Annotated in this window: 113 protein-coding genes and 1 tRNA gene (2 of these 114 only partly in view); 71 read left to right on the top strand and 43 right to left on the bottom strand. The window is 55.1% G+C overall.

Features of this window, described 5'->3' with window-relative positions; genetic code table 11:
- The 6 genes from thiD to lon all read left to right on the top strand — a co-directional run.
- A protein-coding gene (gene thiD, locus DWB63_RS05330) for a bifunctional hydroxymethylpyrimidine kinase/phosphomethylpyrimidine kinase (protein WP_128327773.1) crosses the window boundary here: on the top strand, positions 1-498 show its 3' portion. 882 nt of this gene lie to the left of the window's left edge; only the last 498 of its 1,380 coding nucleotides appear in the window; its start codon lies off the left edge, out of view; its stop codon occupies positions 496-498.
- Positions 499-569: 71 nt separating this feature from the next.
- Positions 570-654 (top strand) — tRNA-Leu (locus DWB63_RS05325).
- A gap of 51 nt (positions 655-705) precedes the next feature.
- Entirely contained in the window at positions 706-2,196 is a 1,491-nt protein-coding gene (tig, locus tag DWB63_RS05320; RefSeq protein ID WP_128327772.1) for a trigger factor, read from the top strand.
- Positions 2,197-2,468: 272 nt separating this feature from the next.
- On the top strand, positions 2,469-3,077 hold the full coding sequence (clpP, locus tag DWB63_RS05315; RefSeq protein ID WP_128327771.1) for an ATP-dependent Clp endopeptidase proteolytic subunit ClpP: 609 nt from the start codon (positions 2,469-2,471) through the stop codon (positions 3,075-3,077).
- Between the two features lie 5 nt (positions 3,078-3,082).
- Complete coding sequence (clpX, locus tag DWB63_RS05310; protein ID WP_128327770.1) at positions 3,083-4,336, top strand: ATP-dependent Clp protease ATP-binding subunit ClpX; 1,254 nt, start codon at positions 3,083-3,085, stop codon at positions 4,334-4,336.
- 111 nt (positions 4,337-4,447) lie between these two features.
- Entirely contained in the window at positions 4,448-6,910 is a 2,463-nt protein-coding gene (gene lon, locus DWB63_RS05305) for an endopeptidase La (protein WP_128327769.1), read from the top strand.
- 81 nt (positions 6,911-6,991) lie between these two features.
- Here lon and DWB63_RS05300 read toward each other — a convergent pair whose 3' ends face one another.
- From DWB63_RS05300 to DWB63_RS05290, 3 genes are all read right to left on the bottom strand, one after another.
- A complete protein-coding gene (locus DWB63_RS05300) occupies positions 6,992-7,471 on the bottom strand; it encodes a hypothetical protein (protein WP_206613136.1) in 480 nt (159 codons plus the stop codon).
- Positions 7,472-7,647: 176 nt separating this feature from the next.
- Positions 7,648-9,000: a M23 family metallopeptidase gene (locus tag DWB63_RS05295; protein WP_128327767.1), complete on the bottom strand. Its 1,353-nt coding sequence runs from the start codon at positions 8,998-9,000 to the stop codon at positions 7,648-7,650.
- A gap of 162 nt (positions 9,001-9,162) precedes the next feature.
- Positions 9,163-9,594 (bottom strand): CBS domain-containing protein, encoded by a 432-nt coding sequence (locus DWB63_RS05290; protein WP_128327766.1) that lies wholly within the window; start codon positions 9,592-9,594, stop codon positions 9,163-9,165.
- Between the two features lie 169 nt (positions 9,595-9,763).
- Here DWB63_RS05290 and DWB63_RS05285 point away from each other — a divergent pair, with 169 nt between their 5' ends.
- From DWB63_RS05285 to DWB63_RS05195, 19 genes are all read left to right on the top strand, one after another.
- Positions 9,764-10,405, top strand: a complete 642-nt coding sequence (locus DWB63_RS05285) for a protein-L-isoaspartate(D-aspartate) O-methyltransferase (protein ID WP_128327765.1) — start codon at positions 9,764-9,766, stop codon at positions 10,403-10,405.
- 28 nt (positions 10,406-10,433) lie between these two features.
- Positions 10,434-11,393, top strand: coding sequence for a DUF368 domain-containing protein (locus tag DWB63_RS05280; protein ID WP_128327764.1), 960 nt, complete (start codon positions 10,434-10,436; stop codon positions 11,391-11,393).
- A gap of 46 nt (positions 11,394-11,439) precedes the next feature.
- A complete protein-coding gene (locus tag DWB63_RS05275; protein ID WP_128327763.1) occupies positions 11,440-12,321 on the top strand; it encodes an Mrp/NBP35 family ATP-binding protein in 882 nt (293 codons plus the stop codon).
- A gap of 10 nt (positions 12,322-12,331) precedes the next feature.
- The gene (gene pgsA, locus DWB63_RS05270) at positions 12,332-12,919 is read left to right on the top strand and encodes a CDP-diacylglycerol--glycerol-3-phosphate 3-phosphatidyltransferase (RefSeq protein ID WP_128327762.1); all 588 of its coding nucleotides are present in this window, start codon (positions 12,332-12,334) and stop codon (positions 12,917-12,919) included.
- Between the two features lie 241 nt (positions 12,920-13,160).
- Complete coding sequence (locus tag DWB63_RS05265; protein ID WP_128327761.1) at positions 13,161-13,439, top strand: hypothetical protein; 279 nt, start codon at positions 13,161-13,163, stop codon at positions 13,437-13,439.
- Positions 13,440-13,443: 4 nt separating this feature from the next.
- The gene (locus DWB63_RS05260; RefSeq protein WP_128327790.1) at positions 13,444-13,767 is read left to right on the top strand and encodes a septum formation initiator family protein; all 324 of its coding nucleotides are present in this window, start codon (positions 13,444-13,446) and stop codon (positions 13,765-13,767) included.
- The gene (locus DWB63_RS05255) at positions 13,751-14,545 is read left to right on the top strand and encodes a tetratricopeptide repeat protein (protein ID WP_128327760.1); all 795 of its coding nucleotides are present in this window, start codon (positions 13,751-13,753) and stop codon (positions 14,543-14,545) included. Before DWB63_RS05260 ends, DWB63_RS05255 begins: the two co-directional genes overlap by 17 nt.
- A gap of 69 nt (positions 14,546-14,614) precedes the next feature.
- Positions 14,615-15,403, top strand: coding sequence for a hypothetical protein (locus DWB63_RS05250; RefSeq protein ID WP_128327759.1), 789 nt, complete (start codon positions 14,615-14,617; stop codon positions 15,401-15,403).
- A 32-nt stretch (positions 15,404-15,435) separates the two neighbouring features.
- Positions 15,436-16,467, top strand: coding sequence for a class 1 fructose-bisphosphatase (gene fbp / locus DWB63_RS05245; protein WP_128327758.1), 1,032 nt, complete (start codon positions 15,436-15,438; stop codon positions 16,465-16,467).
- Positions 16,467-17,582, top strand: coding sequence for a tRNA (adenosine(37)-N6)-threonylcarbamoyltransferase complex transferase subunit TsaD (gene tsaD, locus DWB63_RS05240; RefSeq protein ID WP_128327757.1), 1,116 nt, complete (start codon positions 16,467-16,469; stop codon positions 17,580-17,582). Before fbp ends, tsaD begins: the two co-directional genes overlap by 1 nt.
- Positions 17,583-17,706: 124 nt before the next feature.
- Positions 17,707-18,027, top strand: a complete 321-nt coding sequence (gene trxA / locus DWB63_RS05235; protein ID WP_128327756.1) for a thioredoxin — start codon at positions 17,707-17,709, stop codon at positions 18,025-18,027.
- A 3-nt stretch (positions 18,028-18,030) separates the two neighbouring features.
- A complete protein-coding gene (gene trxB, locus DWB63_RS05230; protein WP_128327755.1) occupies positions 18,031-18,951 on the top strand; it encodes a thioredoxin-disulfide reductase in 921 nt (306 codons plus the stop codon).
- 8 nt (positions 18,952-18,959) lie between these two features.
- Positions 18,960-19,688, top strand: coding sequence for an outer membrane protein assembly factor BamD (bamD, locus tag DWB63_RS05225; RefSeq protein ID WP_128327754.1), 729 nt, complete (start codon positions 18,960-18,962; stop codon positions 19,686-19,688).
- A gap of 46 nt (positions 19,689-19,734) precedes the next feature.
- Positions 19,735-20,589 (top strand): hypothetical protein, encoded by an 855-nt coding sequence (locus DWB63_RS05220; protein ID WP_241648635.1) that lies wholly within the window; start codon positions 19,735-19,737, stop codon positions 20,587-20,589.
- A 1-nt stretch (position 20,590) separates the two neighbouring features.
- Complete coding sequence (fusA, locus tag DWB63_RS05215; protein ID WP_128327752.1) at positions 20,591-22,642, top strand: elongation factor G; 2,052 nt, start codon at positions 20,591-20,593, stop codon at positions 22,640-22,642.
- 3 nt (positions 22,643-22,645) lie between these two features.
- Positions 22,646-23,182 carry a DUF2062 domain-containing protein gene (locus DWB63_RS05210; protein ID WP_241648634.1) on the top strand — a complete coding sequence of 179 codons (537 nt, stop codon included), beginning with the start codon at positions 22,646-22,648 and terminating at the stop codon, positions 23,180-23,182.
- Positions 23,183-23,398: 216 nt separating this feature from the next.
- Positions 23,399-25,435, top strand: a complete 2,037-nt coding sequence (locus DWB63_RS05205) for a methyl-accepting chemotaxis protein (protein ID WP_241648632.1) — start codon at positions 23,399-23,401, stop codon at positions 25,433-25,435.
- A 138-nt stretch (positions 25,436-25,573) separates the two neighbouring features.
- Entirely contained in the window at positions 25,574-27,757 is a 2,184-nt protein-coding gene (locus tag DWB63_RS05200) for a chemotaxis protein CheA (RefSeq protein WP_128327750.1), read from the top strand.
- Between the two features lie 30 nt (positions 27,758-27,787).
- Complete coding sequence (locus DWB63_RS05195; RefSeq protein WP_128327749.1) at positions 27,788-28,852, top strand: chemotaxis response regulator protein-glutamate methylesterase; 1,065 nt, start codon at positions 27,788-27,790, stop codon at positions 28,850-28,852.
- Between the two features lie 64 nt (positions 28,853-28,916).
- On the opposite strand, the gene DWB63_RS05190 is transcribed toward DWB63_RS05195, so the two are convergent.
- Together DWB63_RS05190 and crcB are read right to left on the bottom strand one after the other, a co-directional pair.
- Positions 28,917-29,249 carry a DUF190 domain-containing protein gene (locus DWB63_RS05190; RefSeq protein WP_128327748.1) on the bottom strand — a complete coding sequence of 111 codons (333 nt, stop codon included), beginning with the start codon at positions 29,247-29,249 and terminating at the stop codon, positions 28,917-28,919.
- A gap of 22 nt (positions 29,250-29,271) precedes the next feature.
- Entirely contained in the window at positions 29,272-29,646 is a 375-nt protein-coding gene (gene crcB / locus DWB63_RS05185; RefSeq protein WP_164879786.1) for a fluoride efflux transporter CrcB, read from the bottom strand.
- A 48-nt stretch (positions 29,647-29,694) separates the two neighbouring features.
- Between crcB and DWB63_RS05180 the strand changes: the two genes are divergently transcribed.
- From DWB63_RS05180 to aat, 4 genes are all read left to right on the top strand, one after another.
- A complete protein-coding gene (locus DWB63_RS05180; protein ID WP_128327746.1) occupies positions 29,695-30,291 on the top strand; it encodes a class IV adenylate cyclase in 597 nt (198 codons plus the stop codon).
- Between the two features lie 80 nt (positions 30,292-30,371).
- Positions 30,372-30,686 (top strand): ATP-dependent Clp protease adaptor ClpS, encoded by a 315-nt coding sequence (locus DWB63_RS05175; RefSeq protein ID WP_128327745.1) that lies wholly within the window; start codon positions 30,372-30,374, stop codon positions 30,684-30,686.
- 2 nt (positions 30,687-30,688) lie between these two features.
- Positions 30,689-33,010: an ATP-dependent Clp protease ATP-binding subunit ClpA gene (gene clpA, locus DWB63_RS05170; RefSeq protein WP_128327744.1), complete on the top strand. Its 2,322-nt coding sequence runs from the start codon at positions 30,689-30,691 to the stop codon at positions 33,008-33,010.
- A gap of 49 nt (positions 33,011-33,059) precedes the next feature.
- The gene (gene aat, locus DWB63_RS05165) at positions 33,060-33,752 is read left to right on the top strand and encodes a leucyl/phenylalanyl-tRNA--protein transferase (RefSeq protein WP_128327743.1); all 693 of its coding nucleotides are present in this window, start codon (positions 33,060-33,062) and stop codon (positions 33,750-33,752) included.
- A 6-nt stretch (positions 33,753-33,758) separates the two neighbouring features.
- Here the strand turns inward: aat and DWB63_RS05160 are convergent, their stop codons facing one another.
- A complete protein-coding gene (locus DWB63_RS05160; protein ID WP_128327742.1) occupies positions 33,759-34,238 on the bottom strand; it encodes a hypothetical protein in 480 nt (159 codons plus the stop codon).
- Between the two features lie 84 nt (positions 34,239-34,322).
- On the opposite strand from DWB63_RS05160, the gene uvrB reads away from it, so the two are divergent.
- The 4 genes from uvrB to dapB are packed head-to-tail and all read left to right on the top strand — an operon-like array spanning position 34,323 to position 40,258.
- A complete protein-coding gene (gene uvrB / locus DWB63_RS05155) occupies positions 34,323-36,326 on the top strand; it encodes an excinuclease ABC subunit UvrB (protein WP_128327741.1) in 2,004 nt (667 codons plus the stop codon).
- A 3-nt stretch (positions 36,327-36,329) separates the two neighbouring features.
- Complete coding sequence (locus tag DWB63_RS05150) at positions 36,330-37,364, top strand: potassium channel protein (protein ID WP_128327740.1); 1,035 nt, start codon at positions 36,330-36,332, stop codon at positions 37,362-37,364.
- 23 nt (positions 37,365-37,387) lie between these two features.
- Complete coding sequence (gene ligA / locus DWB63_RS05145; RefSeq protein WP_128327739.1) at positions 37,388-39,442, top strand: NAD-dependent DNA ligase LigA; 2,055 nt, start codon at positions 37,388-37,390, stop codon at positions 39,440-39,442.
- A gap of 36 nt (positions 39,443-39,478) precedes the next feature.
- A complete protein-coding gene (dapB, locus tag DWB63_RS05140) occupies positions 39,479-40,258 on the top strand; it encodes a 4-hydroxy-tetrahydrodipicolinate reductase (protein ID WP_128327738.1) in 780 nt (259 codons plus the stop codon).
- Between the two features lie 62 nt (positions 40,259-40,320).
- Here the strand turns inward: dapB and cls are convergent, their stop codons facing one another.
- Complete coding sequence (cls, locus tag DWB63_RS05135) at positions 40,321-41,769, bottom strand: cardiolipin synthase (RefSeq protein ID WP_128327737.1); 1,449 nt, start codon at positions 41,767-41,769, stop codon at positions 40,321-40,323.
- Positions 41,770-41,877: 108 nt separating this feature from the next.
- Between cls and DWB63_RS05130 the strand changes: the two genes are divergently transcribed.
- Positions 41,878-43,227, top strand: a complete 1,350-nt coding sequence (locus DWB63_RS05130) for an MATE family efflux transporter (protein WP_128327788.1) — start codon at positions 41,878-41,880, stop codon at positions 43,225-43,227.
- 42 nt (positions 43,228-43,269) lie between these two features.
- Here DWB63_RS05130 and DWB63_RS05125 read toward each other — a convergent pair whose 3' ends face one another.
- From DWB63_RS05125 to DWB63_RS05115, 3 genes are all read right to left on the bottom strand, one after another.
- Positions 43,270-43,620 (bottom strand): Hpt domain-containing protein, encoded by a 351-nt coding sequence (locus DWB63_RS05125; protein WP_241648631.1) that lies wholly within the window; start codon positions 43,618-43,620, stop codon positions 43,270-43,272.
- A 215-nt stretch (positions 43,621-43,835) separates the two neighbouring features.
- Positions 43,836-44,267 carry an ACT domain-containing protein gene (locus DWB63_RS05120; RefSeq protein ID WP_128327735.1) on the bottom strand — a complete coding sequence of 144 codons (432 nt, stop codon included), beginning with the start codon at positions 44,265-44,267 and terminating at the stop codon, positions 43,836-43,838.
- A 24-nt stretch (positions 44,268-44,291) separates the two neighbouring features.
- Positions 44,292-45,596, bottom strand: coding sequence for a phenylacetate--CoA ligase (locus DWB63_RS05115; RefSeq protein WP_128327734.1), 1,305 nt, complete (start codon positions 45,594-45,596; stop codon positions 44,292-44,294).
- 408 nt (positions 45,597-46,004) lie between these two features.
- Between DWB63_RS05115 and DWB63_RS05110 the strand changes: the two genes are divergently transcribed.
- From DWB63_RS05110 to DWB63_RS05090, 5 genes are all read left to right on the top strand, one after another.
- The gene (locus tag DWB63_RS05110) at positions 46,005-46,292 is read left to right on the top strand and encodes a hypothetical protein (RefSeq protein ID WP_206613135.1); all 288 of its coding nucleotides are present in this window, start codon (positions 46,005-46,007) and stop codon (positions 46,290-46,292) included.
- 44 nt (positions 46,293-46,336) lie between these two features.
- A complete protein-coding gene (gene rsfS / locus DWB63_RS05105; RefSeq protein ID WP_241648629.1) occupies positions 46,337-46,681 on the top strand; it encodes a ribosome silencing factor in 345 nt (114 codons plus the stop codon).
- 11 nt (positions 46,682-46,692) lie between these two features.
- Positions 46,693-48,222 (top strand): 2,3-bisphosphoglycerate-independent phosphoglycerate mutase, encoded by a 1,530-nt coding sequence (gpmI, locus tag DWB63_RS05100; protein ID WP_128327732.1) that lies wholly within the window; start codon positions 46,693-46,695, stop codon positions 48,220-48,222.
- Positions 48,223-48,224: 2 nt separating this feature from the next.
- Positions 48,225-48,467, top strand: a complete 243-nt coding sequence (locus tag DWB63_RS05095; RefSeq protein ID WP_128327731.1) for a hypothetical protein — start codon at positions 48,225-48,227, stop codon at positions 48,465-48,467.
- Positions 48,468-49,111: 644 nt separating this feature from the next.
- Positions 49,112-50,407 carry a methyl-accepting chemotaxis protein gene (locus tag DWB63_RS05090; protein WP_241648627.1) on the top strand — a complete coding sequence of 432 codons (1,296 nt, stop codon included), beginning with the start codon at positions 49,112-49,114 and terminating at the stop codon, positions 50,405-50,407.
- 10 nt (positions 50,408-50,417) lie between these two features.
- Here the strand turns inward: DWB63_RS05090 and DWB63_RS05085 are convergent, their stop codons facing one another.
- Together DWB63_RS05085 and DWB63_RS05080 are read right to left on the bottom strand one after the other, a co-directional pair.
- Entirely contained in the window at positions 50,418-51,326 is a 909-nt protein-coding gene (locus DWB63_RS05085; RefSeq protein WP_128327729.1) for a DMT family transporter, read from the bottom strand.
- Positions 51,327-51,334: 8 nt separating this feature from the next.
- On the bottom strand, positions 51,335-51,994 hold the full coding sequence (locus DWB63_RS05080) for a TIGR00730 family Rossman fold protein (RefSeq protein WP_206613134.1): 660 nt from the start codon (positions 51,992-51,994) through the stop codon (positions 51,335-51,337).
- A gap of 170 nt (positions 51,995-52,164) precedes the next feature.
- On the opposite strand from DWB63_RS05080, the gene DWB63_RS05075 reads away from it, so the two are divergent.
- The 4 genes from DWB63_RS05075 to miaA are packed head-to-tail and all read left to right on the top strand — an operon-like array spanning position 52,165 to position 55,779.
- Positions 52,165-53,772 (top strand): MBL fold metallo-hydrolase, encoded by a 1,608-nt coding sequence (locus tag DWB63_RS05075; RefSeq protein WP_128327728.1) that lies wholly within the window; start codon positions 52,165-52,167, stop codon positions 53,770-53,772.
- 2 nt (positions 53,773-53,774) lie between these two features.
- Positions 53,775-54,335: a 16S rRNA (guanine(966)-N(2))-methyltransferase RsmD gene (rsmD, locus tag DWB63_RS05070; RefSeq protein ID WP_128327727.1), complete on the top strand. Its 561-nt coding sequence runs from the start codon at positions 53,775-53,777 to the stop codon at positions 54,333-54,335.
- On the top strand, positions 54,323-54,853 hold the full coding sequence (gene coaD, locus DWB63_RS05065; protein WP_128327726.1) for a pantetheine-phosphate adenylyltransferase: 531 nt from the start codon (positions 54,323-54,325) through the stop codon (positions 54,851-54,853). Before rsmD ends, coaD begins: the two co-directional genes overlap by 13 nt.
- On the top strand, positions 54,850-55,779 hold the full coding sequence (miaA, locus tag DWB63_RS05060) for a tRNA (adenosine(37)-N6)-dimethylallyltransferase MiaA (RefSeq protein ID WP_128327725.1): 930 nt from the start codon (positions 54,850-54,852) through the stop codon (positions 55,777-55,779). Before coaD ends, miaA begins: the two co-directional genes overlap by 4 nt.
- Here miaA and DWB63_RS05055 read toward each other — a convergent pair whose 3' ends face one another.
- On the bottom strand, positions 55,780-56,268 hold the full coding sequence (locus DWB63_RS05055; RefSeq protein ID WP_128327724.1) for a histidine phosphatase family protein: 489 nt from the start codon (positions 56,266-56,268) through the stop codon (positions 55,780-55,782).
- A 198-nt stretch (positions 56,269-56,466) separates the two neighbouring features.
- Between DWB63_RS05055 and DWB63_RS05050 the strand changes: the two genes are divergently transcribed.
- Both DWB63_RS05050 and DWB63_RS05045 read left to right on the top strand, forming a co-directional pair.
- On the top strand, positions 56,467-57,369 hold the full coding sequence (locus DWB63_RS05050; RefSeq protein ID WP_206613133.1) for a hypothetical protein: 903 nt from the start codon (positions 56,467-56,469) through the stop codon (positions 57,367-57,369).
- A complete protein-coding gene (locus DWB63_RS05045; RefSeq protein WP_128327723.1) occupies positions 57,359-58,267 on the top strand; it encodes a hypothetical protein in 909 nt (302 codons plus the stop codon). The genes DWB63_RS05050 and DWB63_RS05045 overlap by 11 nt, the downstream gene beginning before the upstream one ends.
- A gap of 235 nt (positions 58,268-58,502) precedes the next feature.
- Here the strand turns inward: DWB63_RS05045 and DWB63_RS05040 are convergent, their stop codons facing one another.
- Complete coding sequence (locus tag DWB63_RS05040; RefSeq protein ID WP_206613132.1) at positions 58,503-58,703, bottom strand: twin-arginine translocase TatA/TatE family subunit; 201 nt, start codon at positions 58,701-58,703, stop codon at positions 58,503-58,505.
- Between the two features lie 235 nt (positions 58,704-58,938).
- Between DWB63_RS05040 and DWB63_RS05035 the strand changes: the two genes are divergently transcribed.
- The 16 genes from DWB63_RS05035 to DWB63_RS04960 all read left to right on the top strand — a co-directional run bounded on the left by DWB63_RS05035 (position 58,939) and on the right by DWB63_RS04960 (position 73,361).
- On the top strand, positions 58,939-59,313 hold the full coding sequence (locus tag DWB63_RS05035; protein ID WP_128327722.1) for a hypothetical protein: 375 nt from the start codon (positions 58,939-58,941) through the stop codon (positions 59,311-59,313).
- A gap of 18 nt (positions 59,314-59,331) precedes the next feature.
- Positions 59,332-60,114: a hypothetical protein gene (locus DWB63_RS05030; RefSeq protein ID WP_128327721.1), complete on the top strand. Its 783-nt coding sequence runs from the start codon at positions 59,332-59,334 to the stop codon at positions 60,112-60,114.
- A 15-nt stretch (positions 60,115-60,129) separates the two neighbouring features.
- Positions 60,130-60,810, top strand: coding sequence for an HAD hydrolase-like protein (locus DWB63_RS05025; protein WP_128327720.1), 681 nt, complete (start codon positions 60,130-60,132; stop codon positions 60,808-60,810).
- An 85-nt stretch (positions 60,811-60,895) separates the two neighbouring features.
- The gene (locus tag DWB63_RS05020) at positions 60,896-61,204 is read left to right on the top strand and encodes a YggT family protein (RefSeq protein ID WP_128327719.1); all 309 of its coding nucleotides are present in this window, start codon (positions 60,896-60,898) and stop codon (positions 61,202-61,204) included.
- Between the two features lie 21 nt (positions 61,205-61,225).
- Complete coding sequence (locus DWB63_RS05015) at positions 61,226-61,729, top strand: DivIVA domain-containing protein (RefSeq protein ID WP_128327718.1); 504 nt, start codon at positions 61,226-61,228, stop codon at positions 61,727-61,729.
- Between the two features lie 14 nt (positions 61,730-61,743).
- Entirely contained in the window at positions 61,744-62,043 is a 300-nt protein-coding gene (locus tag DWB63_RS05010; RefSeq protein ID WP_128327785.1) for a DUF167 domain-containing protein, read from the top strand.
- 29 nt (positions 62,044-62,072) lie between these two features.
- Positions 62,073-62,303 carry a DUF465 domain-containing protein gene (locus DWB63_RS05005; RefSeq protein WP_128327717.1) on the top strand — a complete coding sequence of 77 codons (231 nt, stop codon included), beginning with the start codon at positions 62,073-62,075 and terminating at the stop codon, positions 62,301-62,303.
- A 1-nt stretch (position 62,304) separates the two neighbouring features.
- Positions 62,305-63,996 carry a biosynthetic-type acetolactate synthase large subunit gene (gene ilvB, locus DWB63_RS05000; RefSeq protein WP_128327716.1) on the top strand — a complete coding sequence of 564 codons (1,692 nt, stop codon included), beginning with the start codon at positions 62,305-62,307 and terminating at the stop codon, positions 63,994-63,996.
- Between the two features lie 9 nt (positions 63,997-64,005).
- Positions 64,006-64,497 carry an acetolactate synthase small subunit gene (ilvN, locus tag DWB63_RS04995; protein WP_128327715.1) on the top strand — a complete coding sequence of 164 codons (492 nt, stop codon included), beginning with the start codon at positions 64,006-64,008 and terminating at the stop codon, positions 64,495-64,497.
- A 120-nt stretch (positions 64,498-64,617) separates the two neighbouring features.
- The gene (gene ilvC, locus DWB63_RS04990) at positions 64,618-65,607 is read left to right on the top strand and encodes a ketol-acid reductoisomerase (protein ID WP_128327714.1); all 990 of its coding nucleotides are present in this window, start codon (positions 64,618-64,620) and stop codon (positions 65,605-65,607) included.
- A gap of 131 nt (positions 65,608-65,738) precedes the next feature.
- Positions 65,739-66,311 (top strand): DUF5698 domain-containing protein, encoded by a 573-nt coding sequence (locus tag DWB63_RS04985; RefSeq protein WP_128327713.1) that lies wholly within the window; start codon positions 65,739-65,741, stop codon positions 66,309-66,311.
- Positions 66,312-67,233: 922 nt separating this feature from the next.
- A complete protein-coding gene (locus DWB63_RS04980) occupies positions 67,234-67,635 on the top strand; it encodes a LysR family transcriptional regulator (protein ID WP_128327712.1) in 402 nt (133 codons plus the stop codon).
- 137 nt (positions 67,636-67,772) lie between these two features.
- A complete protein-coding gene (gene fdnG, locus DWB63_RS04975; RefSeq protein ID WP_128327711.1) occupies positions 67,773-70,814 on the top strand; it encodes a formate dehydrogenase-N subunit alpha in 3,042 nt (1,013 codons plus the stop codon).
- 11 nt (positions 70,815-70,825) lie between these two features.
- Positions 70,826-71,560, top strand: a complete 735-nt coding sequence (locus tag DWB63_RS04970; protein ID WP_128327710.1) for a 4Fe-4S dicluster domain-containing protein — start codon at positions 70,826-70,828, stop codon at positions 71,558-71,560.
- Positions 71,561-71,642: 82 nt separating this feature from the next.
- Entirely contained in the window at positions 71,643-72,557 is a 915-nt protein-coding gene (locus tag DWB63_RS04965) for a formate dehydrogenase accessory protein FdhE (protein ID WP_128327709.1), read from the top strand.
- An 18-nt stretch (positions 72,558-72,575) separates the two neighbouring features.
- Positions 72,576-73,361 (top strand): formate dehydrogenase accessory sulfurtransferase FdhD, encoded by a 786-nt coding sequence (locus DWB63_RS04960; RefSeq protein ID WP_128327708.1) that lies wholly within the window; start codon positions 72,576-72,578, stop codon positions 73,359-73,361.
- Positions 73,362-73,381: 20 nt separating this feature from the next.
- Here the strand turns inward: DWB63_RS04960 and DWB63_RS04955 are convergent, their stop codons facing one another.
- From DWB63_RS04955 to DWB63_RS04895, 13 genes are all read right to left on the bottom strand, one after another.
- The gene (locus DWB63_RS04955) at positions 73,382-73,951 is read right to left on the bottom strand and encodes a chalcone isomerase family protein (RefSeq protein WP_128327707.1); all 570 of its coding nucleotides are present in this window, start codon (positions 73,949-73,951) and stop codon (positions 73,382-73,384) included.
- A gap of 10 nt (positions 73,952-73,961) precedes the next feature.
- Positions 73,962-74,828: an alpha/beta hydrolase gene (locus DWB63_RS04950; RefSeq protein ID WP_128327706.1), complete on the bottom strand. Its 867-nt coding sequence runs from the start codon at positions 74,826-74,828 to the stop codon at positions 73,962-73,964.
- Positions 74,829-74,832: 4 nt separating this feature from the next.
- A complete protein-coding gene (gene tsaA, locus DWB63_RS04945; RefSeq protein WP_128327705.1) occupies positions 74,833-75,237 on the bottom strand; it encodes a tRNA (N6-threonylcarbamoyladenosine(37)-N6)-methyltransferase TrmO in 405 nt (134 codons plus the stop codon).
- Positions 75,238-75,248: 11 nt separating this feature from the next.
- Complete coding sequence (gene thiL, locus DWB63_RS04940) at positions 75,249-76,196, bottom strand: thiamine-phosphate kinase (RefSeq protein ID WP_128327704.1); 948 nt, start codon at positions 76,194-76,196, stop codon at positions 75,249-75,251.
- 19 nt (positions 76,197-76,215) lie between these two features.
- Positions 76,216-78,348, bottom strand: a complete 2,133-nt coding sequence (locus DWB63_RS04935) for an ATP-dependent helicase (protein ID WP_128327703.1) — start codon at positions 78,346-78,348, stop codon at positions 76,216-76,218.
- Complete coding sequence (locus tag DWB63_RS04930; protein WP_128327702.1) at positions 78,349-79,647, bottom strand: alkaline phosphatase family protein; 1,299 nt, start codon at positions 79,645-79,647, stop codon at positions 78,349-78,351. It lies immediately after the preceding gene.
- 3 nt (positions 79,648-79,650) lie between these two features.
- The gene (locus tag DWB63_RS04925) at positions 79,651-80,532 is read right to left on the bottom strand and encodes a phosphatidylglycerol lysyltransferase domain-containing protein (protein ID WP_128327701.1); all 882 of its coding nucleotides are present in this window, start codon (positions 80,530-80,532) and stop codon (positions 79,651-79,653) included.
- A gap of 8 nt (positions 80,533-80,540) precedes the next feature.
- Entirely contained in the window at positions 80,541-81,932 is a 1,392-nt protein-coding gene (locus DWB63_RS04920; RefSeq protein WP_128327700.1) for an MATE family efflux transporter, read from the bottom strand.
- 314 nt (positions 81,933-82,246) lie between these two features.
- Positions 82,247-82,963, bottom strand: a complete 717-nt coding sequence (locus tag DWB63_RS04915; protein WP_128327699.1) for an ABC transporter ATP-binding protein — start codon at positions 82,961-82,963, stop codon at positions 82,247-82,249.
- Complete coding sequence (gene cbiQ, locus DWB63_RS04910) at positions 82,960-83,730, bottom strand: cobalt ECF transporter T component CbiQ (RefSeq protein WP_128327698.1); 771 nt, start codon at positions 83,728-83,730, stop codon at positions 82,960-82,962. Before cbiQ ends, DWB63_RS04915 begins: the two co-directional genes overlap by 4 nt.
- Before the next feature lie 82 nt (positions 83,731-83,812).
- Positions 83,813-84,376, bottom strand: coding sequence for an HD domain-containing protein (locus DWB63_RS04905; protein WP_128327697.1), 564 nt, complete (start codon positions 84,374-84,376; stop codon positions 83,813-83,815).
- A gap of 97 nt (positions 84,377-84,473) precedes the next feature.
- The gene (locus tag DWB63_RS04900; protein ID WP_128327696.1) at positions 84,474-85,436 is read right to left on the bottom strand and encodes a dipeptide ABC transporter ATP-binding protein; all 963 of its coding nucleotides are present in this window, start codon (positions 85,434-85,436) and stop codon (positions 84,474-84,476) included.
- Positions 85,437-85,439: 3 nt separating this feature from the next.
- Complete coding sequence (locus DWB63_RS04895) at positions 85,440-86,408, bottom strand: ABC transporter ATP-binding protein (protein ID WP_128327695.1); 969 nt, start codon at positions 86,406-86,408, stop codon at positions 85,440-85,442.
- Positions 86,409-86,486: 78 nt separating this feature from the next.
- On the opposite strand from DWB63_RS04895, the gene trmFO reads away from it, so the two are divergent.
- The 3 genes from trmFO (at position 86,487) to DWB63_RS04880 (ending at position 90,807) form a co-directional block, all read left to right on the top strand.
- Positions 86,487-87,815, top strand: a complete 1,329-nt coding sequence (gene trmFO / locus DWB63_RS04890) for a methylenetetrahydrofolate--tRNA-(uracil(54)-C(5))-methyltransferase (FADH(2)-oxidizing) TrmFO (RefSeq protein ID WP_128327694.1) — start codon at positions 86,487-86,489, stop codon at positions 87,813-87,815.
- Between the two features lie 267 nt (positions 87,816-88,082).
- Positions 88,083-89,390, top strand: a complete 1,308-nt coding sequence (locus tag DWB63_RS04885; protein ID WP_128327693.1) for an O-acetylhomoserine aminocarboxypropyltransferase/cysteine synthase family protein — start codon at positions 88,083-88,085, stop codon at positions 89,388-89,390.
- A gap of 88 nt (positions 89,391-89,478) precedes the next feature.
- Positions 89,479-90,807 (top strand): trypsin-like peptidase domain-containing protein, encoded by a 1,329-nt coding sequence (locus DWB63_RS04880; RefSeq protein ID WP_128327692.1) that lies wholly within the window; start codon positions 89,479-89,481, stop codon positions 90,805-90,807.
- A 56-nt stretch (positions 90,808-90,863) separates the two neighbouring features.
- Here the strand turns inward: DWB63_RS04880 and DWB63_RS04875 are convergent, their stop codons facing one another.
- From DWB63_RS04875 to DWB63_RS04845, 7 genes are all read right to left on the bottom strand, one after another.
- Positions 90,864-91,196, bottom strand: a complete 333-nt coding sequence (locus DWB63_RS04875) for a ferredoxin-thioredoxin reductase catalytic domain-containing protein (protein WP_128327691.1) — start codon at positions 91,194-91,196, stop codon at positions 90,864-90,866.
- Positions 91,197-91,198: 2 nt separating this feature from the next.
- Positions 91,199-91,450 carry a glutaredoxin family protein gene (locus DWB63_RS04870; protein WP_128327690.1) on the bottom strand — a complete coding sequence of 84 codons (252 nt, stop codon included), beginning with the start codon at positions 91,448-91,450 and terminating at the stop codon, positions 91,199-91,201.
- A 115-nt stretch (positions 91,451-91,565) separates the two neighbouring features.
- A complete protein-coding gene (locus DWB63_RS04865) occupies positions 91,566-92,423 on the bottom strand; it encodes an amino acid ABC transporter permease (protein WP_128327689.1) in 858 nt (285 codons plus the stop codon).
- A 46-nt stretch (positions 92,424-92,469) separates the two neighbouring features.
- Positions 92,470-93,315, bottom strand: a complete 846-nt coding sequence (locus DWB63_RS04860) for a transporter substrate-binding domain-containing protein (RefSeq protein ID WP_128327688.1) — start codon at positions 93,313-93,315, stop codon at positions 92,470-92,472.
- A gap of 157 nt (positions 93,316-93,472) precedes the next feature.
- Positions 93,473-94,288, bottom strand: a complete 816-nt coding sequence (locus DWB63_RS04855) for an amino acid ABC transporter permease (RefSeq protein WP_128327687.1) — start codon at positions 94,286-94,288, stop codon at positions 93,473-93,475.
- 111 nt (positions 94,289-94,399) lie between these two features.
- Positions 94,400-95,041, bottom strand: coding sequence for a dTMP kinase (tmk, locus tag DWB63_RS04850; RefSeq protein ID WP_128327686.1), 642 nt, complete (start codon positions 95,039-95,041; stop codon positions 94,400-94,402).
- On the bottom strand, positions 95,017-96,015 hold the full coding sequence (locus DWB63_RS04845; RefSeq protein WP_241648625.1) for an HD domain-containing protein: 999 nt from the start codon (positions 96,013-96,015) through the stop codon (positions 95,017-95,019). The genes tmk and DWB63_RS04845 overlap by 25 nt, the downstream gene beginning before the upstream one ends.
- A gap of 191 nt (positions 96,016-96,206) precedes the next feature.
- Here DWB63_RS04845 and surE point away from each other — a divergent pair, with 191 nt between their 5' ends.
- From surE to DWB63_RS04830, 3 genes are all read left to right on the top strand, one after another.
- Positions 96,207-96,959, top strand: a complete 753-nt coding sequence (gene surE, locus DWB63_RS04840; RefSeq protein ID WP_128327684.1) for a 5'/3'-nucleotidase SurE — start codon at positions 96,207-96,209, stop codon at positions 96,957-96,959.
- Between the two features lie 93 nt (positions 96,960-97,052).
- The gene (gene gap, locus DWB63_RS04835) at positions 97,053-98,036 is read left to right on the top strand and encodes a type I glyceraldehyde-3-phosphate dehydrogenase (protein ID WP_128327683.1); all 984 of its coding nucleotides are present in this window, start codon (positions 97,053-97,055) and stop codon (positions 98,034-98,036) included.
- 240 nt (positions 98,037-98,276) lie between these two features.
- A complete protein-coding gene (locus tag DWB63_RS04830) occupies positions 98,277-99,545 on the top strand; it encodes an HDOD domain-containing protein (protein ID WP_128327682.1) in 1,269 nt (422 codons plus the stop codon).
- A 66-nt stretch (positions 99,546-99,611) separates the two neighbouring features.
- On the opposite strand, the gene cimA is transcribed toward DWB63_RS04830, so the two are convergent.
- From cimA to DWB63_RS04795, 7 genes are read right to left on the bottom strand one after another with little or no spacing between them, the layout of a single operon-like run.
- On the bottom strand, positions 99,612-101,207 hold the full coding sequence (gene cimA / locus DWB63_RS04825; RefSeq protein ID WP_128327681.1) for a citramalate synthase: 1,596 nt from the start codon (positions 101,205-101,207) through the stop codon (positions 99,612-99,614).
- A gap of 3 nt (positions 101,208-101,210) precedes the next feature.
- Complete coding sequence (locus DWB63_RS04820) at positions 101,211-102,440, bottom strand: aspartate kinase (protein WP_128327680.1); 1,230 nt, start codon at positions 102,438-102,440, stop codon at positions 101,211-101,213.
- Positions 102,441-102,471: 31 nt separating this feature from the next.
- On the bottom strand, positions 102,472-102,945 hold the full coding sequence (tsaE, locus tag DWB63_RS04815) for a tRNA (adenosine(37)-N6)-threonylcarbamoyltransferase complex ATPase subunit type 1 TsaE (RefSeq protein ID WP_128327679.1): 474 nt from the start codon (positions 102,943-102,945) through the stop codon (positions 102,472-102,474).
- 11 nt (positions 102,946-102,956) lie between these two features.
- Entirely contained in the window at positions 102,957-103,409 is a 453-nt protein-coding gene (locus DWB63_RS04810; RefSeq protein ID WP_128327678.1) for a CBS domain-containing protein, read from the bottom strand.
- 3 nt (positions 103,410-103,412) lie between these two features.
- Positions 103,413-104,951, bottom strand: a complete 1,539-nt coding sequence (locus DWB63_RS04805; RefSeq protein WP_128327677.1) for an NAD(P)H-hydrate dehydratase — start codon at positions 104,949-104,951, stop codon at positions 103,413-103,415.
- A gap of 27 nt (positions 104,952-104,978) precedes the next feature.
- Positions 104,979-105,353: a holo-ACP synthase gene (acpS, locus tag DWB63_RS04800; protein WP_128327676.1), complete on the bottom strand. Its 375-nt coding sequence runs from the start codon at positions 105,351-105,353 to the stop codon at positions 104,979-104,981.
- Positions 105,354-105,363: 10 nt separating this feature from the next.
- Positions 105,364-106,089, bottom strand: coding sequence for a pyridoxine 5'-phosphate synthase (locus DWB63_RS04795; RefSeq protein WP_128327675.1), 726 nt, complete (start codon positions 106,087-106,089; stop codon positions 105,364-105,366).
- A gap of 176 nt (positions 106,090-106,265) precedes the next feature.
- Here DWB63_RS04795 and DWB63_RS04790 point away from each other — a divergent pair, with 176 nt between their 5' ends.
- Positions 106,266-107,603, top strand: coding sequence for a UDP-glucose/GDP-mannose dehydrogenase family protein (locus DWB63_RS04790; RefSeq protein ID WP_128327674.1), 1,338 nt, complete (start codon positions 106,266-106,268; stop codon positions 107,601-107,603).
- 75 nt (positions 107,604-107,678) lie between these two features.
- On the opposite strand, the gene DWB63_RS04785 is transcribed toward DWB63_RS04790, so the two are convergent.
- Both DWB63_RS04785 and DWB63_RS17215 read right to left on the bottom strand, forming a co-directional pair.
- The gene (locus tag DWB63_RS04785) at positions 107,679-107,894 is read right to left on the bottom strand and encodes a hypothetical protein (protein ID WP_128327673.1); all 216 of its coding nucleotides are present in this window, start codon (positions 107,892-107,894) and stop codon (positions 107,679-107,681) included.
- Positions 107,895-108,032: 138 nt separating this feature from the next.
- Entirely contained in the window at positions 108,033-108,182 is a 150-nt protein-coding gene (locus DWB63_RS17215; RefSeq protein WP_164879784.1) for a hypothetical protein, read from the bottom strand.
- A gap of 46 nt (positions 108,183-108,228) precedes the next feature.
- Between DWB63_RS17215 and DWB63_RS04780 the strand changes: the two genes are divergently transcribed.
- The 3 genes from DWB63_RS04780 to DWB63_RS04770 all read left to right on the top strand — a co-directional run.
- Positions 108,229-108,717, top strand: coding sequence for a chemotaxis protein CheW (locus tag DWB63_RS04780; protein ID WP_128327784.1), 489 nt, complete (start codon positions 108,229-108,231; stop codon positions 108,715-108,717).
- Between the two features lie 100 nt (positions 108,718-108,817).
- Entirely contained in the window at positions 108,818-112,309 is a 3,492-nt protein-coding gene (gene mfd, locus DWB63_RS04775) for a transcription-repair coupling factor (RefSeq protein ID WP_128327672.1), read from the top strand.
- A gap of 2 nt (positions 112,310-112,311) precedes the next feature.
- Positions 112,312-113,207: the 5' portion of a peptidylprolyl isomerase gene (locus tag DWB63_RS04770; RefSeq protein ID WP_128327671.1), read on the top strand. The gene runs 211 nt beyond the window's last position; the window shows 896 of its 1,107 coding nt (coding positions 1-896); it begins with the start codon at positions 112,312-112,314; its stop codon lies off the right edge, out of view.

Here is a 113,207-nt window from a genome sequence, read left to right as displayed (position 1 = left end):
CGAGGCCGGGCCAATGTGGCCGTAGCCGTGCCGTTTGCCGATACCATTGCCGATGTGGCGGGATTCTCCGGCGGATTCATCACCACGGCGCGGAATCAGGTGGCGGTGGTCGGTTATCCCGAATTTGGCGCTTCGGTGCAGACTGCCTCCATGTTGCTCTCCGCGCGCAGGTTGCGTCCTGACGTGAGTTGCGCCATGACGTTGGGGGCGGGGGAAGCGCTTCGGCAGGCCCTGGTGGAGACCGGTGTTGAGGTCGGCTGGATAAACAGGGATGCCAAACCCGAATACATCCATGAGGAAGAAGGGGGCCTGGAGGCGTGGGGGGCCTTTGAGCTGTTCAAGAACCATCCGGCTCCGGAAACGGTCCAGGCGGTGGGTGATCCCGGCGGAATAGGCCATGAACAAGTCGTCTATGTGCTGGCCGCGAATGTACAGGATCTCATGGTCAAATTGCGCAAAATTGCCGACAGGATGTCGACGGACCCTGAAAGTTTGTAGATTTCCAGGTTCTGAAGGCCCCTTTAGGTTGACATATCTGTAGGAGCTTGCTTAATAAGCACGTTCTTTTTGCGGGCGTGGCGGAATTGGTAAACGCGCCAGATTTAGGATCTGGTACCTCATGGTTTGGGGGTTCGAGTCCCTCCGCCCGCACCACAAAGTGCCATATTACGCGCCTGCATAGGCGTCTTGAGGAGGATACATTCCATGGAATACAATGTTGAAGAACTTTCCCCGGTGAGACGGAAGATCACGGTCGAAGTCCCTGCCGAAGAGGCCAATGCCGCCATTTCCGCAGCCATCGCCCTGTACCGTATGCAGGCTGACGTCAAGGGATTCCGCAAGGGCAAGGTGCCGTCCACTGTAGTCGAATCCAAATTTCGCAAACAGATTTACGGCGAAGCCACGACCGATCTGATCAACTATCAGATCAACGAGATCATGAGCGGTCTTTCCATGCAGCCCATGTCCCGCATCGATGTAGATGCCAAGGAATTGGTCCGTGACGAGGATTTTGCGTATTCAATTGAATTTGAAGTGGCGCCGAAGCTCGATATGCCCAACTACAAGGGATTGCCGGTCGAGGAAGTGGATGTCGTGGTTTCCGATGCCGAGGTGACCGAAGTGGAGTCCCGCATCCTGGCCAACAACGCTGAAGTCAAAGTCATTGAAGACGTACGCCCTCCCAAGACGGGCGAAGTCGCTTCCGTGAGTTTTGGTGCCTATCAGGGCGACAAGATCGTCGAGGGCATCCAGGCCGAGAATTTCGACCTGGTCCTGGGCGAGAATCAGGCACTGCCCGAGTTTGAAGCCATGATCAAGACCCTGACCACCGGCGAATCCGGTGAGACGGACATCACGTTCCCCGCTGACTTCATCAACGAGAAGCTGGCCGGTCAGACTGTGACCATGAAAGCCAAGCTGCATGCCGTCAAGGAGCGTATTACGCCCAAGATGAGCGACTCCGTGGCCCAGAAGGCCGGATTCAAGGACGTTGAAACCATGCGGACCGGTATCCGTGAGTCTTATGCTTCTCAGCGCAAGCAGATGAACAAGTCCACTGCGCAAAGCCAGTTGATCAATTCCATTATTGAAGGCATTGAGGAGTTTCCGCTGCCGCCTTCCATGGTCGAGGATCGTATCGATCGCCTGCTCCAGGATCTCGAGTACCGGCTCGACCGTCAGGGCAAGGGCTTCCAGTCCTTGGGCAAGACTCCCGAGGAATTGCGCTCCGGCTTCCGTGCCGAAGCAGAGTCCACTGTCAAATCCGAAATATTCCTGCTGGCAGTTGCTGCCGAGGAAGGTTTGGAAATCTCTCCCGAAGAGATCGAATCCACTCTGACCCAGATGGCCATGCAGACCCGTCAGCCCCTGCACGAACTCAAGAAATACTATGAGGACAACAACCTTATCGTGCCGCTCAAGGATCGTCTGTTGTGCGACAAGGCTTCCGAGCTCATATATGATGCTGCCGAAGTCAAGCTGATCGCTCCTCCGTCTGAAGGCAAGGAAACCCCGAAAAAGGCAGCTGCTGATGCGGCCCCTGTCGACAAGGGTGAAACCAAGACGTTCGAGGATAAGGCAGAGGCCGTTGAATGGGCCGTGACCAACCTCGGCATCAAGGAATCCACGGCCAAGAGCTACTCCCTGGCCAAGCTTCAGGAACGCGCCGATGCGTTTTGGGCCGAAGAAAAATAGCCTTCCGAACCCATGCTTGTTTGATGGCGGTCCGAATTCGTCCGGACCGCCTTTTTTTTGCTCTTTCGGTCTTGACCTCGCTTTATCAATACCTATTTGGTTCCATGCGCGGCGAGTAAGTTTCCCCTTGTCCTTCCTGGGGAAATATCTCATACTGAATGACGTAAAACTGAGTGGATACGTATGTTGAGCGCTGTTTTACGTGTGTATGAGGACTAACGTTTTCCTCCCGATATCCGATAAACAGCTAAAGAGCCTTCAAGGAGACGTTCATGGTCACCATCCCGATGGTCATTGAAACAACCGGTCGCACTGAACGTGCGTACGATATTTATTCCAGACTTCTTAAAGACAGGATCATCCTGCTCGGCAGCGCCATCGACGATCATGTTGCGAGTCTCATCTGTGCTCAGCTCCTTTTCCTTGAGTCGGAAGACCCGGAAAAAGAAATATACATGTACATCAATTCGCCGGGTGGCGTGGTGACTGCGGGCATGGCCATTTACGATACCATGCAATATATTTCCTCTCCCGTTGCCACGCTGTGCATGGGGCAGGCCGCCAGCATGGGATCGCTCCTGCTCGCCGCAGGCGAGAAGGGAATGCGGTACGCATTGCCGCACAGCCGGATCATGATTCATCAACCCCTGGGCGGCACGCAGGGGCAGGCAACGGACATCAGTATTCATGCCAAGGAAATCCTGCGGCAGAAAGAGGAACTGAATACGATTCTGGCCAACCATACGGGCCAGAAATTGACAAAGATTCACGATGACACGGAACGTGATTATTTCATGTCGTCCGAAGAGGCTCGGAAATACGGCCTTATCGACAAGGTCATGAAGTCCAGAGCGGACGTGGACGAAAGCAGCAAAGGTTAAGAACCATGAATGATAAGAAACCCAAGTCATCCGATCTGACCTGCTCGTTTTGCAGCAAGACTCAGGCGGACGTTCAGCGTTTGATCGCTGGGCCGGACGTATACATTTGCGACGAGTGCGTCGCCCTGTGCAACGATATAATGGCTCAGGAGACCATCAGCGAGGAGTTCGAAGACGGACGCCTACTGCCTCCTCAGGAGATCAAGGAACTGTTGGACCAGTATGTCATTGGTCAGGAGCATGCCAAGAAGATCCTGTCCGTGGCCGTGCACAACCATTACAAGCGCGTTTTCTATGCTGCGGCCAATGCCGGTTCGGATGAAGTCGAAATCGACAAATCCAATATCCTGCTTATCGGTCCCACCGGGTCGGGCAAGACGCTTTTGGCCCAGACCCTCGCTCGGGTGCTCAAGGTGCCGTTCGCCATTGCCGATGCCACCACTTTGACCGAGGCCGGTTATGTGGGTGAGGACGTGGAGAACATACTGGTGCAGCTGCTCCAGAATGCCGACTACGACATCGACGCAGCTTCGCGCGGCATCATCTACATCGACGAGATCGACAAGGTGGCGCGCAAAGGGGATTCCCCGTCCATAACCCGCGACGTTTCGGGCGAGGGCGTGCAGCAGGCGCTGCTCAAGATCATCGAGGGCACCGAGGCCAACATTCCGCCCAAGGGTGGTCGAAAGCATCCCCAGCAGGAGTTCATCCGCATGGATACCTCGAACATCCTGTTTATCCTCGGCGGTGCGTTCATCGGTCTGGACAAGATCGTCCAGCAACGCAAGCAGGGGTCCGGTCTGGGATTCGGTGCCAAGGTCGAGGCCAAGAAGGAAATGGACCTGGGCGAACTTTTTGCCCTGTCCGAACCCATGGATCTCATCAAGTTCGGCCTTATCCCCGAGTTCGTGGGCCGCATTCCCGTGCAGACCGCTCTTGAGGAGCTGACCGAAGACGATTTGGTGCGCATTCTCAAAGAGCCCAAGAACGCACTGATAAAGCAGTATCATAAGCTTTTCGAGCTGGATAAGGTGGAGTTGACCTTCACCGAGAACGCCTTGCGGGCTATTGCCAAGCAGGCCATAGAGCGCAAGACCGGTGCCCGAGGGCTGCGCAACGTGCTGGAAAAGTCCATGCTCGACATCATGTACAAACTTCCCGCCATGCCGGAAGTGCGCGAATGCGTCATCAACACGGCTGTGGTAGAAAACGATATGGAGCCGTTGCTCCTGTATCATCAGGAAGTGAAGTCCGCGTAAGGACTGTCGACGGATTGACAAGTCGCAAGCGGGTCTTACTTCATTTGCATCGAAGGCAATCATTCTCGTTAAACGAGAGTGTCGCCATATATACAACCCTCGGAGGAATGCATGCCGACCTTTGCTTTTGACGGCAAGAAATCCCCTGAAACCGTGACCCTCCCCATGATGTCCTTGCGGGAAGTGGTCATGTTTCCGAAATCCATCGTTCCGCTGTTTGTGGGACGCGAGGCCTCCATCAAGGCCATAGAGACGGCTGTTGCCGACTTTGGGAAACAGATATTCCTGGTCACCCAGAAGACCCCTGAAAAAGAGCATCCTGAAGCTGATGATCTCTACAGGGTGGGCACGGTCAGCAAGATTCTGCAAATGCTTCGGCTGCCCGACGGCACCATAAAGGTGTTGTTTGAAGGTGTTTCCCGCGCCTCCTGGGACCCGGAGCACGACATGATCGCCTACACCGATGAAGAGGGTGATTATCCAAAGGCCAGGTTCCTGCCCCTGGAAGAATCCAAGGAGGCGACTGCTGAGGCCAAGGCATTGTTGCGTGCGGTCCACGAGTCCCTGGACGAGTTCGGCAAGGTCAACAAAAAGGTGGCCCCCGAAGCCATTCTGGCCATGTCCACCATCAAGGAACCCGGGCAGCTGGCTGATCAGATCATGCCGCATCTCAAAATCGACTTTTCCCGCAAGCAGGAGATCCTCGAAGAGCTTGATCCGTCCAGGAGATTGGAGCGAGTTTATGAGCTTTTGCTGGGCGAGATCGAGATCGTCTCCATCGAAAAGCGCGTCAAGGGGCGCGTTAAGGATCAGATGGAGAAGAACCAGCGCGAGTATTATCTCAACGAACAGGTCAAGGCCATAAACAAGGAAATGGGGCGCGAAGACGATCCCCAGGCCGAGGCGCAGGAGCTGGAAGAACAGCTCAACGCCAAGTCCATGTCCGACGAGAATCGTGCGCGGGTTCGCAAGGAAATCAAGAAGATGCGGACCATGCAGTCGTCCAGTGCGGAGTACACAGTGGTCCGCAACTACATCGACTGGGTACTCGACCTGCCTTGGGACAATATCAAGGACGACAGGGATGTGGACATCAAACAGGCCCGGATCATCCTTGACGAGGATCATTACGGTCTGGAAAAGCCCAAGGAACGCATCCTCGAATACCTTGCCGTGCAGGCCCTGGTGGAAACCATGAAGGGGCCCATCCTCTGTTTCGTCGGTCCTCCCGGTGTCGGTAAGACCTCCATCGCCCGTTCCATCGCCCGTTCCATGGACCGTGAATTCCTGCGGCTTTCCCTGGGCGGTGTGCGTGACGAGGCAGAGATTCGCGGACACCGGCGTACTTACGTCGGAGCCATGCCCGGCAAGATCATCCAATCCCTGAAGCGGGTGAAGCACAACAATCCGGTCATCTGTCTGGACGAAGTGGACAAGATGTCCGCAGACTTCCGCGGCGACCCGTCCGCCGCACTTCTGGAAGTATTAGACCCGGAACAGAATTACGCTTTCAACGATCATTACCTTGATCTCGACTACGATTTGTCCAAGGTTTTCTTCATTACCACGGCCAACAGCCTGGAAGGTATTCCGTTGCCGTTGCAGGATCGTATGGAAATCATCCGTCTGCCCGGCTATCTGGAAACCGAGAAGGTGGAGATCGCCAAGGGCTTTCTGCTGCCCAAGCAGATCAAGCAGCACGGCCTCAAGCCGGAAAATCTGAAGCTCTCGGAAAACTCCATTTTGGATGTGGTCCGCTATTACACCAAAGAAGCGGGCGTGCGTAATCTGGAACGCGAACTCGCGTCCATTTGCCGCAAGTCCGCCATGAAGATCGTTGAGGAAAATGATCGCGAAAAGAGTATCTCCATCAACACGCAGAGCTTGCAGAAGATGCTTGGCGTGACCAAGTACTCCTACGGCGAGCGAGAGCAGGAGTCTCAGGTGGGCGTGTGCAACGGCCTGGCCTGGACCCAGCTTGGCGGCGAGATGCTGCTGGTGGAAGTCGTGCTCATGCCGGGCAAGGGCAAGGTGGAGATCACCGGCAAGCTCGGTGATGTCATGCAGGAGTCCGCACGTGCGGCAGTCTCCTACATCCGCTCCCGGTCCGATTTGCTCGGCTTGAAGTCCGATTTCTACAAGATGGTGGACATCCATATTCATGTACCTGACGGGGCCACGCCCAAGGACGGTCCTTCGGCAGGCATCACCCTGACTACAGCGCTCATTTCCGCATTGTTGAATATCCCGGTGCGTAATGATTTGGCCATGACCGGTGAGATTACCCTGCGAGGTCGAGTCCTGCCCATCGGCGGGCTGCGCGAGAAGCTGCTGGCCGCCCATCGGGGCCTCATCAAGACCGTGCTGATTCCGGCCGAGAACGAGAAGAATCTGAAGGACGTTCCCAAGGACATCCTCAAGGATTTGGAAGTCATTCCGGTCAAGACCATGGATGAGGTCATCGACAAGGCCCTCAAGGACGGCCCTGAAACCGTCTGGGTCCGGCAGCACGGGGAACCGCCCGTGTCGGCCGAACTGCTCAAGGAAGAACACCAGCGGCCCGCGAGGCAGTAGGCTAGCTTGATAACAATGCGAAAGGCCGGATGGTTATCCATCCGGCCTTTTTGCGTTCCATGAACTGGGTCGAAAAGCGGTTCAGGAAGATGGTTTCAGGCCGCCGACTTCGTCAAAAAGGGAACAGAGTTTGAGCAAGGCCATATTGCGTTGCAGCATCTGCATACCAGGGTTGGCGGAACCGTCGGACTCGGCCCGTCGGCTGTGAGCGGCCTCCTTGGGGTCGATGCCGTGGATATCTTTCTCTTTCTCATCGTCATCTTTGTCTTTTTTCCCCGGCATGTTCTTTGTCATGGAGGACAGGCTTGACCGGACTTTGACGCCGGTGATTTTTTCCAGTTCCTTTTCGATGTCCCGGATGTGTGCGCGCTGTTCCTCGGTGGGTTGGCCTTCGGCCATGATCAGTAACTGGGCGAGCAAGTTCTTGAGAAAAAGGACCCGGCTCTCTTCTTCCGGCGTCAGTTCGCGTTGGAAGGAGATCGACGATGATTCGAGTCGTTGTTCCTCTTCCGTCTTTTCGGGCTCGAGGGTCATGCCTTCCGGTGTGATGGTGCGTGTCAAGCCACGGGCGTTTTGAATATCCTGTGAATGAAATGGGGGTGTCTGATTGCTGATCTGCATGAGTGCTCCAGTGGGAACTATTTTCCACTGCGAAAATCGTGCAATTATCGATCCGGGAAACCATGCCTGCTGCCTCCCCACAATAAAGAAAAACCCCTGTTGCCAGGGGTTGTTTCTTATTCCATCTTGGAAGTGATGTTGTTGGTTATCCAACTGCTGTCCCACCATTCAATGGGTTGCGTGGGGATGCCGGCTACCGTGATCCCATAATGGAGATGATCGCCTCCGGCCAGTCCGGTGGTGCCGGTGTTGCCGATGGTTTGACCCTTGGCGACCATGTCGTCCAAGGCAACCGCGATGGAACTCAGGTGGGCGTAGAGAGACTGGAGCCCCAGGCCATGGTCGATGACAACGACATTGCCGTAGATTCCCAGAAAGTCGGCGTATACGATACGACCGTCATTTCCAGCAGGCACAGGGGCGTGTTTGAGGCTGGCGAGATCCAGTCCAAGGTGGGTCTGGAAATCGACTTTCTTGCCCTTGTACATGTAGTCGCGGGCATCGGCGAAGCGGGCGCGGTTGGCAGCATTGGGCAGTCGCGCAAACGTGCCGGTCCAGAGCATGGTCGGACTGGTCAGGCGGCTGAGTTCCACGAGTTTGGCCCGGTTCTGCTTACGCAGTTCATTGTTGATGTAAAGATACTGGTCGAGTGGTGTCCCTTCATTGGGGACCAGCCCTTGGAATTCCGGGATGGTCTGTTCCATGAAGTTGTCGGAGAGGTTGATTTGGTCATGCCGGAAACTGCGTCCGTTGGTGTGGTAGTTGAAGGACTGCTTGGCACTGTTTCCGGCTCCATCCATGGCGGTGATGAATGGCTTGAAATCATTGACATTGGTATCCCACGGGTGGGTGAACATGCAGTAGTAGAGGAATTTCCCGGAATTTCCGGGCTGGAGATAGGCCGGGAAGAATCGTTCGCCGACTCTGATACCGGTTTCCGAGGCCTCTTCGCTCAGGGCATAGACCATCAATCCGGCCCCGCCCTGATTCAGGTTGTTTGTATGGGATTGGACAAAGATGCGGGGTGGCGTCATGTCCAGGTTGTATGATTTGGAGGCGGTGGACACGCCGGCGGCACCAAAGGGGTAGATGGACGCGTCTTGCGCCGTGACTTCGATGGTGAATTCGCCTTCCTTGATAAGGCCCTTGCTCAGGAGAATGGTCTCCTCTGCCTGCATGATGCCACCGGGATAGGTCTTGACGGCCAGGGGGGTGCGCGTGTCTCCCTGCACTGCGGTGATTTCCAGGAGCTTGAGTCCGCTGCCGGGATCTTCCGACCGGACCACTACCGGGATCTCCTTGCCCACCAGTGCGACTTCGGGGGTTATGGTTATGATCGGGGGGGTGGTGTCTTTGAAAAGCATGAAAAGGCCCGCGCAAAGGGCCAGGATGATGATTATGGAGAAGAGCCCGATGGGCAGTCCCTTGCTGCTTTTTTTCTTGGTCAGTCCTGTGGTGTCTTTATTCATGATCCTTCCTGTTGATATAAATTCTAGACTATTTCTATAATACTATATGGGCAGAGACAAGACAAGAAAGGGGGAAAAATGATTTGATGGTTATCTGTATGGAATAAAGAACAAAACCGCACTCGGCCGGGTGCGGTTCACAAGTCGGAAGGGGGGTGACGGTTATTCCTTGGTGTCGAGCCCGTCAATGAAGTCGATGGTCAAACGAAGGAAATCGGCCTCGGTGATTATCCCGGTCAATTCGCCGTTCTTTACCACGGGCAGACAGCCGTACTTGTGGTTGAGGAGGAGCTGGGCGGCGTCCTTGAGGGAGGTGTCCGGGGCGACTGAGGTTATGTCGGTCCGCATGATCTCATGGATGGGAATGCCGAAATCGATTTCCTTTTGCGTTTCAGGATCGAGTCCTGCCAGTTTGGAGATGGTGGCGGAAAGAATGTCGCGGTGGGTGACCAGACCTGTGAAGATGTTATCCACAGTGACAATGGGTATATGGCGAATGCGCTGGAGATTCATGAGCTCTCTGGCGTGGTGCAAGGAATCGTTTTCCTTGAGCGAAAAAACCGGTGACGTCATGAGGTCTTTGACCTTCAGCATAAGCTTCTCCTTGTGTCTGTAACTACTCTTCATCAAAGCAAGAAATGTGTCAATAGAGCCTGTCGTTATCAATTATTATTTATGGCTCGTGTTGACTTGGTGGGTAAAATCTGTTCAGCATCCCGCAGGTGTTTCCGATCATGGTACGCCTCTATTCCCAGGAGATGAAATGGTTGACCCGGTAAGGCTCAGGGAGCGCATGGTGCGCGAGCAGATTCAGGGGCGCGGCGTGACGGACAAACGCGTCCTGGAAGCCATGCTGTCGCTGCCCCGTCATCTCTTCGTGGAAGAGGCCTTGGCCTACAAGGCGTACTCAGACAGCCCCCTGCCCATTGGGGAAGGACAGACCATCTCCCAACCTTACATCGTGGCGCTGATGTCCGAACTGCTGCAAATCGAACCCGGCATGAAGGTGCTCGAGATCGGTACCGGTTCGGGATACCAGGCGGCGGTTTTGGCCCATATGGGGGCCGACGTCTATACGGTGGAACGGATTAAAAAACTTTTTTACAGTGCACGGAAACGGTTTATGGATATGCGCATGTTTTCCGTGAAGCTCAAGCTGGACGACGGCACCATGGGCTGGCTGGATGAAGCTCCCTTTGACCGTATAATCGTCACGGCGGGCGGTCCCGAGATTCCTGAACCTCTGGTGGACCAGTTGGCCCATGCCGGGCGTATGCTCATTCCCTTGGGCGAATCCAAACGGAATCAGACCCTGGTGCTCATTGAGAAGCAAAATGGCGAAATAACCCGGACCAACAAGGGAAGCGTGTCCTTCGTGGATCTGGTAGGCAACCACGGTTGGTAGGCGGTATTCCTTTGTGAGCAGGAAATCCATGAGCATGAAAGACGCCTTCATGGCGAGTCCGGGACCCCGCAATCCAAGAGAGGCGGCCCTGCTTTGGCTCAAGGGGGTGTGCATGGGCGGGGCCGACATCATCCCCGGTGTTTCCGGCGGCACCATCGCCTTCATTACCGGCATTTATGGCCAATTGGTGGATGCCATCCGTTCTTTTGACATGATCATGATCCGTCGGCTGTTGAAGTTGAATTTTGCCGGGGCATTGGCCGAGGTGCATGTACGGTTTCTTCTCTGCCTGCTTCTGGGCATCCTGACGGCCATTGTTACCATGGCAAGCGTCATGAATTACATGCTCAACACGCATCCCGTGGAGATATGGTCCCTTTTTTTCGGCTTGATCCTGGCCTCGATTTTCGTGGTCGGCAAGGAGATCGGTTCGCTTAATGCCATCAATGCAGGATGGGTTTTTCTCGGGGCCGCGGGCAGTTATTTATTGGTGGGCATGATTCCGGTGTCCACGCCAGAGACCTTGCCGTTTCTCTTTTTGTGCGGCTCCATTGCCATCTGCGCCATGATCCTGCCTGGCATCAGCGGTGCGTTTTTGCTGCTGATGCTCGGGAAATACGAATATGTGACGCGGACCCTCAAGAATCCGTTCCTGTGGGATAACTTTGTGGTCATCGCGGTTTTTTCGACGGGAGCAATTGTCGGGATCGTATTGTTTTCACGTGTGTTGCATTTTTTGTTACACAGGTGGCATGCGGCCACGGTGAGTGTGTTGACCGGATTCATGGTCGGAGCCTTGCGCAAGGTCTGGCCCTGGAAAGAAGTCTTGGAAACATCGGTCATTCGTGGAAAGATACATGTCCTGCGAGAGCAGAACATTCTGCCGGATCAATTCGGTATGGAAGTCGTCATGGCCACAGCTCTTGTTGTGGCGGGCGCATTCATTGTTTTGGGATTGGAGCGGCTTTCACGCGGCCGCGGAGTGTAATTACGAGATCTCCCTTGCGGGAGAATGCGATAAAGAGAGAAAAAACATGACTCAGTGCAGTTCCGGTTCCTGTGGTGGTTCGGGCAATCCAAGTGCCAAAATGCAAATCCAGGATGCGTTGATCAAATCCACCCTGGAGAAGATCAAATACAAACTGTTCATCATGAGCGGCAAGGGCGGGGTAGGCAAGAGCTCGGTTTCCGTCAATGTTGCTGCGGCCTTGGCGGCACGAGGTTTCAAGGTAGGCCTCCTGGATGTGGATATTCACGGTCCCAGTGTGCCGACACTGCTCGGCATTTCCGGCAACATGGATGTTGACCGGGGGTCCCTGATGATTCCCATGGAATATAACGAGAATCTTCATGTGGTCTCCATGGAGTCCCTGCTCAAGGATCCTGATCAGGCCGTGCTGTGGCGTGGCCCGATGAAGACTTCCGCCATTCGCCAATTCGTCTCCGACGTACAATGGGGCGATTTGGACTTTCTGGTTGTTGATTCCCCTCCCGGCACCGGCGACGAGCCCATGACCGTGCTCAAGACAGTGCCCGATGCCTTGGCGGTGGTGGTGACCACACCCCAGGAAGTTTCCTTGTCGGATGTGAGAAAATCCATCAACTTCCTTCAATACGCCCAGGCAAACATCCTCGGTGTGGTGGAAAACATGAGTGGGCTCGTTTGTCCTCACTGCCATCAATCCATTGATCTGTTCAAAAAGGGCGGCGGCAAGATGCTGGCCGAAAAATACGGCCTTGATTTTCTTGGTGCCATTCCGCTGGACCCGGCTACGGTCGTGGCTGGTGATCTCGGCGTTCCCGTGGTTTTGCTTGAGGCAGACTCCAGTTCCAAGCGTGCGTTCATAGAACTTGCGGATGTTATCGCTGAAGCCGCCCAAAAGAGTCTTGAGGCAGCCTCCACAAGTCAGACATAAGGCGGGAACAATGAACAAGAACGTTTTCAATCTGCCCAACTGCCTGACCATGGCTCGGATTCTGGCGGCACCCATTATCGTCTTTTTCCTCTATCTCGAAATGTGGTTCCAGTTCCGTATGGGCTCTTATTGTGCCTTTGGTTTGTATTTTCTTGCCTGCATCACGGACTATTTCGACGGCAAGATCGCACGTGAGCAAAATGCCATCACCAATTTGGGAAAATTCCTTGATCCGCTTGCAGACAAACTGCTCATAGGGTCGGCGCTGATCATGCTGGTCAGACTCGGACAGGGGTGGGGCGCTCCTGCATGGGTCGTAATCATCATCATCTGTCGTGAATTGGCCGTCACCGGTATGCGTGCCATTGCGGCAGAGATGGGAGAGGTCGTGGCCGCTGACAATCTGGGTAAGGCCAAAACCCTGATACAGTCATTAGCCGTGGGCTTTTTGATCTTTCACTATCCCTTGTTTGGATGGGATCCTCGTCCATTGGGGCAGGGGCTATTATACGTCGCCTTGATACTGACAGTTATTTCCGGCGGGAACTATTTGTATAACTTCTACAAAAAGTGGATTAGTGTTTCCGACGAAAGCTAGTGCCGATTGAACGCACACCTGAAAGTGGTGTGCGTTTTTTTTGATTCATGGACTTTCTAGAAATATTTGAGAAAAAATCTTGCCCGTAACATCGGTTGTAGTATAGTTGCCTGTATTTATTGAATATATTCTGTAATGACAGAGGCTTTGTTACATGATAATTTCTATCCTGTGTAACTGTACAAAATCTCGAAAAAATGGTTACTAAGCAAAGAGAGATAAACATTTCTGCGAGATGCATATGTCAGATTCCACTTCGATAAAACATCTTGTTCGCATAACCAATTGTCTTCAGACCATTCTGGATCTGGAGCCCCAGCTTGAACAATTGGAGCACGGTCATTCGCTTCTGGATGAATTCACCGTGCTGAAGTCGTTTCTCGAGAAGATTGACAAGGTTGAATTGAGCGAGTCTGACGTGGAGCGGATCGAGACGGCAACTTCGAATTTTCTCAAAGAGCTTCAAGGGCCTTTGTCACGCAGGAAAGCCCATGCACATGCGGAGCGAAGGCTCCAGTAACCGTATGCGTGGTAGAATAGTACTTATAGCGCTGCTCCTTTTCATCAACCTTTTCCTGCTGATCCGGTTGATATGGAGCGACCAGGGGATTTTTGCCTATCTGGAGCTCAAGAACAGGTATGATGTCCTACAGCAGAAAATCGATGGAGTGGACGGGAAGAGCCTGGATTTGAGTCAGGAAATTCGAAAACTCAAATCGGACAAGGGTTACCAGGAGAAAATTGTTCGAGAACGAATGAATTTTGTGAAGAAAGACGAACTCTTATATATATTTCCTGAAGAAAATACCAACCCCCGCGGAGAAGGAGTCGATGAACAAGAAAATTGAATGGTATCAGGAAGTTCTCTCCTTGGAGCCCGGTTCAAGGGTGTTTTTCCCCTTGGCAAAACTGTTCGTGGAGAACGGACAGCCTGAAGACGCCGTCAATACACTACGCCAAGGGCTTGATCGGCATCCCGATTATCTTGAGGCCCGTATGCTCCTGGTGGAGCTTTTGACGGAACTGGAGAGGGAGTCTGAGGTCCATGATCAGCTTGAACGGGTCATCAATTCGCTCAGGGATTATCCGGCTTTTTGGCGTGGGTGGGCCAGGAGTCTGCCACAGGAACAGCGCGACCTTTCAGTTTTCTTGATGCTGGTGGCATCCAATCTTTCAGGCGACATCATCAAATGGACCGATGTGGTCTTCGAAGGAATCGGCACTTTGGCCGACCGCTTGGTGGGTGCGCCTCTTCCGCCGCCGACAGATGGCCCTCCCTCGTTTACCCTGCCAAGGGTGGAGCGGGAAACGACAATGAGTCCGGACTTGGGCGGGCACGGATTTCGTCACGGTTCCGGGGCATTTCGCACCAAGACCATGGCCGACCTCCTGGCCTCTCAGGGCGATGTGGATGGCGCACTTGAAATCTACCGGGAATTGTTGCAATCAACCATGTCCGACGAGCGACGTTCCGAGTTGCAGGAACGGATTGTGCATCTAGAGCAGGGCCGGGAAAACAAAACCGGAGCGGAACTGGGAGATGCGTTCAGCGTACATGCGAAAAACCGCTTGATCAGCACCCTGGAGACCTTGGCTTCCAGATTCGAAGCCAGGGTTCAGAGTTAAATCAACCTAATGAAGTATGGCCCACGTCGTTTTTTCGATGCGGGATGTCCATGCACGCAAAGTGGATATATGAAATATTTATTATTGGGCATTTTGGCCGCAATGCTGATGCTTGGCGGTTGCAGCGTATGGGATACCACGGCTGACTACACCAAGGAGACGTGGCAAAGCACACGAGAATTAGTAGACCCGCCGCCGACTATCGATACAGACAGCTATCAGTTTACCAACTCCAATCAGGAAAAGTTGGCGAAGCTTATTTCTCCTGTGGATGGTCCTCTGACCTCTTTGACGCGTTTTGTTAATGACACAGACACGTTGCCTGGTGTCGAATGGCTCGATCTCTTGTTGGCCCGGTTCCCGTGGGTTGACCGGGTTCTGGTCACGGACGAAGAGGGTACCATCATTTTCATGCAGCCGGAGTTGCCGGTGAAACGGATCACCAAGCCTCTTGTCTTTGAAGGGGTGTGGCGTGATCTCAAACTGCTCACGGTCGTCGATTATTCCGACCTCGGTCCTGAACTCTACATAGGTCGTCCCTACTATGAGGATATCGCCTTCAGTGGATTGATCGGTGTGGGATTCGACCCGAGGTCGTTGTTGCGGTTGTGTCCCGACCCCAAGGAATTGATTATCATTCACCCGGGCAACCAGGTATGGTCTTTAGGTGCTGATGTGGACCAGGAGGGTCTGTTGGCACTGCCCTGGGAAGAGATGTTGAAAAGTGATGTCCAGGGACAGGTCCAGGTTGGCAATCGTTATTACACCTGGCTGACACGCTACGTGGGCGAAGACCAGTATGTGTATGCTACCCAGAGCGTCGATCCCAACGCAGAAGGCTCCTGGTGGCTCTTCTAGGGCGACTCCAACTGCACAAAAGGGAAAAAAGCATGTCACAACAGGTTACGGTCACAGAACATATTCTTTTGCACCAGAAAATGGTGCCGGGTGCCACAGGGCAATTCACGAGGCTATTCAATGAAATAGTCCTGTCGGCCAAGATCATTGGTCGTGCCGTAAACAAGGCCGGTTTGGTCGATGTCCTCGGATTTACGGGTGAGGTCAACGTTCAGGGCGAGGAAGTCAAGAAACTTGATGAATATGCCAACCGCATCCTCATCCATCGCCTGTCCCGTTCCGGCGTACTCTGCGCCATGGCCTCGGAAGAAAACGCGGATATCATCGAGGTCCCGGAATCGCTTCCCCGGGGCGACTACATCATCATTTTCGACCCTCTTGACGGCTCTTCGAATATCGACGTCAATGTCAACATAGGCACCATATTTTCCATCTTCAAGCGCAAGAGCAGCCCCGAAGCTGCCCTCATGTCCGGGGATGTCTTGCAGAAGGGCAGCGAGCAGGTTGCGGCCGGGTATATTCTTTACGGCTCTTCCACCATGCTGGTTTTCACCTGTGGCGAAGGTGTCCACGGCTTCACCCTGGACCCCAGCGTAGGGGAATTCCTCCTGTCGCATCCGAATATCCGTATCCCGGAGCAGGGCAAGATCTATTCGGTCAACGAGGGGTATGAGCGGTACTGGGATCGGTTTACCAAACAGGCGCTGGCATATTTCAAATCGCCCAAAAATGCGCTGAGAAAGCCTTACAGCGGTCGGTATATCGGCTCTCTTGTCGCAGATTTTCATCGTAATCTGCTCTATGGCGGGATTTTCATGTACCCCGCAGATCTGCGCGATCCAAAGAAGCCTTCCGGCAAGCTTCGGCTGACCTGCGAATGCAATCCCATGGCCTTTATCGCCGAACAGGCCGGCGGGATGGCCACTGACGGATTGAACAGAGTCATGGACATAGAGCCCGATCAGTTGCACCAACGCATTCCTTTTTTCTGTGGTTCCCTCAACGACGTCATGGTCGTTCAGGATATTTTCGAGACCGGGGCCAGAAGAAAAAAGAACAAGTAATGCTTACTCTTGGAATCGAGACCTCCTGCGATGAAACCGCTGTGGCCCTGGTGGCCGACGGACGGTTGCTGGGTGAAAAGCTGGCAACTCAGGTGGACACGCATGCCTTGTTCGGAGGCGTTGTTCCCGAGATAGCTTCGCGCGAGCACCTGCGGGTCTTGCCTCGTCTGTTCGGGGAACTGATGCGGGAGACCGGTACTCGCCCTGAAGAAATCGATACCGTGGCCGTGGCTCGAGGCCCAGGGCTTCAGGGCAGCCTGCTCGTGGGTGTCAGTTTTGCAAAGGGTCTTGCCCTGTCGATCGGTGCAGCATTGGTGGGCGTCAACCATTTGTGGGCGCACCTCCTTGCACCCGGCCTGGACCAGGAGTTGCGGTTTCCGGCACTCGGGCTTCTTGTTTCGGGCGGGCATACCCATACCTATCTGATCAGTTCGCCCACAGAATTTGAACTGCTTGGCAGGACATTGGATGACGCAGCTGGCGAAGCTTTTGACAAGGTTGCAAAATTATTGAACTTTCCATATCCTGGTGGCCGCTTCATCGATCAGTTGGCACAGGAGTCCGACCCGGATACCAGCCTGTTTCCGAGACCATACATCGATAACCCCAGCCTGGATTTCAGTTTCAGCGGTCTCAAGACGGCCGTGGCCAACTATGTTGCCGACAAGCCTGAGCTCGTGTTTGAATCCATGGCCGATAACGATGCTCTGCAAAATCTTGCACCGGAGAGGCGTGCTGCCCTTGCAAGGGTTTGCGCCTCCTTCAACTGGAGCGTGGCCGACACCTTGCGTATCAAGGTGGAGCGTGCATTGTTAAAAGTGGGTGCTGTCAAGAGCCTGGTTGTGGCCGGCGGGGTGGCAGCCAACACTGGGGTCAGGGAAATCATGAAATCCGTGGCTCGGAGCAGCGGAGTGCAGTTGATTTTGCCGGATTTGACATTATGTACGGACAATGGAGCTATGATAGCCTATGCCGGTTGGCAGCTTGCCCGGGCCGGGTACCGTCACGGGCTTGAACTTGAAGCCATCCCTCGGGGTCGCGTTGTTCCTTTGGACTGGACTCGCGCAGCCAAAGAGCCGGAGGGAGAGGATGTGAAATTTCAGGCTCCTTCTTGACAGTAGGGTACATGCAGACCTATTTTAAATAAATTGTGAAAACGACCGCAGCATGAAGCTGCTCCGGCTTGGCCGGATAATCCAGAATATGATGGCCACAGGCCGTGAAAAAAAGGAGAACTACATGGCGAACCAGATCACAGACGGTACTTTTGAGCAGGATGTCTTGCAGAGCGACCTCCCTGTCCTCATCGATTTTTGGGCGCCTTGGTGCGGTCCTTGTCGAGCCATGGGGCCTGTCATTGACGAACTTGCCGAAGAGTTCGACGGTCAGGTGAAAATCGTCAAGATGAACGTGGACGAGAACTCCGCCACTCCGGGCAAATATGGCATCCGTGCTATCCCGACCCTGATCCTGTTCAAGGGCGGCGAAGTCGTGGATCAGTCAACCGGTGCCGTATCCAAAAGCAGCATCAAGGAAATGATTACCAAGAAGGCGCTGTAATATATGAGATCTTATGACGCCGTAGTCATAGGGGGCGGCCCGGCAGGAATGACGGCTGCCCTTTATCTTTTACGGGCAGGTGTGAAAACTGTCATGATCGAAAAGCTGTCTCCGGGCGGCCAGGTCCTCATGACCTCTGAAATCGAGAACTACCCGGGATTTCCCAAGGGACTCCAGGGGTGGGAGTTGGCCGACAAGTTCGCCAACCATCTTGAGGAGTATGACCTCGATCGGATCAACGACGAGGTGCGTGCCATTGAAGTCGGTAGTCCCCTGCACACCATCAGGGTGGGGGATGAGGACGTGCAGGCCAAGACGATTATTCTTGCAACCGGTTCCCGGTATCGGAGACTCGGCATCCCCGGCGAGGAGCGTCTTCTCGGCAGGGGGGTATCCTATTGCGCCCTGTGTGACGGGAACTTCTTCCGTGACCAGGATGTCGCCGTCATCGGCGGTGGGAACTCTGCTCTTGAAGAGGCTTTGTACCTCGCTCGTCTGGTGAAAAAGGTGTATATCATCCATCGGAGACAGGACTTTCGCGGTTTGCTTTGCTATCAGGACAAGTGCTTTACTCACGAGAAAATCGAGATTATCCGTAACACGGTCGTGGATGAAATTCAGGGTGAGGCAAATGTCGAAACCCTGGCTCTCAGAAATACCGCTACCGGTGAGTCGTCTCAATTAAAAATTGACGGCACTTTCATTTTTGTCGGGTTCGAACCGATCATGAATTTTGTGCCGAACGGTGTCGAGAAGGAAAAAAACGGCATTGTGACCGATGTCGAGATGCGGACAAACGTCCCCGGTATTTTTGCCGCTGGAGACATTCGAGCCAAGCAATGCCGTCAGGTTGCTTCTGCCGTAGGTGATGGCGCCACTGCTGCCACTGCCGCCTTTTCATATCTTGAGCAATTGGACGTTTAGGAGCTTTCATGCGCCGTATATTGGTCCCGGCCTTTGTGTTGATCCTGATGCTTCTTTCGGGATGCATCTGGATTGACAGTTATTTTCTGCCCCCGCCCGAGGATACGGCCCAGGAGCTGTATGAAGCGGGCATGGCAGCCATGGATGAGAAAGACTACGGGGACGCACAGGAATATTTTACCAAACTCAAGGATCGGTTTCCTTTCAGCCCGTTCGCCCTCAAGGGAGAACTGGCTCTGGGTGACGCCTACTTTTTGGATGATAATTTCCTTTTTGCCCTTGAAACATACAAGGAATTTGAGGCACTGCATCCCAGCAACGAGAACCTTCCCTACGTTCTCTACCAGATCGCCAGTTCCAACATCGGTATGTTCAAGTCCATTGACAGGCGGCAGGAGAACGTCAAAGAGGCACTTGAGTATCTCTATCGTCTTGTAGAGACCTATCCCCAGTCGCAGTATGCAGAAGCGGCCAAAGGCCTGATTCTCAAAGGCCGTCGGATTCTGGCGGAACACGAGATATACATGGCCGATTTCTTTTGGCGCACAGATCAATTTGGTCCGGCCTGGCATCGGTATCAATACGTGGTTGAGAATTTTTCGGACATTCCCGAGTTGCGTGATTACGCCGTCAAGCGCGCTGAGTATTCCTATTTTGAATACCAGAAGACCCTGTCCGAAAGTGAACGTCAGCGTATTCAGGGCAGTTGGTTGCTCTGGGTAAAAAAGTGGCTGTAAACCCGTACCGTTGTTTCAGAGGCTGCCTATTGCCATGCGAAAAAAAGTGTTTGGATTTCCCGATCGGATCAATGAGTTCGTTGTGGACGACACACTTTTCGCGCACGCCTATGAGAATACGCCTGATCAAAAACGTGCCCTGTTGAAGACCTGCATAGCCCGTCTTTATGATTGTTACGGTCCCCGGAAGGATCGCAGCGTGCAGGTTTCCACGAACTGGAGGGGCGGTTTCAATACCGTTTGTCGGCACGAGCCGGTGGATTTTGCCGTATTGCTCTTTGATGACACGCTGCTGTCTTCAACTCGTCTTCTTGCCGGTTTGGTGCCCGCTGTGGCCTGTGGTGTGGAGAATATCCTGGCTGTCCGCATGGGAGGCTCTGCCCCATGGCCGCCGCCGGTGCTGGCCGGTCTCGAATTGGCCGGACAGGAACTGGTTGTGGACATGGACGCTGGCCAATGGGCAGAGCTGATGCACGAGTTGTGTGCCTCGGGCCATTCGGGCGTGGTGATCGATCTGGTTGAAGACGGGAATCATTTTTCGGCGGACGGCTGCGTATCCGGTTACTGTCCGAAATTGAGCCGGACAGCCGTTGTCTGGATGGATGAAGGGCATTTGGTTGACCTTGACGTCCTGGCTTTCGCACATCCCGATGTCGCTTTCACGGTGTACGGGGCAAACCTTCCGCTTCCCAAGGGGAATTTTGTTTATGGCGGCGACAATGTCCAGATGTTTCTGGAGGGGATTGTTGATGTCGCCTACGCACCTGTCTCTTTGACCGAGGAGGCTCTCAAGAGCGCGAAACTGGTGTTGGGGCCGGGGCAGGAAGAGTGCTGGGTCTGGCCGGATCTCCATTCAGAGCATTTCCAACTTCATCGTACAGCCTTGACCCTCGGAGCCTGATGTGAGCAAGAGCAACGCCCCTTCGACGAAGGCACTTACCAACCTTCGCAATATCGGCATCATTGCACATATTGATGCCGGGAAAACCACCCTGACTGAAAGAATCCTTTTTTATTCCGGAAAAATACATCGTATTGGCGAGGTTCATGAAGGGACCGCCACCATGGATTACATGCCCGAGGAGCAGGAGCGTGGTATCACCATAACCTCGGCCCTTACCTCCTGTCGGTGGGACCCGTGCATGATCAATATCATCGACACGCCCGGCCATGTGGATTTTACCATCGAGGTTGAGCGTTGTCTGCGGGTATTGGATGGTGCAGTGGGGGTCTTTTGCGGTGTCAGCGGGGTGGAGCCGCAGTCGGAAACCGTATGGAGACAGTCCGAGTCGTATCACGTACCCAAGTTGGCCTTTATCAATAAAATGGATCGGCTGGGTGCGGACTTCGACAATGTGCTGGATTCCATGGTCAAGAAACTCAGGGCCAATCCTTTGGCCATTCAGTATCCTGATGGTGCAGGCCAGGATTTTTGCGGGGTGTTCGATCTGGTGACCATGCAGCGGCTGGAATTCGACCAGGCGAGCAGCGGTGTGGAATACACTCTTCGCGAGTTGACGGCAGAAGAAGCTGAAAGGGTCTCTCCTCACCGGGAAAGGCTGATCGAGGTCGCAGCCGAGGAGGACGAGGAGATTCTGGATCTCTACCTGTCCGGTGAGATCGTGCCTGCGCAAAAGATCCGTGCAGCCTTGAGAAAGGCGACCCTGGCCAGGAAGATCGTTCCCGTGCTGGTGGGTTCGGCCCTCAAGAATATAGGGGTGCAGCCTGTACTGAATGCCGTCTGCGACTATCTTCCCAGTCCTCTGGATGTGCCGGTTCCCATTGGCGTCGATCCCAGAAACCGCAACAAGATATCGTTTGGAGTCTCGCATCAGGAGCCTTTGTCTGCCCTCGTCTTCAAGGTGGCCATGGATTCGGGCCGCAAATTGGCTTTGATGCGTATCTATTCCGGTCGGCTCGACGCCGGTGACAGCATATTCAACGTCACTCAGGACAAGGATGAACGCGTGGCGCGGCTGTTCAGACTGCACGCCGGGCACAGGGAAAAGATAGATGCAGCCTTTGCCGGTGACATGGTGGCTGCTGCCGGTATGAAGTTTGCCCGTACGGGTGATACGCTGGCGACAACGGAAGCTCCCATCATCCTTGAACAGATAGCCGATTACAAGCCAGTGATTTCCCTTGCCATAGAACCTCGCAATTCCGAGGAAGGGGAGAAGCTTGATGAGGTTCTGGAAAGATATCTCATGGAAGATCCTACACTGGATCTGAAGCGCGACGAGGATACCGGACAGATTATCCTCTCCGGTATGGGCGAACTGCATCTGGAAGTTATTCTTGAGCGCATCAAGCGTGAGTACAAGCTTGAGCCGCGGGCAGGGAAGCCGCAGGTGGTCTACCAGGAAACCATTGCCGCCAAGGGCGTGGGCAGGGCTCAGTTCAATCGCGAACTTGGAGAGGTCATGCATTTCGGAGGCGTGGAGCTGTCCGTGGAGCCTTTGTCCAGGGACAAGGAGCGCACCGTTTCTTTTGAAGTTGATACCACGGCCTGGCCTGAGGCCTGGCTGGAAGCGGTCTCGGACGGTATCCTGGATGGATTGCAAAGCGGCGTCATTCGCGGGTACCCCGTGCAGAATGTCCGCGTCCGGGTGTTGAATATGGAACGCAGGGACGGTGACTCCAGCCCGGTCGGCTATCGCATGGCTTCGGCCATGGCTCTGAAGGAGGCGCTGTCCAAGGCTGATCCCAAGCTCATGGAACCGATCATGTGGGTGGAGATCAATGTCCCGGAGGAATTTGTTGGCGACGTTGTCGGTCTGCTCGGTGCGAAAGGGGCCAAGATCGAAAACATGATCGATCGTTATGGAATGAAGATTGTTCAAGGATTGGCGCCGCTTGCCAATTTGTTCGGTTTTTCCACAGATCTGCGGTCTGCCACCCAGGGCCGGGCCGGATTCATGATGAAATTTTCTTGTTTCGATGTGCTGGAGTAGCCCTTGACCGACGTTCGGCGACAGCCGTCTTCAAACTATCCGCCGAAGCGGACTCCCAGGGACAAGTGGGAAGGCAGCAAGCGATGGGTGCGGTATTGGTATCTGCGTCTCATGCGCCAGAACTCGTCACCGAAAAACCTGGCGGCTGCATGTGCGCTGGGCATGTTCATTGGTGCCATGCCCATTATCCCATTTCAATCGGTGGTGGTTATCGCCTTGGCGTTCGTCATGCGGGTCAACAAATTGGCCGCTTGGCTGGCTACGTGTTATTCCAACGCGCTGACCATGGTCCCGTTCTATTATTTCCTGTATGTTTTGGGTGAGGCCGTTACCCCGTTCGACAATGTGGCTTTCAACCCGAACCAGTTGGAGATGACGCAGCTCATCAATGCAGGGTGGCAGGCCTTCGTGGTCATGTTTGCCGGCGGTCTTGCCTTCGGCATACCGGCCACTGTTGTGACGTATTTCGTTTCTCTCTTTGTGATTCGCAGGTATCGGGAACGCAGGACCATCCGCTTGCTGAGGAAGCGGCGGGGGTAAAGCGTGTTTTTATTGGCTGTGGATTATTGCGTCGGAAGTTGTGACTTTCGGCGTTTTTTTTTGATTTCTTTTACCATTAATTGATTTTAAAATGAAACAAGCATACTAATAGTTTGGTATTCATATTTATTTTTCAAAGGGTCGATTTTTTGTACATTAGGAGCTAGACGGATGTCAGCGAGCCCTGTGGGATTGATGGTTGTATTTGGTTTGCTCTTGAGCGCTTTATTCGCCGCTGCCGTTTTTTTCGGCGGATGGTTGTTCTTCGGTATTGCCGCAGGGTGCGCCTTGTTTCTATCCTGCCTGGTCGGGTATTTTCAGGTTCGCTTTCGAAGACGCTTGCTGACGGCACTTGAAGCCGTGGCAGAAGGGAACATGTTGTCCGAAGCCGATGCAGGGTTGTTCGACGGTTTTTTGTTTTCATGGTCGGAAGACTTGTCCATAAAACAGAAAATGGGTGAGTTCTATAAAGAGACGTTCAAGGGGCTTGGCAGTCCTGCCCTGGTTTGTGACAAGCAGGGTGTCATCGTTCTGGCTACGAAATCCATGCTCGCCCTAGTGCGCAAAAAAGAGGATCAGGTGGTCGGATTTTCTGTCAGCAGGGCTTTGTACGACAAGAATGGGGTTTCCGTCACCGAAAAAGCCCTTAAATCAGGCAAGCCCGTTGAGGATACCCTTGATCTGCAACTGTGGGATGGCCGGATCGTCCCTGTCGAACTTTTTGTCAGCTTTGTTCACGCTACCGATGGTGAGACTCTCGGCGCGGTCACTTCATTCATCGATTTGACGGATCGGATGGAGCACCAGCGGGAACTTGATCTTCAGCAGGAGCGGATGCAGCAGGCGAGCGTCAGGATCAGTGGTCTGGCCGAGCATGTGGCTTCGGCTACGGAGTTGTTGTCCGCTTCGGCAGATGATTTGGCTCAGGGAGCGCAGAAGCAACGTCGACAAACCGCCTCGGTGGCTACTGCCATGGAGGAAATGACCAGCACTGTTTTGGAGGTGGCCCAGAATGCCACAGTGACCAGCGAAGCAGCCGAAGAGGCCAATGAATCTGCGGTCGAGGGTGTGTCCATGGTGAATAATGCCGTGTCGGCCATCAACCAGGTTGCAGAATCGGCGCAACTGTTGGGCAAGGAAGTCGATGAGTTGGATCATCAGGCCGCCGAGATCGGCAAGATCATCAGCGTCATTAACGATATTGCCGATCAGACCAACCTGTTGGCCCTCAATGCCGCAATCGAGGCAGCCAGAGCAGGGGAGGCCGGTCGTGGATTTGCCGTGGTGGCTGATGAGGTTCGCAAATTGGCGGAAAAGACCATGGATGCGACCAAGCAGGTGGAAACAGCCATAATCTCGATTCAGGATAGGTCCAGAAACGCCACCAGTTCCATGCAGGCCACTGCCGTAAAGGTCGAGGAAAGTACGGACTTGTCGAACAAGGCCGGTGAGGCATTGCAGCATATCATGAATAATATTCAGGATATGGTGAGCAGGGTGGCCCAGATCGCCACGGCCGCGGAGGAACAGTCTTCGGCAGCCGAAGAGATCATGCGCAATGTAGAAGAAATTGCAGTCATTGCCGAGGATGCCGACGAAGCAGCCGGACAGGCTGCCGACGCTACTCGGGATATGGCGGAATTGGCTCGGGATTTACTCACTGTCTCCAAGGAGTTCGGCAAGGGGGACGGCAGTGGTGAATTGAAATTGCGGAAGTCTGATGGGCAGATGAAGGGTGTTTTGCTCAAACTGACACAGGAATACGTGTTGCAGACTTTCGGCAAGGAACGGTTTGCATCCATGCAGGAAAGCATGGGGAATCCCGTCTTTCTGCCGACGGACAGCTATCCGGATGAGGTGTTGACACAAATGGCCGAGCTTGTCGCTCGGGATTCGGGCAAGAGCACCAGGGAATTCTTCATCGGTTTGGGCAGGTATACCGTTGTCCGGTTTCATGAAATGTACCCCGTTCATTTCAAGAAGGAGTCCTTGAAGGAGTTCTACCTTCGGATGAATGACGTCCATGCCCAGTTGACCAAGGCGCAACCGGGCATCAAACCGCCGAGGTTTACGTATGAGGACAAGGGGGATGATTTGTTCATGAACTATCGTTCCACTCGGGGGTTGTTTGATTATTTCGAAGGCATTTTGCTTGGTGCCGCCGCTTTCAAGGGGGAAAAGGTTCGCATAGCCGTGAAGCCCTTTGACAAGGAAACGGCCCGGGCTGAAATCGAGTTTCTCGGAAAGGCGTAACAAGGTTTTGATTGAATAAAGATTATAATAGGCTATTTGTGTTTTTGAGGGTGATATATAGACTGGAAATCGATGTGGTCGTTCCCCTTAGCTTGATGCTGGAAACGCATATAGATCTGATTCGAGGAGAGTGCCGGGATGTCAGCAGATGATCTGAACAGGCAGATATTCAAAGAGGAAGCCTACGACCTTTTGCATGAGCTTGAAGGTGCGTTACTTGAGCTTGAAGAATCCCCGGATGACATGGACCTGGTCAATCAGATATTTCGGGCCTTGCACACCATCAAGGGATCCGGTTCCATGTTTGGATTTGAAGCGATTGCTGCTTTCACCCATGAGGTGGAGTCAGTGTTCGACATGGTGCGCAACGGCGATGTCCAGGCTACGCCTGTTCTGTGTAGTCTTGCTCTCAAGTCCAGGGATCAGATCAGAATCATGCTCGAAGCAGATGAGGACGATGATGTACCGGTGGAACCGGAGATTGCCGAAGAAATTCTCAGGGGGCTGAAGGCGTTTGTTGAAGGAACCGATGAAGGTGATCAGGATGCATCGGTTGTGGAGAGTGCCGGTGAGCCTGCGGCTGACGGCGAAATGCAATCGGATGTCGCAGACGAAGTTGAAGTGAAAGCCCCTTTGTTCAACTATGTGATCACGCTGCGGCCTCTGGGCGCAGAGGCCATAGATACTGCCTCGGTCGAAACTTTTTTTGAAGAATTGGAGAGGCTTGGCGAACTCAAGGTGCTATCCAGCCACGGCGAAACTGGTCATGGTTGGGAACTCGGCCTTGAAAGCGAGGCTCCCAAGGATAGTGTTCAGGATGTGTTCTTTTTCCTGGATGCGAATTTGAAGGTTGAAGTCTCTGAGGCCGGAGTTGCTGCCGTGGCCACGGAAAGTGTTGCTCCACAGCCTGCCGCCGTTTCTTCCGCTGATGGTGACGATGACATGTCCACCATACCGAGGATAGGCGAAATCCTTGTCGAGAGCGGTGATTTGACCGCTGCCGATGTTGAGGCCGCGCTCACGGCTCAGAAGGGCAGGAGCGACAAGCCGCTGGGCCAGATTTTGACCGAATCGGGCAAGGTTGGGCCGGATAAGATCAGTAAGGCTGTGCAGAAGCAGGGAGAGGTCAAGGAACAGGAAGTTCACAAGAAACGAGAGGAGGCTTTGACCAGTATTCGGGTCGCAGCCGACAAGCTTGATTATCTCGTTGATCTGGTCGGCGAACTGGTCATTGTCCAGGCTCAGATCACTCAGGTGGTCAGTGAGAGACACGACCCGGCCTTGACTCTTTTGGCCGAGGAGCTTGAAAGACTCAGTGATGAACTCAGGGATTCCACGTTGGGAATCCGTATGCTGCCCATAGGAACATCTTTCAGTAAATTCAGACGGCTGGTCAGAGACCTCTGTGCCAATCTCGGCAAGCAGATCAGTTTGTCCACCAGCGGAGCCGATACCGAGTTGGACAAGACAGTCATTGAGCGGCTGGGCGATCCTCTGGTGCATCTGTTGCGGAACAGTATAGACCACGGCATCGAACTACCGGAAGAAAGGGAAGCCAAGGGCAAGCCGCCTCAGGGGAATATCATGTTGTCAGCCGAGCATTCCGGCGGCGAAGTGCTCATACGCATCACGGACGATGGCAAGGGAATGCGCAGTGACATGATCCGTGAGAAGGGAATTGAACGGGGATTGATTTCCAAGGATGCCGAACTCACGAAAAAGGAATTGTTCAAGCTTATTTTCGAACCAGGGTTTTCCACAGCTACGGAAGTAACCAACGTTTCCGGTAGGGGCGTGGGCATGGATGTGGTGAAACGGGCCATTGACTCCCTGCGCGGTACAATCGACATTGATTCGAAGCCGGACGTCGGCACGACCATTACCATACGGTTGCCGCTGACTCTGGCCATTATTGATGGGCTCCAGGTGCAGGTCGAAAATGAATTCTACGTTATTCCGCTTTCATTGGTGGAGGAATGCGTTGAGTTAACCCGCAGTGAAGTCGAGAGCTCCGACTCCAACCAGCGCATACTGCATCTGCGCGGTGAAATCGTACCCTATATTCACATCCGTGATTGGTTCGACATAGAGGGCGAGAATCCGCCCATAGAGCAGATCGTCATCACCGGTGTGGAAGGGAGTCGTATCGGCATTGTGGTTGATACGGTCATAGGTGAGCATCAGACCGTTATCAAGAGTCTGGGACGCGTCTACAAGGACGTGGAAGGTATTTCCGGGGCAACCATCAAGGGAGATGGGTCCATTGCTCTTATTCTCGATGTGCCTGGTCTGGTCAGGCGGGTCGTTGCTGAATCCAAATAGTTTTAGCTGAGTTTCCTACGAGGTTTGAATATGCGTAAAATACGAGTTCTCATTGTTGATGATTCGGCCGTGGTTCGACAGACTCTTGAGGATATTCTTTCTTCCGATCCCCAGATCGAGGTCATGGGTACCGCCGTGGACCCGTATGTGGCAGCAGAGCGGATGAAGAAGGAAGTTCCCGATGTCATCACTCTGGACATTGAAATGCCGCGCATGGACGGCCTGACCTTTCTGAAAAAGCTCATGAAGCAGCACCCCATCCCCGTGGTCATATGCTCCTCTGTGGCCGGGCATGGTACGGATAATGCGCTGAAGGCCCTTGAGTACGGTGCGGTCGAGATTATCACTAAACCCAAGGTGGGTACCAAGAAATTTCTGGAAGAGTCGAGTATCCGTCTTATCGACAAGGTCAAGGCTGCCGCCCAGGTCAGTGCCAAGGCCATCAAACCCGCAGCGCCGGTTCAGGTCCAGCCAAAGCTCAGCGCTGATGCAGTAATTCCCAAGGGAAAGCCCATGCCAGTCTCCCCCACTGATAAAATTTGCCTCGTGGGTGCGTCAACCGGTGGAACCGAAGCCTTGCGTGTCTTTTTGGAGGCGCAGCCGGTTAATTGCCCGCCCATCGCCATTGTCCAGCATATGCCGGAACATTTCACGGCAGCCTTTGCCAACCGCCTCAACTCCATATGTCAGATATCCATCAAAGAGGCCAAAGACGGCGACCCGATGTTGCGCGGTCAGGCACTCATCGCCCCTGGTGACAAGCATATGCTGCTCAAGCGGACGGGTTCAAAATATTATGTTGAAGTCAAGGAGGGACCGCTGGTTTCCCGGCATCGTCCCTCGGTTGACGTTCTGTTCCGCTCCGGAGCTCGTTACGGTGGCTCCAACGTGGTGGCCGCCATCATGACGGGCATGGGCGACGACGGAGCAAAGGGCATGAAGGAAATGAAAGAGGCCGGAGCCTACACCATAGCCCAGGACGAAGCGAGTTGCGTGGTTTTCGGTATGCCCCAGGAAGCCATCAAGCATGGCGGCGTAGACAAGATATTGCCTCTTGATCGGATAGCCGGGGAGATTGTCCGGGCATGTGGTTAGGAAGCTGGCGCTGCAATGAAGAAGGATACAGTCCCTGCGAACCGAGTTCGCAGGGACTTTTTGTTTAGCTGTGGCGGTAGGCTATGACATCCACTGGTTCGCGGGTTACCATACCCTCCATAACCATGGTGTCGAGGAGTTCGAGCAGGGGGGAAAGCTGATCTGGATGGTCCACGATCTCCACCACCACCGGTAAACCCTCGGACAGGCGCAGTATCTTGCTCGTATGGATTCGACTGTTGGCTCCGAAGCCGATCAGGCCGCGGTAAACCGTGGCCCCGGCCAAGCCGAGTTTGCGCGCTTCCCGGACGATGGCTTCAGCAAGGGGCACGCCTTTATGCTTGTCATCCTCTCCTATGTAGATTCTAATTCGTTCAGCTTTTTCAAGAAGTTTCATGGCGTTCTCCCAATGGAAGGGGTTACAGGAGGCGGCCTAGGGCAATGCCTGCCATTACGAGGGCCAGTCCGGCAACGGATTGACCGACCACGTTCAGCAGGGCGAAAGCCATCTGACCATACTTGACCAGTTCCGCTGTCTCGAACATGTAGGTGGAGAAGGTGGTGAATGCGCCCATGAAGCCGGTCAGAACCAGGAGTCGGATCTCGCTGCCGGGGAGCATCCTGGTTTCAAAAAATCCCCAGACCGCGCCGAACAGCAGGCATCCGGTCATGTTTACGAGGAAGGTTCCCAGGGGAAACGATCCGCCTGCGAACCGTTGGGCCACACCGGACAGCCAATAGCGCGAAAGCGATCCGGCTGCGCCGCCCAGAGAAATATAGAGTATTTTTGTCAGCATTTCGATATCCTTGTCTGTGTATAGCAACTCAAAGGGAGAAAGCCAATGACGCTTGAGTGCGAATTGAAATATCTCAATGCCGATCTGAAGGATTTGAGTCACCGTTTGCAGCGGGCAGGTGGGGAATCTTCAGGCAGGTACCTTGAGGTGAACATGGTTTTTGACCGTCCGGACCGTTCGTTGAAGCAGGACGGGATATTGTTGCGATTGCGGGAAAAGCAGGGCAGAGGCGTACTCACGGTCAAACGGCCGCCCGACGTTGTTCAGTCCTCAATCCTCAAGGTCTTCGAGGAGATCGAAACAGCGGTGGGGGACGTTTCGGTCATGAAAACGGCCTTGGAGGCTGTTGGTTTCATGCAGGTTTTCGCATATGAAAAAGTGCGTGAAAAATGGCGGTTCATGGAGTGCAACGTCTGCCTTGATCAATTGCCCTTCGGGGATTTCGTCGAAATAGAGGGCACAGACGACTCCGTGCCTGCGTGCGCCAAGCTTCTCGGTCTTGATGTTGCTGCCACCACCAAGGAAACATACCATGGGCTGAACATCGAATATCGTCAGGCTCAGGGGCTCGAACCGGATGAAAACTTTGTCTTTGATGCTGCCGTTCGCATCTCCATATTGGATGAACTTGGCAAAGAATGAGCTTCAGCCCTCGACAGGCGGTTAAAAGGAATTTATATTGGTAAACAAGGAATACAAAGGATTGTTGGAGTCGAATACCCATGAGTGACCCTATTACCGGCGACCGTTTCGAATCGGAGTTGCTTGATGAACATGAAGTCAAGGAACCCAGAAAGTATAAGGTCCTGCTGCATAATGACGATTATACAACCATGGACTTTGTGGTTGAAATATTGGTGCGCGTCTTTCACAGAAGTGAGGCGCAGGCCACGGCAATCATGTTTTCCGTGCACAATCAGGGGTACGGGGTCTGCGGCACCTACACCGCCGAAGTGGCTGAAACCAAAGTTGATCTGGTGCACAGACTGGCTAAAAGTGCTGGTTTTCCGCTGAAGTGCAGCATGGAAGGTGAATAGTTATGACGATGCTCAGCAAGGAACTTGAGAGTGCGTTGACCTCTGCTGTCAACGAAGTGAAGCGAAGGAATCATGAATTTCTGACGCTCGAACATCTGTTATACGCCATATCCATCGAGGACCAGGGTGAAGAGATCCTGGAAGCGTGCGGCGCGGAGATGGAGCGGCTCAGGGATCAGCTTGGTCGGTTCTTTGTGGAGAATATGGAGGCGTTGCCGGAAGGCACCGAGTCCGAGGTCATCCAGACGCTGGGGGTTCGCCGTGTTCTGCAACGGGCTGTGTGGCAGAAAAAGGCCTCCGGCAAGAACACCGTGGAAGTGGGCGATGTCCTGGCCGCCATGTTCGACGAAGAGGATTCCTACGCGGTCTATTTTTTGCGTACTCATGACGTTTCCCGGCTCGATATCCTGGAGTTCATTTCCCACGGCATGTCCATGAGCGAAGATTGGAATGATTTGGGCGATGCCCCGATCAACAAGTCCAACCCGCTGGAAGGGCAACCCGGCGAGAAGAAGAGTCCGCTCAGCGAGTACACGGTCAACCTGACGGATCGGGCCGCCCATGGGTTCATTGATCCTCTGATCGGTCGGGCCGCTGAATTGGAGCGCACTGTTCAGGTCTTGTCCCGTCGGCGCAAGAACAACCCTATTTTCGTAGGTGATCCCGGTGTGGGCAAGACCGCCATGGCAGAGGGGTTGGCTCTCATGATCGTGGAGGGCAATGTGCCCAAGGATTTCCTGAAAGCGGAAATCTATGGTCTGGACATGGGCTCGCTCCTGGCCGGTACCAAGTACCGGGGGGATTTCGAAGCGCGTCTCAAGGGCGTGCTGGGCGAACTCAAGTTGAACCGGGATGCCATTCTGTTCGTGGATGAGATCCATACCATTGTAGGTGCTGGATCGGTCAGCGGCGGGAGCATGGATGCCTCGAATATCCTGAAGCCGTTGCTCCAGTCCGGAGAAATACGGTGCATCGGCTCCACCACCTTCGAGGAATACAAGAACCATTTTGAAAAGGACCGTGCCCTGTCGCGCCGTTTCCAGAAGATCGAGATCGCCGAACCAACAGTCGAAGAGACCGTTGCCATTCTCAAGGGGCTCAAGCCCCATTACGAGGAGTTCCACGGCGTCAACTATACTCATTTCGCCCTGAAGGCCGCAGCCGAATTGGCAGAACGGCACATAACCGACCGCTATCTGCCGGACAAGGCCATCGACGTCATGGACGAGGCCGGGGCGCTCTACAAGCTTTCCACCCGTCAGCGCAAGGGGAACCATATCAAGGTCGATGACATCGAGAAAGTTGTGGCCCGCATGGCCCGGATTCCGGCCCGTCGTTTGACCATGTCTGATCGTGAACGGCTCAAGAGTCTGGAAAGCGACCTTAAGTCTGTGGTTTTTGGTCAGGATGAGGCTGTTTCGGCTCTGGCTCTGTCCATCAAGCGTTCCCGTGCGGGTATGCGGCAGGTCGGCCGTCCCGTGGGCAGTTTCCTGCTCACCGGTCCCACCGGCGTGGGCAAGACCGAACTGGCTCGGCAATTGGCCAAGGTACTCGATATCGGTTTCCTGCGTTTTGACATGTCGGAGTATATGGAAAAACATGCCGTGGCCCGACTCATCGGAGCGCCTCCCGGTTACGTTGGTTTTGATCAGGGCGGATTGCTTACCGAGGGTGTGCGCAAGAAGCCTCATTGCGTGGTGCTGTTCGATGAAATCGAAAAGGCGCACCCCGATGTGTTCAATATCCTGCTTCAGGTCATGGACTATGCCACCCTGACGGACAATAACGGGCGCAAGGCGGATTTCAGGCACGTTATTCTGCTCATGACTTCCAATGCCGGTGCACGGGAGATGTCCAAGGGAGCCATCGGCTTCAAACGCGATGAAAACGCCGACCGTTCGGATGGAGCCATGAAGGCGCTGGAAAAACTGTTCAGCCCGGAATTCCGAAATCGGCTGGACTCCACCGTGGCTTTCAAGTCCCTGGAACAGCCGGTCATGGAATTGATTGCGGAAAAGTTCGTGCGTGAATTGAACGATCAGCTTCAGGATCGTCGGGTCGTTGTTGTCCTGACCGACAAGGCCCGTGCGAAACTGGCCGAATTGGGACATGACGCCGATATGGGTGCCCGTCCCATGGGGCGTGTCATTCAGACCGAAATCAAGGACGTCATTGCAGATGAACTGCTCTTCGGACGGTTGAGAAAGGGCGGTGTGGTTACCGTGGATGTGAGCGGAAAGCCCAAGAAGTCCAAGAAGACCTCCGACAGCGGCACAACAGGAGCGTTTGTCTTCTCATTTGATGCCGTGGGCAGACCTCAATAATTGAAGGTGTGACAGGGCGGCCCGCGCCGCCCTCTTTTTGGGCAGACAAATGACCATTTACCGTCTTTTTGATGACCCCGTATTCCCTGACCCGGAAAAAGCGGACCCGGACGGCTTGCTGGCCGTAGGGGGCGATCTCAGTCCGCAGCGGTTGCTGACGGCGTATGCCAACGGCATTTTCCCCTGGTATGCCGAAGATTCTCCCATCCTCTGGTGGTCGACCAATCCCCGTCTTGTCTTGATCCCGCATGAATTACACCTGCCGCGCAGTCTGCACAGGGTGCTTAACAAAGGCACCTTCACCTTCACCCTGGACACCCGGTTCGAAGCCGTGATCAGACGGTGCGCATGTTGTCCCCGGCCTGAGCAGGAGGGCACCTGGATAGTAGAGGATATGGTGGAGGCCTACACCCTGCTGCATGAGTTGGGCTACGCCCACAGCGTGGAGGCGTGGCAGGGGGATGATCTGGTGGGCGGGTTGTACGGCGTATCACTCGGTTCGGTCTTTTACGGTGAATCCATGTTTTACAATGTCCCCGATGCTTCCAAGGCAGCCTTTGCCGTGTTGGTGAAGCAACTCGAAAAGTGGCAGTTCAGCCTCATCGACTGCCAGCAGACCACCAAGCATTTGCTCCGGTTCGGCGCCAGGGAATTGCAGCGTTTTCGGTTCCTGGCCATGCTCCGTGAGGGCATGGAGGTGCCTACGCGTGAAGGGCGCTGGCGTTTTGACGGTCAGGCCTAGGGCACTCTAATCATCGTCAGCTATGGGCAGGTGCTGGCTCAAGTCGTAGTAGCCTTTGAGTGGAATTTGAAGTGGATAGCTCGGTATTTTTCCAAACTCGATGAAGCCGCCGTCCTTGCCGGGCTGGACTTGGGTGAAACCGGCAAGCCCTGCCGGAATCGGAAAGGTGAGCGGAGCGGAGTTGATAGCCGTAAGTCTTGTGGAATACTGCTCTTTCAGGTAATCAATAATGAGATCGCGTTCACTGTCCGTGAAGGATTCCAGAATGATTCTGCCGCTGCCCAAAACATTTGTGTGCGGGGTGTTGTCCTGGGTCTCGATGAGTCCGGAGAAGTTCGATTCCGCTTCCTCGACAGGGTCCCACGCAGCGCGGAAAAGCGAGACCTCCACATTGCGCCGACCCTTGAAGCTTTTGATGACCATGGAAAGGGAGTTGGCGCGTTCTATAGGGAGAGGGGACTGAGGGGTGGTGATGGTGATATCCATGAACGAACTCCGGGTCACGGTTGCAGTGTATGATTGATTCTTACGTGTTTTGATGGGCTATCTCAAGTCCTGGATTGAAGGTATATGCCAGATTTCAAACTTGTCAGCGAATATACTCTCAAGGGGGACCAGCCCGCAGCAGTAGCTGAGTTGATCAGCGGCCTGAACAGCGGCGTTCGCGATCAGGTTCTGCTCGGCGCCACCGGCACCGGCAAGACATTCACCATGGCCAATGTGGTGGCCTCCCTGAACCGGCCCGCCCTGGTTCTGGCTCCGAACAAGACGTTGGCCGCCCAGCTCTATACCGAGTTCCGCGGTTTGTTCCCAGACAACGCCGTTGAATATTTCGTCAGTTATTACGATTATTACCAGCCTGAAGCCTACCTGCCCCATTCTGATGTCTACATCGAGAAAGATTCCTCCATCAACGATAATATAGACAAGTTGCGCCATGCGGCAACCCACGCCTTGCTGACGCGTAAGGATGTGCTCCTTGTGGCTTCGGTTTCCTGCATCTACGGCCTTGGCTCTCCTGATTTTTATGCCAAGATGGTCATTCCCGTGGAAGAGGGACAGACCATGTCCATGGAGTCCCTGCTGGGTCGGCTGGTGGAGATTCACTATGAGCGCAACGACTACGATTTTCATCGCAGTACTTTTCGCGTGCGCGGCGACGTGGTGGAAATCATTCCAGCTTATAGTCAGGAAAAAGCCTTGCGCATCGAGTTCTTCGGGGACGAGATAGATTCCGTTTCCGAGACCGATCCGCTTACGGGGGAGGTCAAGGACCGTTTGCGCAAGACTGTCATCTATCCGGGCAGCCATTTCGTATCGGATCGGGACAACCTGAATCGCGCCGTGACCGATATCCGCGACGAATTGCAGGCTCAGTTGAGCAATTTCAAGCGGGCCAACAAGTTGGTCGAGGCCCAGCGATTGGAGCAACGGACCATGTATGACCTCGAGACCATTGAGGAGTTGGGGTACTGCAACGGCATTGAGAATTACTCCCGCCATTTGGACGGACGGTTTGAAGGCCAGCCGCCAGCCACTTTGCTTGATTATTTTCCGGAAGATTTCATCCTGTTCGTGGACGAGTCCCATATTGCCTTGCCCCAGGTGGGCGGCATGTTCAAGGGAGACCGATCGCGGAAGACCACGTTGGTTGATTTCGGGTTCAGACTGCCGTCCGCTCTGGACAACCGTCCGCTCAACTATGAGGAGTTTCAGGAGCGGATTCATCAGGCCGTGTATGTTTCCGCAACACCGGGTCACCTTGAGCTGGACCTGGCACAAGGGGTGGTCGTGGAGCAGATCATCCGTCCCACCGGGTTGGTTGATCCTGAGATAGAGGTTAGAAAAACACACGGACAGATTGACGATTTGCTGGCGGAGTGTAAGAAAAGACAATCCCGGAACGAGCGGGTTCTGGTCACCACGTTGACCAAGCGCATGGCCGAGGACCTGAACGAGTATTTGAATCAGATGGGTGTCCAGTCCAGGTATCTGCACTCGGACATCGACACCCTGGAGCGTATGGCCATCATCCAGGCGCTCAGGGCGGGCGAATTCTTTGTCCTGGTGGGTATCAATCTTCTTCGTGAAGGGCTTGATATACCGGAAGTGTCGCTGGTGGCCATTCTGGATGGCGACAAGGAAGGGTTTCTGCGTTCCGCACGCTCGCTTGTTCAGACCTTTGGGCGTGCCGCCAGAAATACCGAGGGGCGGGTTATTCTCTATGCAGACAAGATGACCGATTCCATGGCTGCGGCCATAGATGAAACCGATCGTCGAAGGCAGAAACAGCAGGCGTATAACGCGGAGCATGGTATCACGCCCACCACCATCCGCAAGAAGATGGACAATCTTTTCGGGGCACAGAGTGGAGCGGATACAGGTACGGCAACCATGGGACTGGCTGCCGAAGACGGCGCGGCCTATGGAGCGGATCCGAAGGTGTTGGGCAAGAACATCAAGCGGTTGGAGCGGGAAATGCGCGATGCCGCCAAAGAACTGGAATTCGAACGGGCTGCGGAACTCAGGGATCGCATAGCCCTGCTTCGTGAGCGCTTCCTTGAATTGGGGTAATCAATGATTGGATTAGTTCATCAAAGAATGCTGCGTCTGAGGGCGAAACTAGGCTCTTTTTGGAACATCATTCTCGGTGTTTTTTATCTCCTCGTGATTTTCATTGTGGGTATCGGCTTCTATATGCTCTACGAGCATTGGGACTTCGCCAGTTCCTTTTATATGGTTGTCATCACCCTTTCGACCGTTGGGTTCATGGAGGTCAATGAGCTCTCCGGTGAGGGCCGGATATTTACGGCGTTTCTGATTATGGGTGGTGTCGGCGGTTTCGTGTATATTGCGGGTGCGTTCGCACAGTTGTTGATTGAAGGGCGATTGCAAATTCTGTGGGGTAGGCATAAAATGATGAAAGATATAAGCAAGTTGAGAAACCACTTTATCGTTTGTGGTCATGGCCGCATTGGAAGTATCGTTGTGCAGGAGATCAGGGCTGAAGGTCTCGGCGTGGTGGTCATCGAATCGGACCCGGATCTCATCGACAAGATGGAGCAGGAAGGCATTTTGTGCATCGAAGGTGATGCCACAAGCGACGAGGTGCTTATGAGCGCCGGTCTTCTCCATGCCAAATCACTGATATCAGCCGTGACCAGCGAGGCTGCAAACGTCTATGTCACCCTGACGGCCCGTCAACTCAACCCTGATATTATCATCGTGGCCCGTGCAGGGGACAAGTCGCACATTTCCCGTCTGGAGCTGGCCGGAGCAAATCGTGTCGTACTGCCCCATTTCATTGGTGGACTGCGCATGGCCCAAAGTGTACTTCGTCCCACGGTGACCAACTTTCTCGAATTGGCTGTCCGCGGTGGTATTGATCTGCAGATGGAGGAATTGCCTGTTTCACCGTCGTCGGAGTTGGTGGACAAGGATCTCATCGAATCCAAGATCCGGGCCAATTTCAATCTTATCATCATTGCCATCAAGAAGGAGTCAGGTGAGATGGTCTTCAATCCCGGCCCCAAGGAAGTCATTAATGCCAACGATACGCTTCTTGCCGTCGGCAAGAAGAAGAATCTGGCTGATCTCAAAGAAATTTTATAATTATACTCAGGTAATTCGTGTAAATGATTTCATCAGACATTGTTAGTCGCGCGGCAGAGTTGCGCGAAAAAATTGAGTATCACAATCATCGTTATTACGTTCTTGATGCACCGGAAATAACCGATGCCGAGTACGACGAATTGTTTCGCGAGTTGTCTGTCCTTGAAGCTGCACATTCCGAACTCGATGACCCCAATTCTCCCACCAGGCGGGTCGGCGGCAAACCTGCCGAAGGGTTCACCCCCTACGAACATGCATTGCCTATGTACTCTCTGGACAACGGCATGGATTTGGATGCGTGGTATGCCTTCACCGATCGGGTTATCAAGGGGGTGGGCCAAAGTGATATCCGGTATTGGGCCGATCCCAAGATGGACGGCCTGGCCGTGGAGGTCGTCTACGAGCAGGGGCGGTTCGTTCGTGCGGCAACCAGAGGGGACGGGAGTACCGGCGAGGACGTGACCCGCAATATGCGCACGGTTATGAACCTGCCGCTCGCCCTGCGTGGAGACAACGTGCCGGAGTTGCTCGAAGTGCGGGGCGAAGTGGTTATGACCAATAAGGATTTCGCAGCCCTCAATGCTCGGCAGGCCGAGGCCGGAGATAAGATTTTTGCCAACCCGCGCAACGCCGCTGCCGGTTCCATTCGTCAACTCGATCCCAAGGTGGCCGCATCCCGGCCTTTGCGGTTCATGGCGTATGGAGTAGGGCGGGTCGAGTGGGTGGCCCCCGGTACGGAGTGGGCCACTCAGCAACAGATCATGGAAGGACTCGGTTCTTTGGGCTTTGCCATTCCGTCCGAGGCGAAGCTCTGCGATACCGCCCAGGCAGTGGCCGCTTATTTTGAAGAGCTGATGGTTCGTCGAAATGAGCTGCCGTTCGAAATTGATGGGGTCGTTGCCAAAGTGAACGACAGGGAAATGCAGCAGGCACTCGGATTTACTGCCCGCGCTCCTCGCTGGGCCCTGGCTCTGAAATTTCCGGCGCATCAGACCAAGACCCGTCTCAACGGCATCCGTATCCAGGTCGGACGAACCGGGGTTTTGACACCCGTGGCCGAGTTGGAACCCGTGGAATTGGCGGGAGTGGTGGTGTCCAACGCCACTCTGCACAATAAAGGCTACATCGAAGAGCGGGACTTTCGCATCGGGGATACTGTCCTCATTCAGAGGGCGGGTGATGTCATCCCGCAGGTCCTGTCCGTGGATATGGAGGAGCGGCCTGCCTCGGCTGAAGAATATGTCTTTATGATGGAATGTCCGGTCTGCGGCAGTGAGGCCAGAGAGGACGGGGAGCGAGTGATCTGCACCAACCCGGTCTGTCCTGCCAAGATCGTGCAGCGCATGATTCATTTCGTATCCAAGGCCGGCTTGGATATGGAGGGCGTGGGCAGAAAATGGGTCCAGAGGCTGGCCGAGGACGGGGTCTTGAATTCCCCTGCGGACCTTTTTATCTTGAAGAAGACTGACTTGCTCAAATACGAAGGCATGGGTGACAGGTCCGCCGAGAATTTCATCCGGGCCATTGAAAAGGCCAAGACTGCAGCCCCGCTGTGGCGACTCATCGCCGGACTGGGCATTCGTCATGTCGGAGAACAGACCGCACGCATCCTGGCCGACAATTTCGAGGATTTGGACGCCATCGGCCGGGTGACGCGTGAGGAGTTGCAGGAACTCAGCGATGTTGGGCCCGTTGTTGCCGAGAGTCTTTTCGATTTCTTTCATGGCGAGGAGTTCGCCGCCTTGTCTGTTCGCTTTAAAGAGGCCGGTTTCTGGCCCAAGGGCGGCACTGTCAGCGATGATACCGGCGCTGACCTGCACTTGTCCGGCAAGGTGTTTATCTTCACTGGCACACTGCCCGTAAAGCGGGACGAGGCTCAGGCCATGGTCGAGGAGCAGGGAGGAGTGGCGGTCAAGGTTATTTCCAAGAAGGTGGATTATGTTGTTGCAGGCGAGAAGGCCGGGTCCAAGGTAGCCAAGGCCGAAGCACTGGGGATTGAAGTCATTGACTTTAATGCCTTTCAGGCTTTACTCCAAAATAAGACGCCAAAACAACAGAAGACCTTGTTTGATTTTTAAGACATATAATTTCAAATTGTTACGAGGAGAGGCTCTATGAGTGTCGATGTCGTCATTTTGGGCGCAAAGGGCCGTATGGGCAATACGCTGGTCAATCTCGCCCTGGCTGATGAGGAGTTGAATCTTGTGGGTGCGTGTGAGCGCAAGGGCAATCTGGACGGGATGGTCTACGAAGACTGCGAAATTTCCGACTGTCTTGAAGAATTGCTGCCCAAGGTGCCGGGCGCGGTGATCGTGGATTTCACGGCCCCCGAATCCTCGGTGGCCATGGCCAAGATTGCCGCTGCGAACGGTAATCCCGCTGTCATCGGTACCACGGGTTTGAACAAGGATCAGTTGGCCGAGATTGAAGCCGCTGCCAAGGTGGTTCCGTTGTTTTGGGCGCCCAACATGTCCGTTGGCGTTAATGTCCTGCTCAAGGTGCTGCCGATCCTCGTGCAGGCGCTGGGCGATAATTACGACATGGAAATGGTGGAGACGCATCACAAGATGAAGAAGGATTCCCCCAGTGGTACGGCTCTCAAATTGGCCCAATGTCTGGCCGGGGCCAGAGGCTGGGAGTACGATGATGTCAAAAAGCACTGTCGTGACGGCATCATCGGCGAGCGTCCGAAACAGGAGATCGGTGTCCAAACCCTGCGCGGCGGCGATGTGGTCGGAGACCACTCCGTGTATTTCTTCGGCCCGGGGGAGCGTATCGAGGTCACCCACCGTGCCCATTCACGCGAGATGTTTGCTGCAGGTGCAATGAAGGCAGTCAAATGGCTGGCCGGACAGAAGCCGGGCAAGCTTTATTCCATGGCCGACGTTTTGTAGTCTGATTTGAGTGTGAATTGGAGGGAGTCTTGTCTGAGGCTCCCTTTTTTTGTGCTGAAAGGTCAGAGGATTGGCGACAGCAGACGGGCGAACCTGATGACGGTCTGCTGGAGATAATTCTTCTGGTCATACTCGTCGGGACCTGTTTCGATACATTTGGTGAAGTCGTCCAGGAACATTGCTTCTATCTCTCGGCAGAATGCGGTTCCCTGGATGAGTATGGTAATCTCGAAATTGAGCCGGAACGATCGGTTGTCGAGGTTGGCCGTGCCGACCCCGGCCAGGGTGTCATCTACCAGGAAGACTTTTTGGTGCAGGAATCCGGCATCATAGCGGTATATTTTGATTCCGGGCATGGAGAGTTCCTTGAGACAGGCGAAACCGGCGAGGTATACGAGCAGGTGGTCGGCCTTCATGGGCAGCATGATGCGGACGTCCACGCCACGCATGGCGGCCATTTGCAGGGCCTTCATAACGGAACTGTCGGGTACGAAATACGGGCTGGCGATCCAGAAACGGTCCTGTGCGGACTCGATGGCCTGGATGAACATCAGCGAACAGGACTCCATGGCATCATCAGGCCCGGTGGCCAGGGTGAGGACTTCGGCTGATCCGGTCTTCTTCGGCATGGACAGGTCCAGTTGGGGAATCGAGCGGGTCGCCCAGTACCAGTCCTTGCCGAAGCTGACCTGTACGCCGAGCACGGCAGGCCCCGTGATTTTGATGTGGGTGTCGCGCCATCCATTGAATCGGTTTGTTGCCCCGCCAAGATACTCGTTGCCGACATTGTGGCCGCCGACAAAGGCTGTGTGTCCGTCAATGACCACGATCTTGCGGTGGTTTCGAAAGTTGAGCTGAAAGCGATTCCCCGGTCCCCTGGTCGTGTGGAAGGGGTGCGCTTCGATACCGGCCTGGCGCAAGGTGTCCCAATAGGTTTCCGGGGTGGCGTGGCTGCCTATCTCGTCATACAGGAAGCTGATGCGTACGCCTTCTCCTGCCTTTTTTATGAGCAGTTCCTGGAGCTGTTTTCCCAGGGTATCGTCATGGACGATGTAGAATTGAATCAGGATGTAGTGTTGGGCGGCCTCGATATCGGAGAAGATCGCCTTGAACGTCCTGGTGCCATTTATGAGCAGTTCAATGTCGTTGCCATCCATGAAGGGCGTATTGGCAAGGGTCTCGAAAATTGTTCTGGGGGAGTGAAGATGTTTTCGCTCCAGCATTGGTTTTACGGACGGAATGTCATGGTTGTCGCCGAGGAGTTGATGGAATTCGGCAAAACCCGTTCGCATGGTGCTCGCATAGCCGTGGAATTTGGCTCGACCGAAAATCCAGTACAGAGGCAGGGTCAATACGGGGAAGGTGATTAACGAGATGGCCCAGGCGATGGCCCCTTGGGGGGTGCGGGTTTCACGCACCGCGATGACGGCCGTGATGATGCCCGTAATTTCTATCGCGGTGTAGCAGATGCTGGCGAGGCCGAGCAGAAATGATACCTCCATGGCTTCCATATGCCCCTAGTTATCAGAAACATAGGACAAATGGGAAGCACCTCTTGTCATTTCAGGTGGAGTATGATCAGGCTTTCCGGGCAGGAGTACCCAAATGTGTCAGCAAGCATGAACGAACGGCCGAACCACCATCCTTTCCTGGACAAACCCAACCGTACGTTGCTTCGGCTGGCTGTTCCCGTGCTCTTCTCTCTGGTGGCGGAGCCTCTGACCGGCCTGGCTGATACCGCGTTCGTGGCCCGGTTGCCCGGCTCTGAGCCTGTGGCGGCCTTGGGTATAGGCACGGTGGCGTTTACCTCCATTTTTTGGGCGTTCACTTTTCTGGGAATCGGCACGCAGACCGAGGTGGCCCAGTCAGAGGGAGGCCGTGTTCATGAGAGGGCGGTCAAGGTCCTGTCTCTGGCCTGTGTTTTGGCAGTCGGTATCGGTGTTGCCATCATGCTGGGAGCTGTGGGGTTTCTGGCCTCCATTGCCGAAATTTTCGGAGCAGAAGGGGCAGTGAATGAACTGGCCTGCGAATACATGTTCTACAGGTTGTTGGGTGCGCCTGCCGTGCTCGTATCCCTGGCATGTTTCGGCGGGCTTCGCGGCGTCCAGGACATGCGCACACCCTTTTACGTTGCCGTGGGCATCAATGTGGTCAACGTCCTGCTTGACTGGCTGCTCATTTTCGGGGGCGGTCCCATTGCGCCCATGGGAGTGGCCGGGGCGGCCATTGCCAGCACGGTCAGCCAATGGATCGGGGCGGTCTGGTGTCTTTGGGCCGTATGGAAGCGCATCGGTCTGACCCTGCATATGCAGGGAGCAGGGCTTTCCAGGCTCATGAAGGTGGGCGGCGATCTGTTCATTCGTACCGGGGCCGTGCTGGTGTATCTGGCCCTCTGCACCCGTGTTGCCAACCGTTTCGGCCCTGATCAGGGGGCAGCCTACCAGGCCATCCGGCAATTCTTCATTTTCTCGGCTCTGTTTCTGGACGCCTTTGCCATAACCGGCCAAAGTCTGGTCGGGTTTTTCCTCGGCACAGGGGACCGTTTCCAGGCCCGACGGGTTGCCCGGTCGGTCTGCTTGTGGAGCCTGGGTACGGGCGCTGTCATGGGAGTGCTGATGCTGCTGGGCGAGCAGGCCGTGGCCTGGTTATTGGTTCCTTCGGCAGCTTACGGCGTATTCGGGCCAGCCTGGACAGTGGTCGCACTCAGTCAGCCTGTCGGTGCTCTTTCCTTTGCAACAGATGGAATTCACTGGGGAACAGGTGATTTTTATTATTTGCGGAACGGCATGTTGGTGGCCTCGGTTGTCTGCGGGGCGTGTGTCCTTGCGATAGAGTTCTATCAGCCCGTCCATGTGCTGGTCTTCATCTGGCTGGCAACAGCCCTGTGGACCGTGATTCGGGCCGGATTCGGTCTTGTCCGCATCTGGCCGGGCATTGGTCGGGCGCCTTTGGCGTTGGACAAAAAATAAGGTCCGCCGGAACAATCGGGCGGACTTTGGGAGCTGTCGAAATCAATGTTCCGCCAGATAGTTGAACATGAAGGCATAGGCGTGGCGCATTTCGTGTTCGAGCTTGCCCAGCTGGACCATGGCTTCTTCCATGTCCCCGGCCTTGGAGGCTTCTTCCAGTTTCAGGCAGCATTCACGAACCCGTTCCACGCCGATGGTGGCCGCACCCCCTTTGAGTGAATGGGCCAGGTGGCGCAACTGTTCAACATCCCTGGATTTCAAGGCGTCCTTGATTTCCTGGATGCGTTTCGGTTCCTGGGAAATGAACACCGTGAACATCCGTTTCATGAACGGACGTCGATTGGCCATTGATTCCAGAAACTTGCTGTTGACGACTTCCTTTTCCACACACATTCCGTATTGATTTGAGCTTGCGGCTGATTTTGTACCAATAGGGCTTTATACTCTGCTGTGGGGGCTTCGGCAACAATTTTGCGAATGAAAGGCGTCTGCTTTGTCGAAGCGGGGGTGATGAAAACGGATCGGGCAACCCGCAAGGCCCTGCTCCAGGTGCAAAGAAAAAGGGTGAAAGCATTGCTTTCACCCTTTTGTTGCGTGTTTATAGCAAATTACATTGCGTAGAGTTTGTCGCCCGGAATGATGGTGATGTTGTTTTTTTGCAACAGCTCAATGCCCTGATCCGTGCGGTCGAAGCGAAATATCAGGATGGCGGAGTCGCCGCTCTGCTGGACGAAGGCATACATGTATTCCACATTGATGCCTGCTTCCTGGAGCATACTGAGGATGGCGTGCAGGCCGCCGGGCTGATCGGGCACTTCCACGGCCACAACAGAGGTGCGGCCCACGGTGAAACCGGCCTCCTTGAGCTTGGTTTTGGCGGTGGTGAAGTCGGATACGATCAGGCGCAGGATGCCGAAATCCGAGGTGTCGGCCAATGACAGGGCGCGGATATTCACTCCGGCATCGGACAGTATGCGGGTGACTTCTGCCAGACGTCCGGCACGGTTTTCCAGAAATATGGAGAGTTGATCGACTTTCATGGTATTCTCCTTGGGATTGACTGGTTAGTCTTTCTTGCGATTGTCTATGATGCGTTTGGCTTTGCCCATGGACCGTTCGATGGTTTTGGGTTCGACCAGTTTGACCTTGGCGGTGACGCCGAGGAATTCCTTAATGTTTTTCATTACCTTTGATTCAGCGCGCTGTAAACTCTTGATCTCGTCAGAGAACATGGCTTCGTTGACTTCCACCTGGATTTCCAGGGTGTCGAGATTGCCGTGCCGGTCCACGATAAGCTGATAGTGCGGGGTCAGTCCTTCGGTTTCAATGAGGATGGACTCTATCTGTGACGGGAAGACGTTGACACCGCGAATGATGAGCATGTCGTCACTGCGGCCGGTGACGCGCTTCATGCGGGCGGTGGTGCGACCGCATTTGCACGGCGTGGTGTTCAGGGTGGTCAGGTCGCGTGTGCGGTACCGGATGAGAGGAATACCCTCTTTGGTCAGGGTGGTGAAGACCAGTTCGCCTTCCTCGCCAGGACCGACAGGTTCGCCGCTTTGGGGGTCGATGGTTTCTGCCAGGAAGTGGTCTTCCTGGATATGCAGGCCGTCCTGAGCCTGCCAGCATTCAATGGCAACGCCGGGGCCCATGACCTCGGACAGTCCGTAAATGTCGATGGCCGTGATGCCGAGTTTCTTTTCAATATCCAGGCGCATTTCATTGGTCCAGGGCTCGGCGCCGAAGATGCCGATGCGCAGGGGGAGCTCCTTGATATCGATGCCCATTTCCTCGCCGGTCTCGGCCAGGAACAGGGCGTAGGAGGGCGTGCAGCAGATGACATCCGGGGCGAAATCCTTGAGCAGGGTGACCTGCCTGCGAGTGGCGCCGCCTGAAATGGGCACAACGGTCGCTCCCAGGGCTTCCGCGCCGTAGTGTGCACCCAGGCCTCCGGTGAACAGGCCATAGCCATAGGCGTTGTGCACGGTGTCGGCGGCGGAGGCTCCTGCGGCCACGAAACAGCGGGCCATGAGTTCGCCCCAGTTCTCAATGTCGCGTTTGGTGTAGCCCACAACGGTAGCCGTGCCGGTTGTGCCTGAGGAGGAGTGGATGCGCACGATCTGGTCTTTGGGTACTGCGAAGAGGCCGAAGGGATACTGGTCGCGCAGATCCTGCTTGACGGTGAAGGGCAGCAGGGTGAGGTCTTTCAGGCTCTTTATGTCCTGTGGCTTGACGCCTTTCTCGTCGAATTTCTTTTTGTAGAACGGGACGTTGGCATACACCCGCTCACAGAGCGCCTGGAGTCTTCGCAACTGAAGATTCTCCAGATTCTCTCTGGGCAGCGTCTCGTTTTTCACATCATAGATCATCCCTTCAACCTCCTTGGGCGGCCTGAGGCTGCCATTGTGTCCATATAAAAAATACCACGGTCTTTTCAGCCCGTGGTCCGCGTGCGTTGTGCCCGCCTTTCGTCAACTCCACGAGCTTCCTAGGAGGAGCTCGCAAACCAGAAAAAGCGCGGGGATAGGAGTTGTTGCATAGAAGAAAATATTGCCCCATGTCCCGGATCGCGTCAAGGGGTTTGTCATTGGCAACAGGGAGGAAACGGGGTGCCGTGGACGATGTCGGCCCATTGCGGACCGGCTCAAAGTACATTACACCTTGATGTATCCGGCAACGTTCGGTGGATATATGAAGTCCGGGGAACAGGTTGAGCAAAACCGGACTCGGCGGGAGCCTGACCAATTCAAGTTCATGTCGCTCGATGGGGCGAGCTGGTGGCGTTGCCCCGGTTCACGTCATGGGGACGGAACCTGCGTCCGCGCAAGGCCTTTGTGGCGCGTGCAAAGCTGCCCGCGATTTTTGATCTTTCAGATAAGTATGATATACTGTCGGACCTGGCCCTTGGCGTCCCGGCCCAGAAAGTGGTCATCGAATCACTTCCCTCTGACGGCAGTATCAAGTATTGGAGCGGCGGGGATGGGGAATACCATGTTCCCAAATGGAGCATGGATGAACTGCTTGTGGGAAGGTTTCCCAAGATATACGTGTTGAATCACATTTAACAATAGGATGAAAATTGCTGAATAAAAACAAAAAATTTAAAGAGATGGACAGTGTAGACAAGGCTCGGACCGTTGCCGGATGGTTGGACGAGAAACAGGGTGAGCGAATCACTATCATTGATGTTAAGGGCCTGACCTCGGTGACGGACATGGTTCTGGTCGTGTCGGCGCGGGGTGTGAAGCATGCAAAGGCCTTGGCCGACTTCGTGCTGGAAATGGCTGCCAGGGAAAAGATCGAATTTCTGACCATGGAAGGCCATAAGACCGGTGAGTGGGTGTTGCTTGATCTCAATGATGTGTTGGTGCATGTATTTCTGCAGGAATTGCGGGATTTCTATAATATTGAGGGTATGTGGACCGAAGCCCCGAAGGTCGAGTTCAACGCATAGCAGGTATAATCATGGCTGAACCCAAGAAGACTTTGTTGCTTATTCTGGACGGGTGGGGAATCGCCCCTGACGGCAAGGGCAATTGCGTGCGCAATGCTGCCACGCCGTACCTGGACGGCTTGTTAGCCCGCTATCCCAATACCAGGCTGACCTGTTCAGGCCGGTCCGTGGGGTTGCCCGACGGGTTCATGGGCAACTCGGAAGTGGGCCACATGAACATCGGTGGCGGTCGGATTATCTATCAGGATATGACCCGTATCGATATCGCCATAGAAGATGGGACACTTTCGCGCAATGCAGTCCTCAAAGACCTGATGGACAAGACTCGGGCCGGGTCCGGTCGTCTGCATCTGATGGGGCTTGTATCGGATGGTGGCGTACACAGTCACAACAACCATATTTACGCTTTGCTCAAGATAGCCAAGGAGCAGGGGCTGGAACAGGTTTTCGTCCATGTCTTCTTGGATGGACGCGATACACCGCCTGCCAGCGGCCTGGGGTACACGCAGCAGTTGTTGGACAAGATGGAAGAAATCGGCATCGGTCAGGTGGCTACGGTCAGCGGCCGTTACTGGGCCATGGATCGGGATAAGAGGTTTGAGCGCGTGGAAGTGGCGTACAAGGCCCTGGTCGATGGCGAGGGTGTCTCCATGAAGGATCCGATATCCGGCATTCAGGCATCATACGATGCAGGGGAGAACGACGAATTCGTCAAGCCCGGCGTGATCGAGGGTGTGGATGGCTGCATAGGCGATAATGACGGCCTGTTTTTCTTCAATTTTCGCGCAGATCGCGCACGTGAAATCTGTCGGGCCATTTTTGAAAAGAATTTCAATGAGTTTGAAAGGAAATCCGTACCCGCGCTTGCCGAGTTTGCCACAATGACCCGGTATGAGTCCGCATTCCCGATGCCCACGGCCTTTCCCCCGGAGAGCTATACGGGCACCTTGGGTGAGGTTGTTTCCGCCAAAGGCATGAAACAGCTCCGCATCGCTGAAACTGAGAAATATGCTCATGTGACCTACTTCCTGAATTGCGGACGGGAGGAGCCCTTCGAAAACGAGGACAGGGTAATGATTCCCTCGCCCCGGGAAGTGGCTACCTATGACCTCAAGCCGCAGATGAGTGCAGATGAGGTGGCCGATACCCTGATCGGCAAGTGGGGGAACTACGACCTGTGCGTTTGCAATCTTGCCAACCTCGATATGGTCGGGCATACGGGCATCATTGCGGCCGCGGAACAGGCCTGTGTGACCGTGGACGAGTGTGTCGGCAGGATTGTCGATACGGTGATCCAGTCCGGTGGTCGCGTGCTTCTGACGGCAGACCACGGCAATGCCGAACAGATGATCGCGGCTGACGGTACGCCGCATACGGCCCATTCCACCAATCCGGTGCCCCTTGTGTATATCGAGAAGGGTTGCGAAAGAGCAGAGCTTGAAGAGGGCATCCTCGGAGACTTGGCTCCCACCATTCTCGGGTTGTGGGGCATGGAGCCTCCAGCCGAGATGACCGGCAAGAATTTGATGAAAAAAGGATAATCATGGTTGAAAGCAAAAAACCTCTGACCCCGGTCAAACCCGCGGCCATGGAAATGATATTTCTCTATCCGTGTCCGCATTGCGGACGGGAAGTTCCGCTCATCGCACCGTCCCGGCCTGCCATGGCCCAGTGCGATGCCTGTCGCGAGAATTTCCCCATTGTTCCCGTGGACGATCGAACCATCCGTTACATGAAGCTCATTCTTGCAGGCGGCAAGGCCGGTATCGATCCCGATTTTCTCTAGTAATCATGCAATCCTGGCGGCCGACCGAGATGGAACCCCATCTCGGTCGGCCTTTTTATTCTGGAAAAACTTATGAAAAAGTCTAGAGATTTCATTTTAATATGAAATCATTGAATAAAAATCTGAATTGAGTGGTGGCATAGATGCCAAGTGGCTCGACTTTTGCTTTGCCGTAGCTGGGAATCATCATGTTTAATCTCGGGGAAGCAGTAAAGGAAATGACACAGAATAGAAGGTACTTGGCGGTGAATCAAGTGTTGGCAGTGGCGATGTTGAGTCTGTTTTTGACTACCGCAACGGCTCTGGCAGCCACAGGCCAGGTGACAATTCTGTCAGCTGAAGTCGCCCGGTTGGAGTGGCTTTTGCTGGCCTCAGTTGCCGTTGCCGTGTTGGCGTGTGTGGTGTGCGGGTTTATTGTCTTTAGGGTTATTGATAATAAATATGGTGTATTAGCAAAAGTTTCTGGGGCAGTGGCCACGGGAAATCTGGACGCTGTCCTGCCCAAAGGCGGCAGTGACAATTTTGGAATAATTGTGAAAAATTTAAACCAAATTGTCAGTTACATTGGTGAGTTAGAAAATAAGCTTGCAAAGAGCGAAAATGTAGCTCGTGACGCGGAGCACAGGGCAAAAGAGGCTCTGGCCTTGGCCGAACAGGCCAGAAAACAGGGAGAGGCGGCTCGGTGCGAAGGGTTGTTGTCCGCAGCCAATACCCTGGAGCATTCCGTGCAGGCCATACGCGATCATTCATTCCGGCTGGGTGTGGCGTCAGGCAAGGCCCAGGACGGGGCTGCCCAACAGCAGCGGTTCATTGCCGAGGCCGCTTCCGCCATGGAAGAAATGAACGCCGCGGTGAACGAGACAGCGGCCAATGCCGGCTCTGCTGCTTCCGAAGCCGATCAGGTCATGGAGCGGGCCAAATCCGGTTCCAAGGTCGTTTCCAGGACTCTCGAATCCATCAGTGCGGTTTCAAGGAATGCCTTGGACTTGGTGGAGAATGTGGCGGGGCTGGGCTCCCAGGCTCAAGGGGTTGGCGCCATCATGGGAGTAATTTCCGATATTGCGGATCAAACCAATCTGCTTGCCTTGAACGCCGCCATTGAGGCCGCCCGTGCGGGCGAGGCGGGTCGCGGATTCGCAGTCGTTGCCGACGAAGTGCGGAAATTGGCCGAAAAGACCATGGATGCGACCAGGGACGTTGGCATGGCAATCGATGGCATTCAGAAACAGGTGAGCCAGACTATCGAAGGCGTGAAGGGCATGGCTGACTTGGCCGACGAGGCGGCGGGCCTGGCCTGTGAATCCGGCAATGCCCTGACCGAGATTGTAACCCATTCCGGGACCAGCGCACAGCGCATCACGTCCATTGCCGCTGCCGCTTCCCAGCAGTCCGTTTCCAGTGAGGAGGTGACCCGGACCATTGCCGCTGTTCATTCCATTTCAATGGCCACGGGAAAAGGGATGGAAGAGGCGGCGCAGGCCGTGGCACTGCTGTCCACCCGAGTGGATGAACTCTCGACCATGACAGGTGTCTTCCGTTTGGTCGGCAACGGTAAAGTTCAGGAAATCATTGGTGAACTTGCCGCATCTGCTGAGGTTTTGTCTTTGGATCGAAGGCTTCAGGAAGAGGCAATGCGCACCGTGTTGGCGCGGAATGCATTCCTTGAGCTTCTGTACATCACGGACGGGAATGGTGTTCAAACGGTCAGCAATATCGGCGGCAAGGTTTCCGGGTATGCCGAGGATGCGTTTGCTTTCGGCAAGCACTGGGATTCTCGTTCCTGGTTCCGGGGTGCTGTCGACAACAGGACATTTTATATTTCCGATGTCTATACTTCCTCGGCTTCCGGAGAGGAGTGCATCACCGTCTCAGGTCCGTTTTTCGGGACTCAAGGAGAAGTGTTGGGAGTCATTGCCGCTGATGTGAGTGTGGCCGCTTGAGCCTGAGTCGTCACTTCTTCGGGTTCTTGCCCGGGGTGAACTGCATCAGGGCGTTGCCCGCGATGATGAAGCCGAGTCCGGCCACGGTGGCGGGATGAATAGCTTCGCCCACCAGCAGGTGGATGAACACCAGTGAAAGGAAGGGCGAGAGGAAAATGAGGTTGGCTATCCGCGTCGTACCGCCGCCGTCGGGCATGGCCGCGAACTTCATGGCCGTGAGCCAGAGTGCGAAGGTGATGCCCATTTCAAACAGTCCCACATAGGCGGCTGCCGACACCGATTGGATGGTCAGGGTCGGCAGTTCCGAGAAGGCCAGCGTGGCCGCCAGGATGAGCGGGAAACCGAAGAGGAAGCTGAGCAGGAGTCCGGCCATGGGGTGCGCCTTGCTGCGGGTGTTGAATATCCAGTAGAGGGCCCAGATGACCGTACTGCCCAGCGCCAGGGCCACGCCGGTCAGGTTGGAGAATTCCATGGCAAGCAGATTGCCGTGGGTGGAGATGACCACCACCCCGAAATAGCTCAGGAGAATGGCGCCCAAATCCTTGAGGGACATTTTCTGCCCCAGTAGCGGCACGGACAACAGGGAAAGGGTGACCGCCCATGTGTAGTTGATGGGTTGTGCCTCCTGGGCGGGAAGCAGGTCATAGGCCTTGAACAGGATCATGTAATAGAGAAACGGATTGAGTGTGCCGAGCAGGGCGCAACGGGCCGTTTCCTTTCGTTTCATTCGTACCAGTTCGCCGATCTTCCCTTGAAAAAGCAGTATGCCAGACAAGGCGACGATGGAGAATGCGCAGGCGCACAACAGGAGTTGAAGCGGATCAAGGTGGCGCAGCGCCATCTTGAAGGCCGAGGCCACGGTGGACCAGATGCCCACCGTGACCAGGCCGTATACCAGGGCTTTTTTACTGTTGGTCACGTCGGATTCTAGACGATGACGTGTTTCTTGATGTAGTTGACCACTTCGTTCACATCGTCGGTGACCATGAAGAGATTGAGGTCTTCTTCTTTGCAGAATTTGTTGGTCACCATCTGTTTTTTGAACCAATCGATCAAGCCGGACCAGAACTCCGTGCCGAAGAGCACGATGGGGAAGGGTTTGATGCGGTGCGTCTGGATGAGCACCAGGGCTTCGGACAGCTCGTCCAGGGTGCCGTATCCTCCGGGAAGGGCCACGTAGGCCAGGGCGTATTTGATGAACATGAGCTTGCGGATGAAGAAATACCGGAATTCGCTTTTCACGTTCATGTACGGGTTGTTCTGTTGCTCCATGGGCAGGTGGATATGCAGGCCGATGGATTCGCCGCCGTTCTCGAACGCCCCTTTGTTGCCCGCCTCCATGAGACCCGGGCCGCCGCCCGTTATGATCGAAAAGCCGGCCTCGGACAATGCCTTTGAGAGCTGTACGGTCTGTATGTAGAGAGGGTCTTCCGGCTTGACCCGAGCCGAGCCGAATACGGATACGGCCGGGCCGATCTCGGACAGGTTTTCGAAGCCGTCCACGATTTCCGACATGATCTTGAAGAGTCGCCAGGACTCATGGATGGAAAGGTCGTCAATGAGATACTGTTTGGAACGATGAATCATTGGTTCTCCTGTGATTTCATACGCAGAGGTTGCCTGGTCCCCGATAATGGGGCATGTAGTCGTGACGGCGGACAATGGGGTCCGCTGATTCTTTCAATACACTGATTCTTTTCCTTTCGAAAGTGGATTTTGACAAGCTTTAGAGAGGGATGCCTACACAAGGACCAACAATGAAAGTAACTTTTATGGGCGCAGCCCGAACTGTCAGCGGCTCCTGCTACATCCTTGAATGCGGAGGCAAGCGCTTCGCACTCGACTGCGGCTTGCATCAAGGAAACCGGGAAATCGAGAAGAGGAACCGCAACATAGATCAGTACGATCCCAAGCACATTGATTTCATCCTGATCACCCATGCCCATATCGATCATACAGGCCTGTTGCCCGCCCTGGTAGCCAAGGGATACCGTAACCCCATATATTGCACCGCCCCCACCAGAGACCTGATGGAGATCATGCTGCTGGACAGTGCGCATATCCAGGAGATGGAAGCGGAGTGGAGCAACCGCAAGCAACGCCGTGTCGGCGGCCAGATGCTCAGCCCTCTGTATTCCATCGTCGATGCGGAGAACACCATTCCGTTGCTGGCCACTATCGAGTATTCCAAGACCTTTGAACCGGCACCGGGCATCAAGGTGACCTATATGGACGCCGGACACATCCTCGGCTCCGCTTTCATCGAGATCGAGTACGAGGAGGACGGCAAACGCACAACTGCGGTCTTTTCCGGTGATCTGGGCCGACCCGAACAGCTTCTGGTCAAAGACCCGAGCGATGTGGATTACGCCGACTATCTCTTTTTGGAATCCACCTATGGCAATCGCAATCATCTGGACGAAGCCGGCAGCCTGGACCAGTTGGCCGAGGCCATCGACTACAGCTACAAGAACAGGGAAAAGGTTGTTATCCCTGCCTTTGCCGTGGAACGGTCGCAGCAGATCATCTACAGCCTCTTTCTTCTCAGGAAGCAGGGACGGCTGCCTGCGGACATGCCCGTTTACCTGGACAGCCCGTTGGCCATCCGGGCTACGGAAATATTCCGCAAGCATCCTGAGTTTTTCGACAAGCAAACACAGACGCTCATTAAAAACGGCGAGAACCCTCTTGATCTGCCCAACCTGCATTTCACCGAGAGCCGGGAACAGTCCCAGGCCATCAACGAGTCCAGCGGGCCGGCGGTCGTGATCTCGGCCAGCGGCATGGCCAACGCGGGGCGTATCAAGCATCACCTGCGTCACAACCTCTGGAAACCGGGGGCCAGCGTGGTTTTCGTCGGTTGGCAGGGAGTGGGTACGCCTGGGCGCAAGATCGTGAACGGGGCCAAGAAAATCAGGTTGTTCGGTGAGGAAGTGACCGTCAACGCCAAGGTCTTCATCATCAACGGATTCTCCGGTCATGCCGGACAGGATGAACTCATGGACTGGCTCGGTACCATGCAGGGCAAACCCACCAAGGTCATTCTGGTGCACGGCGAAGCAGAGGTGCAGCAGGAATTCGGTGCGCTTATTACCGAAAAATACGGGTTTGAAGTGCATATCCCGGAGTACATGGAAGAGCTGGAGTTGGAGCCGGGCGCGGCCCTGCAACCGGTGGTGGACATGGCTGTCGCCCGTCCTCGGGTGGATTGGCAGTTCCTGCTGGCAGATTCCGAGCGTCTCTATACGGAACTGCGTAACCGCATCAAGGATGTGGAGAGCCGCCCCTGGGTGGATCAGGCCGAGCTGCGCGATAAACTGCTTGATATCAATAGAGACATCGTGGAGCTCGTCTCCGAGATGTAGCCATGCGGATAGTCGGTGGACAGTATAAAGGACGCAGAATCATGACGTGTGAGGGGCCGGGGTACCGGCCCGCCACCATGAAGGTGCGCGAATCGATATTTTCCATGCTCATGGCCAGGGGAGTAGACTTTTCACAGGTCCGGGTCATCGACATGTTTGCCGGTTCCGGCAGCTTGGGCATTGAATGCCTGAGCCGTGGGGCGGCAGTTGCCTGGTTTGTCGAAAAGAGTTCCAAGGCCGCTGGCCTGATTCGCAAGAACCTGGCTGATCTGAATGTGGAAAAACACCGCACCATGGTGGTCAGCAAGGATCTTTTTGGTGTATTGTCCAAACGGCCGGATACTGCCTTTGACCTTGTGTTCATAGATCCCCCCTACGGCAGGGATTTGCTTGTCCCGGCTCTGGAGAAGGCTCTCGAAAACGGGTGGATTGCTCCCGGCGGGCTGATTCTGGCCGAAGTCGAGACCGCGATCACGGCACCGGATACGGGACGCATTGCAGAAATGGAATTGTTAACTGACCGGGAATACGGTCAAACCAGGATATTGTTATGGCGAAATTGAATCCCAGGCTGGCCGTGTACCCCGGCACTTTCGATCCTCTGACCATGGGCCATGTGGGTCTGACGCGGCGCGGTCTCAGTGTTTTTGACAATATCATCCTTGCCATTGCCGAGAGTACCCCCAAGAAAACCCTTTTTTCCATTGAAGAACGTGTCTCCTTGGCCAAGGAAGTTTTTCGGGATGAGCCTCGCGTGACTGTTGAGCCGTTTGATTGTTTGCTGATCGATTATGTGCAAAGTCGCAACGCGGGCTCCATCATGCGAGGGCTGCGCGCGGTGTCGGATTTCGAATACGAATTCCAAATGGCGTTGATGAATCGCAAGTTGGAGCGGAGCATCGAGACCGTGTTCATGATGACCGATTTCAAGTGGATGTATCTGAGTTCCACCATCGTCAAGGAAGTGGCCCAATATGGCGGCGATGTTCGCGGCCTGGTTCCCGGTCCGGTGGTCAATGCTCTGGCGGTTAAATACGGTTACAATCCCGAGTCCGGCAACAAGAGGGAAAAGCATAAATGAGCGGAAAACCGCCCATAATTTGTTTGCTGGGGCCCACCGGCACCGGCAAAACAGCAGCCGCCATTGCCATTTCAGAACGTCTGCCGGCCAGTGTCATCAATTTTGATTCGCGTCAGGTATATCGCGATTTTCCGATCATTACGGCCCAGCCGGATGAGGACGAGAAAGCGGCTTGTCCCCACCATCTCTATGGGTTTCTTTCCACTGAAGAGAAAATGACCGCGGCTCGGCTCAAGGAGCTGGCCGAGGATAAAATCAGGGAAGTCCGCGCCCAGGGTCGGCTGCCCGTTCTGGTGGGGGGCACCGGTCTGTACCTCAGGTCGCTGTTGTCAGGTATCGCACCCATACCGGAGATTTCGGCCGAGGTCCGGGAGCAGGTGCTTGCAAGGGTCCGCTCTGAAGGGCCGCAGGCGCTGCATGGGGAACTGGTGAACAACGACCCTGAATATGCAGCCAGGATTCATCCCAACGATACCCAGCGCAATGCCCGAGCCGCAGAGGTCTTTCTGGCTACCGGCAGGAACATGACCTGGTGGCATACCCAAAGCGAACACACCCCTGCTCCCTTTGAGCCGCTCAAGATCGGCATGAGGATACCTCTCAATGACCTGGAGCCACATCTGGCAAGACGCATAGGCCTCATGGTCGAGCAGGGGGCCGTGGACGAAGCCCGGGCCGCATTCAAGCGATGCCCGGACCCGGATGCGCCGGGCTGGACAGGTATCGGCTGTGCCGAGCTGCTGGCATTTTTGCGGGAAGAAACGACCCTTGATCAGGCCCGTGAACAATGGGTCAGGAATACCAGGGCCTATGCCAAACGGCAGATCACCTGGTTCAACAAGGAAACCGACATTCACTGGTTTTCTCCTGGAGAAAACCAGGCCATTGCCGATCTGGTTGAGGCGTGGCTGGCCGAACGGAGTTGATTAACTGCCTGCGATGACGCCCAGTTGTGCCGGTGTCAGGCACCAGTTCAGGGTGCCGCTTCCTTTGTCCGGCGTGAAGTCCAGTTGCATGAGTCCACCGTTTTCAATGGTAATGTTCAGCGTTTTTCCAGGCATGAGGATTGCCGAGGCTACAGAGTTCAGCGAGGGCAGGTGCCCTGCGATGAGTATGGATTCCAGACCGTTGTATTCACCAATGTAATTAAGCAGTTCTGAAGCGGGAGAAAGGGCTTTGGCCCCGTCTGTCACCATGATGTGTTTGGCTGGATATCCTGTGGTTTCGGCCATGATTTCTGCTGTTTGCAGGGAGCGTAACTTGGGGCTGGCAATTACCAGTTCAAAGCGCAGCCCGAGGATATGTGCCGCCCTGGCGGTTTTTTCCACCTGCTCCCGTCCAACAGGGCTCAATGGTTGATTCTGATTGAGTTCTTTGGATAGGCAGGCACCGTGCTGCATCAAGTGAATAAGCATGTGTTGCTCCCGGAGATTGGTTTGCCGTATTTTCAAAGTGTAGCATCGGCGTTACACTGCGGCAAGCGGCTTGCGGAAAACCAGCAAGCAAGATACATGCGGTGAAGTTTTGAGCGCTTTGGCCGTGCGTGGCCTTGAACACTTCAGGATACCATACAGATGTTATTTCGATTAATTGTTCCCATCATATTGTCATTCATGCTTTTCGCTCCACATGCCCTGGCGTTTGAAGGGCTGGTGCAGTCTTTCGGTTCGACCGGTATCATCACCTGGGGCAACGGTGAAATAACCGTGTCCCAGGACGTGGCCGGGAACGCGGGCGGTGCGGATCAGGCTCTGTCGTCGTTGGCCGTGCGCAAAGTGGTTTCGCAGGCCCGCAAGCAGATGCTTGATATGGTGCTGTCCGTGCGTATCGACGGCAAACAGACTGTCAGCGCTTATCTGTCCGGCGACAGCGATCTTTCTGCCCAAGTGCGGGGGCTTATCCAGAATTCTCTGTTCCAGGGGCCGACTCTTTTCGACGAAGGTGGAACAGTTCGGGTCTCCGAGCGTTTCAGGGGGCCGCTGGCTGAACTGGTACTGCCTACAACCCTCCAGTTTCAGAGCGGTATCCCGCCGAGATTGTCAACTGCCATGGCGCAAGGCATGCCCATGGCCGACAACGCCCCGGAAGAGGTCGGCAGCGGCACACGCGGCTACACCGGAGTCGTGGTGGATGCACGGGGGCTGAAGATCACCCCTGCATTGGCTCCGGTCATCTTCGGCCAGGATGGATTCGGCGCATACGGTCCCTTTCTTGTAAGTCGCACGAGCGCCGTGGACAAGGGCGTGGTGGCGTATTCCGTCACCGATAATTCCAACATCCTGAAGGAAAGGGTGGGAGTCCGGCCACTCCTGGTAAAAGCCTTGAGCGCCTATGGTTCCTGGAGAACCGACATGATTATTTCCGCATCCGACGCCCGACTGATGCGGGCCGTTGCCAAATCCGACTCCATTGCAAACGGTTGCAAGGTCGTCATCATCGTGGATGCCCCGGAGATGCTGCCTGATACCACGCCGACCACCAGCCCTGAAAGGATGGAAGAGAATAATGATGCGTAATTTTCTGTTGTTATTGTTTTTGGCTTGCAGCGTTTTGTGTTTTTCCGGTCAGTCGTTCGCCGGTCAGGTGCAGGTGTTCAAGGCGTTGGAAGAGGGAATGTCTCCCATGCAGTTGCGCAGTCAGGCCATGGACGAAGGTTTTGCCCAGGCCGTGCTTGAAGAGGCGCAGGTCATGCTGTCCAATGGGCTTGGTGAGGAACGTGCCGCCCTGCTCAAGGAATATTTTGTCGGTCATGCCAAGCCCTATATCCAAGGATACAAGATTATTTCTTCACAGATCTTTGATAGTGGGTTGAGCCTTGTTCTCGATGTGCGGGTGGATAGAAAGACCTTGCGTGACGACCTCAAGGGCATGGGACTCTTTGCCACGGCTCAGGCGGTGCAGACTGCGTCGGTGAGTTGGCCGGAAGGCCTTTCCGGAGAGGAAATTCTCGCCGTGCGGAAATTGGTGTCGTTGACCGGCCTTGAAATCGTCGAGGGAGCGTTTCCCTCCTTTGCGTTGGAGTACGGCGCCGAGAAGGGGACGTATAAAGGGCGGCTGGCCTATGATGACCAGGAGTGGATCAGCATCAATGCGGACATGGCCGCAGCCTGGTTCACACTTTGGCCCAGATTTTTCAATCGGCCCCAGTCTGCGGTCGCCAGAAGCACTGGACAGTCGTTGGTCGTTTCCGGTTGGTTTTCGCCGGATGGCGTCATGGAATTTGATCGCATACTCAAGAAATGGGATGCCGCCGTTCAGAATGCAGAGCTTGTGGATTTGGATATGCAGTCCACCGGCGTCGGTGCGACCTGGAGCTTGGTAATACTGAACCAGGACAGGTTGAATACGCTGCTCAATTCCTTTCTTCCTCAGCGCGGATTGAGTTTCCACCTGACCGAGGGCGGTGCCAAGTAACGTCTGGGCGGGCTGTCTGGCGGCCCCATGTGGACTGTTCCCTGATCACTGCCGGGATTTTTTTGACGCGGTTCTAATGCCCTTGGCGGGAATTTCAATCCCGTTTGATCGTTGTTCATCCATTCCGGCAGGCGTTCGCGTTCACCGCACCATCTGCCTTGAGAAGAGGGCAGGCAATGAAAAAGCCCGGCTGCTGTGCAACCGGGCTTCAAACTGTATTGAATTCAGGACGATTCTAGCTGTCCTTCTTGTCTTCTTCGGATTTCTCAGCTTTCGGCGTGACGTCGATCTCGTCGGGTTCGCTGCTTGCCCTTTTGAAGTTGCTGATCGCTTTGCCGATGCCGCCGCCGATTTCAGGCAATTTCTTGGCACCGAAGATGACCAGGACGATAACGAGAATAATCAAGAGTTCCCATACTCCGAATCCGCCGATCATATATAGCCTCCAATTGGGTGAATGTCTTATGATAGTACGATGTCCGAGGCTATACACCTGCCCCATTGCCCAGTCAAGGACAGTGACTCATTTCCTTGAATTGGCCCCAGTCCGGAAAAGCAGGGTTTGACCCTTTACAATTGGGTGGCCGGGCCTTACACCATCCCAATTGAGTATTTAAAATCAATGTGCTGCCTGTGTCGGGCTTCTCGCACAAATTGCATCAAGGGCTGGAATGGGCAGAATCACTCGATTGCCCGGCGACGGTTGCCGGTATTGTCTCAATGGCCGCTGCCTTTACGAAGAGCAGCTCAACCCCGGGTATACCCAGTCCTGGCGCTGCCAGGTGACTGCCCGGTGGGAATCGGCCTATGATGATTTTTTGAGCCGGGCCGACTGTTTCGGCGTCGAGGAGAGTGCCGTCCCGGATATCTGGGCCCGTCAGTTCCAACGGATGGCCCGTGACGTCTTTCACTGTCAGCGGTATCTCTATGATCATGGGGCCCAGGCTCCGGCCTGCCTCAATCATTTGCACGGCGTCTGCATCGTGGCACTGCCGAAATGTGAAGGCAGGTGCCGTCATTATCTTGCCGAAACTGACGAAGAATAGAAGCTAAGGAGAAAATATATGCTGCTGTCTTTCCCTTACATGCATCCCGAATTGTGGTCGGGCGACGAGCTGGAAGGGCTTACTTTTTTCGATCCGGGCCTGTTGGATGAGCCGGGTGACAACGCTTTTCGGCCAGAAGGGCTGCCTTTGGACCCCAAAACCTCCCGTTCACTGCTCAACGACTGCATCAATTTCGGTGAGCAGTTCAAGGACCCTGCCGAAATGGCCTATTTCGGGGCATACACTGCCGATGATTTCTACGAAGGTTCTTCCATGTCCATCCAGGCCCAGTTGACCCGCCAATTTGACGACGGGCAAGGGACTAAGGATGACCGTGAGGAACGTGAGGCGCGCTCCAAGGCGCAGTTCGTTCTGCTCCTGGCCTGGTTTTTCGAGGAGCGCATCATGGAACTGGTGGGCTTGGAGCAGGGTATCAGAAACGGTTGGGACTCCATGGATCAGTCTTTGGGTGTGGACGAGGACGATCGCCTCAATGAGCGGGTGACTTCTCTTGGAAACGCCATGAGTCATACCGGTGGAGCTTCGGACGGTCAGGAGATCCCTCTGCCCTGGCAGCGGGTCATCGAGGCGTTGCCCGCCTTTGTCCCGGAGGACACGGTGCTGGTCTGTGCCGATCCCGAGATTTTCGGGGTGTGGGAGGAATACGGCATCGAGTTCAAGGAAGATGAGGAAGGGTGTTTTATCGCCACGCTGCCTGCATGGAAATTCGGCTGCCGTCGCAGTGAGCCGAAGAATATGCCCATGGCCCTCAGGGAATTGACCGTTGCAATCCTCAAATAGCATCAGGAGATATTCATGGCGCTTGCCAACCCGATAATGAACCCCCGCCTGTTGGAGGGTCTTAAGACCATTGTCTTTGACAACGACGGGGTGCTCATCGATTCCTACGAGGCCAACATGCGTTACTATGGGGCGATCAAGGAGCAGCTTGGCCTACCGCCCATGACGGATGCGGAGAAGGTGTTCGTGCATACACGGACGCATAACGAGGCCGTCCGACATATCGTTTCGGCCGATCAGGTTGATCGGGCGTTCGAGATTATCGGAGGGTTCGATTCCGCTTCCCTGCAGCAATACCTCAAGCGATCAATCGGTATACGCGAGTTTTTGTGCTGGCTTCGCGGCATGGGGTTCGGTCTGGCCGTCAACACCAGCCGAGGCCAATCCATGGACATGATTCTGGAGATGATGGATTTGGAGGGCTTTTTTCATCCGGTCATCACCTCCTGCAAGGTCAGTCTTCCCAAGCCGCATCCGGAGGGATTGTACAGGATTATGCATGAGCACGGCGTTCGGCCGCATGAAGTGGCCTATATCGGCGACTCCATTGTCGACCAGAAGGCGGCACAGGCGGCAGGAGTCCGTTTCTGGGCGTATAGGGATTCGAGATTGTCCGCCGAGGTTCACATAGAGAACTTTTGGGACATCAGGGCCGCTATGCAGCGTTGTTATAAAGGAAACTCTCTCACGTATTAGGACTTGATTCTTGCTATTCTGTGTGCGAAATTACCATCATTGATATTAATGGCGTGCATTGTGTGCCACGCCACATGGAGGCCTCATGGACTTGATTGTCCGAGCTATCGCAACTGTTCTTGATATTGTTCTCACCGCCTATTTCTGGATCGTCATAATATCCGCTCTTCTTTCTTGGGTGAACCCGGATCCGTACAATCCCATTGTGCGTTTCCTGCGCGGTGTTACGGAGCCTGTCTTTTACAAGATTCGAAGATGGATTCCCTTTGCCGTTGTAGGTGGTATCGACCTTTCGCCCCTCGTCGTCATTCTGGCCATCAAGGTGTGCCAGATCGTCGTTGTGGGCAATCTTATGCGGTTGGCCTATTCCATAGGCAGCGGCATACCAATGTAGTCAACGACCAGGAGGACTGTCATGACGGTTTCCAAAATCGATTTGCTCAACAAGCAGTTTTCGCGGAGCATGTTCGGCTATTCCCGCATGGAGGTGGATCAGTTCCTTTTGGAATTGGCCGAAGTCATGGGGGATGCCATTGATACTCAGAAGGAAATGCGCAAGAAGATCAAGCGATTGGAAGTATCCCTGAAGGAGTACCGTCAGCGTGACGAAACCCTGCGTGACACCCTCATGTCCACCCAGAAGATAGTGGATGATCTCAAGGTGGCAGCCAGCAAGGAGGCGCAGCTCATTCTGGATGAGGCGCGGACCAGGGCGGACGCCACTGTCCAGAAGGGGCACAGCCGTCTGGCTCAGATGCACGAGGAAATAGAATCCCTGAAGCGGACCCGGACCCAGTTCGAGATCCAGCTCAAAGGTCTGCTCAACTCGCATCTGGAGATGTTGGAGATGAGCAATCCCGAGCGGGACAAGATCGAGGAGATCGAGTCCAAGCTCAAGTATCTGAAAAAAGCCGAGTAGGGCGGGGAAGGGTTATTTCCAGACCAGTATTTGTCAGCCGGGATGAAGAAGGGTGGTGTCTGGACGTATGGGCGCAGCCGGGAGCAAAGAAGAACGAGATTGCCGGTGAGTACCAGGAGTGCTTGAAAATACGCCTCAATGCTCCGGCCGTGGATAACAAGGCCAACAAGGGGTTGGTGAAATTTCTGGCTGAGTTGTTGAAATTGAAAAAAAATCAGGTTGTGATCGTATCCGGGTATACAAACCGGAGAAAACGTCTGATACTCAATACCGCGGTCGAGCCGGACTGGAAGAGTCTTCTTTCAGGGGGTTGAACGCGATAACCTGTAAAAAGGAGCTGCACATGGAAGCCAAAGACCTTGAACTCATTGAGAAGTACGGGGCCGAAGATACGCAAATCAAGGCTCTGTGGGAACAACATATCACGTACGAAAAGATGCTGGATAAGCTTGAATCCAAGACCTATCTGTCTCCCACTGAGATCCAGGAAGTGAAGGAACTCAAGAAGAAGAAGCTGGCCGGCAAGACCACGTTGTTGGGTCTGCTCAAAGCATATCGCGAATCGGAGGCATAGTATGAAATTGACCGGGGCCCAGATCCTTCTCAAGAGTCTGGAAATGGAAGGTGTTGATGTCATGTTCGGTTTCCCCGGGGGAGCCGTGATCGACATTTATGATGAGATACCCAAGTCGTCTGTCGAGCATATTCTAGTGCGTCACGAGCAGGGCGCGATTCATGCTGCTGACGGTTATGCCAGGGCCACCGGGCAGGTAGGGGTATGTCTTGTCACTTCCGGTCCCGGAGCCACCAATACGGTTACCGGCATTGCAACGGCGTATGCCGATTCCATTCCGGTCGTCATTTTTACCGGTCAGGTACCCCGGGCCCTGATCGGCAACGACGCCTTTCAAGAGGTGGACATCGTCGGTATCACCAGGCCGTGCACCAAGCACAATTACCTGGTGCAGGATATCGAGGATCTGGCCACCACCATCAAGCAGGCTTTTTATCTCGCTCGTTCGGGGCGTCCCGGTCCGGTCCTGGTGGATCTGCCCAAGGATGTCCAACAGCAGGTGGCCGAGTTCAATTATCCTGAAGAAGTGTCCATGCGCAGCTACAAACCGACCAAAAAACCGCACATCGGGCAGGTTCGCAAGGTGGTCAAGCTGTTGAAAAACGCCAAGAAACCGCTTTTTTATTCCGGCGGCGGCGTCATTACCTCAGGGAGCCACGATGAGCTTACCTGGTTGGGACAAAAGCTAAACATTCCGGTAACCTCTACCCTCATGGGCTTGGGCGCTTTTCCCGGGGACGACGACCTGTTCCTGGGGATGCTCGGCATGCACGGCACCTATGCCGCCAACATGGCGGTGAACAACTGCGATTTGCTCCTGGCTGTTGGTGCGCGGTTCGATGATCGTGTGACGGGCAAGGTGGATACCTTCGCACCTAACGCGACTATCGTGCATATTGATGTGGATCCGACTTCCATCCAGAAGAACGTGTCGGTCCATGTGCCGTTGGTTGCGGATTGCAAGCCCGCTTTGGCCGCGCTCAAAAAGGAGACCGAGGCGACATTCGGTGATTTTGATTGGGCTGGCAATCACAAGGAGTGGGTGGACACGGTACAGGCATGGGCCAAGGAGCATCCGCTCACCTACAATGATGACGGCTCGAGCATCAAGCCGCAGTACGTTGTCGAAAAAATTTATGAAATCACCAAGGGTGATGCGATTATCGCCACGGAAGTCGGCCAGAACCAGATGTGGGCGGCCCAGTTCTACAAGTATACCCGGCCAAACACGCTGCTGACCTCTGGCGGTCTGGGCACCATGGGTTACGGATTTCCGGCGGCCCTGGGCGCACAGCGCGCTTTCCCCGACAAACTGGTCATCGACATTGCCGGTGACGGTTCCATCCAGATGTGCATCCAGGAAATGATGACCGCGGTCTGTAACAAATTGCCCGTGAAGATCGTCATCCTCAACAACGGCTACCTCGGGATGGTCCGCCAGTGGCAGGAGCTCTTCTACGAGAAGAATTACTGCGCCACCTGCATGGACGCCCAGCCCGATTTCGTCAAGTTGGCCGAGGCCTACGGGGCTGTCGGATTTCGGGTGACCGAGAAGAAGGACGTGGAATCGACCCTGCGCCAGGCCTTTGAGGTGGACAAGCCGGTCATCGTGGACATCCGCGTGGAAAAGGAAGAGAACGTCTATCCCATGGTCCCGGCCGGAGCGTCGCTGACCGAGATGCTGCTGGTCTAGGAGATCATGATGAGCAAACATACACTTTCCGTGATGGTCGAAAATGAACCGGGTGTTCTGTCCCGTGTGGCCGGGCTGTTCTCCGGCCGCGGCTTTAATATCTATTCCCTGAACGTGGCTCCCACGCTGGAAAAGGACGTCTCTCTCATGACCATAGTGGCCGAGGGCGACGATGCCATCGTTGAACAGATCGTCAAGCAGCTTCGAAAACTTGTTCCCACCATAAAAGTCAAGGATCTCACTGAACTGAAGTCCGTTGATCGCGAAATGGTCTTGCTCAAGGTCAATGCAGAGGATTCAAAACGCGCGGAAATTTTGCGTATTGTTGACATCTTCAGGTGCAAGGTTGTAGACGTCAGCGTCGACGAAGTGACCATTGAGGTTACGGGTGACCAAGGCAAGATCGGCGCACTCGTCAACTTGCTCACCCGTTTCGGTATCAAAGAGATCGCCCGCACCGGGAACGTTGCCATGCAGCGTTCCATGCAGATCGACCTATAATTCGCAACCAGGTGATTTTCCGGGCCAGGGGCGGCAGCCTCTCGCCCGGGTTTTGCACATGTTTATATAAATCGAGCGATTGCGGCCCAGCAGGGCAAAAAATATCGAGGAGATATTCCCATGAAAGTGTATTACGAGAAAGACGCGGACCTGAACTTGTTGAAAGATAAAACCGTGGCCATCGTCGGCTACGGCAGCCAGGGTCACGCCCATGCGCAGAATCTGCGTGATTCCGGCATCAACGTCATCGTGGCCCAGCGCCCCGGCGGCCCCAACTATGACCTTGCCAAGGAACACGGCTTCGAGCCCATGTCCGTGGCCGATGCTTCCAAAAAGGCCGACATGATCATGATCCTGCTGCCTGACCAGTATCAGGCAGATGTCTTTGCCAGCGAGATTCTCCCGAACCTGGAGCCTGGCAACGTCATTGCCTTCGGCCACGGTTTCAACGTTCATTTTCAGCAGATCGTGCCGCCCAAGGGCGTGGACTGCGTCATGATTGCCCCCAAGGGACCCGGCCACCTGGTGCGCCGTACCTACACCGAGGGCGGAGCGGTTCCCTGTCTGGCCGCTGTTGCAACTGACGCCTCCGGCAAGGCCATGGATATCGCCCTGGCCTATGCCAAGGGCATCGGCGGCACCCGTTCCGGTGTTATCGAGACCACCTTCAAGGAAGAGACCGAGACCGACCTGTTCGGCGAGCAGGCCGTGCTTTGCGGCGGTCTGACCGCGCTGTGCAAGGCCGGGTTCGACACTCTGGTTGAAGCCGGGTATCAGCCCGAAGTTGCGTATTTCGAGTGCCTGCATGAGCTCAAGCTCATCATTGACCTCATGTACGAGGGTGGCATGGCCAAGATGCGTTACTCCATCTCTGACACCGCCGAGTACGGCGACTATGTCACTGGCCCCCGTATCATTACCGATGAGACCCGTGAAGAGATGCGCCGTGTGCTCAAGGACATCCAGCAGGGCAAGTTTGCTCGCGATTTCATCCTGGATAACAAGGCCGGCCAGGTTGGCCTCAAGACCATGCGCCGCATCGGTGCCGAGTCCCAGATCGAGGAAGTCGGCGGCCGTTTGCGTGAAATGATGAGCTGGCTGAAAAAGTAAGTTCATCACCATGATGTCGAGAGGGCGGTTCCGTTTCGGAGCCGCCCTTTTTTTGTCACGATAATATCGCTTGACCACAGGGATAAACGTCTATAGATCACGCTCTCCAAATCAATCTTTGAGGGTTTGCAATGACGATAGATGTCCTTTTTCTTGGGATACTTATATTTCTCGCCGAAGTGGCTGTGCTGACAATCGGCACCGTCCGAACCATGGTGACCGTGCTTGGGGAATCCCGGGCTGCATTTTATCTTGGTTGTCTGGAGATGACTTTGTGGGTTTTCGGCACTTCCGCTGTCCTGCTCAAGGTCGGCGACGAGCCGTTGCTCGGAGTTTTCTATGCGGTCGGTTTTGCCTGCGGCAACGTCGTCGGCATCATGGCCGAAAAGAAGTTGGCACTGGGCAATGTCGTTGTTCGGATCATTTCTGCCTGGAAGGGGCAGGATATTGCCTGTGCGGTCCGCCAGGCCGGTTTCATGATCACCACGGTGGCGGGTGAGGGGTCACTGGGCCCTGTTACCGTCCAGTTCGTGGTCTGCAAGCGCAAGGACATGAAGCAGCTTCTCGCTGTGGCGCGGTCTATCGATCCCGATCTGTTCTATACTTTCGAGACTGCAGGCGGAGCCAGCGAGGTGCCCAGCCCGTCCGCCAGTCGTGTTGCCAAGCTTCTCGGTCCCATCAAACGTGTAGTTCCACAGTTATGATCTAGGTTTTTTCAAGATCGGTTCCACTGTCCCTAGTGGAGTGTGGGCCGCTCCAAGGGCTGCCAAGTCGGTTCGGGGTCATCGGCATCAGGGTGTACCGTCGAATTCTTGCGCTCATTGTTTTTGCCTGCAAATTCAGATCATAGGGATAGTCAGCTAGGTCGTCCTTGAAGCTCGCTGAGAAGTGAAGCCCGAACCGATGCATTCCGTTCACCGTTTGTGTGACCACGGTTTTGTGTACCCATGGTTATGCTTTCCGGTGTTTAGTCACGCGCTACGAACGGTGTGGTTCTAGTTTCCGCAAAGACGGAATATATTGAATTGATCCCAGGCGGATTATCAACCGGCAGGGCATCGTGTTTTTCACCTGCACTATTCCTGAATGCTGTAGTTTGAAGGAGTGGTGTGCAGGTTGGCATCGATAATATCTATTTCAAACAGATATGAAGTCTATTGTTGAAGGCGGTATGATAACAGCTTTGCCAACTTGACCACAGTTTGGCACCACTATTTGTTGATGAAGTGAAATATATGGATTCTTTGTAACGGGCTGACATAATGAGTTAAAAACATATCTGGAAAACAATGCATAGGAAAGGCTTGTTCTGTATGTTTCTAACACGCTGAATTTTAGGGATAAAATAAAAGCGGTGCTGAATCGTTGTGCAGTGGTCGCTTATTTGAAAAATGCATTCATTATACAATAAGTTTTTTATGTCTTGATGAGCATAATGAAATTTATGGAAGATCCTTGATGCGCAGTAACCGTTTGCCGGGGCTTTTCAAGACCATCGGCGGTGAAAGCCTGATGCTAGGCCAGAGGCATTTTACCAGCATAGATGTTGTGAGTAGTGGCGGTGGCAGGTTGATGGTGAAAAGCGCGTTCTTAATATTCCCCAAAAGTTGTTTCGGGAGGTAAGTCATGTCGAATACCAACGCTTTGGAGAAAGGATCAGTTTCTCAGGTCGGTCCAACCATGAGGATGCATCTTTGGTTCGAAACGAACCAGGGCGTTCTTTTCGGACTTGGTCGTTTGCAATTGTTACAAAAAGTGGAGCGGTGCGGTTCTTTGAAAGCTGCGGCCGAATCGCTCGGAATGTCCTATCGAGGTGCTTGGGGCAAGATCAAAACCACAGAGGAATTGATCGGTCAAAAGCTTATTGAGCGAGCGGACAACAGACGTGCCGGATATCACCTTACTCCTTTTGGTCTCGTTATCGCCCAGAGCTATGACCGTTGGTACCAGGAGGTTGAGTCCTACGCGCTTTCCAAAAGTCATGAATTACTTCCGTTTTCTCTGGAACCTTACGACGGAGAGATGTAGTTCTGTCTTCAATGTGTTAAATATAACATATTGAAATTATTGATTTTAATGATATGGTTCCATTGCTTGAGCATATCGTTCAAGGCTGAAACAGCCGGGCAGCATACTGCGCGGCGTATATCAAGGAGGCCATAGGTATGAAACTCGACCGCCGAAGCTTTATGAAGCTCGCAGGCTCTGGAGCGGCGTGTCTCACCCTCGGTCAGCTCGGAGTCAATTTGTCTCCGGTCAAGGCCTACGCAGCAGATCTCAAGATCTCCGGCGCAAAAGAGGTTGTGACTGTTTGCCCGTTCTGTTCGGTGAGCTGCCACATTATCGGTTATGTCAAGGACGGCAAGCTCGTTAATACAGAGGGCGACCCGGACTATCCCATCAACGAGGGGTCTTTGTGTGCAAAGGGCGCGGCCATGTTCACCATGACCACCAGTCACCACAGACTGCAAAAGCCCCTGTACCGTGCTCCCTACAGTGATAAGTGGGAAGAAAAGAGCTGGGACTGGATGCTGGACCGCATAGCGCGGCGCATCAAGGACACTCGCGACAAGGACATTATCCTTAAGAACAAGAAGGGCGATACGGTCAACCGTCTCGAATCCATGTTCCTGCTGGGCACCTCCCATGCAGGCAACGAGGAATGCGCCATCGCCCACCAAGCCATGCGCAGCCTCGGTGTCGTCCACATGGACCACCAGGCAAGGATCTGACACAGCGCAACTGTTGCGGCTCTGGGAGAGTCGTTCGGACGCGGTGCGATGACCAACCACTGGATCGACATCAAGAATGCCGATTCAATCCTCATAATGGGCAGTAATGCTGCCGAACATCATCCGATTTCATTCAAGTGGGTATTGCAGGCCAAGGACAAGGGCGCCACTGTTATGCATGTGGACCCGAAGTTCTCCCGCACTTCCGCACGGTCGGATTTCCATGTTCCCTTGCGGTCCGGTACGGATATCGCCTTCCTTGGGGGCATGATCAAGTACATCGTTGATAACGAAAAGTATTTCAAGGAATACATTGTCGAATACACCAATGCCGCGCTCGTCGTTGGCAAGGATTTCGGCTTCAAGGACGGGCTTTTCACCGGTTACGATGAAAAGAGCCGGACCTACGACAAGAGCAAGTGGGGATTCGAGATGGATGCCAACGGTGTTCCCAAGCGCGACAAGAGCTTGAAGAACCCCAGGTGCGTGTTCCAGCTCCTCAAACACCACTACTCGCGCTATGACCTGGAAACCGTTTCTTCCACCACTGGCGTTACCAAGGAAAACCTCTTGAAGGTCTACAAGGCCTTTGCCGCGACCGGACAGCCGGACAAGGCCGGAACCGTCATGTATGCCCTTGGCTGGACTCAGCATACCGTGGGCGTGCAGAACATTCGTTCAGCCGGTATCATCCAGCTTCTGCTGGGTAATATCGGCGTGGCTGGCGGCGGCATCAATGCCCTGCGCGGCGAACCGAACGTTCAGGGTTCCACTGACCATACCTTGCTGTACCACATCATTCCCGGATACATGGCCATGCCGCACAACGGCTGGCAGACCTATGACGAATACATCAAGGGCAATACCCCGGTGAGCAGCGATCCGCAGTCCGCCAACTGGTGGCAGCACAAGCCCAAGTACTTTGCCAGCCTGCTGAAGGCCTGGTACGGCGACAAGGCCACCAAGGAAAACGGCTTTTGTTATGAACTGCTCCCCAAGATCGAAAAGGGCGAAGACTATTCCTATATGTTCCTGTTCGATCGGATGTACCAAAATAAAATCCGGGGCGGCATCATCATCGGTCTGAACCCCATGAACAGTGTGCCCAACACTAACAAGGTCAGAAAGGCCCTGGACAACCTGGAGTGGCTGGTCACTTCCGAGCTTCATCATTCCGAGACCACGGACAACTGGCACCGTCCCGGGGTTGATCCGAAAAAGATCAAAACCGAGGTATTCTTGCTGCCTTCCGCCCATCGTCTGGAAAAAGACGGCTCCGTCACCAACTCCGGCCGTTGGCTGCTCTGGCATTACCAGGTGGTCAAGCCCGCGTTCGAATCCAAGCCCTTCGGCGATATGTTCTGCGGCTTCATGTCCCGAGTGAAGAAGCTGTACGAAAAGGAAGGCGGGAAGCTCCCTGAGGCCGTTACCTGGCTGGATTACCCGGAAACCTATGATCCTGATGATTTGTGTCAGCGCATCAATGGTCGCTTCACCAAGGATGTCGAGATCAAGGGCAAGATGTATAAGAAGGGGCAGCAGGTCCCGTCCTTCACCGCCCTGGGCGACGACGGTTCCACCAGCAGCCTCAACTGGCTCTACGCCGGAAGTTACACTGAAGAAGACGGTAACAAGGCCAAGCGCCGTAGCACCTCTCAGACCGAAATGCAGAAGAACATCGGTCTGTTCCCCAACTGGTCCTGGTGTTGGCCCGTCAACCGGCGCATCCTGTACAACCGCGCTTCCGTGGATCTGAACGGCAAGCCCTACAACCCGGCCAAGGCTGTCATCGAATGGAAGGACGGCAAGTGGGTTGGCGATGTGCCTGATGGCGGATGGCCGCCCATGGCCACCGGCAAGGGACGGTACCCGTTCATCATGTCCAAGCACGGTTTCGGTCAGCTTTACGGCCCTGGTCGTATGGACGGTCCGTTCTCCGAACACTACGAACCGGTCGAGACGCCTGTGAATGTGAACAAGTTCTCCAAGCAGCTCAGCAGCCCGGTTTACAAGTTCACTTCCAGCAACATGGACAAACTGGCCAAGCCTGCCGATCCCAAGTTCCCCATCGTGCTGACTACGTACAGCCTGACGGAGCACTGGTGCGGCGGCGGCGAGACCCGAAACATCCCGAACCTGCTTGAAGCCGAGCCTCAGCTGTATGTTGAGATGAGCCCGGAACTGGCGCAGGAAAAGGGCATCAAGAACGGTGACGGGGTGATCGTCGAGAGTATCCGCGGCAAGGTCGAGGCCATTGCCATGGTCACTATCCGCATGCGTCCGCTTCTGATTCATGGTCAGATCATTCATGAAATAGGTATGCCGTTCTGCTTCGGCTGGACGACTCCCGGGACCGGTGACGCCACCAACAGGCTCACGCCTTTCGTTGGTGACCCGAATACCACCATTCCCGAGTTCAAAGCCTGTTGTGTGAATATCCGTAAAGCCGACAAGCTCACTGAGCTGGCAACCTAAGGAGAAACGCCATGCCAAAGACGATATTGATAGATACGTCCCGCTGCACAGCGTGCCGCGGTTGTCAGATAGCCTGCAAGGAATGGCATGAACTGCCTGCCAACAAGACGACCCAGTATCATTGGGGCAGTCATCAGAATCCGCAGGACTTGAATCCGAACAACTATAAACTGGTTCGCTTCAGCGAACATCTTGAGAACGACGTGATCCGGTGGAATTTCTTCCCGGATCAATGTCGCCACTGCGACGTTCCTCCCTGCAAGGAACTCGGTGACGTCTACGTTGACGGTGCCATCCTCAAGGATGAAAAGACCGGAGCGGTTGTCTTCACCGACAAGACCAAGGACTTCGACAAGGACCAGGCTGAAGAGGTCAGACAAGCGTGTCCGTACAACATTCCCCGGCGCAACGATGAAACCGGGCTCATGTCCAAGTGTACCATGTGCAATGAGCGCATTCACAACGGCATGATCCCCGCGTGTGTCAAGGTCTGTCCTACGGGTGCCATGCAGTTTGGCGATCGCGCAGACATGCTCAAGCTTGCCGAAATGCGCTTGGCCACTTTGAAAAAAGCTTGGCCCAAGGCGATGCTTGCAGATCCCGAGGATGTCAACGTCATCTATCTGCTGATCGACGATCCCGAGAACTATCACGAGTTCACGGTTGCAGACGCATCTGTCGATCCCATGTCGAAAAAGCAATTCCTTGCCACGTTGGCAAGACCCTTCAAGGCTATGAAGGCTTAACCAAATAATCCTCTCCGCAGGTGGTCGGAGTGTTCCAAGTCAGGGGACGCTCCGGCCACATTGCGAGAGAATGGAGCGCTCCATGAAATCCGTTTCCGCTCAGAAGACAGTTGATTCGACTCTCAATGCAATTAAGGAACGTACCCGGGCGTATATGGAACTTGTCGAAAAGTTCGGTCCTCTTTTCCTGGAAAAAGCCCGGTTGCAGGATGAATTGCTCACCCTCGAGATGGTTGTCCCTCAGATAGACGCGACACGAATCAGCGCAGGAGTTCCGATTCTGGTGGATGAAGATTTTTCCCAGTGGGCCGGAAGCATGCAGCAGGCTGTCGTACGGTTGCTCCCCCTGCTTTCGGATGTGCTCAAATTACCCGAAGAGACGTGGAAGATTTTGCAAGAATATCTGGACGATCCCGACAATATTTCGGGGCTTGCCCAGGCTAGGATTGAAGGTAACTGGAAACACTTTGAGAACACCTCCGTACAGCTTGGAATCGCACCGTACACAACATTGCTGTATATTTCAGAGACCGTTTTCGCTCCTGTCTTATGTGCTATAGTTGACAGCTTGGGCGAGCCCCTTACCAATCTGGCATGGGATCAAGGATATTGCCCCGTTTGCGGGTCCACTCCTTCCATTTCACATCTTTCCCCCAAAGAAGTTACCGATTTGGACCAACTGATCGGTGGCGGGGGAAAGAAGTTCCTGCATTGTTCCCTCTGTGGTCACGACTGGCGTTTTAAGCGTAATGTCTGTGCGGCTTGCGGCAATGATGATAATGAATCACGTGAAGTTTTCTATCTTGACGATGTGAAATATGAACGGATCGAGGCCTGCCACAAGTGCGGCAAGTACTGTTTGAATATCGACATGCGCGAGTGTGAACCGCATCCTCATCTGGATACCGTTCAGCTGGGTCTTATCCATCTTGATATCTTTGCTCGGAAAAACAGATTGAGTCCGATTTCGCCGAGCCTTTGGAATGGTGTTGAATAGGGTGGCATAAGGAATCATATGTCGATTATCCGTTTGAGAGCCATAGAGGGTCAGGCCGGTATTGATAAGGCCAGGCGGCCTGTCGAGGATCGGCCGATCCAATTGGCGAGTACTGTGACATTACAGCGATATTCCGAGGGAAAGCTGTCCTTCAAGGATGATCTGATCGCAGAGGAATCCGACCTCAAGCTCCAGATCAACGGACAGCAGGAGGCCGTACTTGCGCGAACGCCGGGCGATGACCTGAATCTGGTTGCAGGCTATCTGTTTGCCTGTTCCATGATCCGCTGCCCCGAGGACATCATGAATATGTCGTTCGCCTATCAAGGCGTTTCCCGTGTGGAGGTGACCCTCATGACTCCCCGTGCGGTGCGGCGAATCTATCCTTCGCCGCACCCATTTCGCATCAGGCCGGAAAAACTCTTCGAGTACAAGGAATTGTTCGAGCAGCGGCAGAATCTGTTCAAGAACACGGGGTCCACACATGCGGCAGCCCTGTTTTCGGCAGAGGGTCAACTGGTCTCTTTCGGTGAGGATGTGGGGCGGCATAACGCTTTTGACAAGGCCATCGGCAAATCCCTTCTCGAAGGGACATTGGAGCATGCGACCATAGCCATGCTTTCATCGAGGTTGGCCCTGGAGCTGACCACCAAGGCGAGCACGGCCAATATTCCCATTTTATGCGGTTTTTCCGCAGCCACGAGTTCCGCCATCACCTATGCGGAAAGAAACAACATCAGTCTTGTCGGACGTATCCGGAAAGATTCGTTCAATGTCTACGCGAACGGCTGGCGTTTCAAGTAGGGAGCGGTTTTCGCGTTGGATTATTGGCCACCGAGAATGGCTTTCTTGAAGCTCTTGCCCGGCCCCGGTTTCGGCCCGATCCAGGTAGCCAGAAGGGCATCGGCAAAGTCTTTTCCCGGTATGCCGCCCTTTGGCTGTCCGGCCACCATGACATCGGTTCCTGCCACCGGATCATAGGTGAAGCCCATGACTTCGCCTTCCTTTATGTCTGTCATCATTTCCGCCAATTGATCGAATTTGGCCCTGAGTTCCGGGGTGACGTTCTTCACGTTGGCCTCAAGGCCTTCGAACCAGGCTTTGTTGATGTCTTTCGCGTCCACATCGCGCAGGAAGTGCATGAGCATCATCCTGGGAGCGTCGTTTTGCAGGATGGCGTCAGCGTCGCTGGATTTATCAACCAGGTAGAGACCGGCCACATACACGTCAAACACGAACTTCTCGCGGAGTGCGATGCCGTTGAGAAAGAGTTGCTGGTCTCCAACAATCTGGGAGTCGAGGAGAATTACGCCTGCGAGCCCTGCACTCATGGCCGGGGTGTGCATCAGCAGGCTCAGAAGTAAGGCGGCAACGGCGGCGGGCAATGATTTCATGGTCTGTCCCTTATGCGTCCAGTTGGTTGAGAAAATGCGTCATGGACTCGTTGAAGGCTTCGGGTTGTTCATAAAACGGCAAATGGCCGCTTTTGTCCAGTATGGCAAACCGGGAATCGGGAATGGAGCCGGCCACGAATCTTCCTGCGGACGGTCCGAAACACATGTGCCGGGATCGACCGTAAACAACCAGGGTGGGGCAGGAGATGGAGGGCAGCAGGGGGGTGTAGTCCCGCTGGGCGTAGTCTTCGTATATGGCCGTCGCAATGTCCGTGGGAGCCTTCAATTGTTCGGTTTGCATCCACTTCAGGGCGTGTTCCGGTGCCTGGCCGGAGAGAAACATGGCATTGACGAACCGTTGGGCAAACCCTTTGCGATCAAGGCGCATGGCGGTCAAATCTTCTTGCATGGCCTCCATGTTGTGGCCGTGGCATTTGTGGTTGTTCCAGGGGGCTGACGACATGGGGTAGGGGCCGGTTTCCACCAGGCCGATCCCGTCGAGCCTGTCCCGGCCGTATTGATGCCAGTATTCCAAAACCACGGATCCGCCCATGGACCATCCCGTGAGCATGGCGTTTCTCAAGTTCAGTGCGGTGATGACTTCACGTACATCCGTGGCATAGCGGGGGATATTGTGCCCGCGAGGCGTGGTCTGTGAGCGTCCGTGGCCGCGCAGGTCCACGGTGACGACCTGGAAGGCATCGGCCAACTGGGCCTGCCGCCGCCAGAAGATCGAACTCATGGTCCATCCGTGGACAAGAACGACCGGGCGGCCTGTTCCTCGGATTTCCACCCACAACCGGACGCCGTCCGTGGTCTGCACCCATCCGCCGACCTGGTTTTCACCGGTGGTTTCAACGGCTTCGAAAAGGTCCATTCAACTAATATCCCTTGGGGATCGGCTTGATGTCGATGACAGGGGTGCCGTCGATGGCCTCCAGCGGCTCCACCACCAGCGTGCAGGGTTCTTCTATGGCCACCAGGGTGACGCGGTGCAGTCCTATGGGGTTGGGGCGGGACGGGGATCGGGTGGTGAATACGCCGCGCATGGGAACCTCTACCCGGCCTCTGGGGTGGACCATGAGCACATCCCGTTTGGACTTGTGGAACCAGGTGAAGAGTTCGAGTTGTGCACCGGGTTCCATGGAGTCCAGGCCCTGGGCATAGGCCGGGTCCAGATCGATGCGAACGCGGGCCGCCCCGGCTTCATTTTCCATTTTGGGGGCCGTGGCCAAATCCTTTATTGGGGAGCGAATGGTGCCTATGATGACCAGTTCCTTGTCCATAACGCCTCCGTTTATTTGCCGAAGTGGTCGAATCCCTCGGTGGTGAAAGGTTTGTCATTGAGGATGATGCCCGGTGTCTTGGTCACGGTACCGATTTTCATGAAGCCGGGAACGGATTCGGCCTTGCCCGCTTCGAACGGGGAGACTGCTCCGAGCAGGGCGTAGTCTTCCCCGCCGAGCACGGCGAATTCCACTGGGTCAACGTTTACGGTTTCTGCGAAAGTGATGAGGTTGCTGTTCAGTCTGGACACATCGATGTGCAGGTCGGCTCCCAGGTTGGGGCCGAGAAAGCGGGGCAGGTCACGGGCCAGGCCGTCGGAAACGTCCATCAGTCCCTTGATTCCGGCGGCATTGAGCAGGGTGCCGATCATGACCTTGGGCTTGGGCCGCAGGTGGGCCATGACAGCGGCTGGCAGCGTTTCCCGAGCTTTGACGCCCGCTGCTTCGAGAGCCATGAGCCCGGCCCTGGCCAGGCCGATGTCGCCTACGGTGAACAGTATGTCGCCGTAGGCGCACTTGCCGCGTCTGAGAAACCCGGTGGAGCCGGCAACGCCGTAGATGGAGATGGACATGCCCAGGCGATCGGACCGGCTCAGATCACCGCCCGCCAGCACCATGTCGTTCTGTTTGGCCAGTGAGGACATGGATTTGAAGAAGTCGTTCCAGAAGGCGTCGTCCAGGCCGGGGGGGACCATGAGGTCCAGGGTAAAGGCCACTGGTTTGGCCCCCATGGCGGCGATATCGCTGACATTGACGGCCAACGCCTTGTAGCCGATGTCTGCCGCGGAGAAATAATCGCGCCGGAAGTGGACATCTTCCAGAAAGATATCGGAGGAGACGCAGTATTCCCTGCCGCCCGCCAGCACGGCGCAATCGTCACCCCGGCCAAGAGTGAGGAAATCGTGCTCGCGGGGGAAGTAGGTATCGATCAGTTCCAGGAATTGTGCTTCACTTTTCATATCCATCTCTTTTCCAGTATCAGATAAGTTCGAGGTAGTCCCCGATGATGACCTTGAGGCCGAAGCCGGGGAAGTTCACCCTGTATTTGTTCGGTTCGATATGGGCAATGATCTTGCCTTTGCCGAAAATCTTGTGCCGACAGAAGCCCATCTTGGAAGGATCGACCTTGGGCGTGGTCGAGCCGAACGCTGGGGATTCGTCTTCGACAACCGGGCGCGGAGAATGGGGTATGGACCTGCGCCGCTGCTCCAGACCGCCGCCATAGGACTCGTTCATGCGGTCAAAGACCGTGTCCGGCAGTTCGAGAATGAAAGGACTGGGCAGGGTCGGCTCGGACATGCCGCTGGCCCGGTTGTAGACTGAACTGGGCACGAACAGCTTGAGATGCTCCTTGGCACGGGTGCAGGCCACGTACATCAGGCGGCGTTCCTCTTCCAGGTCCTCGGCGCGCTGCATGGCCTTGCGGGACGGAAAGCGGTCCTCCACCAGGTCGATGATGATGACCGCAGACCATTCCAGCCCCTTGGCCGAGTGGACTGTGGACAGTACCACCGCGTTTTCCTTGCGTTTTTCATCCTCGGGGTCGCCGTCCAGGCTGAGGTCGCCGATGAATTGCTCCATGTCCGAATAGCCCACTGAAATCTGGCTGAGTTGTTCCAGTCCGGCCTGGCGCTTGGGGTAGTCGTCCGGGTATTTCTCCATGAGGATGGGCTGGTAGTAAGCGAGGATGGATTCCAGTACGGCTGAGGGTTTGGGAGGCGAAGAACGCAGTTTGTCCAGCTCCGTCAGCAGTTCCTTGAGCGGCTCGTGTTTCTTCAGCGCCTTGGCCATGTACTTGTCGTCCCTGGTGTGCATGGCCGTGTAAATCTTGGTCACGGTCTTGGGACCGACTCCCTTGATGTGTTCCATGGCCCGTTGCCAGGCCAACAGGTCGTGCGGATTGAGCACCAGCCTGATGTAGGAGAGAACATCCTTGATGTGGGCGGCTTCGTGGAACCGGATGCCGCCGTATTTCTGGTAGTCGATACCGATGCGCGTCAGGGCCACTTCCAGGGGGAAGGATTGGTATCCCGCCCGGAAGAGCACGGCCACATCGTGGAGCAGGTACTTCCGCTTGAATTCCAGGATCTGGTCCACCACCAGCCTCGCCTGGGTCTGGTCGCTCAGGGGATGCACCACCTCGGGCAGTTTGTCGCTTTTGAGGTCCGAGTAGAGGTGTTTCTCGAATTTGGTGGTCGCGCCCTTGAGTATCTCATTGGTCAGGTCGAGGATGGGCTGCACGGATCGATAATTCTTTTCCAGGCGGATGATCTTGGTGCCTTCAAATATTTGGGGGAATTCCAGTATGTTTGCGACATTGGCGCCGCGAAAGGCGTAGATGGACTGGGCATCGTCCCCAACGGCCATGACATTGCCCTTGCGGCCTGCCAGGTGCTTGACGATGCGGGCCTGGACCAGGTTGGTGTCCTGATATTCGTCCACCATGATGTACTGATAGCGTGTCTGGAGCTGGTTCCTGAGCGGTTCGTTTTCCTCCAGGAGCCTGTCCAGCAGAAAGAGCAGGTCGTCGTAGTCGACCAGGGCGTGACCACGCTTGAACCGGGCATATCCGTCGGAAATTTGCAGCAGGTCTTCAAGGTAGGGGTTCAGGTGGTAGGCCTCGCGCTCCAGGATGGCCTCGATGGGAAGCTCCTTGTTGCGGGACTTGGTGATCATGTCCAGCAGGGTGCTTTTCTTGGGATAGGAGCGGTCCCCTTTGCCGAGCTTCAGGTCGCCTCTGACTTCCTTGCAGATGTTCTCGGAGTCGGCCCGGTCCATGAGGGTGAAGCCGTTCTCAAAGCCGATGTCCATGGCATTCTGGCGCAGCGTGGCATAGGCAAAGGAGTGGAAGGTGCCGCCGGAGGTTCCGTGCAGGGAGCGTCCGAGGATGTCCTCTGTCCGCGCCAGCATTTCCTGGGCGGATTTTCGGGTGAAGGTCAGGAGCAGGATCTGGGCAGGGTCCACGCCCTGTTCGACCAGGTGGGCCAACCGGTAAACGATGGTCCGTGTCTTGCCCGAACCTGCACCGGCTATGACCAGCACCGGCCCTTCGGTGGTGGTCACGGCCTCGCGCTGGGCCTCGTTCAGGTCGTTTTCAAAATCTATGCTCATTTATCTTGTGATGTCGAAATGTTGTAAAATCAGGTCGCCGACATTCCGAATCCTTTCGGGCCGGGAATGTTCCGTGTCCATGTAGATGGCTCCGTCCACCGTATGTGTCCCGGTCCGTCCATGCAAACCAAAAATGTCGCTGCGGTCGAATTTGGCCTTGAGGTCGAAACCGGGGTGTGACTGGCAGACCAGATCGGGCAGTTGGTCAGAAGATGCGCCGGGATAGAGACTTGCGGCGGGGTGCACGGCCTTCATGACCGGTTCGCCGTTGTACTTCAACGCCATCAGCCCGGTGGCGATGCGTTCCTGTAGGGCCAATGCCTCCTCCGGGTCGATTAAACCGCGTCGGAACCGGTCTTTGGCGTGAATGTATATGCGGCCAGGGTCCAGAGCGAACGCCTTTGATTCTGATGCAATGGACCTGGTATCCCATTCATCCTTTGGAGGACCGGTCAGAGTGAGCAGGCCCTCTTGCATGAGCCAGGTGTTGAGGCATATTTCGGTCTTGATCTCGGTGAATCCGTGGTCGGCCAGCACCATGAGCCTTTTGGGGCCGGCAAGGGCGTCGTATCGTTCGAGGAATACCCCCAGGGCGTGATCCCACTCGGCCAGGAATGCCATGCAATCCAGGTGATCCGGGTGGTCCAGGTGGAGGACTGCGTCCATGAAAAAATGGAACAGCCGGTCCGTCTCGGTGAAGACATGAATGAACAGATCCCAGCCGAGATCAGGCCAGAGCAGGTCTAGGGCGTTCAGGCGGGATTGCAGGGTCAGGCGCAATTCATCGAGCAGATAGCCGAGATCGCTTTTGCCCCGGTTGGTGTCTGCTTCGAGCTTGTAATTGATTTCTTCAAGTTTTGCCTTAAGAAATGGCGGGTATGCCGCATGTTCCAGATCATGAGCCACAAAACCGGACACGAGCATCCCGCGCATGGGGTGTGCCGGGTAGGTGTTCGGCAGGTTGATCACTCGAGATATCAGCCCCTTATCACCAAGCAGGTCGAAGATTGTCGGGCCGGTGACGTCCGTTCTGCCGGATATGCGCAGTGCATACGTATCTGGATCGATGCGGGAGAATCCGAATATTCCATGTCCCTCCGGTCCGGTCCCGGTGAAAAACGAGGTCCAGTTCACGGGCGAGAGTTCGGGCAGTTCTGCCCGCACGGTCGTGGCTTCTGCGGCTATGCGGCCTATGTTCGGCAGGGAGGCGCCGAGCGTTTTAGCCAGGTCGAGCGACAGTCCGTCCAGGCCGAGGACAACCAGTCGCCTGCGTGGTTGGGAGGGAAGAAGCAGGGACATGGCCTAGAACAGTTGGGCTTCAAATTTCTTGAGGAAGAATGTGGGATTATACGAAAGCTTTGCCTTGCGCAGGCCTTCGTCACCCAGATCCTGTTCCCGGTTGACGTTGGTGAATTCTGCGGCATCGTTTTCCAGAAACATCTGGTTGATGGCTTGATATACGCCCTTGTAGCGGATGTCGCCCTTCTCGAAGTGGATGACCAGGGAGTCCTCGCACAACGGTTCGGCCACGGTGTAGGCTATGACCTTGCCCTCCACGCGGATGGTTGCACCCATGAGTCCCTTGATCTGATCGATGTGTTGCAGCACGCGGGTGATGGCGTGGTTTTCGGCCTTGAGCGCCTCGGATGGATTGTTCTCCTCGTACCACTTGTACCATTCGTCCTGCATCACCAGCACCTCTTCAACACATTCCGGGGCCATGGATTCATAGGTGTAGGGATAGTTCTTTAGAAATTGGTTCAGCAGGTTCTTTTTCTTATGGAATTTTTTACCCTTGAGAGAGATCAGCTCTTCGACTGAGTAAACGTAGTCCCAGTGGGCGCGACTCTCCTCTATGGTGATCTTGTTGCCGTAGGCGATGGACCAGAGCCGGGTCAGGGCCTCCGGAACACGGGTAAAGCGCTTGCCTTCGCCCATGGCTCGGCAATTGTTCCAGTCATATTGTTCCCAATCGCCCACCGGAGCCCAGCAGATGGTCTCGGGCTTGGTCTGGCGAATGAAGCAAAGCCCTTTGTTGAAGGCCCATTCCAATCCGTAGTGGTCGGCCCATCCGAAGATATTGGCAAAGGAGAAATCGCTGGTCACCAGTTGCGGACATTGGGTCAGGGCCTTGTGGTATTCGTCCTGCCTGTCAAGGGAGATCGGTTCGAAGTTGAGGTGCATTGTGTTCCTTATCCTTGTTGGCCGTTTCGTTTTTTGATCATGGCGAAACGTTGCCAGTTCTTGAAGGTGAAGAAGTAGAGCAGGGCAGAGGATTGCATTATCTGGGAGCAGAACATGGCTATCCAGATGCCTTCGGCTTCGTTCATGAAGACGTGGCCGAGACAGTAGGCCAGGGGCAGGCGTAGGCCCCAGGTGGCGGTGCCCATGATGAGCATATTGTACAGGGTGGCCCCGGCCCCGTTGAGGGCTCCGGCCAGGATCATGCTGGTCAGGGTAAAGGGAACGGCCAGCAGGTTCCATTTGAGATAGTTCACGGCCTGGACGGCCACGACTGCATCGCGGGTGAACAGGTCCACCCAGGGAACGATGAACTGCCAGACCACCAGGGCGAAGAGCGTTATGGAGATCAGTCCTATGCCGAGAATGCGGAAGCCGAATCTCTTGGCTTCTTCCGGTTCTCTTGCGCCCAGGTAGTGGCCCACAAGAATGCTCGCGGTCATGTTGAAGGCCATGGCGGGCATGAACAGCAGGGACTCGATGCGCAGGCCGATGGACATGCCAGCCAGGGCATTCACTGCGCCGCCCGGCAGGCTGGCGGTGATGGCGTAGAGCACCAGGTAGCCGGACTGCCAGACGACCTGCATCAGCCCGGAGGGCCAGGCCACCTTGAGCAGGTAGGGAATGGCCCGTTTCATCCAGCGCCAGGGGGCGAAACTCTCTCGTTTGAGCAGGCCCTGTCGTGCGAGTGTGATCAGGTTGAACATTGCTCCGGCAGTGACCGAGCCGAAAGTGGCCCAGGCCAGCCCTTTGTAGCCGATATTCGGCATGCCGAACCAGCCCAGCCCCAGCCCGAGGTCGAGGACGGTGTTGAGCGAGGTCACGATTATCATACAGTAAAGAGGGTAGAATACCTGCTTGCGCGCCCGGAAGATGGCGTTGGTGATCAGCAGCATGTAGTAGGAGGGCAGCAGGAGCAGGAAAACGGTCAGAAAATACTGGGTAACAGGGCGCATCTCAAAAGGCACCTGCAGGGCGGACAGCAGCATGTTTTTCAGGGGCAGGCCCAGGAACAGGAATATAGCGCCGAGCAGGCAGGCCAGGATCAGGCACAGGCCGATATACCGTTTGGCACGTTTTTCCAGGCCTGCTCCGATGGACTGGCTGATGGCGGCCACAGAGCCGTTGGCCACGGCCATGGCTACCACCAGGAGGAAGAACAGGGATTGGGTGATGATGCCCAGGGAAGCCTGGACCTCACGGTTGATGTACCCGGCCACCCATACGTCAGCCATGCCGATGAGCACATGGAACATGGTCATCAGCAACTGCGGCCAGGCCAGATTCCAGATGGTCCTGGTGGGGGCGTGCGACATTCGGGCTGTAAGATCGTTGTTGGGCATCGTGAGGTTTTCTGTTTCAGGCGGGCCGGTTTTGGCAGGCCGTTGTTTTATAATAGGTTCATATTTCGAATTGCCAAGGGCCGGGAGCGTTTTATCGGTTGTTTGAGCAATCTAGATCGATCGCATGTGATGGAGTCTTTACTCACTATTACAAGATGCTTCAGGGAGGAGTGATATATGTGTTTGAAAGGAGTGGCATTCGATAGCATGGAGTTGAATATGGACCGGTTTTGTGTGGCAGGGGCGTTTAGTGCTCAACAGTTTTGCCAGAAGATCAAAAAGGGGCGTGGCGCGGTTTGCTGATGCTTTTCCCATTAATGTTGATGGGGTACATCCCCTTCCTCGTGCACGTGGACATGTGTGTGCGGTTTGAGTTCGCCCGGCCGGATGCGGCCATCGCGCATGGCGATGAGCCTGTCGGTGGTCGCAGCCAGGAAATCCGGATCGTGGGAAACCACCAGCCGCGCCATGTCGAGCTCGTGGAGTGTCTCCACCAGTCTGTTCTTGGCCTCGGGCGAGAGTCCGGTGGTCGGTTCATCCAATACCAACACTTCCGGTTTCATGGACAATACGGTCGCCAGGGCTACCAGTTTTTTTTCGCCGCCGGACAGTCTGTGGGGAATGCGGTCCTCAAAACCGCTCAGCCCGACCACGGCCAGGGCCTCCCTGGCTCGGGCGGCGGCATCTTCCCTGGACAACCCCTGATTGAGCGGCCCGAAGGCCACGTCGTCGAGGACCGTGGGGCAGAAGAGCTGGTCGTCGGAATGTTGGAACAGAAAACCGATCTTGAGCCGGGCGGCGGCAAAGGCCTTGGCGTCGGACATGGGCGTGCTGAAGAGTTCAACTTGGCCTTGGTCCGGGGTGATCAGTCCCATGAGGATGTGCAGCATGGTGGATTTGCCCGCCCCGTTGGGACCGAACAGGCCCAGCTTCTCGCCATGATGCAGGTGGAATGTCAGCTTGTCCAGGGTGTTGCCACGTTCAGGAAAGGCGTATGTGATATCCTTCAATTCAATGATCGCATGGCTCATGACAATCCCCTTTGGATGAAGCCGAAATAGATGATTCCCAGGCAGAAGCAAGTGCACAGGGCCAGGAAAAGGTAGTCCTGCGGTGCGGATTTAAAGGCTGTCAGGGAGTAGAAACGGCCGTGAAACCCGCGGCAGCGCATTGCCGCCTGGACCCGTTCGGCGCGGTCCCAGCTTTTGACCAGGAGCATGCCCACCAACCATGCATAGGCTCGGTAGGTGTGGGCGCTGGTGCGTGGTTTGAACCCCCGCGCGCGCATGGCCTGGCACATGGTGGTGTACTCCTGGTGGATGGCAAAGATATAGCGATAGGTGAACAGGAGAATGTGGCAGAGTTTGTTCGGTATGCCGAGTTGCTGCATGGCCGGGCCGAGATTCTGGATGGAGATGGTCCCCAGAAGCGCCATGAGGCCGAGCACGATGGCGTTGGACTTCACCGTGATGAGCAGGGCAAGATCCACGCCTTGCGTGGTGGCGTGAAGGGGCCCGATGGACCAGATTGCGTTGCCCGGCAGGGAAAAGGGGATGAACAGCCACAGGAAGGCGATGAAGAAGTTGACTGCGAACAGTCGTTTCATGACCAGGATCAGATTCAGATGGGCCGCTCTCACAAGAAAAAGTCCGACGGCAAAGGCGATCCAGGCCGGTTTGGGCAGGGTCAGCAGGGCCACAGGCAGGGTCAGGAGCATTGCGCAGATCAGACGGATGCGCGGGTCCATCCTGTGGATGACGGAATCGCCCGAGGCGAACGGCTCGGAAAGTGCGGCCACATATGCTCCTTTTCTCAGATAATCCGGGGAGGCTTGTCAGGGGAAAAGGAGTAGTACAGAATAGGAATCCCTGCAACCGACCTTATTCGGCAGCCAGTCCCACTTCAGGGGCGATTTCAGTTACCGAGTCAATGGCGATCTGGAGAAAATCGCCCAACTCCAGGCCTATCTTGTCGCATTCGCGAATGCAGTCGCGGTTTACGCTGGCCGCGAACGCCTTGTCCTTCATTTTCTTTTTCAGGCTCTTGGGGTTCATGCCGTCGATCTTGGTGGGGCGGACCAGGGCGCCTGCGTGAACCAGCCCGGTGACGGTTTCGCCGCAGCGCAGGGCAAAGTCGAAATCGGTTTCCGGTCCTTCGGCTCCGTTCATCTCGGCGGCATGGCGGCGGATGGCGGTCAGGGCTTCGTCAGGGAGTTTGCCTTTCAGCATGTCAACGGTGTCCAGCCCGTGGCGAGCATAGGCCTCTTTTGTGACGGCGTAGTCCAGGTCGTGCAGCAGTCCGGTGATGCCCCACAGATCAGCGTCCTTGCCCAGCTTGACGGCCAGGCCGCGCATGACGGCTTCGGATTCCAGGGCGTGGTTGATCAGGTTGATTTCGGTGTTGTGTTCCTTGAGCAGGGCCAGGGCTTCGTCTCGGCTTATCATATCGGTTCCTTGGGGTTTGAGTATCAGCGTGCTGTCATAGTGCCTGATCAAATCGTGGTGTTCCAGATACAGATTCTCGGATGTCCGGGCGGTACAGTTACTCGGACGCGTAGAGCCAGCATGCGGTTTTTACGCCGTCTGGCTGGGCCATGAGTTCGGGGCGGCCGTTTCTGCACTTGTCAAAGGCAGCGGGGCAGCGGGGGTGGAACGGACATCCTGTGGGCGGGTTCATGGGGCTGGGCAGATCCCCTTTCAGGGCGATGCGTTCGGTTTGCCTGGTCGGGTCCGGGACCAGCACTGCGGACAGCAACGCCTTGGTATACGGGTGTTTCGGGTCTGCGAACAGGTTCTTGCTCGGCCCGACTTCCATGATCCGGCCAAGGTACATGACGGCCACATTGTCGGAGATGTGGCTGACCACGGACAGATCGTGAGAGATGAAAACATAGGTCAGGTTGAACCGGTCCTGCAAGTCCTTGAGCAGCCCCAGGACCTGGGCCTGCACGGATACGTCCAGAGCGGACACCGGTTCGTCGCAGACAATGAGTTTGGGGTCCAGGGCCAGGGTCCGGGCCACGGCTATGCGCTGCCGTTGGCCGCCGGAAAATTCATGGGGGTAACGCTGGCTGTGTTCGCCTCTCAGGCCAACCAGTTGCAGGAGATTATTGACTTTTTCCAGCCGCTCGTTTTTGGAGCCGATATTGTGGATATCCAGTCCCTCGCGGATGATGGAGCCGATTTTCTGGCGTGGGTTGAGGGAGGAATAGGGGTCCTGAAAGATCATCTGTATCTTGGAGCGCAGTTTTTTTTCGTCCCATGCGGTGATGGATCGGTTGCCGAAGATGACTTCTCCGCCGGTGACTTTTTCCAGTCCCATGATGCATTTGGCCAGGGTGGATTTGCCGCAACCCGATTCGCCCACCAGGCCGAGGGTTTCACCTCTTTCGACGCTCAGGGTGACGCCGTCCACGGCGCGGACGGTCGAGGACAGGAGGCCGAGCATGCCGCTGGTGACCTTGAAGTGCTTGGAGACGTTGATCAGTTCGAGCAGTGGGGCCATGGCCTAGTCCTCATACAGCCAACAACGGACTTTTCGGCCCGGTTCCGGTTCAAAAAGCGGCGGAAGCAGCAGCGAACATTTCTGGTAGGCCTTGGGGCAGCGCGGATGAAAGCGGCATCCCTCCGGCAGGTCGAAGATGCCGGGCACGATGCCGGGGATGGCGTTCAGGCGCGTGGTTTCGCCCAGGGTCGGCACCGATGCGAGCAGCCCCTTGGTGTAGGGGTGGAGCGGATCGGCGTAGAGTTCCTTAACTCCTGCGAGTTCCACGATCTTGCCGGAATACATGACCGCCACGCGTTGGGCCATGCGGGCCACCACACCCAGGTCATGGGTGATGAGCATGAGCGAGCCGTTCATGCGGGCCTTCAGCTCATTCATGAGGTCCAGAATCTGGGCCTGGATGGTCACGTCCAGAGCCGTGGTCGGTTCGTCGGCGATGAGAATATCCGGTTTGCAGGCCAGGGCCATGGCGATCATGACGCGTTGGCGCATACCGCCCGAAAGCTCGTGGGGATAGGATTTGGCGATCTTGGCCGGGTTGGGAATGCCCACCAGGTTCAGGGCATCAACGGCCTTGAGGAGCGCATCGTGTCTGTTGAACCCCTGGTGCAGCCGGAGCGGTTCCGCGATCTGGTCGTCCACTCGAAAGACCGGGTTCAGCGCGGTCATGGGCTCCTGGAAAATCATGGAAATGGCGTTGCCCCTGATGGACATGAGCTCGCTCTCGGTCAGGTCCAGCAGGTCCTGGCCTTTGTAGAGGATGCTTCCGTCGGTGACGCGGCCCGGCGGATCGGGTATGAGACCAAGGATGGACAGGGCGAGCACGGTCTTTCCGCAGCCGGACTCACCCACGATGGCCAGGGTTTCCCCTTGCATAAAGGAAAGGCTGACGTTATCCACCGCCTTGGCAATGCCCTGGTGCGAGGAAAAGCACGTGGTCAGTTCGCGTATGTCGAGCAGGGGGTTTGTCATCTTTTGATTCCGCAGGTTTGCTGTTCAGGCTTCTATACGGCATATTGCGGCGAACGTAAACGATATCGGGGATATGAAATGGCACAAGTGGTAATTGTGGGCGGTGGTCTGGCCGGGTGTGACTGCGCATGGCAGTTGGCCGAAGCCGGTATTTCGGTCACGCTCTATGAGATGAAGCCGGAAAGGCGTTCCGAGGCCCACACTGAGGACGGACTGGCGGAGCTGGTCTGTTCAAATTCCTTTCGTGCCACCGGACCCGCCGCGGCCATAGGACTGCTCAAGGAGGAGATGGAGAGTCTCGGCAGTTTGGTCATGGAGGCCGCCTTTGCCACAAAGGTGCCCGCCGGCGGCGCCCTGGCCGTGGACCGTACCCTGTTCTCCGAATATATTACCGCAAAGATCGAAGGGCATGACGCTATCACTGTGGTTCGGCGGGAGATTGCCTCGCTTGATGATGTTGATTTGCAAGGAGCTGCCGCGGTCATCATTGCCGCCGGTCCCCTGGCCAGCCCGGAACTGACCGAGAGCCTCATGGAGACGGTGGGCGATGCCCGGCTCTATTTTTATGACGCCATAGCGCCGATCATCTCCCGCGATTCCGTGGACTTTGACAAGGCTTTCTGGGGGTCGCGCTGGAAGCCCGAGGACGACGATTATCTCAACTGTCCCATGAACGAGGACGAATACAAGGCGTTCGTGGCCGCTCTGCTCGAGGGGGAGAAGGTCAAACCGCGCGATTTCGAGAAGGAAGTGCACTTCGAAGCCTGTCTGCCCGTGGAAGCCATGGCCGAGCGCGGGGAGATGACCCTTGCCTTTGGTCCGCTCAAGCCCGTGGGGTTCACGGACCCCAAGACCGGGGAACGCCCCTTTGCCATTGTCCAGCTCCGCACCGAGAATGCGGACAAGACCTCCTTCAACCTGGTGGGCTTCCAGACCAAGCTCAAGTACCCGGAACAGAAACGGATCTTCAGGATGATACCTGGCCTGGAGAATGCCGAATTCCTCAGGCTCGGTTCCATTCATCGCAACACCTACGTCAATGCCCCGGAGGTGCTGGACGAGACCTTGCAGTTGAGAGGCAGGCCCGGATTCTATCTGGCCGGGCAGATCACAGGGGTGGAAGGGTATCTCGAGTCCGCTGCCTGCGGCCTGTGGCTTGGCCTGTCCCTGTCTCGCCGGATAAAGGGCGTGGAAGTGACGGCTCCGCCGGTGGAAACGGCGCTCGGGGCATTGCTTGGCCATTTGCGGACCAGGCCCGAAAAGCAGTTCCAGCCGTCCAACGTCAACTTCGGGCTCATGCCCGGATTGCAACAGAAGATGAAGAAGAAATTCAGGAAGGAAGCCTACGGTCAGCGGGCGCAGGAAGCGTTCGCCGCATGGCTGGCTGGTGCCGGGCTGGAAAAATGACCCCCGCCCCGAGTCGCTCAAGTTCGAGGCGGGGACCTTTCGCTGACCCCATTGTTAGCGAAATCTGAAACGTTTTCACGCGGTTTCCGCTTACCGTGTCGGAAAAATGTTCCTTGTTCATATGCTAGCAATACCTGTTCCATGAAGCCCTCTTATGGTCGGGATAATGAATTGCTATGAATGCAGGTATTGCCAATTGTCTCCTGTTGTCGCACTCTGAGGCAGAGCAGGGCGTTTGGCCCCGGCAGATTTAATAGGAGCATCGTCATGACCGACACGAAATATGGTCCTCAGACATTGGCCCTCCATGCAGGGCATACCCCGGACAGTGACACTGGTTCCAGGGCTGTTCCCATCCATCAGACCACGGCGTACCTCTTTCGCGATACCGGTCATGCCGCCGATCTGTTTGCACTCAAGGATTCCGGCTACATCTATACCCGCCTGAACAATCCGACCACGGACGTGCTGGAAAAGCGGCTGGCCGCCCTGCACGGCGGCGTGGGCGCATTGGCCGTGGCCAGCGGCATGGCGGCCATCTTCTATGCGGTCACGGCCATCACCTCGGCAGGGCAGAACATCGTCACCGGTTCCAATCTCTACGGCGGGACACAGACCCTGTTCGAACATACCCTGAAGCGGTTCGGTATCGAGGCGCGATTCGTGGATTCCTCTGATCCGGCCAATTTTGAGGCGGCCATCGATGAGAACACCCGGCTCGTCTACAGTGAGTCCATCGGCAATCCGCGTTGCAATGTCGATGACTTGCAGGGGATCGCCCGTGTAGCCCACGCGCACGGTTTGCCGTTCATCCTCGATTCCACGGTGGCGCCCCCCCCCATTTTCAATCCCTTTGATTTCGGCTGCGACATTGCGGTCTACTCTCTGACCAAGATCGTGGGCGGCCACGGCGTGGCCATGGGCGGGGCCATAGTTGAGAAGGGCGGTTTCGATTGGGGGGCAGCCGGCAAATATCCCGAGTTGACCGCCCCGGACCCGACCTACAACGGCATCAATTTGTGGGAAGCCATGGGCGGTGCGGCCGGTGAACCGTGCCCTGTGTTTACCACCAAGGTTCGCATCGGTTTGTTGCGTGACACGGGTGCGGCCCTGTCACCCCACAACAGTTTCCTTATTATCCAGGGTATGGAAACCCTGCCTCTGCGCGCTTGCAAGCACTGTGAAAACGCCCAGAAAGTGGCGGAATTCCTGGAAACGCATTACGCTGTGGAGTGGGTCAACTATGCGGGACTCCCCAGCCATCCCGATCACGACAAAGCCAAGAACACCTTCCCCCTGGGACCGGGAGCGGTCTTCGGTTTCGGGGTCAAAGGCGGTCTGGAAGCAGGGCGCGTCTTTATCGAATCCGTGGAGTTGTGTTCTCATCTTGCCAATATTCTAGACGCAAAGACATTGGTCATCCATCCGGCGTCCACCACGCACGGCCAGTCCACCCCTGAAGAACAGCTCGCGGCAGGGGTGCCGCCGGATTTGATCCGCATCTCCGTGGGGTTGGAAGATGTGGAAGACATCATTGAAGATCTTGACCGGGCGCTGGCCAAGGCAACTGCCTAGAATTGGTCAAAAAGCACGACAAAGTGGTTGTATGTATACATGAAAATGTGTATCGAAAGGCAGTTTGAATCTGCCTGGAGGATACGTTGTGCGTAAGATTGTATGTGCCCTGTTTGTCTGTTTGTTGTTTCTGCCGTCATGCGGAACAAAGCGAGTCGCCATTCCCCCTCATGCCGTTCTTCCCCCTCTGGAGATGGAATCCGGCGTTGTTTTGGAGCCCATTGGGCTGAGCAAAACAATAGTCTCCATCAAACGGGGCGAAAAAATAGGCGCCTATTATTCCGGGCAGTCCGAAAGCAGTATGAATCTGTGCAACTACAATTGCAGTGCGGAAATGTTCTGGACCTCATCGCGCTCGACCATCGGCGGCATCGATGATGAGTTCAGCCAGTATTTTTATGAATCGTTGACTGCCCGTGGATACAATGTCGTTGGCGATCCGAAGCGGATATTTGACAGAGAAGAGGAGTTGTCCAGCGCACATTATCTGGTGGCCGCTGAAATCCGGGATTTGAGAACGAACATTTGCCGCGTTTATGATTTCTGGACAGGGAATGCCCTGGGTACTGAAAACGGGGAAGTGTGGCTGCAGGTTGAATGGACGGTCTATTCTCCTCTTGAAAAGAAGTCGCTTTTACAAGTGACGACAACGGGTTACCAGAAATCGGTTGAAGAGCGGGCCGGTGGCTACACTTCGCTCCTCTTTGAAGCCTTTTCGAGTGCGGCCGAAGAACTGTCTGCCGACAAAGACTTTTATGATCTGGTCAGTGGGCGCAGTGTTCAGGACAATCTCGTCAAACAACAGTCTGTTGGCGATGTTCTCACAATACCCTTGGTCGATAATTATATTACGTCATTTTCAGAAAAACCGTCGAGGGTGACCGATTCGACTGTGACGGTGCGTACTGCATACGGGCATGGTTCAGGGTTTATCATCACCGACGACGGGTACATCATCACCAATCAGCATGTGGTGGGGAAAAGCGATAAGGTTTCCATCGGTTTTTCAAACGGGTTCGAACTGCCCGGAAAAGTTATAAAGGTGCACCCGACGCGTGATGTCGCCTTGGTAAAGGCCGAGCTTAATTCGGCCAGGCCCATGCCCATAAGGCAAACCCCCGTGAAAGTCCTGGAGCCGGTATTCCCGGTGGGAACACCGCTCGATCAGAAGTTGCGGTCGACCATTACGCGGGGAGTTGTCAGCGCGCTTCGTGAGGATGAGAAGACAGGGCTGCACCTGATACAGACTGATGCCGACATTCAACCCGGCAACAGCGGCGGACCATTGGTCGACAATAACGGGAATGTCGTCGGAGTCTGTGTGAGCGGCTACGGGGAACGATCCATCGGCATCAATAATTTCATTCCGATCAGAGAAGCGCTGACGGCCTTGAATATTCACATTATCGATGAATAGAACGAAAAAAGGCCGGGAATTCGATCCCGGCCTTTTCTTTTACTTTGAGCCTTTGATCAGAAGAGTATCTTTTCCGGCGGCCTGCTTTCAGGCACGACTGTTTTTTCGATTTTCCCTTCGTTGAAATCCTTGCTCACGTACAGGGCGCAGAAGCATGCGCCGTACTTTTTGACGTCGTCTTCCCTGTAGGTGCAGGGACAGATAATATCCTTGTCAGCATCGAAATCGCCGTTGGCAAGGCGGCAGGGACAGGCCATGTAGCCGAAGCGCTCCTTGTTGATGAGCAGACTCTCCAGGAGCGGCATGGTCATATCCATGTCGTTGTTGAAGTAGTAGCCCTTGGGTTCCTGCGCCTTCTTCAGCATATTGAAGAGTTGTTTGACGTCCATGGCTATTCTCCCTTGAGGGCTTCGTCGATCTGGTCCTTGTGATAGCCGACCACGACCTTGTCCTTGATGACGATGGTCGGGAAGGAGACGGCCGGATTGTACTCCTTGATCTTTCTGACCACGTCATTGCGTTCATCACCGCTCAGTTGGTCCACGTGAACGCAGTCGTATTTTACTCCGCATTCGTCCAGGTATTTCTTGGCATTCCTGCAATGGATGCAGGTGGAAAGTGCATAGACCTTGATGTCGTTCATTTGAAGTGTCTCCATGTCCAATGGTTGAGTTGGCTCAGATGTTTCGATTTCCGGCGGAGTCTCGGGCTTTTCGTCCAGTGTTCCGGTAAAAAACTTTTTTATGTATCCGAACATGTTAGTCCCTTTTCAAGGTCAGTTCCAGCTTTCTTACGGCCAGGGAGCACAGAAATGTGAGTACGAAGTATATGATCAGGACCAGGGTCCATATCTCGAAACTTCGATACGTGGTCGTCATGAGCTGCTGGGCCTGAAACGTCAGTTCCTCGATGGAGATGACGGACACAATGGCAGAGTCCTTGACGATAGATATAAACTGTCCGGCCAGGGCTGGCAACATGCGTTGCAGTGCTTGGGGCAAAATCACGTGGAGCATGGACTGGCTCCGGCTCATGCCCATGCTGGCCGAGGCCTCCCACTGTCCCTTTTCCACGGATTCGATGCCTGCCCGGAGGATCTCCGCAATATAGGCCGCTTCAAACAGCGCCAGGGTTATGAGAGCGGATATGAATTGCGGGAATCGGTTCATGGGACCGAAAAACCAACTCAAAAAATCCTTTGTGCCGTCTGAAAGAGTGTAGACGAAGGTGTCCACGCCCAGCAGGCTTATGATCTGATCGCCGATGAAGAAATAGAAGATGAAAATCAGCACAAGCGGCGGGGTGTTTCGTATGAGCCCCACATAAGTGGTGCCGATCTGGCGTTTGAACAGGCTGGGACTGACCCTGAACAGGCTGATAATGAGGCCCAGGATCATGGCCAGGATACCGGACCAGAGGCTCAGTCGAATGGTTGCAAACAGGCCGAGTGTCAGGGGGCCGGGTCTCCATGACCGAGTCTGTTCATCATACCGCAGCAGAAATTGCGGTATGATATCCCAGTTCCAATGGTAGTTCAGACCTGTGGCAGCCTTGTAAAAGACAAAGCCGAGCACCCCCGCCAGAGCCGCCAAAACGGCGGCGTCCAGCGGGGTCATGCGCAAGCGTTTCCCGGAAGTTGATTGTTGCAATGAATCGGCCCGGTTACTGGATGAGAGTTTCCCAATCGTTGGAGAAGAACCAGTATTCGTAGTGATTCTGGAGCCAGCCCTTGCTCATGGTGACCCGTACCCAGTTGTTGAGCCAGTTCAGGAAATCGGGGTCGCCTTTTCTGACGGCAAAGGCGATGGGCTCCTTGGTGAAGTCCTTCTTGGATGGCAGGTAGAGTTGCTTCGGGTATTCCGCGGCCAGGGTGGAGGGCAGCGGATTGGATGCGATAACGGCATGTACACGTTCGTTGAGCAGTTCCTGCACGGTCTGCGACTCCTCGTCGAAGAAGAGGATCTTGGCCTGTGGCAGATAGTTCTTGGCCGCTTCGGCGGCAGTGGTTCCGAGCCGCACGGCAACCGTGGTGCCCGGATTGTTGAACTCCGAGGCAAGGGACCGGCCGGGAGCCAGTTTACGGCTGGCGACAACCGACATGCCTGAATATTCATAGGGAATGGAGAAGTTCACTTTGAGGTTGCGTTGGGGAGTGACGGACATGCCGCCGATGATGATATCGAACTTGCCGGTCAAGAGTGCCGGGATGATCCCGGACCACTTGGTGGGAACAAATTCGACCTTGACGCCCATGTCTTCGGCCAGTTTTTCGGCCACTTCGATTTCGAAGCCGATGTATTTGCCGTTCTTGTCCTTCATGGCCCAGGGTTTGAAAGTGTCGAATCCGACTTTGAGTACACCGCGTTTGAGAATGGTGTCCAGTTGGCTGGCGGTCGTTTCGGGGGCTTTTGCATTCTCTTGCTGCTGCGGGGATTGCTGGCTGCATCCGAAGGCGCTTACGATGAGCATCAACAGTGCCATGAGGGATAAGATCCGCGATTTTTTCATTGGCTTCTCCTTGATCCGGAAGACGGGTTCCGGGGGAAAAAGGTTACTTTCCGGAATCCTGGGCAAAGGTGACGTGCGACACTCCCAGAATGGCGATCATGATGACTCCGTCGATTTTGACGGCTCTCCAAATGGTCATGGTCCGCTCCTTTTGAGGTTATGGCTGGATGCCGTTGAACCGTTGCTCCAGCAGGCGCACCACGCCGGACAATGTCAGGGTGACCACAAGGTAAATGGCGGCAACGGTAAACCATATTTCAAATGTTAAAAACGTTTCAGCGTCGATCATTCGTCCCTGTTGCGTAAGGTCCAGAATGGCTATGGTGCTGACAAGGGCGGAATCTTTGATCAGAGACACGGCCTGGCTTGTCAGGGGCGGCAACACGCGCCTGACGGCCTGGGGCAATATGATGTGGCGGTACATGGCGAAGGGGCTCATGCCAAGGCTTTTGGCCGCCTCCCACTGGCCCGTGTCGATGGATGTGATACCGGCTCGGAATATCTCCGACGCATAGGCCCCTTCGAACAGGCTGAGGGCAATGATCGCCGCCCAGAAACCGGACATGTCCAGGATGGGGGCGAGGACGAAATAGATGAAGAATATCTGGATGAGCAGGGGGGTGTTGCGGATCAGTTCCATGTAGACCCGGGCCACGCCCCAGGCTGCCCACGAGCGAGTCATGCGGAGCAAGGCCGTGGTCATGCCGATGGCAAGCATCAGGATCAGGCTGATGGCGGAGATCTGAAAGGTGACCCCGAGGCCTTGCATGAGCAGACCCCATGTGAAGCCTTCATCGGTGCTATGCCAGAGATATTGCGGAATGCGATACCATTGCCAATTATAGCCGAGGCGGTGGGAACCCATGACAAGCAGACCGGCCAGGGCGGTCAGGAGCACGACGAATTTCGCCGTATCCACACATGCTGAAACGGAAAAGGGTCCGGTTTTTGTCGGGGGCAATTTGGCTGGCATTCTCTTTGTTTGTTTTGATGATGCGGAACAAGGCCTTTATGGTGTTACCGTACCACAATACCTGAAAGAATCCAGGTGATATTCTGTTGATGCCAGGCGAAGATAATCGGCTCAGGATGCTGTGTCCAGATACGAATCAAGAGTAAGCCGGATACGTTCGAAGACTTCGTCCGGCGATGCCGCAGCGTTGATCACTTTCATCCGATCGTGGTTGAGGGCCGCCCAGGTCAGGTAGCCTTGGCGAATACGTTGGTGAAAGGAGAGGTGTTCGGCCTCGAATCGTCCTTCCTCCTTGGCCTTGCCATCCTGGATATTGCGCAGGGTGGCCCGTTTCAGGCCGATCTCCGGGTCGATGTCGAGGAGAAGGGTCAGGTCGGGCCACAAGCCATCCACAGCCACCTCGTTAAGATGCTTGAGCATCATGGTATCCAGGCCGCGCCCGTACCCCTGGTAGACGATGGTGGAGTCGGCGAAGCGGTCACAGAGCACAACTTTTCCGGCCTTCAGTTCGGGCCGGATGACCTGGCCGACATGCTGCGCACGGTCAGCCAGATAGAGGAACAGTTCAGTGATGGGCGTGATGTCCTTGTTGTCCACATGCAGGAGCATCTTGCGGAGTTCCCGACCAACGCGGCTGCCTCCAGGCTCCATGGTTAGAAAGACCTCTCTACCCATGGATTCGAGGTATTCCCTGACCTTGGTAATCTGGGTCGATTTCCCGGTGCCCTCTATGCCTTCAAAGGTAATAAACATTGGTTCTCCGGTTTCGCATTCTTTTTTTGGGAACTATCAGGTGTTGTCGTTGGCCGGAAGACGTTTCTCTCCAAAAAGCGCATATAGGGCGACCACTGCGCTCCGGTTTTGTCCATGTCGGCATAGGCCTGGTCGATGATGTTCAACTTGGCGTCCATGTTGTCGGCAAAGTGCAGAACGAACGCTTCGGGGGTCTTGGGGCGGACAGGAGAGCCGAATTCATGCTCTCCGTGATGGCTGGTGATCAGGTGCTTGAAGTGCAGCTTGAGGTCTTCGTCCAGGTGCCTGCTTTTCTTCAGGAACGGCTCCAATTTTTCCATGCCTATCTGGATGTGGCCGAACAAACGGCCCTCGTCGGTGTAGTCGTTGGCCAGACCGCCGGAAAGTTCCCATGCCTTGCCCAGGTCATGGAATATGGCCCCGGCAAGCAATGTCTGGCGGTCCAGGTGCGGATACACGGTACACAGGGCCATGCAGGCGCGGGCTACCTGTAGGGAATGTTCGAGCAGGCCGCCTACATAGGCGTGGTGGACGGTTTTGGCGCCCGGTGCGGTCAGGAGTTTGGTCCTGACCTCCTCGTTGCCCAGCACCCTTTTGCAGAAGATCTTCCATGGTTTGTGCTTCATGTGTTCGGTGACGAGGTCTTCAATGGCCTCCATCAACTCTTCTGGCGGCGTGCTTGAGGTGGGCAGAAAGTCGGCCAGGTCCACATCGGGATGGGAGGTTTCAAGGAGGTCCATGTGGTCGACCTTGAGCTGGTTTTTGTCGCGATAGCTCTCCACAAAGCCCTTGACGCGGGCCATCTGTCCCGGTTCCAAGGTTGGGTATTCCAGGCTTTTGGGGCTCCAGATCTTGCCGTCGATGGAGCCGGTGGCATCCTGAAATGTGATGTTCCAATAGGGGCCGTTTTTGGATTGCGCCTGATTGGCGTTGGCCAGGAGAAAAAGGTCGTCAACCGTTTGTCCCGGTGTCATGTGATGGATATATTGAGATTTTTTTCCCACGAATCTTGCCATTGAATTGATGTTGAGGTAGCCCGTTCATGCGGGTATCATCCATATGTTTGTTGATTGCGGACAATTGCGCAAGCGCCATTGATCGCTTCTGGTTATGAACCTGATTTCATACGTATTGTCAAACTGAAGCTTTTGTACACGGAGAAGCAATGAATATACTCCTCGCCAATGACGACGGAATTCAGGCGATCGGCCTTCGTTCTCTTTATTTTGCCTTGAAGGAGGCGGGCCACGAGGTCAATGTGGTTGCTCCGGTTACGGAACAGTCCGCAGTAGGCCATGCAGTGACCCTGTTTATGCCCATCCGGGTCAAGCAGTTCAAGGAGAACGGCTTTGTAGGGCAGGGGGTCTACGGTACGCCTGTGGACTGCGTGAAACTCGGCTTGACCACGTTACTGTCCGCCCCCCCGGATCTGGTGCTGTCCGGCATCAACGCCGGTGCCAATGTCGGCGTGGATCTTCTTTATTCAGGTACGGTATCGGCGGCTACTGAAGGTGCGCTCATGGAAATTCCGGCCATGGCCGTGTCCATGGACAATTTCAATCCGCAGGACATGAGCGGTCAGGCGCAGTACTGCACTGAATTGCTGACCAGGATTCCCTGGGCGGAACTGCCGAAGAAATGTGTGCTCAATCTCAATTTTCCGGATTGCCCCATCGAGGAGGCCAGGGAGCTGGTTTTGTGCCCGCATACCAGGGCCTCGTACCGGGATTGGTATGAAACCCGGCAGGATCCACGCGGCAGGGCATATTATTGGCTTGCCGGGGATATCCCTCCCGAAAGGATCAGCGAGGGGCGCGACCGGGTCTTGTTGACGAAAGGACATATCACGTTGACACCCCTTCATTTCGATTTCACGGACAGGGAGACACTGGATATGCTGAGGAGTAAAAGTTTATAAACCTCGTTGACGTAAAATACTTGAGATCGTATTGTTCCTAATCTCTATATCAACCGCATTGGGATAATCGCAAATCCACAGGAGGAAGCTGGCATGGCGACGAAAATAGGATTAAACGGATTTGGACGGATCGGCCGGTATCTCGCCCGATTGCTGGCGGACCGGAGTGATCTTGAACTGGTGGCTGTCAACGCGCGTGCATCCAACGAAGATCTTGCCCATCTGTTGAAATACGATTCCGTGCACGGTCGTTTCCTTGATGTGCAGCCTTCGGCTGACGGATTCGTCATAGCCGGCAAGTCTGTGAAAGTGACCCGAAATGCGCCGGGCGAATGGACTTGGGGTGATTTGGGTTGTGATCTGGTGGTTGAATCCACCGGTAAATTTACGGATCGGGAGAGTTGTGAAAAGCACTTGGCCTGTGGTGCCAAGAAGGTGCTCATCTCCGCTCCCGGGAAAAATGCGGACGTGACCGTGGTGGTGGGCGTCAACGACGGTGACCTCAAGCCTGAGCACAAGATCATCTCCAATGCTTCCTGCACCACCAACTGCCTGGCTCCTGTGGCCAAGGTGGTCAATGACAAGTTCGGTATCAAGCACGGCATCATGACCACCGTGCATTCCTATACCATGAGCCAGCGGATTCTGGACGGTTCCCATAAGGATTTGCGCCGTGCCCGCGCCTGCGCCATGAATATGGTGCCGACCACCACCGGTGCGGCCAAGGCCGTGGGTCTGGTCATTCCGGAACTCAACGGCATCCTGGACGGCATGGCCATTCGCGTGCCCACGCCCAATGTCTCCCTGGTGGATCTGGTCTGTGAATTGAAGCGGGAGACAACAGCCGACGAGGTCAATGCCGCGTTGAAGGCTGCCGCAAACGATTCCATGGGCTACACTGAAGAGCCGTTGGTTTCCACGGACTTCATGGGGTCCACCTTCGGCGGCGTGGTGGACAGCTCCCTGACCCGCGTAATGGGCGGTACCCAACTCAAGCTGATCATCTGGTATGATAACGAAGCCGGTTTCACCAATCAATTGTTGCGGTTGACCGGAATGGCGGCAGGCATGTTGTAAGCAGCCCTTTCCATAACAGAGAGCGACCGCCCGGCCTGTGCCGGGCGGTTTTTTTGCGTTCAATATTATTGAATCGTTATTTCGGCGTGTTATGATCTTGAGTGGCGTTGAATGCGTTATAATAAAGATATATTTCTTTACGGTTATCTTCCGCTTCTGTAGATAATAAAATCAGAATTCTATTCTCAAATGGAGACATATGAGTCGATGCAATAAGGCACATGTCAGGAGGAGCGAGATATGAGTGATGCTCTCTTATCGGATCTGGCTGCGGACGTTGGAGAACAGGTCATGGTTGTCAGGCAGCCCATTTTTGATCGGGGAAAATCGGTCTGGGGCTATGAATTGCTCTCCAGTCCACCTCCGCAAGGCCACTCGGAGCAGGTGGCCGCATTGGAGGATTTGATTTCGTTTCAGAAAGAAAAATTGTCGTCATTGGGCATTGAGTTTTCCACGGACAAAAAGCTGCTTCTGAATATGAGTGGCTATAACCATTTGAACAGTTATGATTTTTCAGGATATCTGGGTGATATTGTTTTCGGTTTCAGCAATACTGCCGCCTCTTCCGAACATGGCTCTTTCTTTGTCAGTAATATGCATGAACAGGGTGGTTCTGTTGCCATTGACAATGATCTGGACGAATCCGTTTTCGATTCCCTGATGGATAAATGCGACATCGTGAAGGTCTCCCTTGAGGGAAAAATGCCATCCGATATCGTCAATATTCGTCGAAAATTGAAAAATTATGAAGGCAAGCTGCTGGCTACCGACGTATCGAGTTGGGAGGCGTTTGAAGGGACACGAGCCCTGGGCTTCAAAATATTTCAGGGGTCCTTCTTTTCCCTTCCGCTGATCGAAGAGGATGCCGGGCTTCAGGTCGCCTCCGTTTCCAAGCTGCAATTGATTCGCGAGTTGAACAATCCGGGCTGTGACATGGAAGAATTGGCTTCCATCATCGCATCTGACGTCAGTCTCAGCTACAGGATACTCAAGTACATAAATTCGGTCGCCTTTGGATTGAAGAGAGAAATCAAGTCCATTCAGCAAGCCGTTGCCTTGCTCGGTTTGAATGAACTGAAACATTGGGCCACTGTTGTCGTCATGACTGATCTGGACTCCACGCCCAAAGGGGAAGAGCTGGCGTATATGGCCTTGCAGCGGGGGCGTTTCCTCTCTCAGCTTGCAGGGACTATCGAACAGTGCCAACTCGCTCCGGAAACCATGTTCATGCTCGGGTTGTTTTCCAAACTCGACGCCTTGCTGTCCTATCCCATGGACAAGGCCCTTGACGGTATCGCCCTTGACGAGGCCATCAAGGCCGGATTGTGCGGCGAACGTAATGAATATGGTAATTGTCTTCGGATGCTTGAGGCTGTGGAGACGGGAAAGTGGGAGGTGGCAAACGCTATTCTCAAACGTTATGGATTCAGTGTACCCAAGGCAGCCACGCAATACCTGCAAGCTTCCAGTTGGGCGGCAAGGCAGTTGCCCAGCATGAAAAGCCAGTAGGGATGATCCAATCAAAACGGGCCGGTGAGTATCTCGCCGGCCCGTTTTGATTGTGTTTTCAGATGCTTATTTTTCGATGAACTGATCGTCTTTGAGAAGTTTGTAGTTGATGGCGTCCACTACGGCTTGCCAACTCGCCTCGATGATGTTGTGGGAGACGCCCATGGTGGTCCACCGTTCCGTTTTGTCGCCTGTTTCCACCAGGACGCGGACAAAGGAGGCGGTGCCGCCCGTGTCGCGGACAGCACCGGACAACACACGGACTTTGAAATCCAGCAGACGGATTTCGCTCAAATTGGGGTAGAACCGTTCAAGCCCCTTGCGCAGGGCACGGTCAAGGGCGTTGACCGGACCCATGCCAGTGGCGGCGGTGTGTTCCTGTTGCCCTTTGACGTCGATGATGACCGTGGCCTCGGTAAACGGTTCGGGATCTTCCTCGCGTTTGGCGTCGACCACGAAAAAATTTCTGAAGTGGAAATAATTCAGTGGTTTGCCCAGAGCTTCGCGCAAGACCAGTTCAAACGAAGCATCGGCTACGGAATATTCGTAACCCATGCTTTCCTTTTGTTTGAGCTCTGCGAGCAGGCGGTCCACAGTGGGGTCGTCCTTGGCCAATTCATAGCCAAGCTCCTTGGCTTTGAACAGGATGTTGGATCGGCCTGCCTGGTCGGAGAGCAGGACGCGCTGCTCGTTTCCTACGGATTCCGGCACAATGTGTTCATAAGTGCGTGAATCCTTGAGGATGGCGCTGACATGGATACCACCTTTGTGGGCAAAGGCGGATGCACCCACGAAGGGTTGCCGCATGAAGGGACGCAGATTCCCGATTTCACTGACGAAGTGGGATGTCGTCAGCAATCGGGGCAGATTGTCCCGGCCGATGGTGTCGATTCCCATCTTGAGTTCGAGATTCGGAATGACCGAGCACAGGTTGGCGTTTCCGCAGCGTTCCCCGTAGCCGTTGATGGTGCCCTGCACTTGTGATGCGCCCAGACGGACCGCTTCCAGGGAATTGGCCACTGCCAGTTCAGAGTCGTTGTGAGCATGGATGCCGAGGCTTCCTGCGGGCAGGTGTGCCTGAACGGCTTTTACGGCTTCGGCGACCTCGTGGGTCAGAGTGCCGCCGTTGGTGTCGCAGAGGACGAGGCGGGCGGCACCGGCCTCATGGGCGGCAGCCAGGGCCTTGAGGGCATATTCAGGGTTGTGTTTGTAGCCGTCGAAAAAATGTTCGGCGTCGAAAATAACTTCGTCCACCCGTTTGTTCAGGAAGGCGATGCTGTTGAATATTAGTTCGAGATTGCGTTCAAGGGAGATGCCCAGGGCCGTGGTGGCGTGGAGATCCCAGCTCTTGCCGAAAATGGTGATGACTGATGTCCCGGCGGCCAACAAGCCGGCCAGGTTCGGGTCCTTTTCCGGCGAGGTCTTGGCAAAATGGGTTGAGCCGAATGCGGTCAGTTTGGCGTTCTTGAACGTATACTTTTTTATGTCTTCGAAAAATTTCTTGTCGGTCGGGTTGGAGCCGGGCCAGCCGCCTTCGATGTAATGAATCCCCAGTTCATCCAGCTTATGCGCTATGCGCACCTTGTCTTCAGTGGTCAGATTCAGTTCTTCGGCCTGTGCCCCATCGCGTAACGTCGTGTCATATATGGTAACGTGTCTCATTGCCTACTCTATGTGTTTGCCTTCTTCCAAGTTGAAGGCTTTGTGGAGTGTGCGTACAGCCAGTTCGGTGTACTTGTCGTCGATCAGGCAGGTGATCTTGATCTCGGACGTGCTGATCATCAGGATGTTGACGTTCTCATCGGCAAGCGCTCGGAAGGCCCGTGAGGCCACACCGGAATGGTTCCGCATGCCGACGCCGATAATTGACACCTTGGCGACGTTCAGGTTGCTGGTAAGCTCTTCGTACCCTATTTCGTATTGGAGTTTTTCCAATGTTTTGATGGTCTGCTTCACATCCGCGCGCGGTATGGTGAAGGTCATGTCGGTCAAGCCGTCCTTGGAGGGGTTCTGGACGATCATGTCAACGAGAATTTTTTCTTCAGCCAGAGGGGAGAATATCTGGGCGGACACGCCGGGGGTGTCCTTGAGGTGTATTAGCGTGATTCGGGCTTGATCCTTGTCGTATGCTATTCCGGAAACGAGAACGGATTCCATGCTTTTATCCTCCTGCGTGACTAAAGTGCCCGGCTCATCGGAAAATGTTGAGCGGACATGGACGGTTACATTGTATTTTTTGGCAAACTCAACGCTGCGGATCTGGAGTACCTTGGCGCCCATGCTGGCCATTTCCAGCATTTCATCATAGGCGATCTTGTCCATTTTCCGCGCATCGGAGCACATGTTCGGGTCGGTGGTGAATACGCCCGGAACATCGGTGTAAATTTCACAGACGTCAGCCTTGAGGGCAGCGGCCAGGGCCACGGCAGAGGTGTCGGACCCTCCGCGTCCCAAAGTGGTGATACGCTGGTTTTCGTCGCATCCCTGGAAACCGGCCACCACCAGGATGTCGTATTCCTGGAGCATGGTCTTGAGCTTACCGTCGTCGATATTGACGATGCGGGCCTTGCCAAAGGCGCAATCCGTCTGGACCGGAGCCTGGAAACCGAGTACCGAGCGGCATTTGACTCCCTGTTGTTTGAGTAGCATGGAAAAGAGTGCGCAGGAGATCTGTTCGCCGGTGGAGACGAGAGAATCGCATTCAGCTAGGTCGGGATTTTCCGACCACTCATGGGCGAGGGAAAGGAGGCGATTGGTTTCGCCTGACATGGCCGAGAGGACCACGATGACTTTGTTGCCTTCACGGTAGGGACGAAGAACTTTCTGCATGACCTGGCGTTGGCATTCCAGGTTGCGGACCGAAGTGCCCCCGAATTTCTGTACGACGATGTTCATGATCAATACTGCTTCTTGTCTGGTGCGGTTCTTATTTGGGCATCAAGGCATTGAGAATGCCCTGTGCCGTTTTTCCCATTGCATGCAATGTCAGGCTTCGTCCAGTGTCAGATGGGGTCCATTCCAAGAAAATTGCTTCATCCGGCCACATTTCACGGGCCAGAAATTGTATCCATTCCACAACCGTGACGGTATCCGGGTCTTCCAGACACTCGAATAGAGCGTCATCCGGGGCCATGCCTTCCAACCGGTAGAGGTCGAAGTGGGCCACGGGTGGAACCGTGGGGTACAGGTTGAATATATTGAAGCTCGGACTTGAAACTTCCGCCATGTCAGCGCCCGGCAGGGACTCTACAAAGCCTCTGACTAACGTGGTTTTGCCTGATCCCAGCTCGCCTTGCAAGAGCAAAGCAGGAGGGTCAGGCGTTAAGGCTATAATTGATGCCAAGGTGCGGCCAAGCTCCAGCGTGGCCTCCGGGTCCGGCAAATGCAGTCTGAGGGGCATTCCAAAGACCGTTATTGTCCCTGAAGGAGGGTTTTGAGCACGTCTTCCTTGCCGACCACGCCTACCAGCTTGCCGTTATCAAGGACGGGCAGGGTGTAGAGCTTTTCGTTGGCCATCATGGTGGCGATGTCCTCGATGCTGGTCTCGGGAGAGATGAAGGTGGGAGTCGGGGTCATGGCGTCGCCCACCTTGAGTGCGGAAATCTTCTTCATTTCCCGCTCCAGATCCTCATGCGAGGAAATGGGGAACACACCGTCGAGCAGGGTGAAGAAAGAGGGCAGGGTGACCCTTTTCTGTTGGGCGATCAGGTCGGTCTGACACAGGATGCCCACCACGGCACCGTTTTCCAGGACGGGAGCACCGTTGATCTTGTTGTCCAGCAGGGTTTTGGCTGCCGTGGCGATATCGGTGTCGGGAGTAAGGGTAATACATTCGGTGGACATGATGTCCTTCGCTGTCAGCATGGTTCAAGCTCCTTGGGATTGTGCCGCCACTCGGGGCAACACGGTTGCTATTTCGGACGCGAGGTTGCCGCGTGCAGGAAAATCGATACAGAGGGTCTGCCCGGCCATTCCATGCCAGAAAACGGCGGTACAGGCAGCTTGCATGGCACAAACGCCCCTGGCCATGAGGGAGCCGATGATGCCGGACAGGACATCGCCGGACCCTCCCACGGAAAGGTTGGGTTCAACAAACGGATTGATGCAGGTCATTTCGGCATCCGCCACCAGGGTTCCGGCTCCCTTGAGCACCAGCGTGGTGTCGCAGACGGCCAGGAAGCTGTTGACCGCACCCAGTCTGTCGGCCTGGACCTGAGACGTATCCATGGCAAGCAGGCGGGCCATTTCACCGGGATGGGGGGTGAGTACGGCCTGTTCGGGCAGCGACTGAAGATGTTCGGGAAATTCGGCTAGGGCAAACAGCGCGTCCGCATCCAGGACCATGGGCAATGTGCATCCTTTCATGAATTCGAGGACAAAGGCCAAGGTGTCCGGCTCTCTGCCTATGCCCGGTCCTATGACCACAGCGCCGAACCGTTCCTGGCTGGAAAGCAGTTCTTCGGCCATGGCGCGGGTCCAACTTGTACCGGTGCCAAGGGGCAGGGTCATAATGTCCGGGGAGCCTGATTTGACGGCATCGGCCAGACCGCCTGGACAAGCCGCAGTGACCAGGCCGGCTCCGCTGCGCAGAGCGCCCATGGATGCAAGATTCGGCGCACCGGTCAGACCAAGGCTGCCTCCTATGACCAGGACATGCCCTGCCTTGCCCTTGTGCATGTTCAGGCTGGGGGTCGGTATGCTGTCCATGATCCCGCTGGTGATGAGATGGTGCCGAACCGGATTGGTTTTCTGTACCTTGAGCGGAATGCCGATGGGGCAGACGTGCACAAGGCCGGTGTATTCGGCGGCTTCCGGCAGGACCAGGCCGAGCTTGGGGGCTTCGAAGGAGGTTGTGACGTCGGCCCTGATCGCTTCCGGCTGTGCCCGTCCGTTCAGGCCGTTCAGTCCGGAGGGGATGTCGATGGAAAGTACGAATGCCCGTTCGGCCAGCCTGTTGATGGTACGGATGAGTGCCAGGTAATCCTTCCTGAGTTCTCCATGAAAACCGGTGCCAAGCAGGCCGTCGATGATGATGTCGGGCTGGGGAAATGCTTCCGGGTCCAGGCCCGTCAGATGCTTGAGTGGTATGTCCAGTTTCTGCGCCCACAGAAGATTGGTTCGGGACTCGCCTCGATACTGTTTTTTGGGTCGTGTGTGGTAGACAGTGACATTTGCGCCGAGGTCCACAAGGTGGCGGGCCATGGCAAAGGCGTCTCCACCGTTGTTGCCTGATCCGGCAAAGCAGAAGATAACGGCGTCACCCACCGGCCCGTATTCCTCAAGCAGGACCGTGACGGCCTCTCTGCTCGCAGATTCCATGAGCGTGACTCCGGGAATGCCGACAGCATGTATGGTTTCCCTGTCCCATACGGACATTTCGGCAGGGGTTGGGAGGGGAAGCAGCATTGTGACTCCTGGACTGTGGTTGCGCATCTAGGCTTCCAGTATCACGGTGGCGGCGGCGGTGTCACGGGAATGAGTCAGGGATATGTGTGCGGCCGATATCCCCTGCCGCTCACATTCCTTCAGTCCTGCCCCGAGAAAGAAGATTTGAGGCCTGCCTGCTTCATTGTGGAGTATCTCTATACACTTGAAATGAATGCCGTGGGCAAACCCCGTACCCAGCGCCTTGACTGCGGCTTCCTTGGCCGCAAACAGGGCGGCCAGCCTGGGGACCGGGTTTTTTTCGGGCAACTCTGCAAGTTCATGCTCCGTGAGATACCTGGCGGCGAATTTTTGGCCGTACTTTTCCCAAAGAGATTGTATGCGATCGAGTTCCGTCAGGTCGAGGCCCATGCCTTTGATCATGCAACGTCCGTTAGTCCGTAAAGGTTCTGATCAGTTGCGCCATGTCCCGAACCGCCCGGTCCATTCCGACATAGATGGCGCGGGCCATGATGGCGTGTCCTATAGAGTATTCGCTGATGCCGGGTACGTCCTTGAAATACAGGATGTTCCGGTAGTTCAATCCATGGCCGAGGTTGACCTTCATGCCGATGTTTCGAGCCAGGGCGATGCCTTTGATGATCTTTTCGAATTCGATCTTGCGCCGGGAGTGATTCTTGGCGTCGGCGTAATGGCCTGTGTGTATTTCTATGAATTCGGCTCCGGTGGCGCTGGCCGCCTCGATCTGTTTGGGGTCGGCGTCTATGAACAGGCTGGCCCTGATGCCTTTGGCATGGATCGGCTCCAGGTAATCCCGCAGCTCCTTTTCGCGTCCGATACAGTCGAGACCGCCTTCGGTCGTCAATTCCTGCCGCTTTTCCGGCACCAGACAGACCATTTCCGGCTCGATATTTATTGCGATGGACTGCATCTCTTTGGTGGCGGCCATTTCCAGGTGCAATCGGGTATTGCAGGTCTGTTTGATGAGCTCCACATCCCGGTCCTGTATGTGTCGTCGATCTTCGCGCAGATGAACGATGATGCCTGTCGCACCGGCCATTTCGGCCATATAGGCCGCTGTGACGGGTTCGGGCTCTATGCCCATTCTGGCTTGTCTCAAGGTGGCTACATGATCTACGTTAACAACGAGTACAGGCATCGTGTCTTCCTCCGGATGCGTAATAGCGTGATATCTTCATTGATTAAGTCACATGGAATGGAATAGCAATAGTTGTGGCAATCAGGTAGCCGATTTGCAATCGTGTTGACGGCTCAGCGCGTAAAAGGTATCCGCATGGCCTGAAAAAGAACTGAAACTCTATCCGGAGTAATATTATGAATGTTTGTATCGTCGGTACAGGGTATGTGGGATTGGTTTCCGCTGCCTGTTTTGCCGAAATGGGAAATAATATTTGTTGCGTGGACGTCAACCCCAAGGTTGTGGAGACCCTGGAGAGCGGCAAGGTTCATATTTACGAGCCCGGCCTTGAAGACCTGGTCAAACGCAACACCCAACAGGGACGTTTGCATTTTACCACCGATTTGGGTGAGGGGCTTGCCGTGTCCGAGGTGGTTTTCATCACCGTTGGTACACCTTGCGGCGAGGACGGTGCCTGCGATCTGAGCTATGTGCATGCCGTGGCCCGCGAGATCGGCCAGAAGATGACGTCTTCCAAGATCGTGGTGGACAAGTCCACAGTGCCGGTCGGTACTGCCGATCGTGTGCGGGCCATCATTGCCGAAGAGCTTGATAAGCGCGGCGAGAACATCTCCTTTGATGTGGTCTCCAACCCCGAATTCCTCAAGGAAGGGGACGCGGTCAATGATTTCATGAAGCCGGATCGCGTCATAGTGGGAACCGGGGATGAACATTCTGCCAAGACCATTCAGACCTTGTATGCTCCCTTTGCCCGCAGCCGCGAAAAACTCATCGTCATGGGCGTGCGGTCTGCCGAGATGACCAAATATGCGGCCAACTGCATGTTGGCCACCAAGATTTCCTTTATCAACGAAGTTGCCAACATATGCGAGAGGGTGGGGGCTGATGTTTCAGAAGTCCGTGCGGGTATAGGTTCTGACAGCCGCATCGGGTACAGTTTCATATATCCGGGACTGGGCTACGGCGGTTCCTGTTTCCCCAAGGATGTCAAGGCACTCATCGGCACTGCTGCCGAACATGGTTATGATGCCCGGTTGATTCGTTCCGTGGACAAGGTCAACGACGCCCAGAAGCATGTGCTGGCCGAAAAGATCAAGGCCTATTTCGAGCCGCAGGGAGGCGTCAAGGGGCGGACCCTGGCCATGTGGGGGATCGCCTTCAAGGCCAATACCGACGATATCCGCGAGGCTTCGGCCATTGAAGTCATCAAGGATCTGACGGCACTCGGCATGAAAGTGCGGGCCTTCGACCCAGTGGCCAACGATCGCGCACGCGAGGAAATCGGCCACCTTGAGAATCTGGAAATTCTGGATAGTCAATACGGCGTGTTGGACGGAGCAGATGCCCTGGCCGTGGTCACGGACTGGAATCAATTCCGCAACCCGGATTTTGATCGCATCAAGAAAACGTTGAGCGCGCCTTTGATCTTTGACGGGCGGAATCTCTATCTGCCCGAACGTATGGGTAAATCCGGATTTGCCTACTTCAGCATCGGCAGGATGCCGGTCGAGTAGGCACAGGATTGAATGGACGAAAAAAAACTCCCCGTCTCGAAAGAGGCGGGGAGTTTTTTCTGCTCGGTCTTTGTGTCAGAATTGACCTTTAAAACAGGTGCGATATTGTAATTCCTGCAGGATGACACGTTCATATTCCGGATTGTATTCCAGATCAGTCTGTTCTTCCTGGTCCAGCATTCTGGCAAGCTGTTGAGTTTCTTCCCAGAAGTCGAGCAGCTCTTCATCGGCAAGGTTTTTTACTTGAGCCTCTAGAGAGTCATGATCATTGAAATTTGCATATTGACCCATATGGTTGCGGCCCGTCCTTTTTTCAAAAAGTCAAACAAATCAAACAAATAGATATGAAGTTTGGATTAAGTTAGTCCTTTATCATTTTACCGTCAACATGACTTTTCATCTTGAATATTATAAATATCTCAACAGACTTTATTCATTGGCAAAAAAAGCATAATTCTTGATGCCGCCGGGAGTGTGGGCGCTCGCCAGCCCTTTTCCAGGCAGTGCGTGCGGCTGGATATTCCTGTTGACAACAAATGGCTCTGTTGACAGATTCAATGCTTGTAAATGATGGAGCATTTTGAAGGACCGAGTCATTGAAGACGGGGTGACCATGAACATGGATATGGAAGAAATTGTCGACGTTGAAGAGGGCGAGGGCGAGCAGAAGTTGATCCAATTGGTGACGTTCAGCATTGGTGAAGAGGAATTTGGCGTCAATATCCTGCAGGTGCAGGAGATCATCCGTACCATGGAGATCACCAATGTTCCCCGTGCGCCTGAATTCGTTGAAGGCGTCATCAATCTTCGCGGCAAGGTGATTCCCATAGTGGACATGCGTCGCAGGTTCGGTCTCAGATCCAAGGACCACGATAAATATACCCGTATAATCGTCATTGAAATCGAAATGATAATCGTTGGATTCGTGGTCGATGCCGTGTCCGAAGTACTGCGTATCCCTGCCAATTCCGTTCAGCCGCCTCCGCCGGTGGTGGCCGGCTTGGATTCCGATTATATCGACGGGGTCGGCAAGCTCGAAGACCGCCTTTTGATCCTTCTTGATCTGAATTCTTTGCTCGACAATGAGGAAAAGGAAGCCTTGAGCAGCGTCTAACCCGGATAAATTCTTAATGACAAGCCGTCCGACTCCCGATAGGGATGGGGCGGCTTTTCTGTTTCGGATTCAAAGCCGACAAACCACTTCAAGCCCAATCATGCCAACCAGCTTTCCTAAAGACATATCCGACTTCATGACCGGCTCCACCGATACGGTCCGCATCTTCAAGAGCGGTCCCGGGTCGCAGGCATTGCTGGCCGGTTCGCTGCTGGCCAAGGGTGTTGATGTCGCCATCGTGGTCCCCGGTGTGACCGAGTTCAAGGAAATGCAGGCGCTTTTGAATCTCTTTACGGTCGGCACGCCGGGAGGCGTGGAGCAGCCTGCCTGGGAAAGGGACTGGGTTTTCCTGCCTCCGTATCATTCCCGCACACCGGATGCGCAGAGCTGGGGTGACCGGTGGGCTGCTTTGTATGGTCTCGTCTATGGGAGCAGGCCGCACGGCGTGCTCATGACGGCAGATAACCTGCTGCCGCACTGGCCCGATGAAACCGTGTTGCGCGAGAACTGGGTCAACCTGTCCAAGGGTGAGGAGATGTCTCCGGACATTCTTCTGGAACAGTTGGTGTCCTGGGGATACGTACGCCGAAAGCTGGTGTCTGCTTCGGGGGATATGGCGTTACGCGGCGATATCCTTGATATCCATGCACCGGGGTACGCGCTCCCGCTTCGCCTGGAATTTTTCGGTGATATTCTGGAAGAGATCAGACTGTTCGATCCGGCTTCTCAACGCTCCAAGGCGGACTTGAATGAAGCCGTCCTGCTGCCCGTATCTCCCTGTATCACCACTGATGACCGGGGCTTTCGCGCTCGGGATTTGTGGGACAGATTGCGCAAGACGGGAGAGATTACCGTTGCTCAGGAACATGTGCTGACCCAACGCCTTGACGCCAACGACGGTTTTATCTGGCCTGGGTTGTACTATGATGCCCCAGTAGGGCTGGAAACCTATTTCCCCAAGGACGTTGCCTATCTGCTTTCGTCTGGCGACACGCTCAGGGCGCGTCTTGAGGACCGCGATCAGGCATGGCGGGACTTCCTCAAGGAGGAGGAGCGCCAGAAAGGGGTGACGCTGCCTCGCCGGTTTATCATCCGCTCCCATGAAGCAGCCCGGAAATCCTGGCAAAGTGCCCGGCAACTGGTCTTCGAGGACTTGACCATAGGGCGAGAAAAGAGCGGCATAGATCTCGCTGAAACCCCGTACAGTGAGTTCGCGGACATTTTTTGGCAGCCTGAGGCTTCAAGAAGGCCGTGGTCCGCACTCATGACCGGGCTTAAGGAGTGGCATAGCTCCGGGCAGACCGTTATTCTCAGTTTCCGCACACAGCGGGCGCGCAGTAAATTCCTGAATCTGGCCGAACAGGAGAAACTGCCCATGAGCCTGGAATATTCTCCGGGACGGCGTGGTATCTTTGCCTTGATTTCGCCTCTGCGCAAGGGGATGGAGCTGGGGTGGAACAACACCCGCATTCTCGGTGAAGAGGTGTTGCAGCCTCAGGCTCCCAGGGTGCATGTGGGACGAGACAAGGCCTTCAAGGGGCTGGATCAGTATGACGATCTGTCCGAAGGCGATTTGTTGGTGCATCGCGATTATGGTTTGTCCCAGTTCGGCGGCTTGCACCACATGAGCATCGGTGAAGGGGCCAACGATTATCTGCTCCTGTTCTTTTCCGGGGAAGACAAGCTGTACCTGCCGGTGGATCGGCTCAATCTGGTGCAGCGGTTCAAGGGGCCGGAAGGGGGCAAGCAGCCGTCTCTGGACAAGCTGGGCGGCGTTCGGTGGGCCAAGACCACGGCCAAGGTCCGAAAGGCCATTGAGAAAATAGCCCATGAGCTTGTTGAGATGTATGCCTTTCGCCGAGTGGGCAAGGGATACGGATACGGGCCGCTTGATGATATGTATGCCGAGTTCGAGGCCACCTTTGGCTTTGAGGAAACACCGGATCAGGACAAGGCGGTTTCCGATGTGTTCAGGGATATGGAAAAGCCCGAGCCCATGGATCGGCTGGTCTGCGGCGATGTGGGATTCGGCAAGACCGAAGTGGCCCTTCGCGCCGCATTCAGGGCAGCCCTGGAAGGTCACCAGACGGCCTTGCTTTGTCCGACCACTGTACTGGCGGAGCAGCATTATCAGACCTTTACCAAGCGTATGGAGGGATTCCCCGTGCGGGTGGGGATGCTCAGCCGATTTGTAACTCCCAAGCGGCAGAAGACCGTGATCGAGGCTGCGGCCAGGGGCGAGGTCGATATACTTATCGGAACGCACCGCATCCTTTCGAAGGATGTGGAACTGCCCAATCTTGGTCTGCTTATATTGGACGAGGAGCAGCGGTTCGGGGTCAAGCACAAAGAAAAACTTAAATATTTCAGACAGAATATAGATGTTCTGACCCTTACCGCCACGCCCATCCCCCGTACCTTGCAGCTTTCCCTGTCCGGCATACGCGGACTTTCGGTCATCGAGACGCCGCCGGTAGACCGCAAGCCCGTGGAAACGGCTATTGTGGAGCGGGAGGGGCTTGAGCTTCAGGCCGTATTGCGCCGGGAGTTGGATCGCGGCGGCCAGGTGTATTGGGTGTATAACCGGGTCAATGGGCTTGAACGTGTGGCCGCCTATGTGCGGGAGCTGGTGCCCGACGCAAAGGTGGGCATGGCCCACGGCCAGATGGGCGAAAAGGCGTTGGAAGAAGCCATGCGCGACTTCTGGCATGGTGAAATCGACGTGCTGGTCTGTACTTCTATTGTGGAATCCGGCCTGGATTTCCCCAATGCGAACACCCTGATAGTGGACCAGGCGCAGTTGTTCGGCCTGGGGCAACTCTATCAGCTCAGGGGCAGGGTTGGTCGCAGTGAGCGGCAGGCGTATGCCTATTTTGTGGTGCCGTCCATCAACGACATTTCCGAAATTGTGCGTAAACGCTTGCGCATCATTCTGGACATGGATTATCTGGGTGCTGGATTCAAGGTCGCCATGGAGGATTTGCGACTTCGTGGGGCCGGTAATATTTTGGGTGAAGCCCAGTCGGGGCAGATCGCCAAGGTCGGACTCGAACTCTTTCTGGAAATGTTGGAGGAGGAGGTCCGGCGGCTGCGCGGAGAGGAAGATACCCGAGCCGCAGACACGGAGCTCAACTTCGTGTTTGAAGCGCATATCCCGGGCGGGTACATTCCTGATTCCCGCGAGAGGCTCCGCTATTACAGGGGGCTGTCCTCGGCCACTACCGACATGGCCTTGCGCGAGTTTGAGGCAGAGATCCGAGACCGTTTTGGTTCGTTGCCCGACGAGCTGGATGCCTTTTTCGGTGTGCTTCGGCTGAAGCTGACCTTGTCCAGAATGCAGGCAGCCAGGGCGGAGTTGTATCCGGGCAGGGCCGTTGTTACCTGGAAGGACAATGCCATTGCGGTGAGTCCGGATGAATTGATGAAGTGGGTTGGCGACCGGAGTGATACGGCGCGGATCATACCTCCGGCCAAGCTGGAGATTCGATATGACGGAGCGCAGTCCATGCGTGAAGCCCTTGAAGGAACGGCTGTCGATCTGGAAAGAATGCTTGATGCCGGGATTGATCAGCAGGGCGGTAAATCAGAGTGACTATGACACGTTATGTAACTGTTTTGATATTGTTTGCAGTATTGTTGACAGGGTGTACCGGAGATTCCGATGATATGGGGATCGTTGCCCGAGTTAACGGTGAACCCATTTTCCTGTCTCAACTGGAATTCCAACATGACTTGTTTCAGGCGGACAGCGTCGGCACCTATGTGCCCAGTGTCGAGAAGCTGAGAACTGAATTCGGTGATATCCTGGCCGATCTTATTGTGCAGGAGTTGGTGGTGCAGGAGTTGGTCCGTCGGGATTTGGCCGTGACCGATGAAGAGGTGGTGAAGGCCGAAGAGGAAATCCGTGCCGATTATCCTGAGGGAGCCTTTGAGCAGGTGCTGGTTGAAGAGTACATTGATCTCAAGTCCTGGCGTCGTCAGCTCAAGTACCACCTTGCCCAGAAGAAGTTTTTTCTCCAGGTGCTCAGGGCACAGATAAAGATCGACTACAAAGAAGCCGAAAAATACTATCGCGACCATATTTCCGATTTTTATCTGCCTGAAAGTCTTCGAATTCTCGTGGTCCGCGGGCCTAGCCGGGAGTTGGTGGTCAAGGCGGTGGGAAAATATCTTCAGGATCATGATCAGATGAGTCTGGCCACTGCTTTCGGCGAAGTCGAGACCCGTGAGGTTGTTGTGCGGGAGGGGCGGTTGTCCGCTGCCTGGCGGAATGCCATGGGCGGTTTGAAACCGGGGCAGGCCAGTGATGTTCTGACGGATCGATTTGGTTTTGAGGCCCTCGTACTGCTGGAACGTTCTGAAGCCAAGGTGTTGGCCCCTGCTCAGGCTTATCCATTGGTGGAAGAGGCTTTGTTGGGAAAAAAGATGCAAAAGGCTTTTGATCAGTGGTTGTCCGAAAACTTGGCGACTGCCGACATCTCTGTCAGTGA

Origin of the sequence: Pseudodesulfovibrio sp. S3 (assembly GCF_004025585.1) — a bacterium.
Classification (GTDB): Bacteria; Desulfobacterota; Desulfovibrionia; order Desulfovibrionales; family Desulfovibrionaceae; genus Pseudodesulfovibrio.
This window is presented reverse-complemented; position numbering and strand designations above follow the sequence as displayed.

Bases quoted from the DNA above. Each gene is read 5' to 3' on its own strand.
- tig (WP_128327772.1), top strand. From the start codon at position 706: ATGGAATACAATGTTGAAGAACTTTCCCCGGTGAGACGGAAGATCACG.
- clpP (WP_128327771.1), top strand. From the start codon at position 2,469: ATGGTCACCATCCCGATGGTCATTGAAACAACCGGTCGCACTGAACGT.
- clpX (WP_128327770.1), top strand. From the start codon at position 3,083: ATGAATGATAAGAAACCCAAGTCATCCGATCTGACCTGCTCGTTTTGC.
- lon (WP_128327769.1), top strand. From the start codon at position 4,448: ATGCCGACCTTTGCTTTTGACGGCAAGAAATCCCCTGAAACCGTGACC.
- DWB63_RS05295 (WP_128327767.1), bottom strand. From the start codon at position 9,000: ATGAATAAAGACACCACAGGACTGACCAAGAAAAAAAGCAGCAAGGGA.
- DWB63_RS05290 (WP_128327766.1), bottom strand. From the start codon at position 9,594: ATGCTGAAGGTCAAAGACCTCATGACGTCACCGGTTTTTTCGCTCAAG.
- DWB63_RS05285 (WP_128327765.1), top strand. From the start codon at position 9,764: ATGGTTGACCCGGTAAGGCTCAGGGAGCGCATGGTGCGCGAGCAGATT.
- DWB63_RS05280 (WP_128327764.1), top strand. From the start codon at position 10,434: ATGAGCATGAAAGACGCCTTCATGGCGAGTCCGGGACCCCGCAATCCA.
- DWB63_RS05275 (WP_128327763.1), top strand. From the start codon at position 11,440: ATGACTCAGTGCAGTTCCGGTTCCTGTGGTGGTTCGGGCAATCCAAGT.
- pgsA (WP_128327762.1), top strand. From the start codon at position 12,332: ATGAACAAGAACGTTTTCAATCTGCCCAACTGCCTGACCATGGCTCGG.
- DWB63_RS05265 (WP_128327761.1), top strand. From the start codon at position 13,161: ATGTCAGATTCCACTTCGATAAAACATCTTGTTCGCATAACCAATTGT.
- DWB63_RS05260 (WP_128327790.1), top strand. From the start codon at position 13,444: ATGCGTGGTAGAATAGTACTTATAGCGCTGCTCCTTTTCATCAACCTT.
- DWB63_RS05255 (WP_128327760.1), top strand. From the start codon at position 13,751: ATGAACAAGAAAATTGAATGGTATCAGGAAGTTCTCTCCTTGGAGCCC.
- DWB63_RS05250 (WP_128327759.1), top strand. From the start codon at position 14,615: ATGAAATATTTATTATTGGGCATTTTGGCCGCAATGCTGATGCTTGGC.
- fbp (WP_128327758.1), top strand. From the start codon at position 15,436: ATGTCACAACAGGTTACGGTCACAGAACATATTCTTTTGCACCAGAAA.
- tsaD (WP_128327757.1), top strand. From the start codon at position 16,467: ATGCTTACTCTTGGAATCGAGACCTCCTGCGATGAAACCGCTGTGGCC.
- trxA (WP_128327756.1), top strand. From the start codon at position 17,707: ATGGCGAACCAGATCACAGACGGTACTTTTGAGCAGGATGTCTTGCAG.
- trxB (WP_128327755.1), top strand. From the start codon at position 18,031: ATGAGATCTTATGACGCCGTAGTCATAGGGGGCGGCCCGGCAGGAATG.
- bamD (WP_128327754.1), top strand. From the start codon at position 18,960: ATGCGCCGTATATTGGTCCCGGCCTTTGTGTTGATCCTGATGCTTCTT.
- DWB63_RS05200 (WP_128327750.1), top strand. From the start codon at position 25,574: ATGTCAGCAGATGATCTGAACAGGCAGATATTCAAAGAGGAAGCCTAC.
- DWB63_RS05195 (WP_128327749.1), top strand. From the start codon at position 27,788: ATGCGTAAAATACGAGTTCTCATTGTTGATGATTCGGCCGTGGTTCGA.
- DWB63_RS05190 (WP_128327748.1), bottom strand. From the start codon at position 29,249: ATGAAACTTCTTGAAAAAGCTGAACGAATTAGAATCTACATAGGAGAG.
- DWB63_RS05180 (WP_128327746.1), top strand. From the start codon at position 29,695: ATGACGCTTGAGTGCGAATTGAAATATCTCAATGCCGATCTGAAGGAT.
- DWB63_RS05175 (WP_128327745.1), top strand. From the start codon at position 30,372: ATGAGTGACCCTATTACCGGCGACCGTTTCGAATCGGAGTTGCTTGAT.
- clpA (WP_128327744.1), top strand. From the start codon at position 30,689: ATGACGATGCTCAGCAAGGAACTTGAGAGTGCGTTGACCTCTGCTGTC.
- aat (WP_128327743.1), top strand. From the start codon at position 33,060: ATGACCATTTACCGTCTTTTTGATGACCCCGTATTCCCTGACCCGGAA.
- DWB63_RS05160 (WP_128327742.1), bottom strand. From the start codon at position 34,238: ATGGATATCACCATCACCACCCCTCAGTCCCCTCTCCCTATAGAACGC.
- uvrB (WP_128327741.1), top strand. From the start codon at position 34,323: ATGCCAGATTTCAAACTTGTCAGCGAATATACTCTCAAGGGGGACCAG.
- DWB63_RS05150 (WP_128327740.1), top strand. From the start codon at position 36,330: ATGATTGGATTAGTTCATCAAAGAATGCTGCGTCTGAGGGCGAAACTA.
- ligA (WP_128327739.1), top strand. From the start codon at position 37,388: ATGATTTCATCAGACATTGTTAGTCGCGCGGCAGAGTTGCGCGAAAAA.
- dapB (WP_128327738.1), top strand. From the start codon at position 39,479: ATGAGTGTCGATGTCGTCATTTTGGGCGCAAAGGGCCGTATGGGCAAT.
- cls (WP_128327737.1), bottom strand. From the start codon at position 41,769: ATGGAAGCCATGGAGGTATCATTTCTGCTCGGCCTCGCCAGCATCTGC.
- DWB63_RS05130 (WP_128327788.1), top strand. From the start codon at position 41,878: ATGAACGAACGGCCGAACCACCATCCTTTCCTGGACAAACCCAACCGT.
- DWB63_RS05125 (WP_241648631.1), bottom strand. From the start codon at position 43,620: ATGTGTGTGGAAAAGGAAGTCGTCAACAGCAAGTTTCTGGAATCAATG.
- DWB63_RS05120 (WP_128327735.1), bottom strand. From the start codon at position 44,267: ATGAAAGTCGATCAACTCTCCATATTTCTGGAAAACCGTGCCGGACGT.
- DWB63_RS05115 (WP_128327734.1), bottom strand. From the start codon at position 45,596: ATGATCTATGATGTGAAAAACGAGACGCTGCCCAGAGAGAATCTGGAG.
- rsfS (WP_241648629.1), top strand. From the start codon at position 46,337: ATGGACAGTGTAGACAAGGCTCGGACCGTTGCCGGATGGTTGGACGAG.
- gpmI (WP_128327732.1), top strand. From the start codon at position 46,693: ATGGCTGAACCCAAGAAGACTTTGTTGCTTATTCTGGACGGGTGGGGA.
- DWB63_RS05095 (WP_128327731.1), top strand. From the start codon at position 48,225: ATGGTTGAAAGCAAAAAACCTCTGACCCCGGTCAAACCCGCGGCCATG.
- DWB63_RS05080 (WP_206613134.1), bottom strand. From the start codon at position 51,994: ATGATTCATCGTTCCAAACAGTATCTCATTGACGACCTTTCCATCCAT.
- DWB63_RS05075 (WP_128327728.1), top strand. From the start codon at position 52,165: ATGAAAGTAACTTTTATGGGCGCAGCCCGAACTGTCAGCGGCTCCTGC.
- rsmD (WP_128327727.1), top strand. From the start codon at position 53,775: ATGCGGATAGTCGGTGGACAGTATAAAGGACGCAGAATCATGACGTGT.
- coaD (WP_128327726.1), top strand. From the start codon at position 54,323: ATGGCGAAATTGAATCCCAGGCTGGCCGTGTACCCCGGCACTTTCGAT.
- miaA (WP_128327725.1), top strand. From the start codon at position 54,850: ATGAGCGGAAAACCGCCCATAATTTGTTTGCTGGGGCCCACCGGCACC.
- DWB63_RS05055 (WP_128327724.1), bottom strand. From the start codon at position 56,268: ATGCTTATTCACTTGATGCAGCACGGTGCCTGCCTATCCAAAGAACTC.
- DWB63_RS05050 (WP_206613133.1), top strand. From the start codon at position 56,467: ATGCTTTTCGCTCCACATGCCCTGGCGTTTGAAGGGCTGGTGCAGTCT.
- DWB63_RS05045 (WP_128327723.1), top strand. From the start codon at position 57,359: ATGATGCGTAATTTTCTGTTGTTATTGTTTTTGGCTTGCAGCGTTTTG.
- DWB63_RS05040 (WP_206613132.1), bottom strand. From the start codon at position 58,703: ATGATCGGCGGATTCGGAGTATGGGAACTCTTGATTATTCTCGTTATC.
- DWB63_RS05035 (WP_128327722.1), top strand. From the start codon at position 58,939: ATGGGCAGAATCACTCGATTGCCCGGCGACGGTTGCCGGTATTGTCTC.
- DWB63_RS05030 (WP_128327721.1), top strand. From the start codon at position 59,332: ATGCTGCTGTCTTTCCCTTACATGCATCCCGAATTGTGGTCGGGCGAC.
- DWB63_RS05025 (WP_128327720.1), top strand. From the start codon at position 60,130: ATGGCGCTTGCCAACCCGATAATGAACCCCCGCCTGTTGGAGGGTCTT.
- DWB63_RS05020 (WP_128327719.1), top strand. From the start codon at position 60,896: ATGGACTTGATTGTCCGAGCTATCGCAACTGTTCTTGATATTGTTCTC.
- DWB63_RS05015 (WP_128327718.1), top strand. From the start codon at position 61,226: ATGACGGTTTCCAAAATCGATTTGCTCAACAAGCAGTTTTCGCGGAGC.
- DWB63_RS05005 (WP_128327717.1), top strand. From the start codon at position 62,073: ATGGAAGCCAAAGACCTTGAACTCATTGAGAAGTACGGGGCCGAAGAT.
- ilvB (WP_128327716.1), top strand. From the start codon at position 62,305: ATGAAATTGACCGGGGCCCAGATCCTTCTCAAGAGTCTGGAAATGGAA.
- ilvN (WP_128327715.1), top strand. From the start codon at position 64,006: ATGAGCAAACATACACTTTCCGTGATGGTCGAAAATGAACCGGGTGTT.
- ilvC (WP_128327714.1), top strand. From the start codon at position 64,618: ATGAAAGTGTATTACGAGAAAGACGCGGACCTGAACTTGTTGAAAGAT.
- DWB63_RS04985 (WP_128327713.1), top strand. From the start codon at position 65,739: ATGACGATAGATGTCCTTTTTCTTGGGATACTTATATTTCTCGCCGAA.
- DWB63_RS04980 (WP_128327712.1), top strand. From the start codon at position 67,234: ATGTCGAATACCAACGCTTTGGAGAAAGGATCAGTTTCTCAGGTCGGT.
- DWB63_RS04970 (WP_128327710.1), top strand. From the start codon at position 70,826: ATGCCAAAGACGATATTGATAGATACGTCCCGCTGCACAGCGTGCCGC.
- DWB63_RS04965 (WP_128327709.1), top strand. From the start codon at position 71,643: ATGAAATCCGTTTCCGCTCAGAAGACAGTTGATTCGACTCTCAATGCA.
- DWB63_RS04960 (WP_128327708.1), top strand. From the start codon at position 72,576: ATGTCGATTATCCGTTTGAGAGCCATAGAGGGTCAGGCCGGTATTGAT.
- DWB63_RS04955 (WP_128327707.1), bottom strand. From the start codon at position 73,951: ATGAAATCATTGCCCGCCGCCGTTGCCGCCTTACTTCTGAGCCTGCTG.
- DWB63_RS04950 (WP_128327706.1), bottom strand. From the start codon at position 74,828: ATGGACCTTTTCGAAGCCGTTGAAACCACCGGTGAAAACCAGGTCGGC.
- tsaA (WP_128327705.1), bottom strand. From the start codon at position 75,237: ATGGACAAGGAACTGGTCATCATAGGCACCATTCGCTCCCCAATAAAG.
- thiL (WP_128327704.1), bottom strand. From the start codon at position 76,196: ATGAAAAGTGAAGCACAATTCCTGGAACTGATCGATACCTACTTCCCC.
- DWB63_RS04935 (WP_128327703.1), bottom strand. From the start codon at position 78,348: ATGAGCATAGATTTTGAAAACGACCTGAACGAGGCCCAGCGCGAGGCC.
- DWB63_RS04930 (WP_128327702.1), bottom strand. From the start codon at position 79,647: ATGTCCCTGCTTCTTCCCTCCCAACCACGCAGGCGACTGGTTGTCCTC.
- DWB63_RS04925 (WP_128327701.1), bottom strand. From the start codon at position 80,532: ATGCACCTCAACTTCGAACCGATCTCCCTTGACAGGCAGGACGAATAC.
- DWB63_RS04920 (WP_128327700.1), bottom strand. From the start codon at position 81,932: ATGCCCAACAACGATCTTACAGCCCGAATGTCGCACGCCCCCACCAGG.
- DWB63_RS04915 (WP_128327699.1), bottom strand. From the start codon at position 82,963: ATGAGCCATGCGATCATTGAATTGAAGGATATCACATACGCCTTTCCT.
- DWB63_RS04905 (WP_128327697.1), bottom strand. From the start codon at position 84,376: ATGATAAGCCGAGACGAAGCCCTGGCCCTGCTCAAGGAACACAACACC.
- DWB63_RS04900 (WP_128327696.1), bottom strand. From the start codon at position 85,436: ATGGCCCCACTGCTCGAACTGATCAACGTCTCCAAGCACTTCAAGGTC.
- DWB63_RS04895 (WP_128327695.1), bottom strand. From the start codon at position 86,408: ATGACAAACCCCCTGCTCGACATACGCGAACTGACCACGTGCTTTTCC.
- trmFO (WP_128327694.1), top strand. From the start codon at position 86,487: ATGGCACAAGTGGTAATTGTGGGCGGTGGTCTGGCCGGGTGTGACTGC.
- DWB63_RS04885 (WP_128327693.1), top strand. From the start codon at position 88,083: ATGACCGACACGAAATATGGTCCTCAGACATTGGCCCTCCATGCAGGG.
- DWB63_RS04875 (WP_128327691.1), bottom strand. From the start codon at position 91,196: ATGGACGTCAAACAACTCTTCAATATGCTGAAGAAGGCGCAGGAACCC.
- DWB63_RS04870 (WP_128327690.1), bottom strand. From the start codon at position 91,450: ATGAACGACATCAAGGTCTATGCACTTTCCACCTGCATCCATTGCAGG.
- DWB63_RS04865 (WP_128327689.1), bottom strand. From the start codon at position 92,423: ATGACCCCGCTGGACGCCGCCGTTTTGGCGGCTCTGGCGGGGGTGCTC.
- DWB63_RS04860 (WP_128327688.1), bottom strand. From the start codon at position 93,315: ATGAAAAAATCGCGGATCTTATCCCTCATGGCACTGTTGATGCTCATC.
- DWB63_RS04855 (WP_128327687.1), bottom strand. From the start codon at position 94,288: ATGCCAGCCAAATTGCCCCCGACAAAAACCGGACCCTTTTCCGTTTCA.
- tmk (WP_128327686.1), bottom strand. From the start codon at position 95,041: ATGTTTATTACCTTTGAAGGCATAGAGGGCACCGGGAAATCGACCCAG.
- DWB63_RS04845 (WP_241648625.1), bottom strand. From the start codon at position 96,015: ATGACACCGGGACAAACGGTTGACGACCTTTTTCTCCTGGCCAACGCC.
- surE (WP_128327684.1), top strand. From the start codon at position 96,207: ATGAATATACTCCTCGCCAATGACGACGGAATTCAGGCGATCGGCCTT.
- gap (WP_128327683.1), top strand. From the start codon at position 97,053: ATGGCGACGAAAATAGGATTAAACGGATTTGGACGGATCGGCCGGTAT.
- DWB63_RS04830 (WP_128327682.1), top strand. From the start codon at position 98,277: ATGAGTGATGCTCTCTTATCGGATCTGGCTGCGGACGTTGGAGAACAG.
- cimA (WP_128327681.1), bottom strand. From the start codon at position 101,207: ATGAGACACGTTACCATATATGACACGACGTTACGCGATGGGGCACAG.
- DWB63_RS04820 (WP_128327680.1), bottom strand. From the start codon at position 102,440: ATGAACATCGTCGTACAGAAATTCGGGGGCACTTCGGTCCGCAACCTG.
- tsaE (WP_128327679.1), bottom strand. From the start codon at position 102,945: ATGCCCCTCAGACTGCATTTGCCGGACCCGGAGGCCACGCTGGAGCTT.
- DWB63_RS04810 (WP_128327678.1), bottom strand. From the start codon at position 103,409: ATGCTGACAGCGAAGGACATCATGTCCACCGAATGTATTACCCTTACT.
- DWB63_RS04805 (WP_128327677.1), bottom strand. From the start codon at position 104,951: ATGCTGCTTCCCCTCCCAACCCCTGCCGAAATGTCCGTATGGGACAGG.
- acpS (WP_128327676.1), bottom strand. From the start codon at position 105,353: ATGATCAAAGGCATGGGCCTCGACCTGACGGAACTCGATCGCATACAA.
- DWB63_RS04795 (WP_128327675.1), bottom strand. From the start codon at position 106,089: ATGCCTGTACTCGTTGTTAACGTAGATCATGTAGCCACCTTGAGACAA.
- DWB63_RS04790 (WP_128327674.1), top strand. From the start codon at position 106,266: ATGAATGTTTGTATCGTCGGTACAGGGTATGTGGGATTGGTTTCCGCT.
- DWB63_RS04785 (WP_128327673.1), bottom strand. From the start codon at position 107,894: ATGGGTCAATATGCAAATTTCAATGATCATGACTCTCTAGAGGCTCAA.
- DWB63_RS17215 (WP_164879784.1), bottom strand. From the start codon at position 108,182: ATGCTCCATCATTTACAAGCATTGAATCTGTCAACAGAGCCATTTGTT.
- DWB63_RS04780 (WP_128327784.1), top strand. From the start codon at position 108,229: ATGGAAGAAATTGTCGACGTTGAAGAGGGCGAGGGCGAGCAGAAGTTG.
- mfd (WP_128327672.1), top strand. From the start codon at position 108,818: ATGCCAACCAGCTTTCCTAAAGACATATCCGACTTCATGACCGGCTCC.